Annotated in this window: 112 protein-coding genes and 1 riboswitch (1 of these 113 cut by a window edge); of the genes, 59 read left to right on the forward strand and 53 right to left on the reverse strand. The window is 45.1% G+C overall.

All coding sequences use genetic code 11. The annotated features are described in order from the left end of the window. Positions 1 to 765 carry the 3' portion of a patatin family protein gene (locus R7P72_RS05365; protein ID WP_005374891.1) on the forward strand. 108 nt of this gene lie to the left of the window's left edge, so only the last 765 of its 873 coding nucleotides appear in the window; the start codon falls outside the window, past its left edge; the stop codon is at positions 763 to 765. 53 nt (positions 766 to 818) lie between these two features. Here R7P72_RS05365 and gbpA read toward each other — a convergent pair whose 3' ends face one another. The 3 genes from gbpA to R7P72_RS05380 all read right to left on the reverse strand — a co-directional run bounded on the left by gbpA (position 819) and on the right by R7P72_RS05380 (position 4,811). Continuing rightward, complete coding sequence (gene gbpA, locus R7P72_RS05370) at positions 819 to 2,282, reverse strand: N-acetylglucosamine-binding protein GbpA (protein WP_005374894.1); 1,464 nt, start codon at positions 2,280 to 2,282, stop codon at positions 819 to 821. 98 nt (positions 2,283 to 2,380) lie between these two features. Next, a riboswitch (cyclic di-GMP riboswitch) is annotated at positions 2,381 to 2,481 on the reverse strand. Between the two features lie 267 nt (positions 2,482 to 2,748). Then, entirely contained in the window at positions 2,749 to 3,249 is a 501-nt protein-coding gene (locus R7P72_RS05375; protein ID WP_005374896.1) for a fasciclin domain-containing protein, read from the reverse strand. Positions 3,250 to 3,329: 80 nt separating this feature from the next. Beyond that, positions 3,330 to 4,811 (reverse strand): cryptochrome/deoxyribodipyrimidine photo-lyase family protein, encoded by a 1,482-nt coding sequence (locus tag R7P72_RS05380; RefSeq protein ID WP_005374897.1) that lies wholly within the window; start codon positions 4,809 to 4,811, stop codon positions 3,330 to 3,332. Between the two features lie 108 nt (positions 4,812 to 4,919). Between R7P72_RS05380 and R7P72_RS05385 the strand changes: the two genes are divergently transcribed. Continuing rightward, positions 4,920 to 5,225, forward strand: coding sequence for a DUF6482 family protein (locus R7P72_RS05385; protein ID WP_005374898.1), 306 nt, complete (start codon positions 4,920 to 4,922; stop codon positions 5,223 to 5,225). Positions 5,226 to 5,293: 68 nt separating this feature from the next. Here R7P72_RS05385 and R7P72_RS05390 read toward each other — a convergent pair whose 3' ends face one another. Then, a complete protein-coding gene (locus tag R7P72_RS05390) occupies positions 5,294 to 6,274 on the reverse strand; it encodes a rhodanese-related sulfurtransferase (RefSeq protein WP_005374899.1) in 981 nt (326 codons plus the stop codon). A gap of 454 nt (positions 6,275 to 6,728) precedes the next feature. After that, on the reverse strand, positions 6,729 to 8,024 hold the full coding sequence (locus R7P72_RS05395) for an alpha/beta fold hydrolase (RefSeq protein ID WP_213906947.1): 1,296 nt from the start codon (positions 8,022 to 8,024) through the stop codon (positions 6,729 to 6,731). A 210-nt stretch (positions 8,025 to 8,234) separates the two neighbouring features. Between R7P72_RS05395 and R7P72_RS05400 the strand changes: the two genes are divergently transcribed. Further along, positions 8,235 to 9,392: a D-alanyl-D-alanine carboxypeptidase family protein gene (locus tag R7P72_RS05400; protein ID WP_213906946.1), complete on the forward strand. Its 1,158-nt coding sequence runs from the start codon at positions 8,235 to 8,237 to the stop codon at positions 9,390 to 9,392. Between the two features lie 84 nt (positions 9,393 to 9,476). On the opposite strand, the gene R7P72_RS05405 is transcribed toward R7P72_RS05400, so the two are convergent. Further along, complete coding sequence (locus tag R7P72_RS05405; RefSeq protein WP_213906945.1) at positions 9,477 to 12,134, reverse strand: alpha-amylase family glycosyl hydrolase; 2,658 nt, start codon at positions 12,132 to 12,134, stop codon at positions 9,477 to 9,479. A 129-nt stretch (positions 12,135 to 12,263) separates the two neighbouring features. Continuing rightward, on the reverse strand, positions 12,264 to 13,727 hold the full coding sequence (locus R7P72_RS05410) for a helix-turn-helix domain-containing protein (protein WP_005374920.1): 1,464 nt from the start codon (positions 13,725 to 13,727) through the stop codon (positions 12,264 to 12,266). A gap of 167 nt (positions 13,728 to 13,894) precedes the next feature. Here R7P72_RS05410 and R7P72_RS05415 point away from each other — a divergent pair, with 167 nt between their 5' ends. Continuing rightward, positions 13,895 to 14,548, forward strand: a complete 654-nt coding sequence (locus R7P72_RS05415; RefSeq protein WP_005374924.1) for an oxygen-insensitive NAD(P)H-dependent nitroreductase NfsB — start codon at positions 13,895 to 13,897, stop codon at positions 14,546 to 14,548. A 69-nt stretch (positions 14,549 to 14,617) separates the two neighbouring features. Further along, positions 14,618 to 14,908: a putative quinol monooxygenase gene (locus tag R7P72_RS05420; RefSeq protein WP_005374925.1), complete on the forward strand. Its 291-nt coding sequence runs from the start codon at positions 14,618 to 14,620 to the stop codon at positions 14,906 to 14,908. Here R7P72_RS05420 and R7P72_RS05425 read toward each other — a convergent pair. Next, positions 14,905 to 15,828, reverse strand: a complete 924-nt coding sequence (locus R7P72_RS05425; protein WP_005374928.1) for a LysR family transcriptional regulator — start codon at positions 15,826 to 15,828, stop codon at positions 14,905 to 14,907. The genes R7P72_RS05420 and R7P72_RS05425 overlap by 4 nt on opposite strands. Before the next feature lie 132 nt (positions 15,829 to 15,960). Here R7P72_RS05425 and R7P72_RS05430 point away from each other — a divergent pair, with 132 nt between their 5' ends. Beyond that, entirely contained in the window at positions 15,961 to 16,179 is a 219-nt protein-coding gene (locus tag R7P72_RS05430) for a VF530 family DNA-binding protein (RefSeq protein WP_005374929.1), read from the forward strand. Between the two features lie 1,328 nt (positions 16,180 to 17,507). Here the strand turns inward: R7P72_RS05430 and R7P72_RS05435 are convergent. Continuing rightward, entirely contained in the window at positions 17,508 to 17,960 is a 453-nt protein-coding gene (locus R7P72_RS05435; RefSeq protein ID WP_213905486.1) for an acyl-CoA thioesterase, read from the reverse strand. Positions 17,961 to 18,170: 210 nt separating this feature from the next. Here R7P72_RS05435 and R7P72_RS05440 point away from each other — a divergent pair, with 210 nt between their 5' ends. Both R7P72_RS05440 and R7P72_RS05445 read left to right on the forward strand, forming a co-directional pair. Then, complete coding sequence (locus tag R7P72_RS05440; RefSeq protein ID WP_213906944.1) at positions 18,171 to 18,935, forward strand: ferredoxin--NADP reductase; 765 nt, start codon at positions 18,171 to 18,173, stop codon at positions 18,933 to 18,935. A 180-nt stretch (positions 18,936 to 19,115) separates the two neighbouring features. Then, entirely contained in the window at positions 19,116 to 19,562 is a 447-nt protein-coding gene (locus tag R7P72_RS05445) for an RDD family protein (protein ID WP_005374936.1), read from the forward strand. A gap of 59 nt (positions 19,563 to 19,621) precedes the next feature. Here the strand turns inward: R7P72_RS05445 and R7P72_RS05450 are convergent, their stop codons facing one another. From R7P72_RS05450 to R7P72_RS05495, 10 genes are all read right to left on the reverse strand, one after another. Continuing rightward, positions 19,622 to 20,293, reverse strand: coding sequence for a DUF2057 domain-containing protein (locus R7P72_RS05450; protein ID WP_017634411.1), 672 nt, complete (start codon positions 20,291 to 20,293; stop codon positions 19,622 to 19,624). A gap of 216 nt (positions 20,294 to 20,509) precedes the next feature. Next, positions 20,510 to 21,658, reverse strand: coding sequence for an AI-2E family transporter (locus R7P72_RS05455; RefSeq protein WP_213906943.1), 1,149 nt, complete (start codon positions 21,656 to 21,658; stop codon positions 20,510 to 20,512). After that, positions 21,651 to 22,337, reverse strand: coding sequence for a potassium channel family protein (locus tag R7P72_RS05460; protein WP_017634413.1), 687 nt, complete (start codon positions 22,335 to 22,337; stop codon positions 21,651 to 21,653). The genes R7P72_RS05455 and R7P72_RS05460 overlap by 8 nt, the downstream gene beginning before the upstream one ends. A gap of 16 nt (positions 22,338 to 22,353) precedes the next feature. Then, on the reverse strand, positions 22,354 to 23,244 hold the full coding sequence (locus R7P72_RS05465; RefSeq protein ID WP_033906681.1) for an HlyD family secretion protein: 891 nt from the start codon (positions 23,242 to 23,244) through the stop codon (positions 22,354 to 22,356). Positions 23,245 to 23,256: 12 nt separating this feature from the next. Continuing rightward, complete coding sequence (locus tag R7P72_RS05470; protein ID WP_005374946.1) at positions 23,257 to 23,460, reverse strand: DUF1656 domain-containing protein; 204 nt, start codon at positions 23,458 to 23,460, stop codon at positions 23,257 to 23,259. Next, complete coding sequence (locus R7P72_RS05475; protein ID WP_213906942.1) at positions 23,460 to 25,103, reverse strand: TolC family protein; 1,644 nt, start codon at positions 25,101 to 25,103, stop codon at positions 23,460 to 23,462. The genes R7P72_RS05470 and R7P72_RS05475 overlap by 1 nt, the downstream gene beginning before the upstream one ends. Before the next feature lie 10 nt (positions 25,104 to 25,113). After that, a complete protein-coding gene (locus R7P72_RS05480; RefSeq protein WP_213906941.1) occupies positions 25,114 to 27,288 on the reverse strand; it encodes an FUSC family protein in 2,175 nt (724 codons plus the stop codon). A 388-nt stretch (positions 27,289 to 27,676) separates the two neighbouring features. Further along, positions 27,677 to 28,546, reverse strand: a complete 870-nt coding sequence (locus tag R7P72_RS05485; protein ID WP_005374954.1) for a DMT family transporter — start codon at positions 28,544 to 28,546, stop codon at positions 27,677 to 27,679. A 141-nt stretch (positions 28,547 to 28,687) separates the two neighbouring features. Continuing rightward, positions 28,688 to 29,656, reverse strand: coding sequence for an HTH-type transcriptional regulator YidZ (yidZ, locus tag R7P72_RS05490; protein ID WP_005374957.1), 969 nt, complete (start codon positions 29,654 to 29,656; stop codon positions 28,688 to 28,690). After that, the gene (locus R7P72_RS05495; protein WP_213906940.1) at positions 29,631 to 30,821 is read right to left on the reverse strand and encodes an MFS transporter; all 1,191 of its coding nucleotides are present in this window, start codon (positions 30,819 to 30,821) and stop codon (positions 29,631 to 29,633) included. Before R7P72_RS05495 ends, yidZ begins: the two co-directional genes overlap by 26 nt. 132 nt (positions 30,822 to 30,953) lie before the next feature. On the opposite strand from R7P72_RS05495, the gene R7P72_RS05500 reads away from it, so the two are divergent. Next, positions 30,954 to 31,424: a GNAT family N-acetyltransferase gene (locus R7P72_RS05500; RefSeq protein ID WP_005374960.1), complete on the forward strand. Its 471-nt coding sequence runs from the start codon at positions 30,954 to 30,956 to the stop codon at positions 31,422 to 31,424. Positions 31,425 to 31,448: 24 nt separating this feature from the next. Beyond that, positions 31,449 to 31,907, forward strand: coding sequence for a GNAT family N-acetyltransferase (locus tag R7P72_RS05505; RefSeq protein ID WP_005374968.1), 459 nt, complete (start codon positions 31,449 to 31,451; stop codon positions 31,905 to 31,907). Positions 31,908 to 31,941: 34 nt separating this feature from the next. Here R7P72_RS05505 and R7P72_RS05510 read toward each other — a convergent pair whose 3' ends face one another. Next, the gene (locus tag R7P72_RS05510; protein ID WP_005374970.1) at positions 31,942 to 32,454 is read right to left on the reverse strand and encodes a DUF2799 domain-containing protein; all 513 of its coding nucleotides are present in this window, start codon (positions 32,452 to 32,454) and stop codon (positions 31,942 to 31,944) included. Between the two features lie 259 nt (positions 32,455 to 32,713). On the opposite strand from R7P72_RS05510, the gene R7P72_RS05515 reads away from it, so the two are divergent. The 5 genes from R7P72_RS05515 to R7P72_RS05535 all read left to right on the forward strand — a co-directional run bounded on the left by R7P72_RS05515 (position 32,714) and on the right by R7P72_RS05535 (position 36,828). Further along, on the forward strand, positions 32,714 to 33,424 hold the full coding sequence (locus R7P72_RS05515; RefSeq protein WP_005374975.1) for a response regulator: 711 nt from the start codon (positions 32,714 to 32,716) through the stop codon (positions 33,422 to 33,424). Beyond that, on the forward strand, positions 33,424 to 34,866 hold the full coding sequence (gene creC / locus R7P72_RS05520; RefSeq protein ID WP_005374977.1) for a two-component system sensor histidine kinase CreC: 1,443 nt from the start codon (positions 33,424 to 33,426) through the stop codon (positions 34,864 to 34,866). The genes R7P72_RS05515 and creC overlap by 1 nt, the downstream gene beginning before the upstream one ends. Before the next feature lie 75 nt (positions 34,867 to 34,941). Continuing rightward, positions 34,942 to 36,282, forward strand: coding sequence for a cell envelope integrity protein CreD (creD, locus tag R7P72_RS05525; protein WP_005374978.1), 1,341 nt, complete (start codon positions 34,942 to 34,944; stop codon positions 36,280 to 36,282). After that, positions 36,269 to 36,697, forward strand: a complete 429-nt coding sequence (locus tag R7P72_RS05530; protein ID WP_005374980.1) for a DUF2809 domain-containing protein — start codon at positions 36,269 to 36,271, stop codon at positions 36,695 to 36,697. Before creD ends, R7P72_RS05530 begins: the two co-directional genes overlap by 14 nt. Further along, entirely contained in the window at positions 36,694 to 36,828 is a 135-nt protein-coding gene (locus tag R7P72_RS05535; protein ID WP_282960976.1) for a hypothetical protein, read from the forward strand. Before R7P72_RS05530 ends, R7P72_RS05535 begins: the two co-directional genes overlap by 4 nt. 108 nt (positions 36,829 to 36,936) lie before the next feature. Here R7P72_RS05535 and R7P72_RS05540 read toward each other — a convergent pair whose 3' ends face one another. Next, positions 36,937 to 37,611, reverse strand: a complete 675-nt coding sequence (locus R7P72_RS05540) for a fructose-6-phosphate aldolase (protein ID WP_101959931.1) — start codon at positions 37,609 to 37,611, stop codon at positions 36,937 to 36,939. Positions 37,612 to 37,854: 243 nt separating this feature from the next. Here R7P72_RS05540 and R7P72_RS05545 point away from each other — a divergent pair, with 243 nt between their 5' ends. Further along, positions 37,855 to 38,796 carry a glycyl-radical enzyme activating protein gene (locus tag R7P72_RS05545; protein ID WP_213906939.1) on the forward strand — a complete coding sequence of 314 codons (942 nt, stop codon included), beginning with the start codon at positions 37,855 to 37,857 and terminating at the stop codon, positions 38,794 to 38,796. A gap of 2 nt (positions 38,797 to 38,798) precedes the next feature. Continuing rightward, the gene (locus R7P72_RS05550) at positions 38,799 to 41,237 is read left to right on the forward strand and encodes a formate C-acetyltransferase/glycerol dehydratase family glycyl radical enzyme (protein WP_005374994.1); all 2,439 of its coding nucleotides are present in this window, start codon (positions 38,799 to 38,801) and stop codon (positions 41,235 to 41,237) included. A gap of 84 nt (positions 41,238 to 41,321) precedes the next feature. On the opposite strand, the gene R7P72_RS05555 is transcribed toward R7P72_RS05550, so the two are convergent. Beyond that, on the reverse strand, positions 41,322 to 41,867 hold the full coding sequence (locus R7P72_RS05555) for a TetR/AcrR family transcriptional regulator (protein WP_005374997.1): 546 nt from the start codon (positions 41,865 to 41,867) through the stop codon (positions 41,322 to 41,324). 98 nt (positions 41,868 to 41,965) lie between these two features. Here R7P72_RS05555 and R7P72_RS05560 point away from each other — a divergent pair, with 98 nt between their 5' ends. The 4 genes from R7P72_RS05560 to R7P72_RS05575 all read left to right on the forward strand — a co-directional run bounded on the left by R7P72_RS05560 (position 41,966) and on the right by R7P72_RS05575 (position 43,512). Continuing rightward, a complete protein-coding gene (locus R7P72_RS05560; RefSeq protein ID WP_005374998.1) occupies positions 41,966 to 42,439 on the forward strand; it encodes an HPP family protein in 474 nt (157 codons plus the stop codon). A gap of 138 nt (positions 42,440 to 42,577) precedes the next feature. Further along, the gene (locus R7P72_RS05565) at positions 42,578 to 42,793 is read left to right on the forward strand and encodes a TIGR02450 family Trp-rich protein (protein ID WP_005374999.1); all 216 of its coding nucleotides are present in this window, start codon (positions 42,578 to 42,580) and stop codon (positions 42,791 to 42,793) included. Between the two features lie 112 nt (positions 42,794 to 42,905). Beyond that, on the forward strand, positions 42,906 to 43,283 hold the full coding sequence (locus R7P72_RS05570) for a PH domain-containing protein (RefSeq protein WP_005375000.1): 378 nt from the start codon (positions 42,906 to 42,908) through the stop codon (positions 43,281 to 43,283). A 10-nt stretch (positions 43,284 to 43,293) separates the two neighbouring features. After that, positions 43,294 to 43,512 carry a DUF6500 family protein gene (locus R7P72_RS05575; protein ID WP_005375001.1) on the forward strand — a complete coding sequence of 73 codons (219 nt, stop codon included), beginning with the start codon at positions 43,294 to 43,296 and terminating at the stop codon, positions 43,510 to 43,512. Here R7P72_RS05575 and R7P72_RS05580 read toward each other — a convergent pair. From R7P72_RS05580 to fliD, 9 genes are all read right to left on the reverse strand, one after another. Next, on the reverse strand, positions 43,509 to 43,796 hold the full coding sequence (locus R7P72_RS05580; RefSeq protein ID WP_005375002.1) for a hypothetical protein: 288 nt from the start codon (positions 43,794 to 43,796) through the stop codon (positions 43,509 to 43,511). The genes R7P72_RS05575 and R7P72_RS05580 overlap by 4 nt on opposite strands. A 77-nt stretch (positions 43,797 to 43,873) precedes the next feature. Then, positions 43,874 to 44,869, reverse strand: a complete 996-nt coding sequence (locus R7P72_RS05585; protein ID WP_005375003.1) for a flagellar motor protein MotB — start codon at positions 44,867 to 44,869, stop codon at positions 43,874 to 43,876. Further along, positions 44,869 to 45,726, reverse strand: a complete 858-nt coding sequence (gene motA, locus R7P72_RS05590) for a flagellar motor stator protein MotA (protein ID WP_005375006.1) — start codon at positions 45,724 to 45,726, stop codon at positions 44,869 to 44,871. The genes R7P72_RS05585 and motA overlap by 1 nt, the downstream gene beginning before the upstream one ends. Positions 45,727 to 45,736: 10 nt before the next feature. Then, positions 45,737 to 46,465, reverse strand: coding sequence for a FliA/WhiG family RNA polymerase sigma factor (locus R7P72_RS05595; protein ID WP_005375008.1), 729 nt, complete (start codon positions 46,463 to 46,465; stop codon positions 45,737 to 45,739). 12 nt (positions 46,466 to 46,477) lie between these two features. Continuing rightward, entirely contained in the window at positions 46,478 to 46,978 is a 501-nt protein-coding gene (gene fliL, locus R7P72_RS05600; RefSeq protein ID WP_005375011.1) for a flagellar basal body-associated protein FliL, read from the reverse strand. A gap of 22 nt (positions 46,979 to 47,000) precedes the next feature. Further along, on the reverse strand, positions 47,001 to 48,074 hold the full coding sequence (locus R7P72_RS05605) for a flagellar hook-length control protein FliK (RefSeq protein ID WP_005375012.1): 1,074 nt from the start codon (positions 48,072 to 48,074) through the stop codon (positions 47,001 to 47,003). Next, positions 48,071 to 48,391: a hypothetical protein gene (locus R7P72_RS05610; protein WP_005375013.1), complete on the reverse strand. Its 321-nt coding sequence runs from the start codon at positions 48,389 to 48,391 to the stop codon at positions 48,071 to 48,073. The genes R7P72_RS05605 and R7P72_RS05610 overlap by 4 nt, the downstream gene beginning before the upstream one ends. After that, entirely contained in the window at positions 48,375 to 48,761 is a 387-nt protein-coding gene (fliS, locus tag R7P72_RS05615; protein ID WP_005375014.1) for a flagellar export chaperone FliS, read from the reverse strand. Before fliS ends, R7P72_RS05610 begins: the two co-directional genes overlap by 17 nt. 32 nt (positions 48,762 to 48,793) lie before the next feature. Continuing rightward, positions 48,794 to 50,140, reverse strand: coding sequence for a flagellar filament capping protein FliD (gene fliD, locus R7P72_RS05620; protein WP_005375015.1), 1,347 nt, complete (start codon positions 50,138 to 50,140; stop codon positions 48,794 to 48,796). A gap of 416 nt (positions 50,141 to 50,556) precedes the next feature. Between fliD and R7P72_RS05625 the strand changes: the two genes are divergently transcribed. Then, complete coding sequence (locus tag R7P72_RS05625) at positions 50,557 to 50,844, forward strand: hypothetical protein (protein ID WP_005375016.1); 288 nt, start codon at positions 50,557 to 50,559, stop codon at positions 50,842 to 50,844. Between the two features lie 70 nt (positions 50,845 to 50,914). Here R7P72_RS05625 and lafA read toward each other — a convergent pair whose 3' ends face one another. The 9 genes from lafA to R7P72_RS05670 form a co-directional block, all read right to left on the reverse strand. After that, complete coding sequence (gene lafA / locus R7P72_RS05630; protein ID WP_005375019.1) at positions 50,915 to 51,766, reverse strand: lateral flagellin LafA; 852 nt, start codon at positions 51,764 to 51,766, stop codon at positions 50,915 to 50,917. A 301-nt stretch (positions 51,767 to 52,067) separates the two neighbouring features. Further along, on the reverse strand, positions 52,068 to 52,838 hold the full coding sequence (locus R7P72_RS05635) for an EAL domain-containing protein (protein WP_005375023.1): 771 nt from the start codon (positions 52,836 to 52,838) through the stop codon (positions 52,068 to 52,070). 19 nt (positions 52,839 to 52,857) lie between these two features. Then, entirely contained in the window at positions 52,858 to 54,948 is a 2,091-nt protein-coding gene (gene flhA, locus R7P72_RS05640; RefSeq protein ID WP_005375024.1) for a flagellar biosynthesis protein FlhA, read from the reverse strand. A gap of 31 nt (positions 54,949 to 54,979) precedes the next feature. After that, the gene (flhB, locus tag R7P72_RS05645) at positions 54,980 to 56,107 is read right to left on the reverse strand and encodes a flagellar biosynthesis protein FlhB (protein WP_005375025.1); all 1,128 of its coding nucleotides are present in this window, start codon (positions 56,105 to 56,107) and stop codon (positions 54,980 to 54,982) included. Further along, positions 56,104 to 56,880, reverse strand: a complete 777-nt coding sequence (gene fliR, locus R7P72_RS05650) for a flagellar biosynthetic protein FliR (RefSeq protein WP_005375027.1) — start codon at positions 56,878 to 56,880, stop codon at positions 56,104 to 56,106. The genes flhB and fliR overlap by 4 nt, the downstream gene beginning before the upstream one ends. Continuing rightward, a complete protein-coding gene (gene fliQ / locus R7P72_RS05655; RefSeq protein WP_005375036.1) occupies positions 56,880 to 57,149 on the reverse strand; it encodes a flagellar biosynthesis protein FliQ in 270 nt (89 codons plus the stop codon). The genes fliR and fliQ overlap by 1 nt, the downstream gene beginning before the upstream one ends. 12 nt (positions 57,150 to 57,161) lie before the next feature. Next, the gene (fliP, locus tag R7P72_RS05660) at positions 57,162 to 57,920 is read right to left on the reverse strand and encodes a flagellar type III secretion system pore protein FliP (protein WP_005375037.1); all 759 of its coding nucleotides are present in this window, start codon (positions 57,918 to 57,920) and stop codon (positions 57,162 to 57,164) included. A gap of 18 nt (positions 57,921 to 57,938) precedes the next feature. Then, positions 57,939 to 58,310 (reverse strand): flagellar motor switch protein FliN, encoded by a 372-nt coding sequence (gene fliN, locus R7P72_RS05665; RefSeq protein ID WP_005375038.1) that lies wholly within the window; start codon positions 58,308 to 58,310, stop codon positions 57,939 to 57,941. Then, on the reverse strand, positions 58,307 to 59,125 hold the full coding sequence (locus R7P72_RS05670; RefSeq protein WP_005375039.1) for a FliM/FliN family flagellar motor switch protein: 819 nt from the start codon (positions 59,123 to 59,125) through the stop codon (positions 58,307 to 58,309). The genes fliN and R7P72_RS05670 overlap by 4 nt, the downstream gene beginning before the upstream one ends. 379 nt (positions 59,126 to 59,504) lie before the next feature. On the opposite strand from R7P72_RS05670, the gene R7P72_RS05675 reads away from it, so the two are divergent. The 8 genes from R7P72_RS05675 to fliJ are packed head-to-tail and all read left to right on the forward strand — an operon-like array spanning position 59,505 to position 67,528. Beyond that, positions 59,505 to 60,524, forward strand: a complete 1,020-nt coding sequence (locus R7P72_RS05675) for an OmpA family protein (protein WP_021707593.1) — start codon at positions 59,505 to 59,507, stop codon at positions 60,522 to 60,524. Beyond that, entirely contained in the window at positions 60,524 to 61,855 is a 1,332-nt protein-coding gene (locus R7P72_RS05680) for a sigma-54 interaction domain-containing protein (protein WP_031778880.1), read from the forward strand. The genes R7P72_RS05675 and R7P72_RS05680 overlap by 1 nt, the downstream gene beginning before the upstream one ends. 15 nt (positions 61,856 to 61,870) lie before the next feature. Further along, positions 61,871 to 62,227, forward strand: coding sequence for a flagellar hook-basal body complex protein FliE (gene fliE, locus R7P72_RS05685; protein ID WP_005375045.1), 357 nt, complete (start codon positions 61,871 to 61,873; stop codon positions 62,225 to 62,227). 3 nt (positions 62,228 to 62,230) lie between these two features. Continuing rightward, a complete protein-coding gene (gene fliF / locus R7P72_RS05690) occupies positions 62,231 to 63,982 on the forward strand; it encodes a flagellar basal-body MS-ring/collar protein FliF (protein WP_031778881.1) in 1,752 nt (583 codons plus the stop codon). Next, on the forward strand, positions 63,951 to 64,964 hold the full coding sequence (locus R7P72_RS05695) for a flagellar motor switch protein FliG (RefSeq protein WP_005375048.1): 1,014 nt from the start codon (positions 63,951 to 63,953) through the stop codon (positions 64,962 to 64,964). The genes fliF and R7P72_RS05695 overlap by 32 nt, the downstream gene beginning before the upstream one ends. Positions 64,965 to 64,968: 4 nt before the next feature. Continuing rightward, positions 64,969 to 65,724, forward strand: a complete 756-nt coding sequence (gene fliH / locus R7P72_RS05700) for a flagellar assembly protein FliH (RefSeq protein WP_005375050.1) — start codon at positions 64,969 to 64,971, stop codon at positions 65,722 to 65,724. After that, the gene (fliI, locus tag R7P72_RS05705; protein ID WP_005375057.1) at positions 65,717 to 67,063 is read left to right on the forward strand and encodes a flagellar protein export ATPase FliI; all 1,347 of its coding nucleotides are present in this window, start codon (positions 65,717 to 65,719) and stop codon (positions 67,061 to 67,063) included. Before fliH ends, fliI begins: the two co-directional genes overlap by 8 nt. A 24-nt stretch (positions 67,064 to 67,087) precedes the next feature. Further along, a complete protein-coding gene (gene fliJ, locus R7P72_RS05710) occupies positions 67,088 to 67,528 on the forward strand; it encodes a flagellar export protein FliJ (protein ID WP_005375059.1) in 441 nt (146 codons plus the stop codon). A gap of 16 nt (positions 67,529 to 67,544) precedes the next feature. On the opposite strand, the gene R7P72_RS05715 is transcribed toward fliJ, so the two are convergent. Together R7P72_RS05715 and R7P72_RS05720 are read right to left on the reverse strand one after the other, a co-directional pair. Continuing rightward, on the reverse strand, positions 67,545 to 68,603 hold the full coding sequence (locus R7P72_RS05715; protein WP_005375061.1) for a S1 family peptidase: 1,059 nt from the start codon (positions 68,601 to 68,603) through the stop codon (positions 67,545 to 67,547). Between the two features lie 73 nt (positions 68,604 to 68,676). Further along, on the reverse strand, positions 68,677 to 69,570 hold the full coding sequence (locus tag R7P72_RS05720) for a LysR substrate-binding domain-containing protein (RefSeq protein WP_005375063.1): 894 nt from the start codon (positions 69,568 to 69,570) through the stop codon (positions 68,677 to 68,679). Between the two features lie 128 nt (positions 69,571 to 69,698). Between R7P72_RS05720 and R7P72_RS05725 the strand changes: the two genes are divergently transcribed. From R7P72_RS05725 to R7P72_RS05750, 6 genes are all read left to right on the forward strand, one after another. Beyond that, positions 69,699 to 70,622, forward strand: coding sequence for a DMT family transporter (locus R7P72_RS05725; RefSeq protein ID WP_005375064.1), 924 nt, complete (start codon positions 69,699 to 69,701; stop codon positions 70,620 to 70,622). A gap of 99 nt (positions 70,623 to 70,721) precedes the next feature. Next, positions 70,722 to 71,168, forward strand: coding sequence for an SRPBCC family protein (locus R7P72_RS05730; RefSeq protein ID WP_005375065.1), 447 nt, complete (start codon positions 70,722 to 70,724; stop codon positions 71,166 to 71,168). Between the two features lie 83 nt (positions 71,169 to 71,251). Continuing rightward, positions 71,252 to 72,004 (forward strand): phosphatase, encoded by a 753-nt coding sequence (locus tag R7P72_RS05735; RefSeq protein WP_005375066.1) that lies wholly within the window; start codon positions 71,252 to 71,254, stop codon positions 72,002 to 72,004. Between the two features lie 156 nt (positions 72,005 to 72,160). Beyond that, positions 72,161 to 72,550, forward strand: a complete 390-nt coding sequence (locus R7P72_RS05740) for a cytochrome b562 (RefSeq protein WP_005375067.1) — start codon at positions 72,161 to 72,163, stop codon at positions 72,548 to 72,550. A gap of 219 nt (positions 72,551 to 72,769) precedes the next feature. Beyond that, entirely contained in the window at positions 72,770 to 73,129 is a 360-nt protein-coding gene (locus tag R7P72_RS05745; RefSeq protein ID WP_080276971.1) for a hypothetical protein, read from the forward strand. Between the two features lie 415 nt (positions 73,130 to 73,544). Then, complete coding sequence (locus R7P72_RS05750) at positions 73,545 to 74,984, forward strand: PepSY-associated TM helix domain-containing protein (protein ID WP_005375079.1); 1,440 nt, start codon at positions 73,545 to 73,547, stop codon at positions 74,982 to 74,984. A 57-nt stretch (positions 74,985 to 75,041) separates the two neighbouring features. Here the strand turns inward: R7P72_RS05750 and R7P72_RS05755 are convergent, their stop codons facing one another. The 3 genes from R7P72_RS05755 to R7P72_RS05765 all read right to left on the reverse strand — a co-directional run bounded on the left by R7P72_RS05755 (position 75,042) and on the right by R7P72_RS05765 (position 76,917). Then, positions 75,042 to 75,425 (reverse strand): VOC family protein, encoded by a 384-nt coding sequence (locus R7P72_RS05755; protein WP_161445704.1) that lies wholly within the window; start codon positions 75,423 to 75,425, stop codon positions 75,042 to 75,044. A gap of 11 nt (positions 75,426 to 75,436) precedes the next feature. Continuing rightward, the gene (locus R7P72_RS05760; protein ID WP_172563927.1) at positions 75,437 to 76,366 is read right to left on the reverse strand and encodes a LysR family transcriptional regulator; all 930 of its coding nucleotides are present in this window, start codon (positions 76,364 to 76,366) and stop codon (positions 75,437 to 75,439) included. Positions 76,367 to 76,443: 77 nt separating this feature from the next. After that, positions 76,444 to 76,917, reverse strand: coding sequence for a hypothetical protein (locus R7P72_RS05765; protein WP_045413261.1), 474 nt, complete (start codon positions 76,915 to 76,917; stop codon positions 76,444 to 76,446). 288 nt (positions 76,918 to 77,205) lie between these two features. Here R7P72_RS05765 and R7P72_RS05770 point away from each other — a divergent pair, with 288 nt between their 5' ends. The 4 genes from R7P72_RS05770 to R7P72_RS05785 all read left to right on the forward strand — a co-directional run bounded on the left by R7P72_RS05770 (position 77,206) and on the right by R7P72_RS05785 (position 80,960). After that, positions 77,206 to 77,889, forward strand: coding sequence for a spondin domain-containing protein (locus R7P72_RS05770; RefSeq protein WP_005384002.1), 684 nt, complete (start codon positions 77,206 to 77,208; stop codon positions 77,887 to 77,889). Between the two features lie 9 nt (positions 77,890 to 77,898). Beyond that, positions 77,899 to 78,594, forward strand: a complete 696-nt coding sequence (locus R7P72_RS05775) for a spondin domain-containing protein (protein WP_318110389.1) — start codon at positions 77,899 to 77,901, stop codon at positions 78,592 to 78,594. A 146-nt stretch (positions 78,595 to 78,740) separates the two neighbouring features. After that, on the forward strand, positions 78,741 to 79,472 hold the full coding sequence (locus R7P72_RS05780) for a response regulator transcription factor (RefSeq protein WP_198593973.1): 732 nt from the start codon (positions 78,741 to 78,743) through the stop codon (positions 79,470 to 79,472). Between the two features lie 114 nt (positions 79,473 to 79,586). Next, the gene (locus tag R7P72_RS05785; protein ID WP_213906937.1) at positions 79,587 to 80,960 is read left to right on the forward strand and encodes a sensor histidine kinase; all 1,374 of its coding nucleotides are present in this window, start codon (positions 79,587 to 79,589) and stop codon (positions 80,958 to 80,960) included. Between the two features lie 28 nt (positions 80,961 to 80,988). On the opposite strand, the gene R7P72_RS05790 is transcribed toward R7P72_RS05785, so the two are convergent. Next, positions 80,989 to 81,504, reverse strand: coding sequence for a superoxide dismutase family protein (locus R7P72_RS05790; protein WP_047102368.1), 516 nt, complete (start codon positions 81,502 to 81,504; stop codon positions 80,989 to 80,991). Between the two features lie 541 nt (positions 81,505 to 82,045). Here R7P72_RS05790 and R7P72_RS05795 point away from each other — a divergent pair. The 11 genes from R7P72_RS05795 to R7P72_RS05845 all read left to right on the forward strand — a co-directional run bounded on the left by R7P72_RS05795 (position 82,046) and on the right by R7P72_RS05845 (position 95,759). Continuing rightward, complete coding sequence (locus R7P72_RS05795) at positions 82,046 to 83,455, forward strand: aminotransferase class V-fold PLP-dependent enzyme (protein WP_213906936.1); 1,410 nt, start codon at positions 82,046 to 82,048, stop codon at positions 83,453 to 83,455. A gap of 62 nt (positions 83,456 to 83,517) precedes the next feature. Continuing rightward, positions 83,518 to 84,450 (forward strand): transporter substrate-binding domain-containing protein, encoded by a 933-nt coding sequence (locus R7P72_RS05800; RefSeq protein WP_005375093.1) that lies wholly within the window; start codon positions 83,518 to 83,520, stop codon positions 84,448 to 84,450. Then, a complete protein-coding gene (locus R7P72_RS05805; RefSeq protein ID WP_213879422.1) occupies positions 84,447 to 86,777 on the forward strand; it encodes a putative bifunctional diguanylate cyclase/phosphodiesterase in 2,331 nt (776 codons plus the stop codon). Before R7P72_RS05800 ends, R7P72_RS05805 begins: the two co-directional genes overlap by 4 nt. A gap of 212 nt (positions 86,778 to 86,989) precedes the next feature. After that, positions 86,990 to 88,183, forward strand: a complete 1,194-nt coding sequence (locus R7P72_RS05810; protein WP_053307923.1) for a glycine C-acetyltransferase — start codon at positions 86,990 to 86,992, stop codon at positions 88,181 to 88,183. 44 nt (positions 88,184 to 88,227) lie between these two features. After that, on the forward strand, positions 88,228 to 89,259 hold the full coding sequence (gene tdh / locus R7P72_RS05815) for an L-threonine 3-dehydrogenase (protein WP_005383983.1): 1,032 nt from the start codon (positions 88,228 to 88,230) through the stop codon (positions 89,257 to 89,259). Between the two features lie 389 nt (positions 89,260 to 89,648). Further along, positions 89,649 to 90,194 (forward strand): spore coat U domain-containing protein, encoded by a 546-nt coding sequence (locus R7P72_RS05820; RefSeq protein WP_005375099.1) that lies wholly within the window; start codon positions 89,649 to 89,651, stop codon positions 90,192 to 90,194. A 39-nt stretch (positions 90,195 to 90,233) separates the two neighbouring features. Next, positions 90,234 to 90,731 carry a spore coat U domain-containing protein gene (locus tag R7P72_RS05825; protein ID WP_175413522.1) on the forward strand — a complete coding sequence of 166 codons (498 nt, stop codon included), beginning with the start codon at positions 90,234 to 90,236 and terminating at the stop codon, positions 90,729 to 90,731. Between the two features lie 20 nt (positions 90,732 to 90,751). Next, positions 90,752 to 91,507, forward strand: a complete 756-nt coding sequence (locus R7P72_RS05830; protein ID WP_025768578.1) for a molecular chaperone — start codon at positions 90,752 to 90,754, stop codon at positions 91,505 to 91,507. Further along, entirely contained in the window at positions 91,507 to 93,933 is a 2,427-nt protein-coding gene (locus tag R7P72_RS05835) for a fimbria/pilus outer membrane usher protein (RefSeq protein WP_374041080.1), read from the forward strand. The genes R7P72_RS05830 and R7P72_RS05835 overlap by 1 nt, the downstream gene beginning before the upstream one ends. Then, on the forward strand, positions 93,930 to 94,898 hold the full coding sequence (locus tag R7P72_RS05840) for a spore coat U domain-containing protein (RefSeq protein ID WP_047102359.1): 969 nt from the start codon (positions 93,930 to 93,932) through the stop codon (positions 94,896 to 94,898). Before R7P72_RS05835 ends, R7P72_RS05840 begins: the two co-directional genes overlap by 4 nt. Positions 94,899 to 95,039: 141 nt before the next feature. Next, the gene (locus R7P72_RS05845) at positions 95,040 to 95,759 is read left to right on the forward strand and encodes a carbonic anhydrase (RefSeq protein WP_005375106.1); all 720 of its coding nucleotides are present in this window, start codon (positions 95,040 to 95,042) and stop codon (positions 95,757 to 95,759) included. 72 nt (positions 95,760 to 95,831) lie between these two features. Here the strand turns inward: R7P72_RS05845 and R7P72_RS05850 are convergent, their stop codons facing one another. After that, positions 95,832 to 96,935, reverse strand: a complete 1,104-nt coding sequence (locus R7P72_RS05850) for a mechanosensitive ion channel family protein (protein ID WP_005375107.1) — start codon at positions 96,933 to 96,935, stop codon at positions 95,832 to 95,834. Between the two features lie 300 nt (positions 96,936 to 97,235). Between R7P72_RS05850 and R7P72_RS05855 the strand changes: the two genes are divergently transcribed. Next, positions 97,236 to 97,583, forward strand: a complete 348-nt coding sequence (locus tag R7P72_RS05855) for a helix-turn-helix domain-containing protein (RefSeq protein WP_005375109.1) — start codon at positions 97,236 to 97,238, stop codon at positions 97,581 to 97,583. A gap of 90 nt (positions 97,584 to 97,673) precedes the next feature. Here R7P72_RS05855 and lldD read toward each other — a convergent pair whose 3' ends face one another. Next, entirely contained in the window at positions 97,674 to 98,813 is a 1,140-nt protein-coding gene (lldD, locus tag R7P72_RS05860) for an FMN-dependent L-lactate dehydrogenase LldD (protein WP_005375110.1), read from the reverse strand. A 314-nt stretch (positions 98,814 to 99,127) separates the two neighbouring features. After that, positions 99,128 to 100,819, reverse strand: coding sequence for an L-lactate permease (locus tag R7P72_RS05865; protein ID WP_005375111.1), 1,692 nt, complete (start codon positions 100,817 to 100,819; stop codon positions 99,128 to 99,130). A gap of 162 nt (positions 100,820 to 100,981) precedes the next feature. Here R7P72_RS05865 and R7P72_RS05870 point away from each other — a divergent pair, with 162 nt between their 5' ends. Both R7P72_RS05870 and R7P72_RS05875 read left to right on the forward strand, forming a co-directional pair. Beyond that, positions 100,982 to 101,881, forward strand: coding sequence for a LysR family transcriptional regulator (locus R7P72_RS05870; RefSeq protein ID WP_005375112.1), 900 nt, complete (start codon positions 100,982 to 100,984; stop codon positions 101,879 to 101,881). Between the two features lie 120 nt (positions 101,882 to 102,001). After that, a complete protein-coding gene (locus R7P72_RS05875) occupies positions 102,002 to 104,035 on the forward strand; it encodes a prolyl oligopeptidase family serine peptidase (protein ID WP_005375113.1) in 2,034 nt (677 codons plus the stop codon). 242 nt (positions 104,036 to 104,277) lie between these two features. On the opposite strand, the gene R7P72_RS05880 is transcribed toward R7P72_RS05875, so the two are convergent. Together R7P72_RS05880 and R7P72_RS05885 are read right to left on the reverse strand one after the other, a co-directional pair. After that, positions 104,278 to 105,909, reverse strand: a complete 1,632-nt coding sequence (locus R7P72_RS05880) for an ABC transporter ATP-binding protein (protein WP_005375114.1) — start codon at positions 105,907 to 105,909, stop codon at positions 104,278 to 104,280. Between the two features lie 85 nt (positions 105,910 to 105,994). After that, the gene (locus R7P72_RS05885) at positions 105,995 to 106,492 is read right to left on the reverse strand and encodes a hypothetical protein (protein ID WP_005375116.1); all 498 of its coding nucleotides are present in this window, start codon (positions 106,490 to 106,492) and stop codon (positions 105,995 to 105,997) included. Between the two features lie 187 nt (positions 106,493 to 106,679). Between R7P72_RS05885 and R7P72_RS05890 the strand changes: the two genes are divergently transcribed. The 3 genes from R7P72_RS05890 to R7P72_RS05900 all read left to right on the forward strand — a co-directional run bounded on the left by R7P72_RS05890 (position 106,680) and on the right by R7P72_RS05900 (position 112,318). Further along, entirely contained in the window at positions 106,680 to 109,040 is a 2,361-nt protein-coding gene (locus tag R7P72_RS05890; RefSeq protein WP_005375118.1) for a Lon protease family protein, read from the forward strand. A gap of 293 nt (positions 109,041 to 109,333) precedes the next feature. Then, on the forward strand, positions 109,334 to 110,962 hold the full coding sequence (locus R7P72_RS05895) for a methyl-accepting chemotaxis protein (protein WP_005375120.1): 1,629 nt from the start codon (positions 109,334 to 109,336) through the stop codon (positions 110,960 to 110,962). Between the two features lie 396 nt (positions 110,963 to 111,358). Beyond that, positions 111,359 to 112,318, forward strand: a complete 960-nt coding sequence (locus R7P72_RS05900) for a porin (RefSeq protein WP_064354918.1) — start codon at positions 111,359 to 111,361, stop codon at positions 112,316 to 112,318. 124 nt (positions 112,319 to 112,442) lie between these two features. On the opposite strand, the gene R7P72_RS05905 is transcribed toward R7P72_RS05900, so the two are convergent. Beyond that, the gene (locus R7P72_RS05905) at positions 112,443 to 113,189 is read right to left on the reverse strand and encodes a flagellar brake protein (RefSeq protein ID WP_042521645.1); all 747 of its coding nucleotides are present in this window, start codon (positions 113,187 to 113,189) and stop codon (positions 112,443 to 112,445) included. Positions 113,190 to 113,316: 127 nt separating this feature from the next. Here R7P72_RS05905 and R7P72_RS05910 point away from each other — a divergent pair, with 127 nt between their 5' ends. After that, on the forward strand, positions 113,317 to 113,592 hold the full coding sequence (locus tag R7P72_RS05910; protein WP_005375124.1) for a GNAT family N-acetyltransferase: 276 nt from the start codon (positions 113,317 to 113,319) through the stop codon (positions 113,590 to 113,592). Further along, on the forward strand, positions 113,589 to 114,566 hold the full coding sequence (locus tag R7P72_RS05915) for a phosphotransferase (RefSeq protein ID WP_132936476.1): 978 nt from the start codon (positions 113,589 to 113,591) through the stop codon (positions 114,564 to 114,566). The genes R7P72_RS05910 and R7P72_RS05915 overlap by 4 nt, the downstream gene beginning before the upstream one ends. Before the next feature lie 46 nt (positions 114,567 to 114,612). On the opposite strand, the gene R7P72_RS05920 is transcribed toward R7P72_RS05915, so the two are convergent. Continuing rightward, positions 114,613 to 115,113, reverse strand: coding sequence for a GNAT family N-acetyltransferase (locus tag R7P72_RS05920; RefSeq protein WP_017820512.1), 501 nt, complete (start codon positions 115,111 to 115,113; stop codon positions 114,613 to 114,615). Positions 115,114 to 115,343 lie beyond the last annotated feature (230 nt).

Here is a 115,343-nt window from a genome sequence, read left to right on the forward strand (position 1 = left end):
ATCGGTGTATCTGCTGGTGCATCAAATTTGATTGGGTATTTGACCGACTACCCGCATCGCAGTATTAACGTCATTACTAAGCTGGCCACAAGCAAACGCTTTTTTGACCCAACTCGCTTCGTTAAAGGTGGGGACCTCATCGATGTGAAGTGGCTGTTTGAAGAATCTAATCGCTTGTATCCCGTCGATGAAAATAAACTGTTTAATGGCGTTCCTTTTCTCGCAGCGACAACAAATGTAGATACAGGGCAGGCAGATTATTACCGCGTGACACGTGATAATTTTCACCATGCGATTGAAGCGACAACAGCATTACCGATTGCCTACAAGCATACCCCTTGTTTTTCTGGCGGTTGTTATACCGATGGTGGGGTCGCTGACTCTATACCAGTGCGTGAGGCTTATCGTCGAGGGGCTCGCGACATAACCGTAGTACTCTCTCACCCGCTGAATTATGCCAAAAAGCCAGTTAAGACCACATGGCTGATGAAGAAACTTTTTGCGGAGCACCCCAAAATGGCGGATGCGATGTTAAGACGTGCAGATAACTATAATCAATCATTGGAGTTTATTCGTAACCCTCCACCAGGAACACATGTTAGGGTAATTGCCCCACCAGATAATTTTCATGTTCAGCGCTTATCAATGCGACAATCCGTTTTACTAGAAGGGTATGAAATGGGGCTGATTGAGGGGCGAGCGCATCTCACTAGTTTATCTGGTGTTCATGGTTTAGACCGGGAAAGCTGTCATTTTTGCGTTTGATTATAAAAGAGCCTCATCGTGAGGCTCTTTTTACTTAATATTCAAAGGGTTATTTAGTTGACTTTATCCCAAGCCATCTCCCAGTGTGAACCTATTCCAGGCTCGTAATGGTTTGCGCTTTCTTTCCACTGCATACAGTAACCAGAGTATGGGAAAGGTTTACATTGATAAATGCCCCCGTCGCTGGCAAGCACTTTTGTGCCCGCCGTGTAGCTAGATAGTCCTTCAGGGAAGACAACATCGTACTCACCAGATGGTGGTGGAGTAACTGACTCTTCTTTTAAGTGAAAGTCGAGCGTTTGCTGATCCACCAAGTTGCCATCTTTATCCTTAATACGTGTTACGAGCATATGGTGACCCGGCTCCGATTTACTTAAAGCGAGCGATATCGCCTCTACCGAGCCGTCTTTCATTTCGTTTGCCCAACTTGCAAGTGGTTCGCGATGGTGATTGTAAACGGTGAGTTCTGCATTTAAATCGCCTTCAGCAGTTAGTGTCAGATCCAACGTTGTCGGTGTTGACTCAATGATATATTCGTCTGCTAAGCCATCTACTGTGAGTGAGTATTCTGGAACAGGAGTTTCAATGTTATAGCCGATCTCTACTCGCTCAAGGCCGCTATTTGCTTGCAGATACACCGGATTAGTACCATAAACAGGAGTGAATTTATCCTCTGCATACTGCCCGGCTTGCAGTTTTGCTTGTTCTTGGTTTAGCTTAGTCGCGAGTGCGTAAGACCAGTTTTTCGCTTGGCCCATTGCTGCATCGGTAATTTCTAGTTCAGTTCTATACGCTATGTTTTCACCTGCTTGATCAAATACGCGCGTATAAACCGAATCCCCAATATTTAAATCCATTGTAGGAATAATTTGACCGCCTTGCTTCCAATCTGGAATAACGGGACTGTCACCATCAAATTTCACATCGATCACGTTATAAAATGAGGCTGCAGTGTCGCCAACATCCCATACTGCCAGGATGACATGGTATCCCTCGCGAGTAGGCACATTACATTGATGGCTTACCTGTTTCGGGGGTTGAACCATATTGCCGTCGACGACACAGAAAGGAGTTAGATCAAAAGAGTCTCGTGATAGTGAAGCGTTTGGGTTCCAATCAGGCTTGGTGATGTAATATTTCCAGTCGCGCGTCACGTGGTTAGCGGTAAATGTCCATTCAAAAGTTTGTGTACCTGCTTGAATAGTGCGTTTTACCCAACGGTCGGCAGTTTGCTCATCAAGGGCAGCTGCTAAAGCGGTTTCGGCACTCGCTATTTTACCATCGCGAGGCCCTGTTTCGGGAAAGCCATCAGGGCCTTCAACGCTTTGCGGTTCATATTGAATCGCACCGCAGTTATTATTTTTTTCGTTAGTATCTGGCGTTGGATACTTACATAGTGCCGAGCGACTTGCAGCGACACCACCATTGGTTTCTGATACATAACCGTGAGCCGCAGCACCTGAGCTAATGCTTGCAAGTGCTAACGCGAGTACGGATTTGGTTGGAAATGATTTCATCACATGTCCTCTGTTATGGCTGACAAACTAGTGTCACACCCCGGCGCATGCTGAGCATAAAGCAACGCTACAGAAATTGGACTTCTGTAACACTGCGTCATGGTAACCCCGCTATCATGAGCATTCTTTTAGATTTTTAAATGCTGACAGACCGGAAGCTTTGCGTCCCACCCTTTCGAATGGTTTGCCGAAATGTGATTGAGCAGCCAAAATTTAGCTTAAGAATTTACATGTGGAAAAGTAAACGTCACTGACATGGAATCCTGTTCTCAAATTGAAAGATAACGATATCTTAACCTCGTCAATATTGTGCAGTGTCGTATTGCAAGGTATTGATTTTAATTTTGTTTTTATCCTTTTTATAGTCATGGTGAATGAGTGGGGGTGGGGATAAGTGGAGAGGAATCGTGCTAAGGGTGGAAGAAGTTCTGTCTAAAGGGCGGAGTGTACCGCCCTCTGGATGGTGTTATTTCGGCATAATGACAGTATCAATCACGTGAATGACACCGTTTTTAGCTTTCACATCGGTTGCGATGACATTTGCATCGTTAACCATGACTTTATCGCCCATGGTTTTAATCATCACATCTTGCCCCTGAACCGTAGTCGCTTTGTCTAGCTTAACAACATCGGCAGCCATCACTTTCCCTGGGACGACGTGATAAGTCAAAACAGATACTAACTTGTCTTTGTTTTCCGGCATTAAGAGCATGTCGACTGTGCCGTCTGGCAGTTTTGCAAAAGCGTCATCCGTTGGTGCAAAAACAGTAAATGGGCCTTCCCCTTTGAGAGTGTCAACCAGGCCCGCTGCTTTCACCGCAGCAACAAGCGTATTGAAAGAGCCATTTTCAGCGGCAACGTCGACAATATCGGCTTTCATCATGCCATGCTCATGAGCCTGAACGGGAAGCATAAAAGATAATGTCGCCATCAGTGTCGCCGCGATAACTAAGATACGTTTGAACATAATGTGTTCCTTACTAGTTGAGGGTACAACGGGTTCCCTGGAGTGTGTTTGCATTTGTACGCATCGTGATTGAAAGATGATCATCGCGTCCTACTTTCTTTTGAGGGTCTAACATGTCGCGCAAGAATTCGTCTGCCTTCTTGTTTCACATCAGCTCGTTTCCGCCACGTCCATAAGCGCTCTCTTGCTGCCTTAGCTGCTTTGTCTGGTGCGATAATAGGTGCAAGGTAACGGCTATCTGGCTGCAATTGATACATGACAGCTTCCATCTGGGTCATTGTCCAGGGCTCGAATAAAAGAGGGGGAGGAACCATTTGTAACTCAGGTACCCACTTGTAGATGAACGTACCGTTAGGATCATGTTCTTGGGCCTGCTTGATCGGATTATAAATACGGATTGTGTTAGTCCCGGTTACTCCTGCTTGCATTTGGAATTGTGGGTAATGAATTCCAGGCTCAAAGTCGAGAAACAGTTGCGCTAAATGCGTTACACCTACTCGCCAATCCATGTTCATGTGGTGAGTAAGAAAGCTAACCAGCATGGCACGCATGCGAAAGTTAATGTAACCAGTGTGGTGCAAACAGCGCATGCAGGCATCAATCAAAGGTACGCCAGTATGCCCGGATTTCCATGCTGCTAACTTTTCTTCATCGAAAGTACTACTTTGTTTAATCAATGGTTCGTAAGCCCGATTAACGCAGTAAAACTCCATGTCGTATTCCGATTCGAATTTTTGGATGAAGTGACAGTGCCAATGAAGCCGTGAAGACAATGCAATTAAGCTGCGACGAAACCCAGCGACTTGCCAGTGTTTCAAAAGGTATTGATAAACTTCACGCAAGGATATGTTACCCCAAGCGAGATATGGAGAAAGTCGAGTACAGGCTGTGCGTGAGGCTGTGGGACTAGAAATGCTTCGATAGTAATCACGACCTCGACGATGGAAAAAGTCCTCTAGTGTTTTCCAAGCGAGCCGGCTTCCTCCCGTTTGCATTCCTTTGCATTTTGATAGCCAGGATGATGGTGGCGAAAACGAACAGCCGAGAGCTTCTGCATCCAATGAATGCAATAAGTCGGTTTGGAGCTCAATAGGGCTTATTGAGGCTCTCATGACAGAGTCCCAATGTTTGTCCCAACCTTGCCGGTTTATTGCACCTCTGATTACAGCACCGTGTTCGAATTCAAACCAGTCGATGTTCTGCTCATACAGCCAAGCGGCAACTTGTCGGTCTCGTTCAAAGGTGCAGTTGAGTCCTATTTCTCGGTGAGAAAAAACAGCGTTGATTTGATATTGCGCTTGAATTGATTGGAAACATGCTAAGGCATCGTCAAACAGCACCGTGATTCGATGCCCATACGCTTTGAGCGTTTCATCCATGTCTTGCAGTGATTGCCAAACAAATCGCCAGTGGCGCTCAGAATAGTGTGGGTTGTTCAATAGCAATGGTTCAACAATATACAAAAGCACAGTTGGGTGCTTTGTTGATAATGCTTGAGTTAGTGGTTGATGGTCAGTCAGCCTTAAATCTCGCTTTAACCACACGACATTGATTGTTTGCATCGGAATCCTCTTTGTTTCCGATGTTGTACGCAAGTAAACCGAAGAAATCTCATCCAATGATCGGTTTTATTCTACAAAACGTAGAGGTAACTTTCAGGGAGGTGACACATGGCAATACCATTGAGTAAGTTACAAAAATACTTCTATGTAGACAAATTGGTCATTCATTCGCTTGATCTCGCATTGTACCAGGCATCTGTCGTGATTGATGGAGAAGCGCAATTTATCACTGATGACAACGGTATCTTTTTGAGGGCTCATTCCCTGATCGAGATGCAAAAGAAGTGCAGGAATATCAAAGCAAATAAGCAGGTTCTAGTGCATCAAAGTGCTTATGATGAAATGGTGGGGCTACCCGAAGGCAAAAGAGACAATCAACTAGAGGTATTGGTGAGGGATACAAAATTGTATTGAAAGAGTATTGGTGCGTAGTAAAAGCGAGCCACCTTACGGCAGCTCGCTAAATATAAGGAGAGTTGGGCTTAGTCTTGTTTACGCTGCGCTTCTTTTTGCGCGTACTTAGCGGCACGTCGGGCTTCTCTTTGCTTGGCACTTTCACCACCAACATGCTGCTCGCCTCGCTGCTCTGCAAGAACAACTTGTTTTTCACGCTCGCGGAATCGAGCAATTTGTTCTTCTGAGTGTGTGCCGTGACATTTTGGACAGCTCACGCCTTGCTCGAACAATTCTGACTGTTTGTCTTCTTCAGTGATCGGTAGACGACAAGCGTTACATAAATCGTAATCTGCTTTTTCTAGCTGGTGGTTCACTGCAACACGACCGTCAAATACGTAACAATCGCCTTCCCACATGCTCTCTTCTTGAGGAACTTCTTCAAGATATTTAAGAATGCCGCCTTCTAGGTGGTAGACCTCATCAAAGCCCTGTTCTTTCATGTAAGCCGTTGATTTTTCGCAGCGGATACCACCGGTACAGAACATCGCAACTTTCTTGTGTTTTGCCGGGTCCATGTTTTCTTTTACATAGTCTGGGAATTCACGAAAGGTTTCAGTATTTGGGTTTACAGCGCCTTTGAATGTCCCGATCTCGATTTCGTAATCATTACGTGTATCGACAACAAACACTTCAGGATCAGCAATAAGATCGTTCCACTCTTGAGGTTTCACGTAAGTACCCACTACGTGGCGAGGGTCTATACCTTCAACACCTAATGTTACGATCTCTTTTTTCAGTTTCACTTTGGTGCGATTGAATGGCTGGGTCTCAGAATACGACTCTTTGTATACGGTGCCAGTCAAACGAGGTTCGTTGTTTAGCCACTCCAGTAGCGTATCAATACCTGCACGATCAGATGCAACAGTACCGTTGATACCTTCACTTGCCAGTAGTAATGTTCCGCGAATATGGTGTTTTTCCATCAACGCAAGTAATGGCTCGCGTAGCTCTTGATAGTTATTCAGCTCAACAAACTTGTACAGCGCACAAACTACATACTGACTCATGAGGTTTCCTTTAAAAATACAGGTGGTCAACGACCTTAAAATTTTAGCGGCACGAAGTATACCTGACTAAACTAGTCGGAAATACGGACAAATTATACGGATATTATGAGTAGGCGGGGCCTGGCGGTCTTTGATAGGGGGAGCATGTCCGCAGGTGAAGCCGCTATGTGTTCAAATTATAAGCATTAATTATAGTGGGTTAGGTAGGTTGGAGCCGATACTTTTGGTTTAAATTTATGCTGTTTTGGGCCCTTCAAAAAAGTTAGGCGCAAGAAGCACCAAGTAATCACCGGAGTCATTGACAAGGAAAGGACATGTCGCAGTTTTATACATGAGGTGGTGAGGGATAAAGGTTTAGGGACAAAGAGTGAAAGACTGATCGCCATAGTTCATAAACCGCTATAAACGCCTTTCACCAAATATTGAAAAGGCGTTTTTCTAACGTCTGTCCTGCTTATTTCAACGTAGCTGCGGTCTGTTTTCCCATGGCAATGAGCCTGTCGAGAATGCGTTCACCGTCGGCACGCAAACCGTTGTGCTCGTACTCGTTGGTGATCCACGCTTTTGAATTTGGGATTAACGCGAGCGTCTCTCGGCTGATATCCATTTCAACAAACATATCATCGGCGTAAACGGCGCAACTGACAGGCACTTTATTTTGAGCCAGTTGAGTTTGATCGTACAGCGCAGCCCAATCTTCTTTCGCGGCCAATATTTCTGCGGCGTCTTTTAGTGGTTTAAGGTTGACGTATTGGTCGAACATCCACGGGAAGACCATTTCCCCCGTAAAGTAAAATGGCTGGTCAGGTTCATAATTAAACTCTGGTCGGGTTTGGCGAACACGGTGCGCACTCCAATTCGACGCAAAGTCTTGGCAGTAAATCGATTCATGCAAAATGGCGTAGATCGGGTTGGTTTGGAAGTTTTGCTGCGCCAACATATCGTTCAAGAACTCATAGCGAAGTTGTGGTTTGCCGTTCACTTCAATCAACGCGCTTTCTAGCCAATAGTAAGTTGGCAAGAAAGTATCACTCACACCAAAATTGATGCCGATTTGTTGAAATTGTTCCACCGTGAAGCGTTGACCATTTGGTAGGTACTCTTCATTTTCCAGCAAATGATTCGCAATGTTTTGGCAAAGTTGTTGCGCACTTGGAAATTGTTGGAAGAACGCTTGGTTTTTCTCCATGGTGCGTTTGAAGGTGGCTTCATACACATCGTCGGCATGACGCGAGACTGATGGCACGCCACCTGTAATGTAGCTTTGTAGCAAGCTGTCTGGGAACAAAGACAAATAGGTGAGGGAACAAAAACCACCAAAGCTTTGACCTAAGATCGCCCATTTTTCGACGCCAAATTGCTTACGAATGTACTCCGCGTCGCGCACGATGTTATCCGCTCGGAAGTGGCTCAAGTAGTCTGCTTGTTGCTCTGGCGTGAGGTGAGCAAGAGTCTGGTGATTAATTACGCTGCTATTGCCCGTACCGCGCTGGTCGAGAAGCAAAACTCGGTACTCTTGCAGCGCGCGTTTTACCCAGCCGCTATTGCCGTTTTGACGCGGAGAGGGAAAGCCAGGCCCGCCCTGAAAGTAAACCAACCAAGGTTTGGTCGATTCTTCATCGCCGACTAGGCAAACCGCACGGGCGAAGACTTCAATGGTGCCTTTACTCGCGTCTTGGTAATCCAGAGGAACGGTAAAGCTGTGGGGAGTGTAATGCAATCCTGCGTCGATAAATGATTGAGCGTTCATTGTTATCTTTATTTCCTTATTGAGGGGTAGCGCTACTTTACTGCGAATGGCGTGAAGAACCAATGCTATTTCCCAATCGCCTCTTCAGTTCTATACCTTGGTCAAATCAATGTAAGTTCAAGAAAATGAAACGATTAGCGACTGGTGCAACTGGTTGAGTGAGCTATGCTCAATAGAGTTGCGACAAAGTAAGAGCATGGAGGAAGTCGGATGAAAGTGTCACTGGCTCGATGGACAATTGTGACTTGTTTAATAAGCGTACCTACTTTTGCCGTTGTTACGCCCAACCCACCTCAGTTACAGGCAAAAGGCTACGTATTAATGGACTTTCAATCCGGTGCCATTATTGCCGAGCATAACGGGCGAGCAGGCCTTGCTCCGGCGAGTTTAACCAAGTTGATGACCGCTTATGTAGTTGGACAAGAAATCAAAGCGGGGCGTTTGAAATGGGATGATGTTGTCACCGTGAGTGAAAATGCGTGGTCGGCCAAGTTTCCCGGTTCTTCTAAAATGTTCATCAAACCGAAAGATGAAATTAGTGTTGCGAACTTAATGCGCGGCGTGATCATCCAATCAGGAAATGACGCGTGCGTTGCACTGGCTGAGCACGTTGCAGGCAGTGAACGCGGCTTTGTCGCCTTGATGAATGGTTGGGCGGAGAAATTAGGACTGCAAGACACCTATTTTGTGAACTCCCATGGTCTTGATAGTAATGGCATCCAAACCTCACCAACCGATATGGCAAAACTCATGCAGTCGATCATCAGCGATGTTCCTGATGTGTATGCGCTATACAGCGAGAAAGTCTTCAAGTGGAACGACATTACGCAGTACAACCGCAATAAGTTGTTATGGGATAATTCCATTGATGTCGACGGGGGCAAAACCGGCTACACCAGCAATGCCGGATACAGCTTGGTGAGCTCGGCCAAAGAAGGAAGAATGCGCCTTATCTCGGTGGTGATGGGTACGCCAAGTAAACAGGCTAGGATCAGCCAATCGAAGAATCTACTCAGCTATGGTTTTCGCTTTTATGACACCAAGCAAGTTGCTAAACAGGGGGAAGTTGAGTCTAAAGTTCGCGTTTGGAAGGGAAATGCTAATCAAGTTGAAGCGATCTTCGCTAAAGATGCCTATCTCACTCTACCTCGTTCAATGACGGCTGGGCTTGATAAGAGTGTGGTGTTAAATGAACCGTTGATTGCGCCGATCGCGCAAGGAGATGAGATTGGTAAGGTCGTTTGGAAAAGCGATGACAGTACCGTGGCGAGTTATCCCTTGGTCAGCAGCCAAGCGGTAGAAGAGGGCTCGTGGTTCGGTCAGCTTTGGGACAGTCTGGTGCTGTGGGTGAAATCGTTCTTTAACTAGAATAAAAACGAGCAGAAGTGTCTTTCTGCATTCTTTTGTTGATGGCCGCCCAGCTAAACGCTGGGCGGTGTCTTTTTTAACGGTTTATTCCGACAAGGTGATGATTGGTAAATCGTCCCAAATCTTACTTTCATCCGATGCGCCACCGGAGAAGTTCCAAGGGCCTTTGTCTTGCTCTAGCGGACGGTAAGTTGCTGAAAGACCGTCTAAGTCCCAAGTCGTGACATAGAAACGGATACCATCGAGCGAATCTGGGCGGCCTAGTGCATCGCTAGCAAAGTCCATTGAAATGGTGTTGTTGGCTTTGTCTACTGTCACTGTTGGTGCTGGCGTTACGGCTTCTCCCCATGTCGTCGCATTTGCTCCTTTGGTGTTGTAAATAGAGCTTTGCCAGCCAAAAACAACCGCATTGCGACTCCAGGTTCCGCTTGGCATAGAAGCGTTGATCTTCGGTAGCTCAGACAAGTTGGTTGCGGCTTCTTCCGGTAAATCAATAAAGATGGTGAAACCCACGTGGTCGAAGCCGTTTGGTGGCAACCAAGTGTCGGTGATTTTGTCCATGGTGAAGGTCAAACGTACGTTACTGCCAACGGTAAACACTTCTGCTTTGTTGATCGCGAGTTGGCTGTTGTCTTTGTCGAACGTTGGATCGGTTGGTAATGAGTAGTTGCCGTTTGGGCCGCCCACGCCGTCTTGTGCATCGCCCGCATCATCAATGGTGTCGTCCGGCGTGTTTGACCAGCTTAGGTTGGAGACAAAATTCACGTCCTCGATGCCTGCTTTTTTCTCGGTGGAATAAATCGCGAAGCGGTGCTGTTGCTCGCCAATCGCAAAATGACGAGTCGACAGCGTGACACTAAACTGACCATCAGCACCTACAGTAATGGTTTGCGCTGTTTCCAAGTTACCATCGACGACAAGGTTCAACTCCTCGTTGGCGTTCGCACTACCCGCGATAACAATATCACCAGTGATGGTTTGTCCTTCCCAATCTTGAGCAAGTCGGATATTGAGGTCTGGGGTATCTACAGATTGATTGCTGCTTGTTTTTGAGTAAATCACTGCAGACTTGGCTGGCAACTCAAGGGTTACGTGACCATTTTCATCTGCGACTAACTGCTCTGGAGCTTCTGCCCTGTTCGACATGATTTGTTGTTGGAAGACGGTGCCGCCAACTTGTTCTACATCGAGTTGGTTCATCAACATTGGCGAGTTGGATGTATTCATCACAACCAAGACTTCGTCGTTATCCAAAGTACGGGTAAAGGCGAACACACCTGCGCCGGCTTTATCGCTGCCAATCACTTTCATTTCGCCACGTGTCATGACTTTGTTTTCGGTACGTAACTTAGCAAGCTCTTGGATGAACAAGTACATCTCGCTGTTTTGGTCGAATGAGTCTACGTAGTCGCCATCTTCACGGTACCCTCCGGCGAACATCGCATCACGCGCCGCTGACATCGCCTGTTCTGTACCTTGGTAAATCACAGGAATACCAGGTACGCTCATCATGGTGATCAGTGCTTGTTTCATGTCATTCACGCTACCTTGCGACAGAAAGCGCGGCATGTCGTGATTATCAATGAAGTTCGGCATGATGTATGGATTTGGGAACATCTCCATCATTTTCTCAAGACGGAAGCGTAGGTAATCGGTCGGTTGTCCTGCTGCAAACACGCGAGTCATGGTTGCTTGCAATGGGAAGTTCAACACCGAGGTTAACTGCTCCGGCGAGCCGCTTTCGCCGATGTAAGTCAGCATCTTCTCTTCGCCTTCTGTGTTGTAAGGCGTAGATGTTTCGAAGACTTCACCAAAGGTCAGGAAGTTATCGCGACCAGTATCAACCGCTTGAGTCATCACACCATCGTCGGCGTGCAGGAAGTCGTTCCAGAAATCGTGCTCAACAAACTTCACGGTATCGATACGGAAACCGTCAACGCCCACTTCGCGGATCCATTTTCGGTAGCTCTCTTTTAAATAAGCGCGAACTTCAGGATCGGACGTATTTAGATCATCCAGATCCGACAGTTGCCAGGTTTTTTCTTGGACGGGATCGTTGTGGTCGGTGATGCTTGGCGTCCAGTGGTAAATGCCAGTACCGTCTTCTTTACACTCATTCATGTTGAGCGGATAAGGCAGTTCTTGCCCTGCTGGCAGCGCATTTTCAATCAAACGGAAACCTTGGCAAGGTAGGCTAGGGTCGTAATAGTATGGGTCATCGTAAGTGAAGAAGTTACCTACGTGGTTGGTCACGATGTCTTGAATCAAGAACATATTACGAGCGTGCACTTCTCGCGCTAACGCTTGGTAGCTTTCCATGTCACCAAAGTGCTCATCCACTTTTTGGAAATCACGCGCCCAGTAGCCGTGGTAGCCGCCGTAGTTTTGCTCGGCATCCCACCATTGGTTTGCCACTGGCGGTGTAATCCAGATAGAGGTAGCGCCTAGGTCTTCGATGTAGCCCAGTTTGTCACTGACACCAACCAGGTCTCCACCACTGAATTTCTTGTCTGAGGTAGGATCGTATTCATTCTGACCTTGATCGTTAAGCGTGTTGTCGCCGTCGTTAAAACGGTCGATCATCAAGAAGTAAATGATCTGGTCTTGCCAATCAGGAGATGCCACGTGGCTTCCTGTATCGGTTGGCGTAGTTTCATCGCTACCACAGCCAGAAAGAGCTAGGGCGATCGCTATAGGGAGTATTTTTATTTTATTCATAGGGTTAGGTAAGGTTTCAAACACGGTTTTTGTCTCCGTTGTGCAGCAATGCGGAAACGATAAATCAAAGGTTTGAAATTGAGAGTGTCATTTCACGCCAAAAGAGACGTGAAATGATGTCACGAAGTGCTGAATTTGAACTGTGCTACATATTTAACTGAGTGGTTGCACAATTGGGTATTGAATCGGGTAATGGTCTTTGGCTAACTCATTACCAGAATGATCATAGAGTCGGAATCGACACTGTTTAGCCGTTTGGGTGAGGGGAAGTTGTAGCGCCCAGCATGTGTAATCTTCTGCATTCTGAGTTTGGCTCATTGCGTGCAGAGCTGGCGCGTCACCCACGTAGCAATCGATCTTCGCTACGTCTTTTAATCTACACGCGAGTTCCACAAACAAGGTGTACTGAGTGCCGAGTTGGATAAGTTGTCTTGTCGGGACAATGTATTCCGTTGCGCCAATTAAAAGCCCCTTGGAGACCACATAGTCACGCTGGTGGTTATTCTCAATGTAACGTTCCCCATCGACTTCATAACAAAGGCGAAAGGTAAGGGGGTGCGCTACCGGAAGTTCGGTCGTTGCCCATAGTTCGGTGCCATGACTTAAAAAACGCTCGAAGAAAGCGGGGTAGCGCCGCCATGCGCCATCACGGTCACGGCATTCTACCGAGACCACTTTCTCAAACGCAATATTATCCACTTCCATCCAGATTTTACCGACGGGTTGGTCAATGTCGTTATCGGCTAAAGTATTCGCTTTGGCGTAGTACAAGCGGATGGGTTGGTTGTTGAGATGAGTGCGGTTATCTAAGCACTGCTGGCGATATTGCATGGGTGAAAACGGATACCAACGACGAAAAGTGCGGTGAAAGTTCGAAGGTTCTTCATAACCAAGTTGATAGGCGATTTGCTGCGTTGTGAGTTGGGTGTCGGCAAGCAAAGTGAGTGCTTGATTTCTTTTAGAGAAATCAATGCATTGAGAGTAGCTCATTTGCTTTTCTTGCAGTCGACGTTGCAAGGTGCGTTTGGAGACGCCCAGTTGCCTTGCCGCTTGCTCTAACTTGAGCGCGTAATTGCTGTTTTTGATGAACAAGGCGTTCAAAACACTCAGCAATTCGGGTTGTTCAATTGGCTGGTGAGAAAGTAGCAAATAAACATGTTTCACCAGTTCAAACACGCTTGAACTCGTTTTAGAATCTCGCGTTTCCTTTAGAAAAATATCGGCCGTGAGTGGATTGTTGGCGTGAACTTGTACTTGTATTGATTCGCTTAGCTCAAGCGTCTCCAACTGCATTTTGAGCAAGCCAAACACCGACTCCGCCCAATTTGGCATATCGGCTGTTCTGCATTCTACTTGCAGATGGATTTGGGCATCACCATGTTGCAATGTGACGTACAAACGGCGGTCGAATAATGAGACACTTTTGCTCCACCAAAGCAGCCCTTCTTGGAGGTTAGGCGCTTCTTTCAACATCATGCATTGCAAGGCCACCAACTTCTCAATGTGCCAATATTCGCCGGCAATTCGAAGGTGATTGTGACCGAGCTTTTTGCACAGAAAGGATGTAATAACGTTATCTTGAGGCAGCATGAGTTGAGTTTGGTTGCGAGCAAACATGCATTATTGCTGAAAAGATGAAGAAGTTCAGTGAGAACGCTCAAAGCCTTTCTTATCGTTTTATTTTCAAATTTATTTTGAAAATGTTTTTAATCGAAATCGGTTTTTCCCTTTATCTCATGAGGTTATGCTGTTACACAGCTTAAATTCATTAATTGGAGAACCTCATGGATATCGTACAAGCTGCAAAATCTCGTTACTCAACGAAAGTGTTTGACCCAACGCGCAAGCTACCTCAAGAAAAAATCGACGCAGTTAAAGAGCTGATTCGTTTTAGTCCATCGAGTGTGAACTCCCAGCCTTGGCATTTCATTCTGGCAAGCACAGAAGAAGGCAAGCAGCGCATCGCTAAAGCGGCGCAAGAGAATTACGCGTTTAACGCGGCGAAGATTCTCAACGCTTCTCACGTATTGGTGTTTTGTGCAAAAACAGGCATTGATAACGACTACATTGAAGCGCTAATGGTGCAAGAAGAAAAAGATGGTCGATTCCCAACTGAAGAAGCGAAAGCGGCTGTGCGCGGTGGTCGTAGCTACTTTGTGAACATGCACCGTTTTGATTTGAAAGATGCAAACCATTGGATGGAGAAACAAGTTTACCTCAACGTGGGTACGTTGCTGTTGGGTGCTTCGACGTTAGAAATCGATGCAGTACCAATTGAAGGGTTTGATCCAAAAGTGCTGGATGAAGAATTTGGCTTGCGTGAAAAAGGTTATACCAGTGTTGTGATCGTGCCGCTTGGCTACCACGCGGAAGATGACTTCAACGCGAAAACGCCAAAGTCTCGCTGGGACGCAGAAACCGTATTCACCGAGATCTAATTCGAGCTTACTTGCAGGTGACGTAGAACCTTGTAATCAATATATAAATCGCAAAAGAGTGATAAAACGATGATCCACTTAGTTGCAGAAGTGAAAGCCTATCCAGATAGTAAGGATCAGGTGGTGAATTTGCTTGCTGGTTTACTAGAGCCAACTCGCAAAGAAGAAGGCTGTTGCCAATACGAGTTGTATCTCGACGAAAAAGTTGATGGCCTATTTATGTTCCAAGAAATCTGGGCATCGCAAGAGGCCTTGGATAAGCATTTGCAAAGCCCGCATATGGCGACGTTTCTTGAAACATTGGAAGAGAACGATTGGGTTGAATATACCCAGATTCGTCCTCTTCGATTTATCGCCTAATGACAGAAGGTTGCCAGCACGTTGGCGCGTTGCTGGCAGCATTTTTGCTGGATAAAGTCGCGGAAAGTCCGAATCGTTGGCGTCAATAATCGACGATCGGCACATACCATGTAGAGCGGCACTGGGCCGCAATCCCACTCTGGTAACACTCTCACCAATCTTCCCTCGATTAAGTCTCGGCTAATGTCCATCAATGATTTATTCGCAATGCCTTTGCCTTTGATCGCTAACCGATGTGGCAAGTCACTATCGTTGCTCAACAAGTTACCGCTGACCACGATTTGTTCTTTCTCGCTGCCACGCGTGAGCGTCCATTTGTTGTAGACCGAATCCGCGACCATGTAGCACAAGCAGTTGTGTTGCGTTAAATCGGCAGGAGAGGCGAGTTCTGGATGTGTAGCTACGTACTCTGGCGATGCACATAATATCCGTTCGTTTGACCCACACAATGCCAATACGACCAGATTGGAGTCGGCCGGTTCGCCGTAGCGAATCGCAATATCGACAGGCTTGGTGTACATATCCGTCAAGCTATCGGACAGCTCTAGTTTGATGGAAACATTTGGGTAGAGATCGATGAACTCATCCACCCAATCGAGCAACATATTGCGACCAAAATCGGAGGGTGCAGTAATGTGCAACTGACCAGACAACTCCCCGCGCGCACTTGAGATCTGATCCAACCCCTCTTGCAATGTTGCCAACGCTTGCGTGGTTTTGTCTAAAAACAGTTCGCCCTCTGAGGTTAAACGCAGGCTTCGGGTGGAACGCACAAACAGTGGGAAACCGATTTGCCCTTCAAGACGCTTAATCGATGCGCTAATGGCGGCAGGTGTCATGTCCATGCTGTTAGCGGCTTTTGAAAAGCTGCCTTGGCGCGCGGTTTCGACAAAAATATTGAGGTCGTTGAGGGCTTTCATAATGAAAAGGGCTTTTAAGAAGTTTGGGCTACTATAAGGGAGAGTCGTAGGCCAATTCAAGGTTAAAACATTAGGTTGCACGGCGAGTTTGAGTTAGATTAGCGCGCAACTTCACTTTACCGGATCAATAGCATGAGCCAACAGCAGCCGAATAACCCACTTCACGGGTTGAGTTTAGAGAAAATCGTCACCCGACTAGTTGAACACTTTGGTTGGAATGGCATGTATGAGCGCGTTCGTGTGAACTGTTTCAAGAAAGATCCTTCAATCAAATCGTCGCTGAAGTTCCTGCGCAAAACGCAATGGGCGCGGGACAAAGTCGAAGCGCTGTACATCGAGACGTTCTGCTAACCGCTCTATGGTCTGCAGCAAGCGGTAAGTAGATTCTTAGTCTCGCTTTGGCTCGCTAGAATGACGCAGCTTTTCTTATCGCGTAGGTTGGAAGAGTCGCTCCACTGATACGTCCAAAGTGATTTTCCGGATGGTCACTTAGGCTTATCTGGAATCGCTTTTTTAGATGGTTTTGTAGAGGTCAGAGCCAAACTCGAACTGTTATTCTGAACTGAGAGGAACGAGCGTGATTCAGAATTTACCCTCAGATTGTATTGAGTTTATTCATGGCTCTATGGTCTGTAGCAAGCGGCAAGTAGATTCTTAGTCTCACTTTGGCTCGCTAGAATGACGCAGCTTTTCTTATCGCGTAGGCTAGAAGAGTCGCCCTACTGATGCGTCTAAAGCGAGATTCCGGATGGTCACATAGGTTTATCTGGAATCGCTTTTTTAGATGGTTTTGTAGAGGTCAGAGCCAAACTCGAACCGTCATTCTGAACCGCGAGGAACGAGCGTGATTCAGAATCTACTCTCAGATTGTATTGAGTTTATTCATAGCTCTATGGCCTGCAGCAAGCGGTAAGTAGATTCTTAGTCTCGCTATGGCTCGCTAGAATGACGCAGCTTTTCTTATCGCGTAGGCTGGAAGAGTCGCGCTGCTGATGCGTCTCAAGCGAGATTTCGGATGGTCACTTAGGCTTGTCTGGAATCGCTTTTTTAGATGGTTTTGTAGAGGTCAGAGCCAAACTCGAACCGTCATTCTGAACCGCGAGGAACGAGCGTGATTCAGAATCTACCCTCAGATTGTATTGAGTTTATTCATAGCTCTATGGTCTGCAGCAAGCAGCAAGTAGATTCTTAGTCTCGCTTTGGCTCGCTAGAATGACGCAGCTTTTCTTATCGCGTAGGTTGGAAGAGTCGCTCCACTGATACGTCCAAAGTGATTTTCCGGATGGTCACTTAGGCTTATCTGGAATCGCTTTTTTAGATGGTTTTGTAGAGGTCAGAGCCAAACTCGAACTGTTATTCTGAACTGAGAGGAACGAGCGTGATTCAGAATTTACCCTCAGATTGTATTGAGTTTATTCATGGCTCTATGGTCTGTAGCAAGCGGCAAGTAGATTCTTAGTCTCACTTTGGCTCGCTAGAATGACGTAGCTTTTCTTATCGCGTAGGCTGAAAGAGTCGCTCTACTGTTACGTTTAGCGAGGTTTCGAATGATTCACTTTAGGCTCATTAGAATGACGCGAGTTTTCTTATTGCGTAAGTTGGAATGGTACCTCAGCATCATTCCCGATAGCGATGAAGAAGCGCTGTCGGGAACCTCGCCTTTAATCTCTCGTTTCTTGCTACTCCAAGTGATGCGTACTACCCACGGTTCCTTCCAAGTCTAAAATCGACTGGCGAACGTGGTCTGGAATCGCCGCTTTTACGTTGTTCTTAAAATCAAACATCACACCAGTGGCGGTCGCGATGGTCGCAATCTTACCCCACTTCTTACTCAGCACTTGGTACTCCATTGTGATGCGATCTTCTTGTATGTCGATTACGCGAGAACCGACTAATAGCGTGTCTGGGTAAGTAACAGGCAATTTGTAGCGGCATTGAGTCTCACTCAGTACTGGTCCAATTTGCGAGGTCTGCAGGTCGACCAGCAGGTTAATTTTGTTGAAGTAATCTAAACGTGCGGTCTCGAAGTAGCGAAAATAGACCACGTTATTAACGTGTTGCAGAGCATCCATTTCACCCCATGCGACTTTTATCTCTGTGATAACGGGAAAGTCCTTTAACAGTGTGTCCATTTTTATTGCTCCTTTTTCATCTGCTTTGCCACAAATTGCGACGCGACTTATCACTTTGAGCATTTATTCTAGATGTAATCATTTAATATGTAATAAAATTGTTTTTAAAATGTGAAATGAAATAGTGGTTTGATTATGTAAACTAGAAACTTTACATAATCGAGTTGAAGGCGTAAGTTTAACTAAGAGTAACCAGATAGGAGGTGTCTCATGATTGAACTCAAAGGTTTCAACCTCGCAAGAGTTGAGAAACGCATTGATTGGACAAGTGAGCTGTTCAGTTTGAGAATATCTGGCGCGCCTCTTTCATTTAAAGCTGGCCAATTCACCAAGCTTGCTTTGCTTGATGATGAAGGTAAGCCGATCAGCCGTGCTTACTCTGTGGTTAATGCGCCAAGCGAGCAATTCGATTGGTTGGAATTTCTAATAGTAGCCGACCCTCAAGGACAACTTTCTCCACGGCTCCAAAAGCTTAAATCTGGTGATAGCATTTATGTCGGTGCCACCGCACATGGCGATTTAATCCATGATTCTATTCCTAAACAGGCTCATGACCTGTGGCTGCTATCTACAGGTACGGGGATTGGACCGTTTTTATCGCTGCTGGATGATATAAACTTACCGCCTCACAATGAGCGCATTGTGCTGGTTCATGCCGTTCGTTTCGAAAAAGATCTGGTTTATAAATACCTAATTGAACAGCTTCAGCAACGATATGAAGGCAGATTAAAGTATATACCGATAGTCAGCAGGGAAGTGGTTGATGGTAAATTACAAGGCCGAATTCCTGAACTCATCGAATCGGGTTTACTGTCCAACGCCGCTGATGCGCCATTCTCAGCTCAGCGTAGCTTTGTCATGATGTGTGGGAATCCACAAATGATCAAAGATACCGTGCCCGTCTTACAAGAGCTAGGCTTGGAAAAGTATCGCCATCAAACCGGGGGAAATATCATTTACGAACGTTACTGGTAGCGTTTTGTTAAATTGATACGGTTATGCTCAAGATGTAATGATTACTTTTGAGATACGACCGCGATTTAGTATGTTCTTAGTTGAATATTATGTTGGCAATACCTAAACTGCGCTCACCATTGCGCGTCTGTACACTCAGTCATTCTCGCTTAACCAATTACATTGAGGTGACTGAAGTCCATGTATGCTTTTATCGCGAGCAAGCAACAGAGAATCATTGCTGGTTTTATCGACCTGCTCTTTGCGATGGTGGTCGTGTTAATCATCGCATTGAGTATTAACTCTTTTCTTAACGACTTTCAGCTCTCTTTAGCAGATAACCTCACGCTTGTTCGTGAAACTCAGGCGTTTTACTTGCTTTCTTTACCAACGGTTTTAATGATCAACTGGAATGCATTGAGTCATGGGCAAACCATTGGTATGCGCATGATTGGTATTAAAGTTGTAATGAAAAATGATAGTAAGGCAACGAAAGTTACAGCAGGGTTAAGGCTTGTTATTAGCTACTTGCTGGAGATGCTCATTCCGGGGATCCCGTTGGTAAATTTGGCATTGTTGTTCTTTCATCCGGAGCGACGATTGTTGCATGACTTGATCGCCAATACTAAAGTTGTCCAAGCTTCCTAATTTTTGATCAAAAAAGCCACGTGAAGTGGCTTTTTTAATATCGATAAAGTTAACCAGATTTACTGTTGATTAACATATTTCTTAAAGCGAGCTTTGGTTTCTGCGTCTGCTTTTTGGTACCAGAAGTGCAGCATCTCTTCAGCTGTCGAATCCGCTTTAACCGCAGTTGCTCTCACTTGCTTCATATCCGCAGGAACCTTTGCAGGAAGCGTGACTGGCTGCATGGTTGCTGCGCCAGCAAAAGCCACGGCTGCTGCACCGCCAGCTTGGTTATAATCTTCGATTTCACGCACGTAATCACGACCGATTTGCATACCCGGTTTGAGCAACTTGTCCTGGTCAACCGCGATTGCGTTGCCAGAATCATCAACCAGTTTCCAATCTAAGTCTTTGATCTTCTCTTCCGCATCACGTAGGTTGCGGTATTCTGGCATTTGTAGAGTGAGTTCGGCATTGGTCGCGTCAAATCGTGTAACGATAACATCGCTTTCAACACTTAAACGGTCATTACCTTGGTTGAAGTAAGGGGCGAAACGAAATACGACTTGGTTAAGGCCATCAGGTAACGTCAGTGTTCTTTCAGAGGCGAAAAAACCACCCGAAAGATCTGCTTTTTCACCGTTAGCCGCTAATACTGAAACGTTGTCAGGAACACTCACGGTTACATCTGCGAATGCCATGCCACTCATTGCGAGAGCAAGCGCACAAGTTAAAGGCTTGATCAATTTCATTGTTTTTATCCTAAGCAAATTAGTGGTCATCGAGAGTGCATCGTTCATTGCCCGATTGCAACTCCCAAGTGTAATAAGTATGAAAATTTAACAAGAACGTCATTTTTATCGCATTTATTACGACGAAACTGTGATCCAAATAGAATCAAACCGCTGAAATGCAGCGGTTTGATATCATAAGTTATAGATTAAATTTATTTCTAACTTATTGATTTATTATATGCCTGCACCGTGTCCAGGTTCTGATTGGTCATTAGAAGCGTCTTGTTGTTCTGCCATTTCTTCTTGCTGTTGTGCTTTCTCAATGCTTAACCACCAAACAAATAACTCATACCAAATTGCTAGGATAACGGCACCTAAGAACAGACCAACGATGCCGTAGAAAAGCATACCACCGATGGCACCGAGCAGAATCACAGGCATTGGCACGTCGACGCCACGTCCCATTAACATTGGTTTGAACAGGTTTTCAGAAAGAGCCGCAACTACGACCCAAACAGTAAACATGGTTGCTGTTGAGGTGTCTTGGGTCATGTACATGAAGCCAATCACAGGTAGCACTGCGAGCAACGCCGGGAGCTGAGCGATACATAAAATCATTAGAAGCAGTGTGAGTAAACCTGCTGCCGGAACGCCAAATACGAAGAAACCAGCACCGATCAACAGTGCTTGAATCGCCGCTACACCGACTACGCCAAGCAGTACGCTTTTAATTGTCGCAGCGATAAGCGTGGTCCAGCTTTTTGCGTTTTCACCAGCGGTTCGAATCGCGATGGTTCTTAAGCCTGATGCTGCAGATTCAGAGTACGTCATGAAACCTGCTGCAATCGCAAGTGACAAGATTGAAAGCAGTAAACTTCCCAATACGCCCCCAAGTGTACCCAGTAAAGATGTGAGTCCTGCCTTTATTTGTGGCATAAAGGTTTGAATCGCTTGCTCAAGATTAGTAGCGAATAGGGTCCACACTTCGTAGAGCTTATCACCCACGATAGGCCAATCCGCTACGGAAGGTTTTGGCCCTGGTATTTTCACTTGTCCATTTTGTAGTACTTCAAGCGCGTGCGTTGCACCATCCACAATGGAGCCTGATACCATAACAAGTGGCGTGACAAGGAGGGCAATACCAAGTAAAGCAATGGTTGTGGCTGCCAGACCTCTGTGACCACCATATACACGCTGCAATTTTTGGGTAAGCGGCATTAAAGCGACGGCTATAATAGCGCCCCAAATAACCGGAAGGATGAAGGGTTTGATGATGTCGTACGTAAACATCAGCAAGACAAAGATCAAGCCAATGCGTATTGCCGATTCCACCATATTACTGATGAAAAGCTTACTGTCGATTTTTACCGATTGTTTATCCATTTTTGTTTACCTGATGATCAATGTTAGAACTGACGAGACTTGAAACAACAATCGCCATATAAAAAACACCTGTGATGGCCTCTAAATACACCACGACTTGAGCCAATGGTGTTAGAGGACTAATGTCGCCATAACCGAGCGTGGTTAAGGTAACGAAACTGAAATACGCTGCATTGGAGAAGTTCTGCCCCCAAGAAATCGCTTCCATACCGGTAAAGGCTTCAGGCGAAAACTCAAGCAGAATGAGGTAGGCAATCGCCCACATCAGACCAAGCAGCAAGAAAAGCGCTACCGAGCCAATGACTTTGTTGCTGTTGACATGGCCGGTGAAAAGAATCTGTCTTGCGATGGATTTAAAAGTGCCGAAAAAGAACGCAAAGGTGAGGGCAAGCATCACCACATTCATCTCTCTGATGTCGAAAACGGTCTTGATCACAATCACAAGAACCCAAACACCAAACAGGCTGTAGAGGAAACGAGACCAGGTTTTGTCAAAGCGAAGGCTCGCAAAACAGACGATAAACGTCAGAACCGTGAAAGCCTGAAGTATGTGTTCAATCGTCCCTTCACCTACGACTTGTGCCATCGCACTCCCTAGCAACAAAATCACTAGTGCTAAGGTTAGATAGAAGAAGTTGTTTTCTTCATTAATATTTTTGAGGTTTTTACCAATGACCATGGCTCTTCTCACTTAGTTATTGTTCACTTTCTGCGGATGACTCTTTCATCACCATGATGGACGCAGAAAGCCCGAATCGAAGATCAACATCTTCAGGAAGTTCTTGTAGGGAGATTCGCACCGGAATACGTTGTGCTAAGCGAATCCACTGAAAAACAGGGTTTACGTTTGGCAGAAGGTTGTAGCCGACCGTGCCGTCTTTGGGCGCAATACCCCAACCAATCGAGTCAACCGTCGCGTCAATTGGCGTGTCTGGGTGAGACATCAAAGTGACACGCGCTTGGCTGCCAGGTTCGATTTGCGCAAGTTGGTTTTCACGGAAGAAACCAAATACCCAAAAGCTGTTTTTGTCGATCAGTGCGAGCAGTGGTTGGTTTGCGACCGCTTGCGTACCGTTTCTAATATCGAGGTTAGATACAAAACCATCGACGGTCGCATAAACTTTGGTAAAGCTGAGATTAAGGCGTGCTGATTTTAGTTGCTCTTCTGCAGATTTGATTTGCAGTAGCGACTCTTCGTAAGCGATTTCACGACGAATCAGATCCTTATGAGAAACTGCGCCACGGTCTTTGGCACGAATGTCTTTTAAGCGGTCATATTCGATTTTTTTACCGCGAGAGCTAACAATGGAGCGCTCCAGTGCTACTTCGGCTTGAGATAACGCAACCTGGTAAGTCGCAGGGTCGATTTCAAACAGTAAATCCCCCGTTTTTACTTCTTGGTTGTCTTGCACCGCGACATTTACAATTGGGCCTGATACGCGAGGAGCCACTTTGATGACGTTAGCACGCACTTGCCCATCTCGTGTCCATGGGTTATTAAAGTATTCCTCAAACTTTTGATAGCCGAGCCAAGCTGCGCCACCAAGAATGACAAGATTGAGTGCGATTACGAATAGTTTTTTCATCTTGTTTGGCACCTAAAATTGAATATAAAAGCTGTCGATGGCCACCACATAACCGACCATGATGGCAATAAACGTCAGAGACGGAAAAGCGATGAAGCGAGACAAACGTGTCTTGTTCAATATCATCACCGTTATCCACGTGGCCGTGACGGCGAGAAAGAGCACGAGTAGCGTAGGAGAAAAGTAAACGTCTCCCCAAGAGAGTTCATGAGGCATTACCGATCCTCCGTTTTGTTTTCATCACTGGTCTCAGCCGGAGTTTCGAGGCGCAAAGGCGGCAATACGCGGTTTTCTTCATTTAAATAACCATCCCAGTCAGTTCGTTCTGTCATTTGCTTGGCAATAGATTCACTGAGGAAGGGTTTGCCTGTTTGGGTTTGCCAGCCTCCACCGAGGGCTTTATAGAGTGCAACAACTTGGTTCGCCACGTTCCCTTTGATCGTTGCGTAGCTGTCTTCCGCACGGGTCATTTTTTCTACCGAGTTAAGCAGACGTTCGAATGAAATTTGTCCGTTTTCGTACTGTGTCATGGATATGTTGAACGCACGAATGGAAGAGTTGACCGATTGCAAGCGTAAATCTTTTTGTTGCAAATACAGGTCATACGCTTCGATTGCATTGGTGACTTCATTAACGGCTTGCAGTACCTTTTTGTTGTAGTTCGTCAGCGTTTCTTGGAAGCGAGCATCTTCGAAACGAATGTTATTTTTCACGCGTCCGTATTGGAAAATGTTCCAACTGAACGTTGGGCCAACCACCATGGTGAGCGAATCGCTAAAACTGAAACTGCTGCCATCGGGAACCGTACTGTCGATACCGATGGAACCGAACAACGAAAAGCTTGGGTACAGAGCGGTTTCTGCCACGCCAATCTGCGCACTTTGCGCGCGAGCTTGCATCTCAGAGACTTGCAAATCCGGACGTCGCATCACTAAGTTAGCATCCACTTGCGTATCCAAAAGCGGTGGACGTGGCACAATGGAAAGCTCGTCGGTGCCCGATAGTGCCGATTTTCTGCCCGTCGATTTGAACTGGGCTTCGTACTCAGCGATTTGCTTGTGCATCCCATCCGACTGTAGCAGTCGATCTACTTCTTCTGGTAACAGACCCAGTAGCAAAGCCAACACAGTACGTGATTGCTTCATTGCCACTTCGAGGCTCGGTAACGCTGCTTTGGTGGTGTAGAGTTGGTTTTTAGCTTGTTGAACGTCCAATTCTGTAACGTTGCCAGAGTCGAACTGCACCTGAGTAATACGTACGACACGCTCTTGAATCTCTATGTTGCGGCGAGACAGCAAAATACGTTCTTGGAATGTGCGATAGTTGATGTAATTGCGCGCCACTTCGGCGGTTATGGTGACCATGATGTCGTGATACGATGCGATGGATGCGTAGTAACCCGCTTCTGCCGACTCAATACCGCGAGCATACTTGCCCCAAACATCCATTTCCCAAGCAGCATCAAACGACAAAGTGGCGTTATTCACGCCCTGATCATTTACGTAGGCACGCGCTAGGTTTCCTGACACGGTTTGAACTTGTGGGTATTGCAAGCCAGTCGAAATACCAAGCAATGAACGTGCTTGGACAATTCGTAGCCCTGCGGCTTCTAAATCGAGGTTTTGTTTGCTCGCCAACTCAACCAGCTGATTAAGAGTCGAGTCATTAAATTGCTGCCACCATTGTTGTAGCTGTTGCTCTGATCGCTGCGTATCTTTGGCTGCTTTTTGCACCGACCAGTCACTTGGCAGTGGCGCCTGCTTTGGATGAACATAATCTGGTCCTACCGTGGTACACGCACTGAGTCCGAGCAAAGAAAGTATGGCGAGGCTTGGTTTGGTTAGTTTTGGAAGCATCATATCCCCACCTTTAAAAACGCTTCTGTTGTAAGTTCACCCAATCGATATCCTCGTAGGTTTGCTTGCAATGCTTGATTGCTTCGAACACGTTCCGTTTTAAATTCAGCAAGATATAAAAACCGGCTATCTCTGAATAAGCGTAGTCAGATAAATCCAACTCACTAAAAAAATCTTCCAGTTTATCTTCGAATGTTTGGTAATCCTGACTGTATTGGTCGAATACGGAGTCGAGTTCTTGTGTTGCTTGATGGCTGGCTAAAGCGCCCGCCATCAAAGGAATGATGGAATCGCGGTGCTGTTGGCGAAGCTGAGTAATTAGTGGATTGGTCATCAACTTTTTCTCGGCGGCCATTAAGATGTTGATGTGATTACTGAGTACATCACACGCTTTGCTAAACGCGCCAATCGCTTCTGGCGTGGTTTTATCAAAGTGTTTGTGGTTGATTTTCGAACCCCAGACTTTGAGCTTTTTCGATGAGACATTGAGCGTCACCAAGTGTAAGGCCCGTTTGAGCGGCGTAATAACCGAGCTGGACTGCTGTTGATAGGTAGTGAACAGCTCTCGGGTATGTCGGAAGTAGCGTTCTTTTATGGTCAAAAAGAGGTGTTCTGGTCGTGAGCTAAACGGGAAGTAGTGCGCGAAAATAATCATGAACACCACCATGTAGAACAACAGCATGATCGTCATGAGGATCCCGAAGTGATAAAACATGTTGTTGTCTAAACCAAGAACAAACAAGCCAATCATATAGAAAATCGTCACTGGCCCGTTAAACAGATAAAAGCCGATAAAGGTGTAGATAAAGATGAACAGGCCAAGTTCTAACCCGAGATCCAATTGCGGAAGAATGAAGACGTAGGAAGGCACCGCGAACAAGAAGCCGAAAGTGAACAGCACAAGCAACAAAATTGGGTGCACAGGCACGAACGACAGCAAAGACATAAACATGGTCGAGAAGACCACGAATGAATAGCCGCCTGGTGGATTGAAATAAATCCAAATCAGTCCAGCAACCCAATAAGTGACAAAGGTTTTGACCGCGGTTTTAAAGTTTTCTGCGTCCCACCATAGAAACTTGCCTTTCGGTTTCGGCAGTGGCACGTCAAAGGAGACATTGTTCGTCACAGAGTCAATACAGCTAATGCTCTCCGCTAAACGCGACAAATTTTGATGCATCAGTTCCAACATTTGACCAAGCGTAAGCGCAGAGCCTTTCTCTAGGTGCGCTGCGTCTTCTAGCAACGCTTGGTTGTATTTGACTTTGAATTCCTGAGCACGATAAGCGGGTTCTTTTTCGTCCCAGACTTGTTGGCAGGTATCAAATAGCGCGTCAATTTCCGCCACGGCTTGATCAAAGTTGCTGATGCTTTCACGGTCTTGCTGGTGGCTAAAGTGGCTGTGCGCCGCAACGGTCAATTGTTGCGTTACTTGCTTGTTCAAATGAACCGCCAAGCGCCACTCTTTCATGTAGGCCGACACGTCGCTGCATTCCACACTGACTGTGGCAAAACGCTGTTCGAGCGCATTTTGGGCGGCAAACATCTGTTCGATAAGAGAATCCACGCTAGGTTGTGGCTCTCCTGCTTCTGGATTTTCTTCGCCCTCTTCTTGAAGAGAGACTTGCCCTGCCGATTTTTGCTCGAAATTTTGCAAGATAGCGGTGAACAACGCGCGTTGTGCTTGGTTGAGTTGTTCGATGAGCTGTCTTAGGTTTTGTTCTGTTTTGGTCGGGAATAAGAAAGTCCCCACGAGTGTGTAAACCACCACCCCAAACACCGTCATATAGGCGCGGTCAACGCCATAAAGAAACGCACCTTCTGCGTCACCGCCATTGGACATCATCAACGTCATCACGCCGGTCAGCATGAGTAGCGTTGGATCTTTTTGATAGGCATTACGGAAGTAAAAAATGAATGAGACCACAACCGACACGCTCAACATGTACAGCAAGCGGTCTTGAGCAAACAATCCCACCAGTAACAAGCCAACGACGGCGCCAACCAACGTACCGAACACGCGTAAGGTACCTTTGGCGAGGGATTCACGACGACTGCCTGTGGATGCAATCAGCATCACTGTGGTTGCGGCCGTCGATGCTTGCGGCCAACCCATGGCAAACGGGATCAGATAAGCCAGAGTCAGGCTAAGCGATACTTTAATAGCGAATTTTATTTTGTCGTTCATAGTGTCAAAGTTTGCTCAGGCTTATCGTTATAAGTTGATGAATTTCTTATATGAATAATCAGAATCTTGTTCTGAATAAATTCGGGGGGCGGAATATAGCGGGTGAAAAAGTGTGCTTTGTAAACCCTTTGTCAAAACAAAAAGTGCGTATTTGGCTTGATCTCGTGTTAGCCCTTGGCGTTATTGGTGAAACGCCTAAAACGAGCAAATTCGCGATCTGTGATGATTCTCACTTTTGAAACAAAATCGCTGCATTGTGTGAGCCAATTCTCACCTTATATTCTTCGCCTGGTACCAAAGCAGACCACTTGTACCATCTGCAATGAGCTTTACTGCTTTAAAAAGCATAGATGATGAATGGGTACTTGAGAGGGAAAGTTATTACTTTTTATCGGCTTGCCGATTGTTCGTTTGTTTTTTTGGATCGAGATAAAAAAACCAAAGCGATGCCACCAAGAATGATGCCGCTGGTTAAAAGAATATGCAGTGAAAGAGGCTCGTGGAGTACGACGGTGCCGAGTAGCAAAGCAATGGCTGGCACGGAAAGTTGGCTGACGGCGGCTTGAAGCAAAGAGAGCTTACGCATTACTTGATACCAAAGCGTATAACCAAGGCCAGAGGCAATGGCACCAGATGCGATAGCGAGCAACACTCCGCTCCAAGAAAGGTGGATTGAGGACAAGATTAATGGCGAAAGGAGCACGCCAATTATTGATGCAGCGATGAATCCCCACGTGATGCCACTACTTGGAGAAGGCGCTTGTTTACCGAGCGCAGTAAACGCAGCCCAACAAACGCCAGAAATCAACATAAGAAGTGCAGAGCTAATATCAGGGCGAGTGGCAGATGGCAACATCAACCAAACAAATCCAACAATTGAAACACCGATACCGATGATTTCGAGAAACTGAAAGCGCTCACCTTGCAACCAATAGATCGCCAGTAATGTAAGTTGCACGGCACCAAACAAAAGCAAAGCACCGGTTCCTGTCGCCAGTTGTAAGTACGCGAAAGAGAAAAGGGCAGCGTAACCAAATAACGCCACGCCAGCAAAAAAGCGAAAGCGAGAAGTTGGCCGATCGGTTTTCCACTGACCTCTCACGACAAGCATTGCGATTAAGATAACAGCGCCGGATATCAATCGAACGAGCGTGAAGCTTCCTGCATCAATTAACCCTTCTGCCAAGGCAATTCGACACACTAATGAATTGGCAGCGAACGCCAGCATTGCAATAGCAGTGAGTAAAAAGGTCGACATCCTTGATCCTTAGCGTGTAAATGAACAGCTAGTGTAGATCCAAAAGAACATTTTTATTAGTTGATAAAGTGATTAGTTATAGCTATCAGAGCAAGAAAGTCATTAAAAATAACCAGATAAAACCTGACCTTAGCCTGAGTCTTACTGTGGTTGGGAAGGTTGTTTGTACAATGACTTAATGGTGTTTTTCAACCATAGCAATTTGGGATTGTACGCATTGCGTTTATGCCAAATCATGGTAAATGGAATCAGTAACTTGTCTTGTTGAGCTTGGTCTAATGGAATTGGCAAGCACACCAAATCGAGATGCAGCTTTTCTGTATAACTTTTGCAATAGTGCGGCGCGGTGGTGATCATGTCATGCGTCGGCTGCGCTGCCATAAAAAGGGATTGCTCAAAGTTGGACATCGTCAGCCCGATAGAGCGCTGTAGCCCTAGTTCCGTTAATACTTCATCCAACGCCCAAGTTTCACTTTTTTCCCAAACAATATTGATGTGTTGGTAGCTCAGAAAGGTCTCGAGATTCCACTCTTGCTGTAATGCCGGATGATCTTTATGCAAATACACCATCGGCAGGTCATAAAATAGAATCTCAAAATCCAAGAAATACGGCAGAAGATCCAACGACTCTTTCGATCTCGGGTGACTTTCTCGGCCGGTAAAACCGATATCCGCCTCGCCTCGAATGATGGCGTCGAGTGAATCGTAATCCCAGTTACTGGTTTTTACTTTCGCTTCAGGGTATCGCTGGTGGATAGCGACGATGAGTCTGTCCAACACCGTGAGCACTAATGGCGACTCAATCGTGATATCAAAACGCACTCCTTTAGGCGTAATATCGCTGCGTTTTTCTGCAATCTGGCTGCCAATTTGCAGCCATTCTGCAAGATCTTGCTCCATGCTTTGCGCCAAAGGCGTTGGCGCAAGACCTTTAGGTGTTTTGACAAACAAAGGATCATCGAACCAATGACGAAGTTTGTTGAGCGACTTACTTACGGTAGAGGGCGTAACGTTCAGCTTTTTTGAGGCTTTCGAGACGCTTTGTTCTTGCAGCAATAATTGCAGAGTGAACAGTAAGTTTAAGTCAAGTCGCGCTAGGGATTTCTTCATAATGGGTATCGTGAACAGGCTTTGGAATCAATAGTATTAGAGCAAGGCTGATTACGCTACCTAACACTAAGATAAACACCAACATACTCAGAGCACTAACGCCGATGAAACCCATAAACCAAATATAGAACGCTGAACTACAAACTTGAGCAATGCCCAGTAACGAGCTCGCCACGCCAGCTTGTTGAGAGAATGGGCTGAGCGCTTGGCTCATGGCCACGCCAAAGCCACAAGCGAAGCCAGCGCAAATCAGCCCAAGTCCGAATACATAGTAAAGAGATTGTCCATCATGGACATGGGCAGCACTGAGCACGATGGCTGCGCAAGCGAGCAATACTTGAGAGGTGATCATTAAGGTTCGCTGCTTAAAAATCCCCAATGCCAATGGCGCCGAGAACGAAATCAACATACTGATCGTCGCAGTCCCTGCCATGATGGAAGAATAGCCGCCGCGATCAAAACCAAGCATGCTCATCACGACAATTGGTGAAGCGTTAACAAAGGTCAGAATGGTGGTCACTCCAAGCGCAGTAATGATCAGCCTACTGATAAAAAATCGCTCGAAGAAAGTCTCTTGATGGCTCTCTGGCGCTGTCTGTTCTTCACGTTGTTGGCTGGGTAGTGATTCCTTGAGAACAAAAATGGCCAATACACTGACGAGAATGCCCATTCCTGCCATCGTGGTAAACAAACTCGGCCAAGGAAATTTCAGCATAATCAAGTGACCAATCACGGGGGCGATCACTGGAATGATACAGGTGATGCCATTGAGCATCGACAATACTTTCGCGCGGCGTTCATCGTCTAACGTGTCGCGTAAAATCGCGAATGCGACGACATAGCAAGATCCAGCCCCGATGCCTTGGCAAAAGCGAGCAATCAAAAAAGTGTTTGGGTGCTCAGCCATCCCGCCGAGAAAGGATGCGAGCACGAAGATCATCGCGCCGACGACGGCAACAGGTTTTCGTCCCACAGAGTCTGCAATTTTCCCCGCGAATAACATGGTGGTAGCCATGCCAGCTAAATAGATCGAAAACGCAATATGCAACTGAGATTCACTGGCATTGAGATCTGACGCAATTTGAGGCAAACCAACAAGATACAAATCAATGGCAGTAGGGTAGAGTAAAACGAGTGCAAAACTACAAAGTAAAAAACGGGACATGGAAACCTCTCTATCGAATGGTGAGGATAATAGAGTGCTAAACGTTTGCCTGCGAGTGGGAAATACGACACTAGGTATTTCTATTTACGACATACCCTGTATGAATTGAGCATAAAAACAACAAGGAAGATTATGATTACTATTGAAAAGTATTCGCCTGAGCGACATAAACAAACTTGCGAACTTAGCGTGCTAGAAGAGCAATCGCAGTTTACGGTCGCGGATGTGGGTGAAATGCTTACATGTCTTGAACCTACAGAACTTCCGCATCTGATTTTGGCAGACGATGACGTGGTTGGCTTTTTTCTATTTGATGCAGCTTACAGCGAGAAATACGATTTTTGCCCGAAAAACAGTTTAGGCGTGCGTGCTTTGCTGGTGGATCACCGTCATCAAGGCAAAGGCATCGCCAAGCAAGCCATTCAACAGTTTGCCGATTTCGCCAAACGCCATTATCCCGAGTTTGATGCGCTTTATCTCACCGTGAATTGCCGCAACATACCCGCTTATCAGTGCTATTTAAAATCAGGGTTTGAAGATACCAATGAGCTTTACCACGGCGGCCCCGTTGGACCGCAGCACATTATGAGACAGCCGCTTTAGCTAGGAAAAACCAAGGATGGAAAGATGAGGATTGAAATCGACAATTTAGAACGGCCGCAAGTGATAGCGCTGTTGGAAGGACATTTACAAGACATGTACGCCACGTCGCCACCAGAGAGCGTGCATGCGTTAGATTTAGATAAGCTCAAAGCACCGGAAGTGACATTTTGGACCGGATGGAAGGGTGAACAACTGCTTGGGTGTGCTGCGATTAAAGAGTTGGATGGCCAACACGCGGAGCTGAAATCCATGCGCACCACGCCAGCGGCAAGAAACCAAGGTGTGGCATCTCAATTATTGATTCATGTGATTGAGCAAGCGAAGCAAAAAGGTTTGCAGCGCTTGAGTTTAGAAACGGGCTCGATGGAGTTTTTTAAACCAGCGCGCCTGTTGTATGAAAAGCATGGCTTTGTGTACTGCGAGCCGTTCGGGGATTACGAACTCGATCCGAACAGTCAATTCATGACCCTAGAACTGAGCTAGGGCCATGAATTTTTAGAAGCTAAATCCAATCGATTTAGAAATTCAGATTCAAGTTGATGGTTGGCGACAAGAGGCTTGAACGCTCGTCAGCCAATCGCTTTCTCTTCTCTTTCAGTCTCTTGGCATTATCTTTGTCTGGATTGCCATCAAGCTGATTATCGATGACCGAGATTTCAGTATCGATTTGTTGGATGCGTTGCTGGCGTTGATATTCTTGATGACCTAACTGGTAGTTCTCAATAAACTCTTTGCTGCTGCATACACCGTAATATTCTTTGCCTTCGATACCGACAGTGTACCCATTGTCTGGTGAGCAATATTGGATAGTGCCTTTATCAAAGCCTTCTTTCCATTTCGCTCGGTCGGGTGTCACACCCGCTTCACCACAGTCTTCGGTATAGCTATTGATAATGTTTGGATCGTTGCCATCTCGGCCATCTTGATAACCTACGTTGTACCAGTTTGCCGTTTTGCACTCATCCGGAGACATGCTGGCGCAACCTGAGAGCAAAGTCAGTAAAGCCAGGGGGATTAGCGCTCTTTTCATCAGTGACTGTCCTTTAAATAAAATCGAATTGATAACTTGAGTTTAAAATGAACACTGTTCATATCAATGGTTGAAATCATTGTATTCACAATTGTGGTGACTCATTAATCTAAGTGATAAATTTATTATGCTGAATAGAAGTGTGTTTGATTAGTATTATCCACGAACTGCGCCTTTGCTGCATCAATCCACTAGCCTTGGCCCCAAATTAAGTGATAATACCAACATAAAGATAAACACCGTCAATGAGGCTAAGACATTGAGCGAACAACCCACCGTCCTTATTATCGAGGATGAATCTGCTATCGCAGAGAACCTGATTCATGTATTAGAGATGGATGGCTACCACGCAGAGTGGTTTGCAACAGCAGGAGAGGGCTTAGCTTTTTTGCAGCACAACTCCGCAGCGTTACTTGTCTTAGACGTAGGCTTACCGGATGGCAATGGTTTTGAATTATGCAAAACCATCCGTGAGTTTTCTGATATTCCCATAATCTTTCTCACCGCAAGAAGCGATGAAATTGACCGCGTAGTCGGTTTGGAAATTGGCGCGGATGATTACGTGACTAAGCCATTTAGCCCGCGCGAAATGTTGGCTCGCATTAAACTTCGAATCAAAGCTAAAGCGCCAATGATGGAGCACAAACCAGAGCCTGTAGCTGTTCCAGAACAACCTCAATTTAGTCAAGATTTGGTTGCGCAGAACTTCGACTACGGTGTCGGTGGACAAATGCTTGGGTTAACTGCGGTGGAATTTAAGATCCTCGATAGGCTGATTTCCGTCTCTTCCAATGTATTGAGCCGAGAGCAGCTCATGGTCGCGGCAGACATGGCGCCAGAGGCTGCATACGAGCGCAATATCGATACCCACATCAAAGCCATTCGCCATAAGTTGAAGCCGTTTGAGATGTCTGAACGCATCTGTACCAAACGTGGCTTTGGTTACTTTTACTGCACTAAAGGTGAATGATGAATCGCTGGCCGAAGATCCCGCTTGGACTCAGACTGTTTTTTCTCTACTTCATCTTAGTCGGAATGACGGCTTACATGGTGAGCAAAACCGTTGTCCAAGAACTGAAGCCAACCGTGCGTCAAACCACCGAAGAGACGCTGGTGGATATGGCGAACTTGCTTGCGGTATTGGCGGAAGAAGACGTTGCAAACGGAAAGTTGTCTGAGAGTCGCTTCTCCAAACTACTAGCGGCTTATGGGCAGCGAGAACCCCAAGCGCGCATTTGGGAAATTGGCAAAAAAGCGATTAACCATCGAATTTACATCACCGATAAACAAGGCATTGTGATTGCGGATTCTTGGCAGCAAGACGTAGGCAAAGACTACTCGCAATGGAACGATGTGTATCTCACGTTGCGTGGTCAATACGGCGCGCGCAGTACCATCGAAGACCCGAAAGATCCACTCTCAACCGTTATGCACGTTGCTGCGCCCGTTTACCACAAAGGCGAAATCATTGGTAGCGTGACGGTGGCAAAATCCAATCGCTCAGTACAACCCTTCATCGATCTTTCTAAACGCAATGTGCTGTTTTGGATGGTGTGGATGAGTGGTTTAGTGCTATTGGCAGGGGCATTGTTTGCTTGGCGAATTCACTCGGCACTGAACAAGCTGGAAGATTACGCAACCAAAATGGGTGAAGGTGAAAAGGTCTCTAAGCCGACATTTCGTATCTTTTATGAGTACGGCACGCTAAGTGATGCATTAGAGAAAATGCGCAATCAGCTCGATGGTAAACAGTATGTGGAAGAGTACGTACAGACGCTGACTCATGAGCTGAAAAGTCCGTTATCAGCAATTAAAGGTGCGAGTGAAATATTGCAAATGCCATTGCCTGAAGAAAAGGTCACGCGCTTTGCTGGCAACATTGAGCGAGAAAGCGATCGCATGCAGTCATTGATTGATAAGTTGCTAGAACTTGCTCGTCTTGAAAAGCGCCCTGAACTAGAACAAGTCGAAGCTATCTCGCTAAAACAAATGGTCAATGAAGTGGTTGAATCGGCGGATGCGCGTTTGAGTGCAAAGTCGGTGATTGCCAACATCCAAATTGATGACCACCAAGCCGTGCTTGGTGATGCCTTCTTACTGAAACAAGCCGTTTTTAACCTGATGGACAATGCGCTGGATTTTGTTCATTCAGAGGGACGCATTGAGTGGAAAACTGAGGTCACGAAAGAAAAGGTGTGCCTGTCGATTTTCAATTCAGGTCCTCATATTCCCGACTATGCAATGCCTCGTTTAACCGAGCGCTTCTACTCCCTCGCTCGGAAAAATGGTGTTAAGAGCACTGGGCTCGGGCTGAATTTTGTTGAGCAAGTGATCAAACTGCACAAGGGTAAGTTGCAAGTCGAAAACGTCGATTCTGGCGTGAAAGTGACGCTGGTTTTACCAACTCCATAGAAACTCCACATTAGCTCCATTCGTTCTCCAAATTGCTGATTTAGATTACTCCCATCAGCAAATGGAGAATGAAACATGAAAAAGATCCTCAATAACCAACTCGGCACGAAGTTCGCCTTCGTGCTGTTTTTGTTTGTCTTACTGCAAATCCCGCTTTCAATGGTCACTGGGCTGATCTCAGAACGCTCATATCGCCAAGATGAAGTCAGAAACGACATCGCACGCAGTAGCAGCGGCGAACAGCGCATCATTGGTCCATTCATCATGGTTAACTACACCGAAACCAGTTACCGAGATGACAAAGTACAGATTAAAGAGCGTCGTAAATTTCTTTTACCTAGCACTTTTGATATGAGCGCGAATCTGGACAGTTTTGAAAAGTACCGAGGTATTTACCGTGCGCGTTTATACAAGGCACAAGTGGCACTGAAAGGCACTTTTGATGCAGACGATCTTGCGGCGTTGCAGGGGCTTGATATTGAAAACATGAGCCTAGTGGTTGGCATTGAAGACAGCCGTGGATTGATTCGTTTGGATGACATGACCATGGCGAGCTCTAATATTGAAGTCGAGCCGGGAACAGGGTTAGACCAGTTACCACAAGGCTTCCACAGTGTTCTGACACTCGCAGACCTAAACGCAGAGCAACCTTTGGCTTTCGATCTTAACTTCTTGCTACAAGGGATGGGGCAGCTTCAAGTCACACCAATTGGCAGTCAAACAAAGGTTGAACTCTCTTCAACTTGGGCACATCCAAGCTTTATCGGTGATTACTTACCGGTGTCATCAGAAGTCTCTGAAGATGGATTTAACGCACAATGGGCGAGCAACAACTTCTCTACCAATATCGCGCAGTTGTTCCAAAGCTGTTTGTCGTCGAATCACGCTTGTCACGAGCTTGAACAGCGACAAATGGGCGTAGATTTGATTGATCCCGTGGACCACTATTTGAAATCTCACCGAGCTGTGAACTATTCACTGTTGGTTATCACATTAGTATTTGCGAGTTTCTTCTTACTGGAGCTGTTCCAAGCGCGTCCGGTTCACCCAGTACAATACGGCTTTATTGGTCTGGCTTTAGCGCTTTTCTATCTATTGCTGATTTCGATGAGTGAACACCTCGGCTTTAACTGGGCATATGTGGTGTCAGCAGTCGCATCGACGGGGCTTTTAAGTGTTTACGTGAGCGGTATGTTGAGCAACACCAAACACGGCGCGATCTTCGGAGCGTGTTTGCTCACTCTCTACGGATTACTGTTTGGCTTGCTACAAGCAGAGAGCTACGCATTGGTTATGGGGACATTACTGTGTTTCGCGATTTTGAGTTTCACTATGGTTATTACACGCAACATCGACTGGTACGCACGAAATAAGAAAGCAGAAGAAAGTGCAAAGGCGAATCATGAAGACGTTTAAGCGAGCAGTTTTCACTGGGCAGCCAAGCGATATGGTGGAAGAGACGTCCGCTATCCGCCTGCAATTTTCTGCAAAAAATGGACTGAAAAGCTTGGTGTGTTTTATCACATTGGTCGTTATCGCGCTCTTTGTTCGAGACAGTTTTATTCGTCCGACATTTGGTGATGTTCTGGTTGTGGTTTGGCTCTACTACTTTCTTGCAAGTATGTTCTCTATGCCCGTTAACTGGCTGGTTTCATTGGTGGTGTTGATTGCGTTTGCCGTCGAGTTGGGGCAATTGCTTCAGGTCGCAGCTTGGCTTGGTATCGAATCTTCATCGCCTCTGGCTGTAATTTTGGGCGCCACATTTGATTGGAAAGATCTGCAGGCTTACTGCATCGGAGGTCTACTGTGTTGGTGGATGGAAAAGAAATGAAAACCGAGATGAAAGCCATTGTGCTACCAAACCGACTCCGCCATTCCAAACGAGGTATTCGTAAGAGGCTCAAAATCAGTTTACTCAAGCGCGTGTACCTTTGGTCACTGACCAATAGAGAACTGCTGTAAACCTCGCCTCTTTATATGAAATACAAAAAGGGAATCTTAACTCACCGGCGCATAGGGTGAGTTAAGATTCCCTTATTATTGACTAAGATATTGAGTTCTTACTTTTAATTAACTTTCAAATGAAAGTTTCTCGCCGAACGTCTCTTTCCAGTCTTTATCGAACTGTTCAACCGCCGGTTTTACTGCTGGGTGAGCGAACATTTGTGCCGCCACATCGGTTGGCAATGTAATGGCTTCGATGCCCAGTTTCATCACTTCCATCGCTTGTTGAGTGTTCTTGAAGCTGGCTGCCAAAATCTTCGCTGGTAGTTGGTTCTGATCGAGCAACAATTGAAGATCCGCGACCACTTCAACACCGTTGCCGTTCATCGCATCAATGCGGTTTACGTAAGGCGCTAGGTAGTCTGCACCGCACAGTGCTGCAAGGAACCCTTGTTGAGCTGAATAGATAGCGGTAGCAAGAACCTGAATTCCCTCTTTTTTCATTAGCTTAATTGCTGCTAAGCCGGTTTCTGTTGCAGGTACTTTTACCACCATATCGTAGGGCAATTCATTCAGTTGGCGCGCTTCTGCCAGCATACCTTCGACGGTTGAACTCACGACTTGAGCATGAAAGCGAGGTGCACCGCCAAGTGCTTCTTGCATGCCTGCTAGGGTTTCATTCAGTCCCTGTTTTGACTTCGCCAAAATGCTTGGGTTTGTCGTCACGCCTTTTAGCGGTAGGCACTGGTTAAAGCGTTTTACTTCTGCCACATCAGCAGTATCTAAATAAAGTTCAATCATGGTTTCTACCTTAAACAAAATCTTCGTTTTGATGATGGGGTCACTATAGATCTGACAATCGAACGAGATCTTGATTTTGATCAATTGAAATTTCATTTGAAACTATAATAATTTCATTAAATGAAACTTGTGAGCGCTCAAATGAAGCTTTCAGTTCGAACAAAGAAAAGCCGCTCATAAGACTTAACCAGCAAGAAACGGATTAAGTACACAGCGGTAGCACAGACCAAGAGGCAAGCAGAGATGTATTTCAATATTCAACGATTCTCTACCCATGATGGCGATGGCATTCGTTCCATTCTTTTTCTTAAAGGATGCAGCTTGTCTTGCCCTTGGTGTCAAAACCCAGAAAGTCGCAGCGAAAAGCATTCACTGCTGTTTGATCAGCGAAGCTGTATGGAAGGTTGCCAACTGTGCGTTTCTGCTTATCAAGCCACAACTCTAAACACTGCGGGTAGTGAAACGGTGGGTGATGGTATTCAACGCATCGACAACCAGATCATCATCAATCGCAAAACCATCAAAGAAGACCAACTGATCGCGCTGCGAAACGTATGCCCTACACAAGCACTGACTGTCTGCGGTGAAGAGGCGAAATCAGACATGTTGTTCGACACCTTAATGAAAGACAAACCTTTCTATGACCAAAGCCAAGGTGGCGTGACCTTCTCCGGTGGTGAGCCTCTCATGCAAGCGGATTTAGTGGCAGAACTCGCGCAGCGTCTGCATGACAACCAAGTCTCTACCGCTATTGAATCATGCATGCATGTGCCGTGGAAGAACGTCGAAAAAGCCGCGCCGCATATTGATTGCTGGTTGGCGGATTTAAAACATACCGACGAAGAAAAGTTTCTTAGCTGGGCGAAAGGTTCACTAAAACGCATCAAAGACAATTTCCGAAAACTGGCACCTATCGCGAAGCGCATTGTGATTCGCGTTCCAGTGGTGCCGGGGTTCAATGACACCATCGAAGAGTTGAAAGACATCATCGATTTTGCGGCTTCACTAGAAAGCTGCCAAGAACTTCACTTGCTGCCGTACCACACGCTCGGCATCAATAAATACCGTTTGCTCGATATGCCTTACGAGTGTTCTGACAAGCCACTAAACAAACCAAAACTGCTAGAAAGCGCCATGCAATACGCAAGCGAAAATACCCAACTTAACGTGATTGTAAGAGGTTAACTATGGACCTGAATTACCTTCCTGAGCGTATTAAAGCGCACAAATCGGCACTGGTAAATATCGTAACGCCACCTGTCTGTACCGAGCGTGCAGAGGCATACACTCGTGCTTATCAAGCGAACGAAGACAAACCTGTCATTGTCCAACGTGCGCTAGCACTGCAAGAGCACTTACGCACTCGTACGATTTGGATTAAGCATGATGAGTTGATCGTCGGTAACCAAGCGAGCAAAGTACGCGCTGCGCCAATTTTCCCAGAATACACAGTGCGTTGGATTGAAGCGGAAATTGATGAGCTAGCCGACCGTCCTGGTGCAGGCTTTGCGGTCACTGAAGAAGATAAGCAAAGCATTCACAGCATCACACCGTACTGGCGCGGTAAAACTGTTCAAGACCGTTGTTATGGCTTGTTTACTGATGAGCAGCAAGAAATCTTAGCCAGCACCATCATTAAAGCCGAAGGCAACATGACTTCGGGTGACGCACACCTAGCGGTGGATAACGAGAAAATCCTTAAGCTAGGCATGAACGGTTTGCTAGAGGATGTTCGTCAGCACCGTGCTAACAATGATGTTTCGACCTTTGAAGGCTTGAAGAAAGAGCAGTTCTACAAATCGGTCGAAATTGTACTGCTTGCCATTCAAGACCACATGGTGAGCTATGCTGAATTGGCGGCAAAAATGGCGCTAGAAGAGACGCGTCCGCTGCGCAAAGCTGAGTTAGAAAGCATTGCGGCAAACTGTCGTCATGTAGCAAACCACGCACCAGAAAACTTCTGGCAAGCACTGCAATTGAGCTACTTCGTTCAGTTGATGTTACAAATCGAATCGAACGGTCACTCGGTTTCTTTTGGTCGTATGGACCAGTTCCTAAACGAATTTTATGTTCGCGATATCGAAAACGGCGCGATCGAAAAAGACTTTGCACTAGAGCTTTTACAAAGCTGCTGGTTGAAGCTGCTTGAAGTAAACAAGATTCGCTCTGGCGCGCACTCGAAAGCATCCGCAGGTTCTCCGCTGTACCAAAACGTGTGTATTGGCGGTCAGAAGTTGAATGAAAAGGGTGAGCCAGAAGACGCAGTGAATCCACTTTCTTGGGCGATTCTGGAATCTTGTGGCCAGTTACGTTCGACGCAACCTAACTTAAGTGTGCGTTACCACGAAGGTTTGAACCAAGAGTTCTTAATGGGTTGTATCGAAGTGATTAAGTGCGGCTTCGGTATGCCTGCGTTCAACAACGATGAGATTGTCATTCCTGAATTCATCAAGCTTGGCGTAGAGAAAGAAGACGCTTACAACTACGCATCTATCGGCTGTATCGAGACGGCGGTTCCGGGCAAATGGGGGTACCGTTGTACGGGCATGAGCTTCATTAACTTCGCTCGTATCTTGCTTGCTTCATTGAACGAAGGTGTGGATGCAACAACGGGTAAAGCTTTCTTGCCGCACGATAAGTCATTAGCAAAAGGCAACTTTGAGAACTTTGAGCAAGTGACAGCTTCTTGGGCAGAGCAAATCCGCTACTACACCCGTAAATCGATTGAGATTGATACAGTCGTCGACAGCGTGCTTGAACAGCAAGCGCAAGACATATTCTGTTCAACGCTGGTGGATGACTGTTTAGCTCGCGGTAAAACCGTGAAAGAAGGTGGCGCGAAATACGATTGGGTATCTGGCTTGCAAGTCGGTATCGCAAACTTGGGTAACAGCCTAGCAGCCATCAAGCACCTTGTTTTCGATGATGCGCAAATCACCCAGCCCCTTATCTCACAACAACAGCTAGCAAAAGCATTGGCTGAAGATTTCGACGGCATGGAGAACGAACAGCTTCGCCAACGTCTTATCAACTTTGCACCAAAATACGGTAACGATGATGACGCAGTAGACCAACTACTGGCAGACGCTTACCAAGTGTACATTGATGAGCTAGAACAGTTCGTTAATACGCGTCATGGGCGTGGTCCAATTGGCGGCGGTTACTACGCAGGTACATCAAGTATCTCGGCAAACGTCCCATTCGGTGCTTCAACCATGGCAACGCCGGACGGTCGTAAAGCGAAAATGCCATTGGCAGAAGGTGCAAGCCCGTCATCTGGCTCAGACCGTTTAGGTCCAACGGCGGTGTACAACTCGGTTGGTAAGATTCAAGCGAATAAGATCCTTGGTGGCGTGCTGCTTAACCAGAAGTTAAGCCCTGCAGCGGTTGAGTCTGAAGGGGATAAGCTCAAGCTTTCTATGTTGATTCGTACCTTCTTCAACCACCACAAAGGTTGGCACGTGCAGTACAACATCGTCTCTCGTGAGACCTTGCTAGCTGCGAAGAAGAACCCTGAACAATATCGTGATCTTGTTGTGCGAGTTGCAGGCTACTCAGCGTTTTTCACCGCGCTATCACCAGACGCGCAAGACGACATCATCGCACGCACCGAGCACGAGCTGTAAGTAGACTCACTAAGTAAAACAAAAGGCACCGATTGGTGCCTTTGGTTTGAATACTTAATCCGCAAATGACTATACCTGAATGCATTACAGCTTGTGCAAAATGGTCACGCATTTTTTCGTGACGTTGTCGTACTCTTTCGTCATGTAAGCGGTAGTGATCGCGCCCTCTTTCATGATGCAAATGGCATCGAGTAATGCAGCGTTGTCTGATTTGAGATAGCGTTGAATTAGCTCTCTGACTTGCTGCTTATGGTAGCGGCAATACGTTGCGATCTCGCCACTGTCGTCACTGAATTCCGCGGACGTATTGATGAAAAAGCAACCGCGAAACTCGCCCAACTTTTCTTCAGAGCCATGAAACCAGCCGTTGAGTGCTGTAAATAACTGATCGATCACCTCCGCGCTCGTTTGTGCTGAAGAAAGCTTTTCCTCCAACCATTCCATAAATATTTGGTGGCGTTGTTCTAATGCGGCGATGATAAGCGCTTCTTTGCTCTCAAAATGGTTATATAGCGTGCGTTTAGCCACGCCGGAAACATTGAGAACTTCATTGATGCCAATAGAGTTTATGCCTTGTTTGTAAAACAGTGACAAAGCTGTGTCGATCAATAACTGTTTCTTTTTGTTCATAACTATGTCCTCAAAAAGTTCCATAAACACATATTGACAAAGGTAGACAGATTTGTCTATTTTATTTTGTAGACAATTCGGTCTATTTTGAGGTGTTTATGAATAATTTAATTTTATCGTTGGTTGCCGGGCTTGGCGCTACGTTGGCTATTGGCGTATTGTCCTACGCTGAGGTATCACTGACGGAGGTTGTACTCCTGATGGCACCATTTGGTGCTACCGCAGTACTGGTGTTTGGGGTGCCTAGCAGCCCTCTCGCTCAACCAAAAAACGTGATCATTGGTCACTTCATCACGGCATCTATCGGTATTGCGTTTAGCCAGTATGTTGACGTCACGCCGGTCACGCTCGCGATTGCGACGGGGCTAGGTGTTTCTGCGATGCTGATTACGAAGACCACTCATCCACCTGCGGGTGCAAATCCAATTTTGATCATGGCGTCTGGGCAGGGATGGAGTTTTCTCTTCACGCCTGTCCTGATTGGCGCGGTAGTGATTGTTCTGGTCGGTAAAGGGCTACAGTTGCTCCAAAGTCAGTACTTAAACCCTCGATTGAATGGTCAGAAGACCTAGTCGGGTTGTAGTTAGGGCCGCGAAAGGGAGTGATCTCTTTTGCGGTTTTATCTTTTGTAGGTTTGCAAAAACAAAATCTGATTCTCTCTTGGTATTCAGTCGTATACATCAACATGGTAGTTAAATTGGTACAATGCGATGAACAGAATCCACCCTAAGAAACTATTGCACAGTAAATGGACGGCAATTTCACCTAAAAACAAAGAGAAGCATTTTGTTGTGACGGAAATGGAACTAGATGAAGATGGTAACGTTGTGAGATGTGTCATCGAGGCAGTCATGAGTAAACGCGACCGAGAGATGAACTGGCAAGACCTAAAAGACTCTGAGCAATGGATGCAAGGGTGGAAGTGAGTGACGCTTCGTTGTTGGGCGAATCAAGCAGAAACGTGCGTTGCGAGTAGGCAAAAGTGGTGCTATCTGATACGTTGATAATTCGTTCTAACGCCCACTCAAAGGATTAATTATGATTGATTTCGACAATTCCTCTGTATTTAAGCTTAAGCCGATTGACGTTTCTAATGCCAGAGAAGACTTCCTTAAGTTCTTGATTGATGGTGAGACTATTTTCGCTGTTTTTAAAACAGTTCGTGACCAAGTGGTGTTTACGAACAAGCGAGTGATAGCGGCAAATGTGCAAGGGATTACCGGCTCAAAAGTGGATTACACTTCTTTGCCTTACAGTAAGATCAATGCATTTTCTATCGAGACCTCTGGTACTTTTGATTTGGATTGTGAAATCGAGTTCTTCATGAGTGAGGTGGGAAGAGTGCGTTTTGAAATTAAAGGCTCGTTTGATTTGATTTCTTTCAACCGTATGGTTAGTGAGTATGTACTAGGTTAAGGGATTAGAAATGAGAGCTTCGCTGAGAGACAAAATTATAGAGGTCTGTGACAAAAAGATCGCGAGTAAAGGTGAATTGGTTGGTCTCTCATTTTATGCGTTTTTCGCTAATAAAAATGACGACCCAGAGCTGTTGATGGAAGCGGCTACGTGGTGGATTCAGACTCATCAGCTCGACCACTTCGAAAAAGCAGTAAAAGTAAAATCAATGGTCGAGTCGGGGAGCTAAATTAAAAAAAAGAAGTAAAGAAAGCAGACAAATGCTAATAACGTTGCGGACAAAACAGGGTAGATAATGTAAGAGTCCTGCTTGTTGGTTCGTTGAAAACATAGCGAAACAAGTAAGACGTTATAAACTACAAGTAACAAGCTGATCATGGTTCCGCTGTTTAATGTCATACTTGATAGCTGAGTTAAGAAAAACGCCAATAAAAGGTAATCGAAGACAATGAGCCATAAAAAGGCTTTCTTCAGTAAGTCGCTTTTTCTTTTTTCGGATGATGTTATGTGCATATAGAACTCAACTAAAAAGTCACAGTAACAGAGGCTTTGGTTAGAGAGGTCACCATCAGAGTGGTGACCTTTTAAGATTATAATTCTTGAATTTTTACTTCGCTGGTGGCGGTATCGCCGGAGTAATTGATGACTTCTTGACGAATGACTGGTTGGTTGAATTCAGCCTTATCTTTCGCTTTTTGCAGTTCGCTTTCTTGGTGGTTGCCAAAAAGGGTCTCAAGCACTTTAGCGGCAGGAGTCGTTAAAACAAACAGCTCAATACGACGGTTTTCGCTAGAATCTGGCTCATCAGGATTAAGCAGCGCTCTATCTGACATACCCGTTACCTGCATTACTCTATCATCCGGCATACCGCCTTCAACTAACGTATTTCTTGCTACGTCTGCTCGAGAGGCTGATAACGCCCAGTTAGATTGACGACCAAAACGCTTTTTAAATGGAATTGCATCTGTGTGTCCGCTGATGATCAGAGGGTTGTTAACACGATGAAATACAGGTGCTAGTGCGAGCAGTAAATCTTCAAAAAAAGGAGTAAGTTCTGCACCACCACGGCTGAACATATGCTGTTTGTAATCATCTTGAAGGACGATACGCAAACCTTGTGGTGTCACCGTGACGTTTACATTTCCCTGCGCATTAATTTGGGCAGTCATTTGCTCAATTACTTTCGCTAGTGCGGCAAGTTGCTCTTGAGTATCGAAGTTACCAGGAATCAAAGAATCAATTTCTGGTCCATCCCCATCACCTTTAAAGTAAGAGCTTACTACATGGTTGGAGTTGTGTTTACTTGGCACAGAAGAGTCCTGTGCCAAGTCGATAGGAGAAATACTTTGTGACGTATCAAATGGGTTGCCGTAACTCTTGTCGAATACGCTTGAACTATGCAAGTGGGCAACAATCGCTTTACGCTCTTCTTTGTCTACCACCTGCATAACCCAAAGTACAAGAAACAGCGCCATTAGGGCGATCATGAAGTCAGCAAACGCGACTTTCCACGCGCCGCCATGAGACGACTCATCATGGCTGTATACTTTGGCACGTTTGAACACTACATGCTCTTGTTTTTGCATTATCCCTCCTGTTCAGCTAACCACTTCTCCATTTGGTTGAATGTTGGTTTGATGTCTAGCTGAATATGTTTACGACCAGCGTCAATGGCGAGCAATGTCGGCTTTTTCGCTACGTAGGCAACCAAGGTTGCACGAACGCACTCAAAAGCAGTCATATTACGTTTTACTCGCTGAGCCATGGCGTTACTTAGTGGATCTAAGCCACAGTAACAACCGAAAATACCAATGAATGTACCAACGAGAGCTGCCGCAACGTGATACCCAATCATAGCGATTGAGCCATCAATAGCTTGCATGGTGATAATGATGCCACCAACTGCTGCAAGAATACCGAAGCCAGGTAGTGCTTCTGCTGTACGCTGTAGTGAGCGTGAAGGTAAAAGCATTTCGTTCTGTATTGCTTCGATTTCTTGCTCTAGCAGTCCCTCTAATTCATGAGGCGACATCTGTCCCATTGCCATTAAACGTAAATTGTCAGTAATGAAAGAAATTAGGCGATGATCTTCTGCGATCGTCGGGTAAGCGAGGAACATAGAGCTTTGCTCCGGAGCCTCAATATGAGAATCCAGAAACTTGTATCCGCGGTTTCTCGCTGTCTCTAGCAAGTTGTTGAGTAGTGCCATTAATTCCATGTAGTACTCATGCTCTTCTGTTGGACCTTTAATGGTCGCTGGCACTTGGCGACGCATTTCTTTCAGTACATGAGGCGGATTACCGATGATCAAAGAACCAGCAGCGGCGCCAATAATGATAAGGAATTCGGCTGGCTGCCAGATAGCACCTAAGCTACCACCGGCCCACATATATCCACCGAAGACGCACACCAGGATAGTGAGCACTCCAAAAAACTTTTGCATCTTGTGACTCCTAAGAGGACATTAATTGGTTGAGTTGTTTCAGCGCTTGTTTGTGAAGCTGACATATACGAGGTGGTGTCAGATCCAATACCAGAGCTATTTCGTGTAAGTTGAGTTCATGTTGATAGAACAGAGTCAGGAGCAGTTGATCGCGCTTAGGTAATTTACCCAAAGCACTGTCTAAACTACGACGAATATGTTCATGTTCCATGCCATCGTATTGCCCGCCAATGTAGCTATCACCGCTGCTCTCCATCAGTTGGTCAAGGCTTTGCATCTCGCCTGCGAGAGCGGCATTTTGGCGGTTGTAATAATCTTGCTCATTCGTCCCTAAAGCCTGGATGATTTCGGCATCCGTTGGCATTCGACCTAACGTTCGAGTGAGATCTCGAGTCACGTCGTTGAGCTCGTGGGCTTGTTGACGAGTCTTACGTGAACGCCAATCTAGTCGGCGTAATTCGTCTAAAATAGCTCCCCGAACTCGACAAACGGCGAAAGCAGGAAAGTGAGGATCGTCAACATCGCCATATCGGCGTCCAGCCTCGACTAGAGCGATAAGGCCTATCTGCTGCATATCTTCAATACTACAGTGAGAAGTGGCATGAACGCGCAGCTGGTTAACTACGCGTTTTACCATGACCTGATGACGTTGTAGCAATGCGTTTTCATCAATTGGTCGTGACGGTGTTGTCACTTCCTCTTCTGTGGTGTAAGTGTCTTGTACATTCATGTCTAACATGGTTGTGCTCCGTTATTGCACAACATATTTAGTCAACAAAACATCGTCGATTTCTCGGACGATGTCTGTTTTAGCAAAAGCGAGTAGAAGCGTTTGCTTCACTTCGTCTTGCAGAATATCGATGGCACCCGCTTGCTGTAACTGATCAAACGTTTTGTCGCTAAACAGTTTTAATAGAGAGTTTTGTACCATAGGCATGTATTCATCGATCTCTTTGATACGCTCTGGACGGCGTGTCTCAATTGCCAGTTCTAGCATCACAAAGTGAGTCTGTTTCTTGCCTTTAACGGTCAAAACGACTTTGTCCAAAGGATGGAAGCTAGGACCTTTACTTGTCGGTTGTTCTGTGACCAAAAAAGACAGTGGAGAGTCTTCGATCAGTGAACCAGAGTCAGGTGACTCTTGAGCGTGTTTGTTTAAGTACCAGATTCCGCCCATAATTGTGACGGCCGAAACGAGGGCACTGGTGATGATCATGGCGATAAACAGGGCGATCATTTGTTGTTTGGTCATAACCTTTTTCCTCGAAGATTCACTAAGCTTGAGTGCTTAGCCAGTGTTCTGAATAGTTAGTTGTTGTCGTGGTTTGGAATGCACCAGATTCTCGTGCGGCGAAAATATTGGCGTCTTCTTCGTTTGCATGTGGGTCATTTCGACCTTGGTTTTGATCAGAGCCAACATTGACATCGACATGAACGAAGTTTTGCTCTTGTAACTCAGTACGCAATCGTTCCGAAACTTGCATTAAAGCTTCTCGTGTTGCTGCGGCATTGGCGTTGATGTGGACACTCAATCGGTCACCTTCAACACGTACAAGTAAATCCAATTTCCCTAAGTCTGGTGGGTCTAGGCGGATTTTTGCTTCTTGTACATTTTGTTGAGCTTGGAGCGTCACGCGATCATGTAATACTTGCATCATTTGCTCCCCCCACTTTCCGGCAGTGGTATCAACACGCACCGCTGCCCACTCAGAGCCTTGAGCTTGAACATGACTCGTCGCAACCGGTGAATGTGCAGGTTGTGTTGTAGGAGCTTGTGCTTGAAGTAGAGAGGCGGTTGGTTGCCCTTGAACAGGTTGATTCAAAAGAGTTTGAAACTCAGCACCGGAGATAGGCAAACGCGAACTCGATGAAGTCGGCAGACTTTGCTTCACATCTTGTTTTGATGATGTGTTTAACATAGCGTTAGACGAATCTTGAGTAACAGACTTAACTTCGCTCGCAGTCATTAAAGATGACGCTTTTCCTAGTTTCTCAGCCTGCTTCTCTGCCATGGTAATCATACCCTGGGTTAAAGCTTGAGCTTGCGCTGCAAGATCAGTCGATTCTGTTAACCCTAGTGTACTGGTCAAGTTGGCATCCGGATCTGAGGCTGAGCGGTCATCAGTATCAAAACCATGACTTTGTACTTTGTTTGCGCTGTTCAAAGTAGAGGCCGTAAGGTGAAAACTCGGTACCGCTGACGCAGAGTTAAAGTCTTGCTCACCATTCTGCTTGTTCCCTGATTTAAAACCATGAGAAAAGCCGTGTACCGAGTTCGCTTGCTTGATGTGACCCTCATTGTTAGCTGGCGAATTACCCGAGTGCTGAGTTGAAGAAGGTATGATCATTGAGTTAGCTCCATGGTCATTGCTAATTGATAGGCCATAGCGCGTTCTTGATGGTCATTGACCATGTTCATCTCTTTTTTCAACTCGTTGGTCGACTTCTCTAATACTGCGAAGGCATTAGCGTGCACTGTTTTCGCTCGCTGGATTTCAGGTGCAAGCTTAGGATCTTTCAAAAAAGGCTTGTGACTGATCAAAAGCTCTCGCAACTGCAAGTCGTACCGCTTGAGCGCATGCCAATCGGCCGTTTTTGCGGCGAACTGGATGAGCTGAGATAAATGACGGAATCGCTCTGGCGATACTTTATGCTTGTTGTCCAAAATTCATCCAACCTTCACGAATGTTACCCATTACACGCTCAACGTTAACCAAGCGATTTGCATCGTTTTGCACGCTAGCGTAATAAAGTTCGACTTGGCAGAAGTCATACAGCTGGCGTAGGTTTTCCGCAATTTCACCGCCGTTTTCATCATCTAAAGCACTTGTTAGTCCAATCAAGATGTTCATGCATTTGTTGATTCCATTCCCTTTCTCGGCCAAACGATTTGCGGCTAGGTGGCCGCGAATACGTTCAACTTCATCGAGTAGGCCATCGATTAACATGATGACCAATTGGTGTGGATTTGCTGCTGCCGCTTGAGCGTCGAGATCGACTTGTTGGTACGAATCGTAACCAGAATCCATAAGCATGAATATTTCTCCTAAATTTGGAACCAAATGTCTTATTTTTGAGCATTAAACATGGACATGGTTTGGTTCATTTGGGTCATAATTGAATTCATTTGAGTGAATTGTTTGAGATAGCGGTTGTACGACATTTCGTACTTACGCTCTAAATTGGTTTGTTTATCTTTGATTCGGTCTAAGCTTGACTGTATTGCGTCTTTACGCGTGCTGAAGGTACCTGATGAGAACTTCAAGAAAGGCTCTACCATCGCGTCAAGAGAATCTAGCAAAGCGTCATCCCCATTAAACAACGCCTCTAAGCCTGCGCTGTTTGTTTGTTGAGCTTCTTTGAACTTTTCTTGATCAACTTTCATTTTACCGTTGCGGTCTAGGCTCACGCCGATTTCGCTTAGGCGCATACCATTGTGTTCACCTCGGATTAACCCCGTTAACTGACTCTCAATAGAACGCAATGTCGAGTCGCTAGCGAGCACGCCGCGTTTCTGATCTTCACCGCCAATTTGGGTGTACTGATCGATAGTCGAAACAAGGGCATTGTAGGTTTCCACAAACTTATCTAGTTGTTCTTTAGTGCCTTCGCTATCAGCTCCAATTTTTAAACCGATTGGCGAATCTCCCGCGGCTTGCGGTTTAGATACGGTAATGTCAACACCGTCGATGACACCTTCAAAAGTATTACTTGCGTTGGTTAGTTTCAGGCCTGAGTCTTTTGCACCTAGCCACATAACCGCATCTTGCGGAGCGTTGATTTGCTTGAGGTTGGTGAAGGCGTCTTCAAACCACGCTTGGCCAGTACCCGATGCAGATACGTTGATCTTATTTTCGACACCAGTCTCAGTGCTCGATAGCATAAAGTGTGTTTGACCATTCGAGCGAACTAGAGTGGCGTTAACGCCAGGGTTATCCGTGTGATTGTTAATCGCACTGGCTAAATCGCTGATCGTTGCAGTGCCGTCACCATTAACATCAACGGAGGACAAGTCTAGAGTCATTGTTTCACCGTTGATGGTGAATTCTAAAGATCCAGTTGTTGGTACTTCTGTCGTTGCCTCAAGGTCTGCAGGCATACCTGTAGATACTTGATGCGCCGTTGCCACTTTTTCTACAAAAATCTGATAGTTACCCGTTAGCGCTTTAGCATCCGCGTTTGCAGTAAAGTTACCTTCTTGAGAGAGTGTCGCACTGTTTTTGATGATGCTGTTTGTGCTGTTATTCATCTCTTTCATTGCAGTACGAAAATCACGTAGTGCGCTTTCAACTTTATTAAAAGCTGACAGTTGTGACTGGTACACATTAGCTTGCGCTTGGTAACGGTTTTTGAATGGGTTTGTGTCCAATTGTGCGAATTGGGTTGCCATTTTTACTGGGTCTAAAGAACTCATGAGGTGTGCTCCTCTCATCTCTTATTGGCTTGAATACTTTGAATGCTACGCCTTAGTTTAATTATCAGTGGCAAGATGCGTGCCGTATATTAAGTTCAATTAAAACAAAGGTTTAAAGCTATTTTGTTTTCTTGGGAGGAAGTGGTGTTTCCACCTTGTTTGTTCCGCCTTCCTCCATGGAAAAAGTAATTTCCTTATAAGAAAAGGCGACCTAAACAAAGAAAATATTTAATTGTATTGACGGTTCTAATTAGGAGAGATGTTTTAATTAGACGTTATATTCAGCCCTTACTTCAGCTTGATTCAGATAATTCTTACAGAGTACATTAATTACGTTCTGATATTATTTTTGATAGTGTGACGTGCAAGTGTTCTCACTAAAAATTAAATTTTTTACGTTTCAAAGAATGTCAGTTATGAATGAATTTGCGTTACGATTGATGAAGTGTGCTCGTGCATATGAAGAGTTCATTAACAAAAAACTATTAAGTAAACAGAGCATCAATTCTGATGAGATAGCTAGTATCTTAAAGGAAGCTAAGTTCAATTTTCCTGAACTTAGAGATAGTAAAATAGGAAGCAAATTAGAGACGATAGAATTAGAACTGTTTAATAAGGTTTTATTTAATATTATGTTGAAATTCGGATTCAGAGTGCCTGAATCTCACAAAGATAATACGAGCTCTATTTATATTCGTAGATAAAAATAAAGCCTTCCATAGGAAGGCTTTATAATTAAGACGATTTAAATTAAGCGCACTATTAACTAAGTAATTAGCGTAGTAGTGACATTGCCATGCTTGGAAGCTGGTTAGTTTGAGACAGAACAGTTGTACCTGCTTGCATCAACATTTGGTTCTTAGTCATGTTTGAAGACTCTACTGCAAAGTCTGTATCCATGATACGACCTTTAGATGCTGTAACGTTTTCTACCATGTTACCAAGGTTAGCCATAGTGTGCTCAAGACGGTTGATGTTCGCACCGAAGTCTGCACGAGAGCTACCAATTTTTTCTACTAGACCGTCAGCGCCGCTGATTTTGTCTAGTGCTGCTTTTGCTTTAGTCGCGTCATCGATACCATCTGTAATTGCTGCATCAGCAAGAATAGTAGTGATTTCACCGATACCTGCGCTTGCGCTTACAGTCAATGTTTCAGCAGAAGATGCACCGATTTGGAATGTTACGTCACCTGCACCGAAGCCGCCGCCTTTAAGAAGGTTTTGACCACCGAACTTAGTGTTGTCTACGATGTTGTTTAGTTCTGCAGTAAGCTGTGTGAACTCTTTGTTAAGAGACGCACGGTCTGTTGCACTGTTTGAACCGTTCAACGATTGTGTAGCAAGGTCGTTCATACGGTAAACGATGTTTGTCATTTCATCCATCGCACCTTCAGCAGTTTGCATCATAGAGATGCCGTCTTGTGCGTTACGCATTGCTACTGACATGCCGCGTGTTTGCGCTTCTAGACGGTTAGCAATTTGAAGACCAGCAGCGTCATCAGCAGCTGAGTTCACACGGTAGCCTGTGCTTAGACGTTCCATTGCTGTGTTTAGAAGTCCGCTTGTTGTGTTCATTGTGTTTTGAGTTACAAGCGAAGCGTAGTTAGTGTGCATTGATAAAGCCATCTTAGTCTCCTTAGTTAGTCACTATATCTTTCAGGCCTCGGGATATTCCCTTGTCACTAACTAGAGGCGGTCGGTCGGCTTTAATGATTAATTTGAAAATTAAAAAATTTCTAAAAAAGATAAAAATTGATGATTTTTAGTGATTTGTATTCCATGAAAACCGGGAAAATCATCATATAAGCCTAAATTTTTTAGTTAAGTTAAAGAAACTATTGCCCAATGATCTTGTGGTTATCCGTTATAAATAAAAAAACAGCACGAATAAATCGTGCTGTTTTAAATATAAATGGTTGAGTTTCAACTATTCCTCATCAAAAGACTGAAAGGAGAGAGAGGTTGGGATATCGCTGAAATAACCAAAATAATAACTGGCACCCAATAAACGATAGCGGTTAAGTTCCGTTTGACTCGCTACACGTCCGGCAACCCAAGTATATTTATGCTTTCTTAAGAACTTAGCAATAGGTAGGAAAGCGTGTCTTTCTTCTTTATCTTCTAGTGTGACTGACAATTTGATCATATCGGGACTAAAGTCTGCGACGCGCTCGAAGTTCACTTGCGATGTCGCGACTTCAAACCAAAGTGAATATGCATTCTCTTTTAACTTTTTGGTGAGTGTGGCGACTTTATCACGATCACATAACGTTTCATCAGCTTGAAGAGAAGGAATCACATGTTGAAAAGCAGAAGAGTGGAATTGAATCGTCTGTTCGAGAAAATAAACCCCAGGCTCCCACAGTAATGCATCCACGCGAATCGGCACGACAACATTACTAATCAAGTCGTGATGAAAGGCTTCTAACTGAAATTGTGTTTGTCTTAGTGCAAGGTAAAGACTGAACAAATCCAGGCAGTACTGCATTTGTTCAGAGAGTTTGAATTGATAGACACTTTGTTCTCCACGCATACCAAATCTCAACGTCAGGTGTTGGAATTCTACTTCTCCTGATTGAGCTTCCCTAATTGCTTGGCATGCGTGTTGGACATCATTGTGTTTTAAAGCATCAAAGACTAATTGATCGTCATCCGTGACGATATGTTGTACTGCGAGACCAACCAAATGTTCGTACATCGCATGTGTTGAAATAAGATTAACCAAGGTTTCCTACCACATTGATTTGTTTGTTTTCTGGGATTTCGTTGTAAGACAATACTGCCAGCCCTTGTGTAAATGTACGAGCGTAACGCGCTAGAAGAGGGCGCAGCTGTGGCATAACGAGAAGGATCGGAGGTAGCCCCTGTTGCTTAAGCTGTTGTCTGATCAATGGCAAGTTTTGTTGGAACTGACCAAGAATGTTTGGCTCAATTGGGAAGCTATCTAGTGTTACCGTACCAGAAGATTGTGCTTGTTGCAGTGAAGTTAGTAGCATTTGTTCTAACTCATCAGACAGTGCGTAGACATTTAACTCGTTCTTTTGTCCCGCAATTAAGTTAACAAGCGTACGCTTTAGTGCACAGCGCACATCAGATGCAAGTAGGATCGGGTCCTTTGTATTTTCCGCGGATTCCAACATTGTGTTGGCAATCGTGCGAATATCTTTTAGTGGCACTTGGTCTAATAAAAGCTGACGATATACTTTCAGCTGCTGCGCTGGATTAAGTGCTGCTGCTAATGCTTCTGCTAGTTTCGGGGCTTGTTGTGTCAAACGCTGGGTTATTGCTTCCACATCGTCGTGCGTAAACAATTCTGCAAGGTTTGTCTTCATGATTTTACTAATATGAGTGGCAATAACAGTGCCATCATCGACAACTTGGTAACCCATATTAAGTGCTTTTGCTTTATCTTGATGCTCAATCCACACAGCTGGCAACTGATAAGCAGGATCGCTACCCAAAATGCCATCTACCTCACCGTAAGTTTCGCCAACCGCTATCGCCATTAAACGCTCTGGTTCAATAAAGCCTTGCTCAATGACTTCGCCATTTAGAGAAATTGTGTATTGGTTTGGCTTAAGGCTCAGGTTGTCACGAATACGAACTTCAGGTAATAAAAAGCCAACTTGTTCAGAAAGGTTTCGACGCACACCGCGAATTCGTTGTGATAAGGGTGCCCCTTGTTCTTTGTTGACTAGATGGACGAGTCGGTAACCAAGCGCAAGTGATAATGTTTGGACGTGAGGAATATCATCCCATGTCAGCGGTGTATCATCGTCTTGCATCGCTTGTGAAAGTGCTTCGACCTCTTCAATCTGGGAGTCTTGCACTGGCTTCTTGGTTTGACGCCACCCTGCGAACGCTAATGCGCCAGCAAACGCAAAAAAGGCTAGGTGTGGCATACCCGGTACCATACCGATTACCGCCATAATACCTGCGACAGTAAATAGCGTTGCAGGAGTTGCCAGTAATTGCTTTTGCATGGTTTCCGACATGCCATTATCGCTATCATTAATTCGCGTAACGATAATCGCGGCAGCCGTTGCCAATAGTAGTGAAGGAATTTGAGCAACTAGACCATCACCGATTGTGAGTAGGGCATAAGTTTTAAAGGCGTCAGACGCAGCGAGTCCATGCTCGAAGACACCAATACTGATACCACCAATGATATTGATAAACAGAATCAACAAACCTGCGATGGCATCGCCACGCACAAACTTTGATGCACCATCCATCGAACCATGAAAATCGGCTTCGTTGGCGACTTCTTTACGGCGTAAGCGAGCCGTTTCCTGATCGATAAGGCCAGCGTTTAAGTCGGCATCAATTGCCATTTGTTTGCCTGGTAAAGCATCCAACGTAAAGCGGGCTGAAACCTCAGAAATACGTTCACCACCTTTGGTGATTACGACGAAGTTGATGATCATCAAGATGACGAACACCACCATACCAACGACGTAGTTACCGCCAATGACGACTTCACCGAATGCTTGAATGACCTTACCCGCTGCGTCACCACCATTATGTCCTTCTAGGAGTACAATTCGCGTAGAAGCCACGTTCAATGTGAGACGTAATAATGTTGCGACCAGCAAAATAGTTGGAAAAACAGAGAAATCTAATGGTCGCTTTGCGGTTGTGCTGACCAGCAATACTAGGATTGCTAAGACGATATTAAAGGTAAACAGCGCATCCAGTAGCAGAGGAGGCAAAGGAAGAATCACCATTGCTAATATCATTAGCAAGACGATTGGAATGCCAACGTAGCCTTTGGTTGATGTTTGAAGTTGTTTTAACCGGTTAAGCATACTTTCGTGTCCTTGGATAAACGCGGGTTAATCAGTGCTGCAAATGTTTTGGAATCGAAAAATGAGGTAAAGGAATTGGCTCTTTTCCCTCACCTTTACGAAAGGCTTTCAATTGCAAAACGTAAGTAAGAATATGTGCCACTGCGATGTACAGTTGGCTTGGGATTGCTTGTTCAATCGCCGTCGTGTGATAAATCGAACGGGTAAGTGGCGGGGAGTTAATGATTTCCACTTTGTTTTCTCGGGCGATACGTTGAATGTGCATAGCAGTTTCGTCTACGCCTTTTGCGACGACAAAGGGCGCGTCAGAAAGCGAAGGCTCGTATTTCAGTGCGACTGCGTAGTGCGTTGGGTTTGTGATGATCACGTCAGCCGTCGGCACCATTTTATCGATCTTACGGCGCGCAAACTGTTGCTGTATTTGACGAATACGTTGTTTTACTTCCGGACGACCTTCATTATTTTTAAATTCCTCTTTCAATTCTTGTTTCGTCATGCGGAGTTCTTTTAGGTGTTCCCAACGCTGATAAGGAATGTCGATAACCCCAAATAACAACAAGGCGAAGCCCATTAAGAGTAAGCCTTCAAACAGAATTGACATTACTAGAGAAAAACCTTGGCTGAGTGGGAGGTTTTGCATGCCAAGTAATGGCTGTAAGTGGTTGTCTAAATAGCCATATAAGATGCCGAAGATCACGGCTACTTTGAACGTCGACTTTAAGAGCTCAACCACTGAGCGGGTCGAAAAAATGCGCTTTATCCCGCTCAAAGGATTAATTTTGCTCAGCTTTGGCATCACGTTCGCGGGACGGAACATCCAGCCGCCTAGCACAAGGCTACTACCACAGGTCACGATAATAATGACGGTAAACAATGGTAATAGCATGTCGATGATGACTGCTAAACTTTGTCCCAATTGCTCGACAAGTTGTTTAGGATTTTCTAGGTCGGCTCGCGTCAGCATCATGTTGTAGCGAAAGATCCCCGACATGCTTTCCCAAATACTATTAAGCTGAGAGTAAAAGTAGAGCGCCACCGCTAGAAATATTACCGCAGTAGTAAACTCTTTCGCGCGAGGAATTTGTCCTTCCTGGCGGGCTTTCTTTACCTTCTGCGGTGAGGCTTTTTCAGTTTTGTCTTGAGAAGATTGATCGCTCATGCTCCCCCCAACATAAAGTTACTCAAGTGTCTAATGGTGTCGTGAACGAGCGCCGTGTAGCGACCAGGAACACCAGAAACTGAGATTAATACGCTGAATAGACCCAGCAGCATCGTCATAGGAAAACCTAACGCATAGACATTAAGTGATGGTGCGGCTCGGTTCATTACACCAAAACTGATGTTGGCTAGAAGCATGGAAACAATAGCGGGCAAAGCCAAAGCGAGTGAAGAGGCAAACATCCAACCGAAAATATTGACAACACCTTGCAGAGAAAGCGATGTGATACCAGATCCGACTGGCCAAACAACAAAGCTTTGAATCACGATATCTATGACGAGTAAGTGTCCTTCTAGCGCAAGAAACAGCAAGGTTGAGAAAATCAGAAATATGCGTCCCAAAATGGCGACAGAAAGCCCGTTAATAGGATCATTCATCATCGCCATACCTAAGCCCATTTGCAGAGAAATCACCTGACCAAGCATGGTGAAAACGTTAAAGAGCATGTGCAAAATTAACCCAAACATTACCCCCCAAATAGCTTGCTCAAAAGCAAGGAACAGGGAAGTCATAGAGAATAATTCGACTTGTGGCATGGGTGGCATTAACGGTCCAGTAATGACAACGATCGAGAGGGCCAGTAAAGTACGAACCCAAACAGGAATAATTGCATCACCGAAGAAAGGCATTGAAATAAATACGGCTCCCACACGAAAAAACGGCCACCAGAGTTGACCGAGTATCGCCGAGAGCTCTGCAAATGTGATGGCCATTAGCCAATCATCCCTGGTATGTTGTGGAACAAGAAATCAAACAGTTCCATGATCTTACGGAGCATCCAGTGACCTGCAAAAATCACCATTAACAAGGTAACGAGCAAACGTGGCAAAAAGCTGAGTGTTTGCTCGTTGATTTGTGTGGCAGCCTGAAATACGGCGATACACAAACCGACAATTAAGCCTGGAACAACCAATACGGCAACCATCAAAATGATCAGCCATACTGCATCGGAAAATAACGTTACGGTTAGTTCTGGGGTCATAACTGCTCCTAGTTAACCGAAGCTGGCAGATAAGGTGCCAACTGTCATTGCCCAACCATCCACGAGTACAAATACCACCAACTTAAAGGGAAGTGAGACAATCAAAGGTGATAGCATCATCATACCCATTGCCATCAGGACACTGGCGACAACCAAGTCGATGACCAAAAACGGGATGAAAAGCATAAAACCAATTTGGAAGGCGGTTTTCAGTTCACTAATGACAAATGCAGGCAAGACAACGGCAAATGAAATATCCTCAACGTTTTGGTCGAGAGGCTCATTGGCAATACGTAACATTTGTTCAAGAGAGCTTTGGTGCGTCTGTGCCAACATGAACTCTCTCACTGGTTTCTCTGCAACAGAAAAAGCCTGTATTAGCGTGATTTCGCCGTTGTCGTATGGCTGAAACGCATTTTCATAAATATCGCTCCAGACAGGGCGCATAATCAGTAACGTCAATGCGAGAGCGATCCCGACCAACACTCTGTTAGGTGGGCTTTGTTGAAGACCAAGAGCTTGGCGCAAAATCGCAAGGACAACGACAATTCGAGTAAAGCTCGTCGCCATCAAAATAAATGCTGGAAGAAAACTGAGCGCCGTCATCAACAACAGAATTTGCAGTTTAACGCTGTATTCTTGTTGTGTGTCGCCATCAGAAACGGACAAGATAGTTAAGCCGTTGTCAGCCGCCATTGTTGGGAAAGCAAACAAAAGTGACACCAATACCAAAAGAGGTAACCAACGGTGCCAAGCGCTCAGATTTTTCATTGTGATGCCTACCTAAGATTATTGACCAACGCCACTCAATGCAGAGTCATGTACATCGATCAGACGAAGTCCATACTTATCATTGACAACGACAACTTCAGCGTGGCCCATAAGAGAACCGTTTACTTTCACGTCTAAAGGCTCGCCATTGAGCTTTTCCAACTCGATAACCGTGCCTTCACCCGCTTTCATTAAGTCCCCAAGTGGGATCTCCTTACTCGCAACTTCCAGCGTGACTGTGACAGGAATGCTTTTGAAAAAGCTAAGGTCACGTTCCGCAGTGGCTGGTTCTTGTTGGAGCGTATCTTCGGCTTCAAAGTCTTCTAATTGAAAATCATCAAAGTTCAGTTCTTCTGCGTCGAATGCATTAGTTTCTAGCGCTTCGCTCATCGCTGCGGTTCCTTATCAGGGTTAAAGATCAAAACAAGTTGGCCGTCTTGCTCGGCAATACGACCTGTAAATAGAGATTGGTTGCCAATGCTTACTGGAACCGTGTTAAGAAGCTCAATAGGTAAAATATCGTTGGGTTGTAAGCCAACCACATCACTTAAAGGCATCTTCTTTTTACTTAGAACAACGTTCAGTCGAACGGGGGTCGTCTCTAAAGAACGACAGAAAGGTTGAAACAAATCGGTATCAGGCTGCAGTTCAAGCTGCTCGATTAGCGTTTGAATAAGATGACCATCTAGCTTGAGATGAATTGAGCCTTGATGATCGTCAAACGCAATGTTTAATTGAACGTTAATGCCAATACCTCTAGGGGTCTCATACTCACCCGTGTCCCACATTTCACCAGGAGCAAGCCAACCGATGATGATTCGACTGATGCGCTCTTGTAAACGTAAGTCACTGGCCGTCAGAGTAGCGGCTGAGCGCTCTGCACTTGCACCATAAAATCTATCAGCCAACTTTATTAGCGTGTGGGGGTTACCATGGATGAATACCATGCCGCCTTCCTGATGTTGATAGGTCGACGTTTGCTCTTTGTCCATCTCAACCGATGTAAAGCGGTGCAAGTCTACTGAGGTTAAGCTAGCTTCCACTTTTCCTGTGCTGAGCCAATTTTGTAATTCAGTCGTAAGGTTTGAGCAAGATTCTGAAATTAAATTATCGAGCTTCTCACGAATGATATGAATAGGTTTGCCTAATAATTCTACATCAAGTAGTTGACTATCAGAAATAGGCTCGCTAACTCTATTTTCCATTTATATTTTACCGTGCGTTAACAATCGAAAGTGTTTTAACTTAATGGCGTGTAGTCTACACAGAAATTTTAATGATCTTTTAGCTCCAAACTCTAAGATTGTGACTTTAGTTCACATGTTGCTTTGTTCATATAGTCATAATCTTTTAATGAAATTTAAAAAGAGTTAGTTTTCTTTATAAATCGCTTAATGAATAAAATAACAATGTTGAGCGTTTTAGTTGTTATAGATTTTTTAAATTGCCTTTATGGCGTAACAACAACTTCAAATAAATAAATTATAAGATACTGTTTTTTATGCTTAAAGCTTCCGTTGGAGGCTAAGCGTGCTCTCTTGAGCGTTTTGTAACCAATTTTAATATTCAGAATAGGTAATTAAAATGATTAGCTATGCCAGTTCTCTCGGCTTGGTGGCATATTTAATTAAACGGTTTAAGTCATGGGAATGTAAGATATACATGAATCATGTCCGTTTGATAATTTGTAACACAATTATTGTTATCAGTTTTATTTTTTCAAAAGTGTCATATTCAGAAGAAGTCTTAACAATCCCTATGGACCTCTCTAAATGGACATATGAGGGAAATAAATTCAAATGCAACTTGTTGCAATCAAATAAAGACTATGGGAAGTTTTATTTCCTAGCGGAACCTAATAATAAATTCTATTTTATTTCCGATATAGAATATGAAAACAATAAATGGAAAACGATTGCTTTAACAACTCAAAATGCTCCTTGGGGTGATGAGCTTTATAGAAAAGAATTTGGTTCCCTTGAATTTACTAAGCCGTCTCAGCGTTTCATCTTTAATAAAGGCGCTGAAGAATTCATGGATTCAATTGCTTCGGGTAGTTGGGTGACGCTGTCACTTAAAGGAAGTAATGCTTCCTCTGTTTCAGAGATTGTGATTCCTACTCTTCAAATTCAAAACGCATTGAAATCATTTAATGCGTGTCGCGCGCGATTGCCTAAATTGTCTTTTTCAGAGGCAAGGGATATGGCGCTCTCATTTGAGTTTGGTCAGAAGACGTTAAGTCGTGGACAGAAAGCAACACTAGAAGCGCTGTATAGCTATGTATCTGTGGATGATCGAGTGACCAAAATCCTCATCGACGGTCACACCGATAACGTTGGTTCAAGTTTAACGAACCTTTCTGTGTCACGTACTCGAGCAGAGCAAGTCACCAATGCTTTGATTGAGCTTGGGGTCGACGAGTCGATGATCGAAACACGAGCTCATGGTTCACGTTACCCAATTGCCAGCAATAACTCGGTTAATGGCCAAGCAAAAAACCGACGTGTCACCCTGCGTTTAGTGAGGGACAACGAGTATACGGCTACGAAACACCACCCAGATCTACAATCACAAAATCAACAAACGAAAGTTAAGGTTCAATGATGACGAAAACGAAAATTTTGTTGGTTGAGCCAAATGAAGCTCTTGCTCAACCAGTATTGGATGTGTTGCAAAATGCAGGTTACACCGCGAAACACACTCGTACTGGTCGAGGCGCTTTGCTTGAAGAGCGAGCAGAAATCACTTTAGTGAGCTCTACGCTGCCGGATATGTGTGTTCGTGAGTTTGTCGCGTGTCACCAAAAGCAGCGAAATTCGGGTGTTGTTATTGCGATTGTCGACCAAGAACAAGGCATCTTGGCTGCTGAGACGATGAAAGCGGGCGCTACTGATTATCTATTACGCCCGTTTGAATCTAATCAGTTGGTTAATCTGCTTAAACGTGTTGAAGCGTTAGGTAAGCCAATGGCCAACATTGTTGCGGAGTCTTGGAGAAGCAAACAAGTTCTGCAATTGGCGCATCGTGCAGCATGTACTAACGCGAGTGTGCTTATTACAGGTGAATCGGGAACGGGTAAAGAAGTGCTGGCGCGATATGTGCATGAGCACTCTCCGCGTATCAATGGTCCATTTGTGGCGGTTAACTGTGCCGCCATTCCAGAGTCAATGTTAGAGGCTGTGCTATTCGGTCATGTAAAAGGCGCGTTCACCGGAGCGACAAATTCTCAAAGCGGTAAGTTTGAAGAAGCAAATGGCGGGACGATTCTGCTTGACGAGATTGGTGAAATGTCACCTGCGGTTCAAGCGAAATTGTTACGCGTCCTTCAAGAGCGTGAAGTAGAACGTGTTGGTAGCCATAAAGCCGTTCAGCTCGATATTCGTGTTATTGCGGCAACCAACAAAGACTTACGTGAGGAAGTTCAAAAAGGCACGTTCCGTGAAGATCTTTATTATCGATTAGATGTGCTGCCTCTGCACTGGCCGCCTTTGCGTGAAAGAAAAGAGGACATTCTACCGATTAGCCAATTCTTTATTGAAAAGTATCAAGATAGCAGCCGCTGTCACCTATCCCAAGATGCGATTAGTGCGCTGAGTCAGTATCACTGGCCGGGCAATATTCGTGAGTTGGAAAATGTCATTCAACGCGCTTTGGTCATGCGTCATGGTGATTACATTACAGCCCATGACCTGATGCTGCCTATTGAGCTTGTCGCGTCAGTTCCTACAGCAGAGCCAACTTCAAGTTTTGGTCATGTAGAAGCGAAGAAGCAAGCTGAATATCAGTTTATTTTGGAAAAGTTACGTCAGTTTGGTGGAAACCGAACGAAAACCGCAAACGCGCTTGGAGTCTCTACTCGAGCGCTACGCTACAAGCTCGCAGCAATGCGAGAACATGGTATTGATTTACAGTCGGCACTAGGCTCGGCTGCCTAATAGGAGAAAAAATAGATGGCAAGTCAACCTACTCATGCGGTCTCGGCAGAGCAACTTATGTTGTCAAAAATGCAGGCGATGCAGGCACAAGTGCAGCCGCCAGAGTTTATCGTGAGTGCAAATCCTTTAGATCAACAATCACTAAACGCACCTTTATCGTTCTCACAAGCGATGACAAATGTGTTGGATACAGTGAATCAACATCAATCAGTGGCTAGTCAAAAAATGACGGCCGTAGAAACAGGAAAAAGTGATGACCTAGTTGGTGCAATGGTCGCGAGCCAAAAAGCCAGCTTGTCCTTTAATGCTTTGATGCAAGTGCGCAACAAAGTCGTGACCTCATTTGAAGATATTATGAAGATGCCGGTGTAATTCATGTCAGAACTAACCCCCCAAGTCGCCGGAAACACAGCTATGGCTACCGGCACAGCACAGACATTTTCTACTGCCAACGGCATGGACGATGTGACAACGAAGCTGAAGCAAATCTGGTCTAGCAGTCAGAGAAACTTAGTGCTATCTGCGGTGTTAGCTGCGATTGTTGCAGCGATTATTGTGGTTGCACTATGGAGTTCCTCGCAGAGCTTTCGTCCGCTCTATAGCCAGCAAGAGCGTTTTGATATCGGCGAAATTGTGTCGGTATTAGAAAGCGAAGGCGTAAGCTACCGCATGCAAGAGCAAAATGGACAAGTTCTTGTACCAGAAGGTGAGGTTGCTAAGGTACGCATGTTGCTTGCATCAAAAGGTGTTAAAGCTAAGCTGCCGACAGGTTTGGATTCGCTCAAGGAAGATAGCTCTCTTGGTACGAGCCAATTTATGGAAACGGCGCGTTATCGTCATGGTTTAGAAGGTGAGTTAGTACGTACTATCATGTCTTTGAACTCAGTAGCGAACGCGCGTGTTCATTTAGCAATACCTCGTCAAACTCTATTCGTCCGCCAAAACAGTGAGAATCCATCAGCATCTGTCATGCTTGAGCTCAAACCTGGTGAAGACTTAAAGCCTGAACAAGTTGAAGCGATCATTAACCTAGTGGTCGGTAGTGTCACGGCAATGAAGCCAGAATTTGTTTCTGTCATTGACCAGTATGGCCGTCTTCTTAGTGCGGATGTCGCTTCTGCGGAAGCCGGCAAAGTAAACGCGAAATATCTTGAATACCAGAAGAGTGTTGAAAAACAGATCATCCAACGCGCAGCAGATATGCTTACGCCGATTGTGGGGCCGAGTAACTTCCGCGTACAAGTCGCTGCCGATCTGGACTTTAGCCAAGTTGAAGAAACACAAGAAATTTTGGATAACGCGCCGGTTGTGCGTAATGAGCACACCATTCATAACAACTCGGTTGATCAAATTGCGTTGGGTGTTCCAGGTTCTCTAAGTAACCAACCGCCAGTGACAGGATCTGGTGAAGTGGAAACGAGCGATAGCCAAAACACGAATGCGCGATCTGAAGTGAATCGTCAATATGCTGTAGGTAGTAGTGTTCGTCGTACTCAATACCAACAAGGCCAAATAGAAAAGCTTAGTGTCTCGGTTTTGTTGAACTCGAAAGCTTCGCCAGATGGTGTGGCGTGGAGTGAAGCCGATAAAGAGCAAATCTCAAACATGATCATGGATGCTGTTGGTATCTCTGCCACACGAGGTGACAGCTTAAGTTTAATGAGTTTCAACTTCACCCCAATTGAAATTGATGCTCCTCCTGCACTGCCGTGGTGGCAAGACCCTACAGTACAGCAGCCAATACGCTACGTTATTGGTGGCTTGTTAGGCTTGGCGATGATCTTCTTCGTACTGCGTCCATTAATCATGCACCTAACTGGCGTTGATAAACCTGTGCCTGAGCTAAATTTTGCTGAGCCTCAGGAAGAACCTGACTACGAAAACTTGCAAACGCGTGAAGAACGCGAGCATGAAGAAGTACTTGATCGCCGCCTATCTGAAAAAGGCATCTCAGCCTCTTCAGGTTTAGATGTAAACAGCGACATGCTACCACCAGCAGGTTCGCCATTAGAAATTCAATTGAAACACCTACAGCTTATTGCTAATGAAGAGCCAGAGCGCGTAGCCGAAATACTGAAACAATGGGTAAACATCAATGAACACAGTTCTATCAAAGCAGACGCTTAGTTATGTTGAACAAACCGCGCTCGTGCTATTAGGCATGGGCGAGGATGCCGCAGCGAAGGTTTTGCAACACTTTAGCCGTGATGAAACCCAGCGTGTGACTCGTGCAATGGCGAAGTTAAATGGCATTAAGAGCGATTCTGCTCGTGGTGTTATTCAAACTTTCTTTGAAGATTTTCGTGAGCACAGCGGTATTCGAGGAGCCTCGAAGGAATACCTATCTAATACATTGCGTAAAGCATTGGGTAACGATTTGGCAAAAGGGTTATTAAATACCTTATATGGCGATGAAATTCGCAACAATATGCAGCGCTTACAGTGGGTGGAAGCAGAAACTCTCGCTCGTTTCATTGTGAACGAGCACCCACAAATGCAAGCAATTTTTCTAGCGTATTTGCCAGCAGACAGCTCTTCAGCGGTATTGAAGCACTTGCCACAAGATTACCATGACGAAATCTTGTTCCGTATTGCTCAATTGCAAGATATCGATCATCAAGTTGCTGTTGATTTGCATGAACTCGTAGAGCGTTGCATCGAAAAAGTATCCGCAAGTCAAAGCACGCCGTTATCAGGTGTTAAGCAAGCTGCAGATATCATTAACCGCTTTGAAGGTGACCGTGGTTCATTGATGGAAATGCTGAAGTTGCATGATGAAGATGTTGTTAATGCAATCGAAGAAAACATGTTCGACTTTATGGTTCTTGGCCGACAACGCGAAGAAACCATGGACATGTTGGTGCAGCAAATCCCGCTAGAGTTGTGGGCAGTCGCGCTAAAAGGTTCCGATATTACCTTACAGCAAGCTATTAAGCGTTCAATGCCGCAACGTATGGTGAAAGCGCTAGAAGATGACATGGACGCACGCGGCGCTGTTGCGTTAAGTCGAGTTCAAAAAGCACGTCAAGACATCATGCAAATGGTACGTGAGCTGGATGAATCTGGTGAAGTTCAGCTGCTTCTCTATGAAGAGCCAACGGTGGAGTAAGGTCATGCTAGAGACAAAATCAAGTACTATGCGATTGCCTCCGAGCGGGTATCGTTTACACCGTTTTCCTCCTTTAGCGCAACCTAAGACTATCGAAGACGAATTCGGGCTAGATAACCAAGGCTGGCAAGAACCTCAAATAGATATCCAACAGCAACTTGAAGAAGGTTTTCAACAAGGTTTGCAACAAGGACATGAGGAAGGCTTACGCCAAGGTATCGAACAGGGCAAGCAACAAGGTCTGTTGGAAGGCCAAAAAGAAGGTTTCCAAAAAGGCTTTGTTTCCGGTGAGCAGTCTGGAAAGCAAGGCTTTTTGGAGGCGGCGAAGCCTGTCAATGAACTTTTTCACGCCCTTTCTCGTTGGCAAGATGAAAAAGAACAGCAACAACGCCATATGATTTGTGAACTGGTACAAAAGGTAGCTCAGCAAGTGATTCGTGCCGAGCTCACTTTAATGCCTCAGCAGATCCTAGCTTTGGTGGACGAGACATTGTCTGCCATGCCTGGTAAAGCGGAAACAGTAACTGTGCATTTAAATCCGCAAGATTTAGAGCGCATTACTCACATCAATGCTGATTTGCCGCAATCTTGGAAACTGGTCCCTAATACGGAGCTTCCTATTGGTGGCTGTCAGTTAGTGACTGATGACGCAGAAGCGGATGCGAGCTGCGACTCTCGTTTGGAAGCCTGTATGGACAATGTAAAGCAACACCTTTTGGATGAAGTCAGTATTCCACAGGTAGAGTCTGAGCATGAGTAATACCCTAAGCCATGAACTATTAAGTGAGCGTTTGAGCGAAGCCTTGGCTTCGCTCGATTCAATCCCTGTTGCTCGCGTAACAGGGCGATTGATAAAAGTAAACGGCTTAATGTTACAAGCCGTAGGGTGTCGGTTTAAGCTTGAGCAGCGTTGTCTCGTAGAAACCGCGGAAGGCGATATGATCGAAGCGCAAGTTGTGGGCTTTGAACACACTATTGCTTACCTCATGCCTATCCGCCGTTTAGGCGGTCTGTTTGCAGGTGCAAAAGTCATCCCTCTTGATGGTGACAGTACCGTGCAGCTAAGCTCTCAGTGGTTAGGGCGCGTACTGAATGGTTTAGGTGAGCCGTTAGATGATGGGGCTCCGCTTAAGGGGGGAGATCGAGTTTCACTTGAACCAAAACCGATTAACCCACTGAAGCGACGCCCAGTTGATACACCACTCAACGTAGGCGTGCGAGCGATTAATGGACTATTGACGGTAGGCAAAGGCCAACGTATTGGTTTGATGGCTGGCAGTGGCGTCGGTAAAAGTGTGTTAATGGGGATGATCACCAAAAACACGGAGGCCGATGTAATTGTGGTCGGGCTTATTGGTGAGCGAGGCAGAGAAGTACGTGAGTTCATCGAGAGAAACTTAACCCCAGAAGCGCGCAAGAAAGCGATCATTATCGCGGCTCCTGCTGATGAATCCCCGCTAATGAGGTTAAGAGCGACACTACTTTGTCATCGCGTTTCAGAGTATTTCCGAGACCAAGGCAAAGACGTTCTACTTCTGATGGACTCTCTAACCCGATACGCCATGGCACAGCGCGAAATCGCTCTTTCGCTCGGTGAGCCTCCAGCTTCTCGTGGTTATCCGCCTTCTGTCTTCAGCGTGTTACCTCAACTCCTAGAGCGAGCGGGTAACAGTGAAAATCAACATGGTAGCTTAACGGCAATTTACACCGTATTGGCAGAAGGAGACGACCAACAAGATCCTGTCGTGGATTCCGCGCGCGCCATCTTAGATGGGCATGTCGTTTTATCGCGTCAACTGGCTGAGCAAGGGCATTATCCCGCGATAGATATCAACGCGTCTATTAGCCGTTGTATGAATACTTGTACGCAGGACGCACACAGCACGATTGCGAATAACTTCCGTCAAATGTACTCCAACTACCTTCAGGTTAAAGAGTTACTGCCATTAGGGGGTTATCAACCAGGACAAGATCCTGAGTTAGATCAATCTGTTGCTATGTATCCAAATTTGCGTGCATATCTACAACAAGCTGCCAACGAGTCTGTAGATTACCCAACCAGTTTGACCGAGCTCGCGCAGCTTTTTCAAAGTGCTTAATCAAATGGGAGTGACAAGGCTGAAATGAAATCCAAGTTAAAAGCCGTAGGCAAGTTACAGCAAATGGAAGAAAAACAGCGTGACCGTGTGGGTCAACAACTTGATGCCATGCGTCAGCGTCACTCCCATCTTTCAATGCAATTGGAACAGTTGTCGGCGTTGAAAGGCCACGCTGGACAATCAACCCGAACCGGCCCGACGCTGACTAGCGCGGCTTTGATGAACTTTAATCGTGTTGACCAAATGCTACAAAGAATGCTTCGTCACCACGAGCAAGAGCAAGCCGTTATGCAAGCGGAATGTGCATCTGTACAGAAAACGCTAGAACACAAGCACGCACGCGTTCAAGGGTTAGAAAAAGTGCTTGGTCGTTGGCGTACTAAGCAGAACTATGAAAAAGCGAAAAAAGAGCAAAAGATGATTGAAGACATCATTAACTCTCGCGTTAAGCGCAAGATATTATGATGTCTTGTTGACGCTACTAGGAGCGCGAATAATTTCTGCGGTGTCTTAGCCAACCAAACCAGCCTCCAAGCATGATCAACCCTGATCCGAGAGCACCGCCGCCACTGCTGCCGTTGTTACCAAAGCCAGATGTGTTGGTATCGACAGGCTCAAAGCCAGAGTCCCCTTCGCTATGATAATCTTCCGAACTTGCTAAGAGGGCGTTATAACTGGTTTTTACACCTGAGCTGGTTTGGGTCTCAATCCATGTTGCATAGTTCAAAATCTCGGTAAACACACTTGGAATCGCAGCGGATTCGCAAACTGAAGAACCGTAGCTCACAATGCCAATTTGCTGATACATGCCATTATTGTCTTGATAGGTGAGAGGACCGCCTGAGTCACCACGACAGATACCAGTGTAGCTTCGTTCAGGAAATCCATTCGCACATAAACTTTCCTGAGCGTTAAACCCTGTTACCAACGAAGCGCATTGGGTGTCGGTAAGGGGTTTTACTTCTGCCCAGCGTAAATAGTTAGGGGGGCTTTCATCATTGGTTGAGGTCTGACCTAAACCGAATATCTGATAAACTGACTTGCTGCTGTAGTCTCCAAAGTCTTGCGGTAAAGTGATGGATTGGACGTTATCGGTGATAGGTCTAGTCAATTCAAGGACAGCGATGTCATTAATCCATAAATCGCTAGGCACATAATCAGGATGAATCGTGATAGAGCGAACATCTTTGAATTCTTCAACAAACACGTCATTCATCGTAGGGTTTTTGACTAACACTCGTAGGTCGTTGATTGTCCAGCCATCAGTAAAAACGCTTGGTTCTACGCAGTGGGCCGCAGTTAAAATGAAGCGGTCGTTTACAATGGTTCCCCCACAAATATTGGCAAACTGATTAGCGCCAGTTTTATGTAGAATAAGACGTGCAAAAAAAGGAAGTTGGTTTTGGGTAGCCTGCTGACCCCCAATAATTGCCGTGGAGATCCCTTGTTCTGAAAGGCGGTTATCATTTTCTGCTTCAGCGGTCGTACTCAAAGATACTGCAAAACAGAGTGCGCTTAGCCATATTTGATACTGCTTCATAAACCATCCTTGGATGAAAAGTGCTCTTCTAACTTTATACTAGTTTTTCAGTGAATGTGCTTAACAAAAGTTTCTAATAGTTGAATGATTGTTGTAGCCAAGATCGCAACAGATGAAACGATTCAAGCTTTAGCTTGTGTGGCGGGCATACAAAGTAAAGCTGTTGATGAGGATTAATGACGGGTTCACCCAGCTCGATTAGCTGACCATATTTGATGTCATCCTTCACAAACAAGCGATGAGTGACCAATAACCCCAAACGACGAGTTGTGGCCTGGACGGCTTGTATCGACATGTTAAAAGTGATTGGTTTTTTATTTTTAGGTCGCTGGATACCCGTCGCGTCCTGCCACACGTTCCAGTCGTTTTTTCTTCGCTCGTTAGTAACTTCAATGATGGGATACTGCTTTAAGAGTTGAGTGATGTTTGAGTCCTTTGTCGTCGCTAACAATTCAGGGCTGCACACCAAAACCAGTTCATCTTCACTGAGCTTTTCGCAGTAGTAATCCTGCCATTCTTCGGGATTTCCATGCACCAAGGCCGCGTCGATACCTTCTTGTTCTAAATTGAATCTGCCAGACAGGTTTGATAAACGAACGTCTAATTGAGGAGCAAACCCTTGTAAATCTGACATTCGAGGAATCCACCAGTGAAGAGCCAATGAATTCACCATATTGAGCGTAACACGTTGCAAGTTCTGATCTTGGATGAGTGCTTCCGTTGCATCGACAATTTGCTCTAAAGCGGGTGCCACCTTTCGGTAATACTTTTTACCGTCCGCATTGAGTTGAACTTGTCTGCCTATGCGATCAAACAAAGGCTTGTTGACTTGACTCTCCAGCGATTTAATCGCCTGACTTACGGCTGAGTGGCTCACACTTAATATCTGTGCTGCTTCTGTCATGCTGCCAGACTCAGCTACTGCAACAAATGCGTAGATGGACTTTAAGGGGACTAGTTTCCGCATAATTTAAAAACCGTAGCTGGTGATAGATAAGTTAAACTGTAAGTTTTTCTTACATCAATGGTTAATATTACTCGCTATTTACGATAAGTGATGTCTTTTAAAATGCTCCATATATTAAGGAGTATTGAATGAATGCTGTAAATAAATCTATCCTTTTCATGTTGATGTCTACGTTAAGCTTATCTGTTACTGGACTGTTAGCAAAGCAGTTGTCAGGCGAACTTTCCGTCACACTATTTAGCTTCTTACGTTTTTTGGTGCCTGCGCTTATCTTGCTTATCTTACTTCGTGTGAAAAACCTTACCTTTCCTAAAGCGGGCACGCTAAAGCCTATTTTATTGCGTGCTCTTTGTATCGGTTTGTCACAACTTTGCTTTATCGCGTCATTACAAACGTTAACGCTGGTAGAAGGGGTTGTGTTGTTTGCTACTGGCCCATTATTTATTCCCTTGGTTGAAAAGCTGTTCATGAGGGGGCGCATTCGTGTTTCAACATTGGTGGCTTTAGCAATGGCGTTCACTGGTGTGGTTATGTTGGCGGGCGGCGGAAGTGAGATCACATGGCGAGCGGATTTATTGCTCGGCTTGGCTGGTGGACTCTTCAATTCTGGTTCTCAGCTTACGTTATATAAAGTGAGTAAAACAAATATGTCGCCGCTAGAAATCAACTTTTGGGCGTTTGGTTTTGCTGCCGTATTTCTGTTGCCGCTAACTTTGTTTAACGACTTCGACGTGTTACTTAATATGAGTGTTATGGCGCCTGAGATTTCTTCAAATACGCTGTGGATCGGTATGATGTCTCTGATGATCATTAACACCCAAGTTTTTCGCTCCAAAGCATATAAACTGGCAAGCAGTGGCTCTCAACTTGCACCACTCATTTTTACTAACTTATTGTTCACTGCGGTTTGGCAGAGCCTGTTTTTTGAAGACCGAATGAGTCAAAGTCAAATTGTTGGGATGAGTTTAATAGTGCTCGCAATCATACTGAACACATGTTGGGTTCGCTTTAAGGCGCATCGCAGTGGCGGTTTACAAGCGAGAACTTCTTAGTCTGTCGGAAAATGAAGGGGGCAGGTAGATAAATTGGTCGTGTGGTTTGATTTTTCCTGAGTATGGGCTAGCGTCAAGAAAGGTTCAGGGAGAGAAATCATGCTTACGCTAAATTATTACGTCGAAATTTCGGCGACACCGCAACGAGTGTGGGAAGTGCTAACCGATGTTGAGTTGTATAAACGTTGGGCGCAAGCCTTTTCACCGCAGTCTCAATTTGAAGGAGCTTGGGAAGAAGGAGGTGGCATCACTTTTTTTGATCCAGATATGGGCGGGACAAGGGCGATCATAGATACGGTGCTACCCCTTCAAAAACTTGAATTTCATCATGTTGCCATTTTTAATCCGGATAATCGTCAACAACTCGATGCTGACCTAGCATCTAGGTGGATCGGATCGCGAGAGATCTACCAGATCGATACCAACAACGATCGTTTACTACTCAATGTTACCATTCATACTCACAATGACTTTGTTTCCATGTTTAATCACGGATGGGAAAAAGCCTTACCCTTGATAAAAGCCATTAGTGAAGAGCAAGCTTAGGGTTCTTGCTTATCTTGGGCTGACGATGCGTTGCCTGAAGGTATACAATAGCACGCAAGATAGCGCACCTAAGAGAGTGGATGATGGAATTTAAAGTTGATACCCATACACATACGTACGCCAGTGGTCACGCGTACAGTACCTTGATTGAAAATGCAAAGTTGGCAAAAGAGAACGGGCTGGATATGTTCTGCACGACCGATCACGCAGAATCAATGCCGGGTGCGCCTCATTACTGGTTCTTCTCGAACCAGAAAATTCTGCCTCGCTTTCTTGAAGGCGTTGCGATTATTCGTGGCGTTGAATCTAACATTATGAATACCGAAGGCGACATTGATATTCCACTGAGTGTGGACCGCAACTTAGATTGGGTGATCGCGAGTTTTCATGAACCCGTTTTTCGTCCTGCAAACAAGCAAACTCACACGGAAGCACTTGTTAATGTCATTCAGAGTGGTCGTATTGATGCGCTCGGTCATCTTGGTAATCCAAATTTCGACTTTGATTTTCAGACCGTTTTAGCGTGCGCGAAAGAGCACAATGTCGCGATTGAAATTAATAACACCACGCTGAAAGGCAACAGCCGAGTAGGCAGCGTAGACCGTTGCCACGAGATTGCACAAATCGGGAAAGATCTCGGTGTTTTCTTCACCACGGGCAGTGACGCGCATTTCTGTCACGATGTTGGTAATCTGGATTTGGTTGGAGAGTTAATGGACAAAGTGGGTATTGATAGCAAGAAAGTGATTACTCACACCGCTCAGCAGTTTTTGTCTTTCTTAGCTTTGAGAGGCCGTAAACCAATTGCAGAATATGACAGCATTCTCAACGCATAAACTTGATTACATTTAAGGTATGCACCCGACGCCAGATTGCTTTACACTGCGACCCGGAAATACTCAACTAAGCTAGTTTTTCGCCTCTTATGGCGTAGGTTATTTGGGTGAATAAAGCCGACACAGAATTCGGCACTATAAATGGAGAAGTGAAAAATGTTACGTCCTTTAGTCCTAGGGTGTGCGATTGCGTTTGGCTCAACATACGCAATGGCAGAAGCGGTTGATTTAAAACAAAACATGAAACAGATGAAGATGGAATTCAAACAGGCGGCAGAAGCATCTGATGTCGAAACCATGAAATCTGCGATTGATAGCTTGCAAGCGATTGTTGAACAATCTAAGCGTGGTAATTACCCACCAGAGAAGTTTGATACTTACTTAGAAGGCTTTAACAAGCTGACGGTAACGCTAGATAAGATTGAAGCGGATCTTGATGCGGGCAAGCTACAAGAAGCGAAAGACCAACTGCGTGAAATCGATAGTCTTCGTGAAGAGTACCACGACAAGCGCAATCCAAGCATTTGGAGCAAGTTGTTCGGCTAATTATCTACCGAGCGGAGCATTTGCTCGTGGCAGTGGATTACGCGTTATCTCTAAGTAATGAATGAACACATTATCAGCCTGCCATTTCGGCGGGCTTTTTTGCGCCTGTCAATCGATGCATTCAAGAAAACCTGTGAGGTAGCAACCACTTATTGATACTGTTTTTTGAGCTATCACTCAAAATTGGTTACGCTGTGTGAAATTTGTTAAGTCACCGTTATGCGTAGATTAATTCCTTTTTACCGCTCGATGTTATTTGCTAGTGCTCTCAGTTGGGTGCTAGTGACGCTGATGCCTGTTATCAATGCTCATGGTAACAGCATGGGCGTGTGGGCGACGCTATGTACGCTTAACGGATTTGAGTTGGTCCAAATAGAAGAGGGCGACAATTCGGTCAGCCACAAAGGCAAGCCTTGTCCGTTTAGCCACTTCTCGACTTTTCATCACGATACACTTCCAACGACACCGATACTTTCAAGACAGAGCTTGGTGACTTCTGACAGCTACGCTTATTTGGCTCTAAGTGTGCGATTTGAAACACCAGTTCCTCGAGCGCCGCCAGTTTCCCTTTTCTCATAACAAAAACAATTACACGATACCCAAGTAACCTCGAGATGCTTGGTTCAGCGAGAATGACTTGGTTTGTAGACGCGGCGGCGATTTAAAGGTCTAGTGGGTCTAAATCAAGATATCGACAACAAAGTATACAAGCCAAGACAACTCGCCCTTCGGGAGCGTGTCATTGCTCCGATTGCTGCTTCAAACAACTTGGAAAGAGTTGTCTATTACACAGCGTTGTTTTCTTTGCACTCGAATCAATGACAACGCTCTGAATCCAGCATCTTGAAGTCACTTGGGTATATAGTCAGCAACACTGCCACTTCGAGCAGTGGTACTCCCAAATCTAAGTCAAATAACGCCGCATACGAATGCGTATGTGTAGGATGCGTTTGACTGAATTTGGGTGTTCAACAATGAAAAAAGGAAAATACACATGTTGAGAAACTCGGCAAAGCCTCAACTCAAGGAAGCCTCACGCGCAAAATCCATCTACTTTATGACGTGGCGATGGCACTTCTACGCAGGTTTGTTCGTCATTCCATTTATGCTGATGCTTTCCCTCACGGGATTGGTGATGTTGTTTGATGACGAAATCGAACTGGCTCGATACGAAGCGACATTACAAGTTTCACCACAAGAGCACATGATTCCTGTCTCTGCACAATTAGAAACCGTAAAGCAGGCGTATCCCGATTTTAATGTCACTCAATTTGTACCTGCTAAAACGGCCGATATTGCCAACCGATTCTCGATTCAAAACCAAGAAGGCAGCTCACTGATTGTTGCAGTAAATCCTTACACAGGAGACGTACAAGGCACCATTAATCGTGGTGATAGCATCTATGAACTGATGAACAGCATTCACGGCACGTTGCTCATCGGCGACCTAGGCGACCGTTTGATTGAAATCGCCGCAAGTTTGGGGATTTTGCTATTGGTGTCTGGTTTGTACCTTTGGGTACCGAGAGACAACGCCAGCCGCGCTGGCTTTTTGAAAATTCGCTTTAACAATGGCCCTCGGATTTTGATGCGTGACCTGCATGCGAATTTAGGTGGTGTGCTGTCGATTGTTCTGTTGTTCTTTTTGATTTCAGGTTTATCTTGGGCAGGGATCTGGGGTGCGAAAATGGTGCAAGCTTGGAATACCTTCCCAACCTATTATACATGGGGTGAGAAACCGGAATCCACACTGACACATAAAGATCTTAACCACGGTGCTTCAGAAGAGATGCCATGGAACTTAGAGCTCGCTGCTGTGCCAGAGTCGAAAGACAAACCCGCTCATGATCATGCCAACATGAAGGAAGAGATGGCATACGCAGGCAGCCATGATGCGCTCTCTATTGATGATATCATCCTCAAGGCTGAAATGTTGGGCTTCACTGGTTATAAGTTGTTTTTGCCGCGCTCTGAGACGGGCGTTTACACCGTTGCAGCTAACTCTATGGGTGGCGATATTTCCGACCCAAGACAAGATCGCACCAGCCACTTTGACCAATATTCCGGTCGCTTGTTGGTGGACGTCACGTGGCAAGATTACAGTTTGTTTGCCAAGTTCATGGCGGCAGGTGTGTCATTGCATCAAGGTGATGTCAGTGTGCTTAACAAAGTGCTCAACGTGGTGTTCTGTTTGGCGTTCATCTTAATCTCAATTACAGGTGTGGTGATGTGGTGGATTCGTAGACCAAGTCGCAGTGCCACATTGGGCGCGCCACCTAAGTTTCAGCAGGGCGGTATTTGGAAGCTTGGCTTAGTAACGCTGGTGATATTGTGTCTGGCGTTCCCGATGGGCGGTTTGGCAATTGTTACGGTTCTCGCACTGGATTGGCTGTTGTTCAACCGCGTTGAGAAACTGAAAACGGCGTTGAATTAGTAACAGACAAAGAATGGAATAATAAAAGAGCCTGCGAAGTCGAAGTGCTGGCTCTTTTTATTTCTGGTAAATCTCCAGTGGCAAGCCATCTGGGTCTTGGAAGAAGGTAAAGGCTTTGCCTGTAAATTCGTCAATACGAATTGGCTCAACTTCAACGTCATTCGATTCTAGGTAGACTTTCACTTGCTCAACATCATCAACCAAAAAAGCGAGATGTCGCAGGCCTTGCGCTTCGGGAAAGCTCGGTCTCTCTGGTGCGCCCGGAAAGCTAAACAGCTCAACTTGACTGCCGTCAGGTAAAGCGAGGTCAAGCTTGTAGGAGTCTCTGGCTTCACGATAGTTTTCGGCAATGACTTTCAGTCCTAACACTTCAGTGTAAAAGCGTTTTGACTTTGGGTAATCGCTGCAAATGATCGCGACGTGATGAATGGCATTAAACATGGTTAGCCTCTTCAAGCATGGTTAGTGTCCTCGGAGACTAAATGCTCCTTAACGAAGTCGATAAATACGCGCAGGCGAGCAGGCATGTATTTGGTTTGCGCATACTGCATCGCGATAGCGCCGTGGTAGTTACTCTTGATCATCCAATCCGGCAATACTTCCACCACTTCCCCTTGCTCTAACGCGTCTTTGATCACGAAGTCATGGAAGATCCCAACTCCCAAGCCAGACTTAACCCCGTTCAAGCGCATTTGAGAGTGGTTGACGGCGTAGCGTCCACTTACTGCAATCGAGTGGAAAGCTTCCTCTTTAAAGAACGACCAGATATTGTCTTTGTCGTTCTCGGCAAGGTAAATACAGTCGTGCTGCTCAAGCTCGGTTGGGTGCTCAGGCATACCGTGTTTGGCTAGGTAATCTGGAGAGGCGCACAAAACGAGATTGGTCTTGCTGATCTCTTTGAGGACCAGATTCTCATCGGGTTTGTCGGTGAGCTTAAATGCGACATCAATTCCTTGGCGGAAAAGATCGATCTCACCATCTGCTGCACGCAGCTTAAGCTGAATATTTGGATAACGTTCTAGGAATGGCAACACAAACGGTTGAAGCACCGAATTAAGAAATGCTTCAGGGGCTGCTACTGTGAGTGCGCCTGTTGGCTCAGCATGATCTTCTGCAGATAACTCAACGGCTTGCTGCGCGGCATTCACCATTGCAATGCTTTGGTCGTAAACCTTTTGCCCAGCTTGAGTAATGATCAACTTACGAGTCGTGCGCTCAAACAGTTTCACCGAGAGGGCTTGCTCTAATCGTGTGATCAACTTACTTAAAGCCGATGGCGTCACGCCGAGTTGTTTGGCTGCAGCGGTAAAACTGCCTTCGTTTACCACCAAGATAAACGAAGCAAGATCAGGAAGTAGGGCAATGAGTTTTGGATTAACCATAATTGTTCAGTTCTGCGCAGCGGAATAACGATATTGTCTGGTACGGTTTCACGAGGTTCAAGTGTCACCGTCTCGCTTTAACGATATTTTGCCAAAAATGCATTGAGTGCAGGCAAGCCAGATTCACCAGTATGGTATTGTTGCCAACAGTGATAAATGGCCGTTTCGTGGTCTGCAATCAACTCGATAGCTTCTCGTTCAGCGATTGAATACTGCTGTGAAGCTTTCACTTCTTCATGCCACTCTCGATACTTGACCTCATAAGGTTCTACCCATTTCAGAAGAGTCGCCACCAACTCTTGCCATGGTAAACCAATCCACTTGGTTGCATCTGCCAAGCCTTTATCCAACATCTCTTGGTGTCGACTTTCGATATCCATGCCATTTGTCAGCAGTACAGGTTTGAGCTTTTCTGCGGTGAGTTCTTCCACTTCAATCAAGGTTTGCCACAGCGTTTGTTGTTCACTTTGGGCGTAATGGCTCAAGTAGTGGTTGAAAAAAGCGATGCCGTAGATTTCGCCATAGTAGGCAGACAAAACGTTATGAATCATGGTGAGAATCGTGATTTAAACAGGGAATACCGCATTGTAGGAGGGGAGAGCGCGACGTGTAAATAGCTGATTAAGAGTAAAAAAGTGCTGTTGACAGAATTCGAACAGAACTTGTGAGAATTTTATGAGAATTCGATGAAGTTGCTGATAGATTTGCTCGTCATTCTTAGAGGCAAGAACGCAAAACGTTCGAAACGTAATGCTTAACCTACTCAAGTCACGAAGAAAGAAGTAAAGCCGTACACATGGGCTTGGGTAGTTCAACCCTCATTAAAGGATGGAATCACAATGAAAAAACGTACCCAACTCGGACTCGTCATGACTTCAGTCGCTATGGCACTAGGCTCTGCATCAGTGAATGCGGCGGAATTGGAAATCACCGTGACAAACGCAACCAAAGGCATCTACTTTACGCCACTTATTGTTGCTGCACATGGCTCTGACCTTCAAATGTTCAGAACGGGTCAAGCAGCGACTCCAGAGCTAGAAGCAATGGCAGAAGGCGGTGATATCTCTGGTCTTGCTAGTGTGATTGGTAACGCTGGTGGTGCGGTGGTTGAGAACCCTGCTGGTGGTATTTTGAATCCGGGTGTTGCAACCACCTTCACCTTGGACAGTGGCGACCACGGATATCTTTCTCTGAGCGCGATGTTGCTGCCAACTAATGACGGTTTTGTTGGTCTAGATAGCTGGAAGATTCCAACGGAAGCGGGTACATACCGAGCAACGCTAAGAAGTTACGATGCCGGTACAGAAGCGAACGATGAACTTGCGTCTAGCATGCCAAACCCCCCTTTCATTACCTTTGGTACTGGCGGCACAGGCGTTGAAGCAACAGTAACTAACGATAAAGTTCACGTGCATCCGGGTAACCTTGGTGATAGCGATCCAACTGGCGGCATCAGTGACCTAGACAGCAGCAGCCATCGTTGGTTAAACCCAGTTGCAACCATCACAATCGTTGTGAAGTAAGGGGGATGTATGAAATACAGAATCTTACTAGTAGCAGCTTCAGTCGGCTTGCTCGCCGGTTGTCCAAGCGATGATGATAGCGACGTAGTGAAATCGTACCGCTACACCGTCAACGTGGCGAACTTGACTGCGAATCAACCTATGTCTCCGCTAGCGGTACTCACTCACAATGGTGACTACCAACTGTTTGAAATTGGCCAAGTGGCATCTGTTGAACTTGAGCATCTTGCCGAAGGCGGTAGTAACGCAGAGTTAATTGAATTGATGAACAGCAATGACAGTGTTTACCAAGGCATTTCGGGTAATGGATTGGTGTTGCCGGGCGCATCGGACGAAGTCACCATCACGGTTGACCCTAGTCGTTACGGTTACTTGTCTGTGGCGTCTATGTTCGTGAATACCAACGATGCCTTTGTTGGCGAAACGGGGCTATCGCTCAAATCGCTCGCAGTGGGTGAAAGCTATGAAATGAGCATGAACGTTTGGGATTCTGGCACGGAACTGAATGATGAACTTGCCGCAACCATCCCGGGCCCAGCAGGTGGTGGTGAGGGCTTCAATGCCGCTCGTAATGACAGCAGTGATGTTGTTGCATTCCATGCGGGGGTCGTTAGCCAAGATGGCGGATTAGCAAACTCAGCGCTTTCTGCGAACCATCGTTTCTTGAACCCAGGTGCGAAAGTCACCATCACTCGAGTCGAGTAACACAGGCTCCGATGACGTCTCCTTTCCAAAGCGCTTGTAGCCGAGCGCTTTATCCCTCATGGCGTCATCGGAACCTTTTTTGAAAGAATTTCTAATTTGTTCCGGTCATGTGCAAAGTGAGGATACTCGAAGGCAAGGAAAAGACCATGGAACAACAGGCAATCAATTTAGTCGCGAACATCTTGTTGGTGGAAGATGACGATGATTTGGCAGAACTGGTTCAGATGCATCTCAAGTTTCAAGGACACCAAGTGTCGCGAGCCACAAATGTCGCCGATGCTAAAGCGCAATATCAGCAACAACCCTTTGATTTATTGATCCTTGACCGAGGTTTACCAGATGGTGATGGCCTAGACATCTGCCATTATTTGCGTCAGCAACAAGATTGGAGCCCAGTGCTCATGCTGACAGCCAGAGACGGTGAAATGGACAAGGTAGACGGCTTAGAAGCAGGCGTTGATGACTATATCACCAAGCCATTTAGCGTATTAGAATTCCAAGCACGAGTGCGAAACGTGCTACGCAGAGTCAGCCAAACCGCAGAAGTCAAAGTAGCAAATGAAGTCCTCGATGATGCGATGGATTTTGGTCCGCTGAGAATCATTCCGGAGTTGCACCAAGTATCCCTAAACGACAAGGATGTCACGCTCACCGCGACAGAGTTTACTTTGCTGCAGTTTCTCGCGACTCGTCCGGGCAGAGTCTACAGTAAAGATGAATTGCTCGATCACGTTTGGAACACCAGTCATTCTGGTTATCACCACACGGTGTGTAGCACCATAAATCGTTTACGCAGCAAGTTGTCGTTGTCTGACTCTGATCATCACTTCATTCAAACCGTGTGGGGTGTTGGATATAAGTTTCAGCCAAGACACTAATGCAAGAAAGTAAGTCAAAACATCAAGCCAGACAGTAAGTCGGTAGTTGTTTTCACCGTCATTTTTCAATCACACGGGTGTTTCAAAAACACCGCTGTTTAAGGAGGCGATAGGATGAGCTTCAAATCTCGCTTAGTGGTATTTACTAGCTTGTGGTTCTGCCTCGCGGCGGTGGTGATTGCACTGACTTACAATTGGCAAAAAGAAACCATCGAGTTACGCACTAAGCAAAGCCTACATAAAGAGCTAGCCAGCCACATGCGTGATGATAATCCGCTGATGATCGGGACGGATTACAACCCTAAAGCGCTCAAGTCGATTTTTCACACGCTCATGCTGATCGGTCCTGACTTTGAAATCTACTTTCTCGATAGCCAAGGCAACATCACCACCCATGCTGCACCAGAAGGGGCGGAGATCATGGGTAAGGTGGATCTCAATCCCATTAAGCAATTCTTAAATGACCAACCTTTTCCTATTTTGGGTGAAGACCCACGTAATCGTGGTGAGCACAAAGTCTTTTCTGTCGCGGCGATAGAGGAATTAGGCTCAACGGTCGGTTATCTCTACGTGGTGATTGGCAGTACCCGACATGACGCCATTGCCAATGCTCAAGTCGACACCCCTTACATCGCGCTGGCAGGATTGGTCTTAGTGTCCATTTTAGGCTTTGCTCTTGGAGCTTATGTGCTGGTCAAACGTAGTCTGTTGAGCCCGATTGAGCGTGTGACCAAACAACTACAACAGCAAGCTGAACATGATTTCCGCCTGCAACCTGATTTTACTCACCAAGTGCCGGAGCTCGTGCCGATTGCGAACTCTTATCAGATGATGGCGAAGCATATTCAGCAGCAGTTTTTACAGTTGGAGTATCAATCGTCTCATCGTCGTCAAAGTCTGTTGCAGCTCAGTCACGATTTAAAAACGCCGTTATCGAGCGTGCTGGGCTATTTGGAAACGTGGCGTTTGCAACATCCGGAATCCGATCCTTTGATTGACGTTGCTTTCCGAAATTGTGAGAAGCTCTCGACTCAATTGCATTCTTTGTTAGACGCCGCGCGCAAAGAAGCTCCAATGCCAAACTACGAGTACCGCCCCGTAGATCTTGGCGTGTTGATGGCAGAATGTGCCGAAACGATGCAGAGCCAGTTTTCTCGTAAAGAAGTGGTGTTGAAAGTGGATATCGATAGCGAAATCCAAACCGTGGGTGATAAAGGTCTTTTAGAGCGGTTGGTGCTTAACTTGCTTGAAAATGCATTGCGCCACAGCCCAATCGGCTCGGAAGTGCATTGCCAAGCGCATTTGAGTGAGGATAAGTCACGTATCCACTTTACCTTCGTCAATCACATCGAGGAAGAAGCGGAGGGCGGTTCTTTGGGGATCGGGACGAAGATTGTTCAATCGATCTTAATGCTTCACCACAGCTATCTTGAGACCAATGCAACCTCCTCTCAGTATCAACAGAAGTTCACACTTCTCGCAATCTAAAGAGAAGTGTGAGACATAAAGTTAATGTTTATTCAATAACACCACATACGACGCGAGCGCCACCACCACCTAGCTTATTTGGGTGATCGGAGTGATTGTCACCACCTGCATGGATCATTAACGCTCGACCTTTTAAATCCGATAATTTTAGGCGAGGAGCGACAACGGGCTGATTGGCATTGCCGTCCATGTCCACATAGAGTGGAGGCAAGTCGCCTAAATGATTGTCATCGGTCCAAGGATAGCCATGCTTCCCTGTGTTGTTAGGATCATAATGGCCACCTGCTGCGCCGCCTAATACGGTTTTGTCATCCTTTTCTATGCTATCGCAAGATGGATTAGTGTGAATATGGAAACCGTGCACACCTGCTGACAAACCTGATAATTGAGGCGTAAAAACAACGCCATAATCACTTTGTGAAATCTCAATGGTACCCGCACTCTCATTGGTGTTGAGAGCAGTCATTTCTACCGTTTTTGCTAGCACGTTAGGGGCGGCGACAAGAGCGGATGCAACTGAAATGCATAGCAATCCTTTTAACATGGGACCTCCTTCTTTTAGGGTGTACGCTCAAGCACATATTAGTGAAAACCTGTTTTACTTATGTCTGTTGAGCGGTGAGTTTATGTCATAGAGTGATGTGTATCACTTTATGGTCTTAAACTGATATCTCGATCCGAAATCAGCTTTCTTTTATTTAGTCTTAACATGTTGAGATCGTTAAGATATAAAAAGAATAGACGCCAATCTTAAAATAGCCTGAATATTTTTAAATTAACGCAAAGTTAAATTTTTAATGACTTTATAACAAAGCTCATAATTGTTTTATAAAGAATTTGGTGGAATTGTCCGCAATAAAGAATAATCAAATTAACGAATATATTAATGTGAACATTGTTGTTTATAGATTTGTGGTCAAACTGTTGCTTATATCATCAAATAAGATAAAAAATTGGAACTAAAGTCACTTAATGGCAGAGGAAAAAATTAAACTCTGATTGTAATGGGTAATAATGTTTTAGTAACAGATAGTTACGCACTTAAAATTAATAATATGGCTAATTTCCGACAAGGATTGAAAAAGATGAAAGACAAGGAATCTATTCAGACTAATAGCAGCCGCCGTAATTTTCTGAAAGGCGCAACAGGAGCTGTTGTTGCTGGTGTGAGTGCTTCCGCTTTCTCAGGCGTAGCTCAAGCACGAGAACAGAAAATTGATTGGAGCAGCCGCGGGCTAGGTAGAAAACATGATAAGCGCTTCTGGCGTAAAGTGCGAAGACAGTTCGTTTTGGACAAACGAACCACTTACATGAACATTGGTACAACAGGTTCAATGCCAAAACATGTTCTTGAAGATTACGAGCATAACAACAAGCTAGTGGCTAAATATCCTTGGGATATGAAAGGCAAATTTGGCTCTTGGCCGTATGTTTCTGAGATGGTTAAAGACGTCGCACCAGGTTTTGGTGCTAACCCAGAAGAGATCATTCTCAGCCGCAACACTACTGATGGCTTATGCTCGATCATTAATGGCTTACACTTTGAACCAGGTGATGTGATTCTAACGACACACCATGAACATATTGCTGCAACATCACCTATGAACGTAGCGAAACATCGTTTTGGTGTGGATGTGGTAGAAATTCAACTACCAGTATTTACTGGTACTGAAAACGTTTCTGAGCAAGATTACATTCAAGCGTTCCGAGACGCGCTTGATACGAATCAAAACGTTCGCCTAATTGTTTTCTCTCATATCACATACAAAACAGGAACCGCGCTACCAGCAAAAGCCATTTGTGCTTTAGCAAAAGAGTATGGTGTGCCTACTCTTGTTGATGGCGCTCATACGGTCGGTATGTTTGACCTTGATTTCCACGATATGGATTGTGATTTCTATGCAGGATCTGGTCATAAGTGGCAGTGTGGTCCGGGCGCGACAGGTATTCTGTATGTTCGTGATAACGGTAACCGTTTGAATGAGTATTGGAGCGACCGAGAGAACCCGTTATGGTTGATCAACTCCTCACTTTCTCATGCTGATTACCTGGGTAAACAGCTGCAAATGCAATACATTGGTAACGATAACTATCCTGCGAAACAAGCACTAGTTGATAGTTGCAAAATGTGGGATGAGATTGGTCGAGACCGTATCGAAGAGCGAGTTGTAAGCCTTGGTAGTTTATGTAAAACCTTGCTTCAAGAGTACTTACCACAAGCCAAAATGTATTCACCAAACGTGGAAGGCTTAACCAGTGGCTTAACGACGGTTAACCCGCTCTCCGATGTAACTAATGAAGAGATACTGACGGAATTCCGAGATCGTTTACGTGAAGAGTATGGTTACATCATCCGTACGACTAGCTTTAAGCTGCATAAGGATGATGACTTTGATACTTACGCGCTGCGTATCTCTACGCATTTGTTCCATGACGAACAAGATGTGGAAGGGCTCGTAGTGGCGATGACGAATTTGTATTACTCGTCGTTCTAACATCGTTGTTTATCACTCAAGCGCCCATTATTGGGCGCTTTGTGAAAGGTAAGGATATTATTATGTCAGTCATAACATTCAAAAGAACTTTAGCGACGGTGGCGCTCATGGTTACCTCTGTTGCGTCGTCTGCCGCTTGGTCAGACGATTTACAACAAATCCGTGAACGTGGTGTACTGCGTCACATTGGTGTCCCGTACGCTAACTTTGTCTCCTATATTGAACAAGGTGAAGTGGAAACTTTGACTGGCTTGGATGTAGAGATAATAAAAGGTTTTGCCAAGTCGTTAGGTGTTCAGTACCAGTATGTTCCAGCACAGTGGAGCGACGTGGTTGGTAAGTTGACAGGGCAAAATGTGCAATATCACAACAAGCAGGCTGTTGTCGGAGAAAGTGTTCCAATTGAAGGCGATTTGATCGCAAATGGCGTTACTATTCTTGATTGGCGTTCTGAGGTTGTCGATTTTTCACAAGATTATTTTCCTTCAGGTGTATGGTTGGTTTCCAGATCCGACTCTAGTCTGAGCCCGATTAAACCAAGTGGGTCGGTCGATGAAGATGTTAAAAACGTCAAGCAGCTGATCGATGGTCGCGAAGTGTTAGCTTTAGAACATTCTTGCTTGGATCCTAACCTTTATGACTTATATGACACAGGTGCAAAAGTTATATTACCTGATGGGGCGCGTCTCCTTAATGAGATGGTTCCAGCGATAATGAAAAATGACGCGGAAAGCACATTATTAGATGTTGCGGATACGCTAATTGCCCTCGAAAAATGGCCGGGTGAAATAAAAGTCATTGGCCCTATATCTGAAAATCAAAAAATGGCTGTTGCATTCCGTAAAAATTCCCCTGAATTACGCAAAGCATTTGATCGTTATTTAGACTCGATAAAAAAAGACGGATCATACGAAAAACTAGTAAAAAAATACTATCCATCTATTTACTACTTTTATAACGATTACTTTATAGAAGATAAAAAGAAAGTCCGATGAATAAGGCCGTTAAAAAATTTTCCAGTAAAAGATTTATTACAATAAGCGCAATATTAGTTTCAATTTACTTAGCTATGCTTATTACTGTGACTAGCGTAGGTCAAAATAAATTAAAAGAATCTCAATACAGAGAACTAGATTTAAAAGTAAAAAGTTATGCAAGCACACTCGATAATTTATTTACCATAGCGAGTGAAGATGTTGATAATCTAGCTACAGATAAAACAATACAAACATTCTTTGGTAATTTAGCTTCTGGCATGTCAATGGAGTATGGATTAGGTGCCAGTCTAATTAATTTAAAGCGTCGCTTCGATGAGAAGATAGACAGTAAGCTAATTAATAGCAGCCAAATCTATAAGAAGCTCACGCTAGTAGGCAGTGATGGAGTCACCATTGTCACCACTGGATCTGAAAACCTTGCCGAGCACAAAATGGACATACAAACCTTAATGACTCAACACGGGCATCCCGAAGAGGTTTGTGCGACGCGATACAATGATGACGTTCGCATTCAAGTCATTAAGCAAGTTAAGTTCTCCGGAAAGCCTGTTGCCTTTTTAATTGCCGATCTTAATAAGAATATTGTTATTGACCAACTTACTAACCAAGAACACGAAGATAGTTATAGCCGAATGGTGCTAAAAATAAAAGACGTGGAAATGGTTGTATGGGATACCATAAATAAAACACCTTCTCACAATAAGGATGAGAACTATTTCGTTTCTGAGGCTGTAGACGGAAAAATTTACTTTGAAGTTCCTGTGGATAAACATCACTTCAAATTGATGGCGTGGTTCGAGCCTTTGAGTGAACGAGATATATTTACATCACGGCTCTTTATTATTGGTTTGAGTATTCTGGCCGTTATGATCGTCATTGCTTTATGTTATGCATTCATCACGAACAATAATAGGATTGAATTGAAAATTAAGCTTGAGGAAGAAAAAAAGCGTAAAGATATTCTTTCTCAACAGAATAAAAAATTAACGAACGAAATTGAACGTCGAAAAGCGTCTGAAAAAGAACTCGCCTTCCAAGCTAAATATGACACATTAACCAATTTACCTAATCGTAGTTATGGTTCCGAGCGATTGGCTTTGGAGTTAATTAGGGCATCGCGTAGTGGGTCTAAAGTTTTGGTGATGTTCATCGACTTAGACCACTTTAAGCAGATTAACGATTCAATGGGACACTTTGTTGGGGATGAAATCCTTAAACTCAGTGCTCAGCGACTGTATCAAGTCGCAAGAAAAACAGACTTATTGGCGAGAATTGGTGGGGATGAGTTTTTACTCGTCATCCCAGACTTGCCTGATAATGATACTGCAAAGCGAGTTGCTTCAAGTGTGCTTTCGGCGTTTAACGATCCGTTTGTTTGGAACAACCATGAATTCTTCTTGAGTAGCAGCGTCGGAATGTCTGTGTTCCCGGATGACGGAGACAACGCTGAGCAGCTCCTTGCATGTGCTGATATGGCAATGTATCGGGCGAAACAAGATGGGCGTGATGGCTTTTGTTTTTATAACCATAATATGAACCAAGATTTGCAACGCTATTTGGATCTGGAAAATCGTCTGAGAAGTGCGATCTCCAATCAGTTATTAGAGCTGTATTATCAGCCAATTATTGAGCTGAGTAGTGGTAAAATCGTAGGGGCAGAAGCGCTAATGCGTTGGAATGATGACAAGTACGGATTTGTAAACCCTGAAGAGTTTATCTCTATTGCAGAGAAAAATGGTTTAATTCATCAAATTGGTGAGTTTGCTATTCAACAAGCGTGTCGACAAGCGGCACAATGGCAAAGTCTGACTCCGTTGTTTGTTTCTGTAAACTTTTCTAGTGTTCAATTTAGGTACTGCGAGCGCTTACTTACGTTTATTAAACACAGCCTTGAGGAGTCTGGTCTTCCGTCAAATAAGTTCGATATTGAAGTGACAGAAAGTCTCCTCTTCAATCACGATTCTGAGCTATTAGACATGCTTAATAACTTACGAGCGTTAGGCACCAAACTTACTATTGATGATTTTGGTACTGGTTATTCTGCGCTGAGTTACTTGCAGAAGTTTCCGTTCGACCGCTTAAAGATTGATCGTAGCTTTATGCAAAATATGTTCGAGAACGACTCAGACCGCGAGCTTGTCAACGTAATCATAGCAATGGCGAAAGCGCTGGATCTTAAGATCGTCGCAGAAGGCATCGAAGAACAGCGTCATGTGGATTACCTGAAAAACCTAAACTGTGAGTTCGGACAAGGTTTCCACTATAGCCGACCATTACCTGCTAAGGACTTTGAAACACTTTTGGCTAAGCCTACCTGGCTATAATTCCTTTTATAACAACCTTATAGAAAAGCATTAATCGAACTTGTGCCTAGGATTCATTAATGCTTTTCCACCTTAAGGTATAATCCTTCCTCCTTCCTTGAATTACACTACAATTAATTGATGAGTGATAGCCCGTGACGCCCGTCACATAAAGGCTAAGCCTAATTCTAAACGAGTAAATACTCGCCAAAATAACTAGGAAGGAATTTCAAATGTCTTCTGCATTCTACCAACAGATTCAGCAGCAAATCGAAGAAGTAAAGGCGGAAGGCCTTTACAAATCAGAGCGTGTCATTACGTCTCAACAGCAAGCGGCTGTTAAAATCTCTACTGGTGAAGAAGTACTAAACTTCTGTGCGAACAACTACCTTGGTCTTGCTAACCACCCGGCACTTATCGAAGCGGGTAAAGCAGGCATGGACGAGCACGGCTTTGGTATGGCTTCAGTACGTTTTATCTGTGGTACGCAAGACATCCACAAAGAGCTTGAGCAGAAGCTTTCTAAGTTCCTAGGTAAAGAAGATACGATTCTTTACACATCATGTTTCGACGCAAACGCGGGCCTATTTGAAACTATTCTAGGCAAAGAAGACGCAATCATCTCTGACGCTTTAAACCACGCGTCAATCATCGACGGTGTTCGTCTATGTAAAGCAATGCGTTTCCGCTACTCAAACAACAACATGGAAGAGCTAGAGCAACAACTGATCGCTGCGAAAGAAGCAGGTGCTCGCCACATTCTTATCGTAACGGACGGTGTGTTCTCAATGGATGGCGTAGTAGCAAACCTTCCGGCTATCTGTGACCTAGCAGATAAGTACGGCGCGTTGACTATGGTTGATGACTCTCACGCTGTTGGCTTCATGGGCAAAACAGGTGCAGGTACGCACGAGCACCACAACGTAGTTGACCGTATCGACATCATCACTGGTACGCTAGGCAAAGCAATGGGCGGCGCTTCAGGCGGTTACACATCTGGTAAAGCGGAAGTGATTGACTGGCTACGTCAGCGTTCTCGTCCATACCTATTCTCTAACTCTGTTGCACCAGCAATCGTAAGCGCTTCTATCCGCGTTCTAGACCTACTAGAAGAGAGCGGTGACCTACGTGACCGTCTATGGGAAAACGCAGCACACTTCCGTACTCGTATGGAAGACGCAGGCTTCACAATGGGTGGTGCTGACCACGCAATCATTCCGATCATGCTTGGTGACGCAAAAGTAGCAGCAGAATTCGCAGAGCGTGCGCTGGAGAAAGGCATCTACGTAATCGGCTTCTCATTCCCTGTAGTACCAAAAGGTCAAGCACGTATCCGTACTCAAATGTCTGCGGCGCACTCTCGCGAGCAACTAGACCGTGCAATCGACGCGTTCATCCAAGTTGGTAAGGACATGGGTCTTATTTAAGATTCTAGGCCTTAGACAATAGGGCCTTTAATTAAGGTTACATTATGAAAATTAAAGCATTATCAAAGCTAAAGCCTGAAGAAGGCATCTGGATGACTGAGGTTGATAAACCAGAAGTTGGCCATAACGATATTCTGATCAAAATTAAGAAAACCGCTATCTGTGGTACAGACGTACACATCTACAACTGGGACGAATGGTCACAAAAGACAATTCCAGTGCCTATGGTTGTTGGTCACGAATACGTGGGTGAAGTGGTTGCGATTGGTCAGGAAGTTCGTGGCTTTGAAATCGGTGACCGCGTATCTGGCGAAGGTCACATCACGTGTGGTCATTGTCGTAACTGTCGTGGCGGCCGTACTCACCTATGTCGTAACACGATTGGTGTGGGCGTTAACCGCGAAGGTGCATTCGCAGAATACCTAGTGATCCCAGCGTTCAACGCGTTCAAGATCCCTGAAGGCATCTCTGACGATCTAGCGTCTATCTTTGACCCGTTTGGTAACGCAGTACACACCGCGCTTTCTTTCGACCTAGTAGGCGAAGACGTGCTTATCACAGGTGCTGGCCCAATCGGTATCATGGCAGCTGCAGTAGCAAAACACGTTGGTGCTCGCCACGTAGTGATCACAGACGTGAACGAATACCGTCTAGAACTTGCTCGTAAGATGGGTGTAACACGCGCAGTAAACGTTGCAGAAGAGAAGCTAGAAGACGTAATGGCTGAGCTAGGCATGACAGAAGGCTTCGATGTAGGTCTAGAAATGTCTGGTAACCCAGCAGCATTCAACTCAATGCTAACCACAATGAACCACGGTGGTCGTATTGCACTACTAGGTATTCCACCATCAGACATGGGTATCGACTGGAACCAAGTTATCTTCAAAGGCTTGGTGATCAAAGGTATCTACGGCCGTGAAATGTTCGAAACTTGGTACAAGATGGCTTCACTGATCCAATCTGGTCTGGATCTATCGCCAATCATCACGCACCACTACAAGATTGACGATTTCCAAGAAGGCTTCGACGTAATGCGCAGCGGCATGTCAGGCAAGGTTATTCTTGATTGGGAATAACTTATTCAAGTAAGAAATGCGCTCCTTTTTGGGGCGCATTTTTGTTTCATGAAGATTCTTGTTTTGGGAAGAAATGGTCGCCAATCTTTTCTAAACTTCTCGTGTCGTTCTGCTACTTTTTTTAGATTTTTTCCACTCAACTTCACCCTACCTTCTAACTCATTGTCGATTCTGTATTTGGAACAAGATAATAACCATTTGTTTTTAGTGGTTATTTTTTAGCATTACATGCTTAAAAATCGTCACTTTTAAGTTTAATATTTTTATTTGCTGTTCGTCTTTATCCTTATCCTGCTTCTTTTTATTGTTTTACATTTTATATGCATTTGGTTTGTCATAATTGAGCTATAACTAATAAAAAGGTTACCGATATACAGTGGAATGTAAAAATGGAGCTTTATATGAAAAGATTTTATCTGATGATGCCTCTGCTCTTAACCTCATTTAGTTGGCAAGCGAGTGGAGCGTCAGTGAGCGGTACGATTGATGTTTCAATTAACCTTGTACAAGGTTGTGTGATTAATGGAAATAATGCGGTAGATGCAGCTTCTGGCGTTGGCTTTGGCTCACTCGCCTTTGGAGACGTGCCTGCAATCTTCAGTGAACAAGATGGTGTGGTAAATGGTGGTAGTGCGACGGGTATTGAAGTGCTTTGTAGTAACGGTGTGACACCGACGTTTACATTGGGCACCGGATTGTATGATGCAAGTGCGACCGTTGGTACCTACGCGATGTCAAATGGCGCGCAATTTATTGATTATACGTTGTTTACCGACTCAGACCGAAGCACACAAATTATACAAGGCGGGACGGTAGCTCTGTCTGAATTTACTAGTGCAACATCGCAAACTATTGAGCTTTTTGCGAAAGCTTACGGTACGAGCAGCATTGCCGGTACATACTCCGATACCATCAGTGTGACGCTAAGCTGGTAAATCGTGACGCTGGTTGTTAGGAGCTTTTCACTTGTCGCGATGAGTTTGTGTTCTTTAACTGTGCTGGCTGATGCGACACAAACTTTTCAGGTGTCTGCCATCGTAGATACAGGTTGTTTGATTAACGGCTCAGTACAAGAAGAAAGCCCAACCCAAGCCGGGCAAATAGGTACGTTAGATTTTGGTGAGCATTCTTCAGTTTACGCGACGGAAGTACAAGGCAGCATCACTTACAGTTCATCACTCACATTAAGTTGTACTCCGGGTATTACGATGAATGTTTCCGTAAATGGCGGGATGAATGCATCGGATGGTGTACGTAAGCTAAAGCACAGTGAAGAAGCGACAACGGTAGATTACTTTTTGTTCCAGGATCTAAATTACACGCAGGTGCTTGATATTGACACGCAATATTCCGTCGATACTGAGCAAGACCCAGATAATATTCAGTTTCCTATCTGGGCAAAGGCGACAATAAATGGGAATGAAATGGCTGGAATTTATATGGATACGCTTACGCTGACATTAGAGTGGTAAGTGAACTTTGGAGGGGTGAAATGGAATTCATACTCAAAAAACTATTATTAATAACCTTCCTTTTTGTTTTTTTCTCAAATGCCAACGCTAACTCATTATTAATTTGGCCGATTTACCCCAAAATATCAGAGGAGAGTAATGCAACATCACTTTGGATGGTAAATAAAGGCAGTGTTGATTCTTATTTACAGGTGAGAATTTTTAAGTGGGAACAAAACGAAGGAGAAGATAGTTATTCAAGTCAAAGCCAGTTAATTGCAACTCCTCCGTTTGTCAAAATTGAACCAGGTGAAAAGCAGTTAATCCGCATCATCAACCAAGATGAGGCCTCTGCGGGTAAGGAGTATGCATACCGAGTGATCATAGATGAATTACCGCCAACTCAAAACCCTCAAACAGAATTGACGGAAAATGAACTCGCTGTCAAAGTCCGAATGCGTTACTCGATACCTTTGTTTATTTACGGGAAAGGGCTGACTGATACTCAAAAACCAAACCGTGACAGTGAATTATGGGGTGATTTACAGGCACAGTTTATTAAGAAAAATAATCAGCGTTTTGTTCACATTAAAAATTCAGGAAAACACCATGTTCGCTTAGTGAATTTACAGTTGAATCTACCAAATAAAGATCCTGTCGTTATTTCCGATGGACTAGCTGGCTATATTCTTCCTGAACAGTATAAGGTTTGGTCTATTCCCCATAGTAATGTCAGACCCTTGAGTTTGAGCGCGAATATTGGAGGTAAACGTTACCAAATACCATTGAAGCAATAATGAATAGATTTAATACAATGAATGCTTTCTTTTGGTTGGTATTACTTAGCGTAACGTGGAGCAGTATTGGTCTTTGTGCAAATTCAGCAAACCACTTCTCTGAGCTACCGAGTCCTGAAAATTTCTCTTTAGAAAAGTTTGAGAATATCAGCCTCAATCTGGAGTTGGTGATCAATCAAAGAGCAACAGGGCTTGTTGCGAAAGTTGAGCGAGTTGGCGATCAGTTCTTTTTGCTCCGGGAGGACCTCATTTCAGTTGGGGTTACCGCCAAGTCGTTGCCTGGAACCGAAGAGAGACTTGAGGTTACGTCTATCCCAGGTGTTAACGTGCGTTACTTGCAATCGTCATTGCAACTTGCAATTGACGTACCGCCTAATTGGTTACCGATGCAGAACTTATCAGCGCAGGATATGGGGCGATTTTCCCCGGCTCAGTTTGGGCGTGGTGGCCTGCTTAACTACAACGTATTTGGTGTGTACGAGAACGAAAGCCGACAAAAGGAGGTTTCTATCAATCATGAAGTCAGAGCCTTTTCTGAGTTTGGCGTTTTTTCTACTACCGGGATATTTAAATCTAACTTTCATCGCGATGTTCAGTCCCAGCAAAGCAGCCAGTACACTCGTTTTGATACGAGTTACGAGTACGTCAATCAAGAGAAGCGAATTCGTATGGAGGTAGGGGACTATATTGTTCGCCCTTTATCTTGGAGCCAACCAGTAAGACTGGCGGGTATTCAGTTGTCGCATGATTTCTCTATGCGTCCGGATGTCGTGACGACGCCGTTACCTGCATTTTACGGTGAGGTCACAGCGCCCACTACGTTAGATTTGTTTATCAATGGCTTTAAAACTGACTCAATGAATGTTGGGCCCGGTCCTTTCATTATTAACGATATTCCAATGCTCTCTGGTGCTGGGGAAGCAACGGTAATTGCAACGGATGCTCAAGGTAAGCAAACGGTCATGACCAGCCCATTTTTTCTCTCTTCCGATCTACTCAAGACCGGATTTACATCTTACAGTGCGAGTATTGGTGCGATCAGAGAAAATTTCGGTAATGCATCTAACGACTATGGAGACGGTGGCGTGGTTACCGCTCTGCGTCATGGCATGACTGATTGGTTAACACTAGAAGCTCAAGCTGAAGCAAAAGACGACCTGATCGTTGCGGGGCTGGGCTTTGTCACCAATGCTTTCAACTTGGGTACGGTGGATGCCTCGTTTCGTGTGAGTAATTTTCAGGATCAATCTACCTCATATGCGCTAGGTTATAGTTATCAGTCTCGGCTGTTTAGCTTCGCTGCTCGAACTCAAGTAGAACAAGTCGACTTTTATACCTTATCTCATTTACCAAATTACGAAATGCTCGATGAAGGCAAGGACGCTTCACTCGCGTCGCGTCATCTATCACAAATCAATATGGGAGTCCGTTTGGGAGATTGGGGCTCACTTTCTGGTGGATACTTTGATATTCAACAATCCGACTCAGATTCACGTACCCTAAACCTTACTTATAGCTACGCTCTGCCTTTTAATATCAATATGTCCCTTTCTTACAACCATAGTATTGGTGGTCAGAGTGTTACGTTGGCGCAATTCTCTCTACCTTTCAGTTCTTTGGGGGGAAGTTCGGGGCTAACGCTGAAAAGAGAGGACGATGGCGATGTTAGAGGGCGAGTGGGTTACAGCCGCCTTGCGCCAATACGAGGTGGGTGGGGCGTCAATTTAGCGCATGATATTAACGAAGACCCAGAAAACCGTAAACAGGCCGATTTGACCTACCGTGCGTCATGGGCGCAGTTCAGAGCGGGGTTAAATGGCACCAGTGGCGACTATGATTATTTTGCGGAAATGGCAGGTTCGGTCTCTACGTTGGATGGAGAAATATTCCCGGCGAATGAAGTGTATGACAGCTTCGCTGTGGTGAGCACCAGTGGTTTTGAAGGTATTCCGGTTAAATATGAAAATCAAATTGTCGGAGTGACAGACGATGAAGGTTACTTACTTGTTCCTTGGGCTACGGCGTATTACACCGCCAAATATGAAATCGATCCACTTAATTTACCTGCCAATGCTGCGTTTTCTGCAACAGAGCAGTTTGCTTCGATACATTCGGGCTACGGCTACCTGTTAGAGTTCCCAATAGAGCTACAAATTGCACTGAGCATGACGGTGGTAGACGAAAATCATTTGTTCCTTCCGATTGGTACATATGGCCGCTCAGAAACGGGCTTAACAAGCCAAATTGGTTGGGATGGTTTTACGTACTTTGAAGGCGTTGACCCAGGCCGCTATATTCAGTTTTATCCTCAAGGACAGTCGCCATGTAAAGTGTTTATTGAGGGGTTGTATCAGCGTGAGAGTCAAAAAATACAAACATTGCCTGAGCAGGTTTGTATCAAAGCCGAAGAAGAGACCGCACTATGATTTTGCGCCGCTGGCTTGCTAGCCTACTTCTCTTTTTCTCGTTCTCGACAATGGCTTGTCAGCTCACGGCGGCAACACCTTTAATCTTGTTTGGCAATGTTTCTTCGTTTACTGTTTCAAGCTCTCAGCAGCAAAGCTCAGCTCAGCCTCATGCGGGGATTACGTGTGACTTTTCTACACTTGTGTCTTTGTTAAGTGGCGACTACGTATCAGCAACGTTTAACAGTATAAATAATGGTTTGCTATTAAATGAGGATGATCCGAGTTCGGAGCTCAGCTATCAGATTTTTGGCGATCCAGGTCTTTCACAAGAGTATGTATTCGGCCAAACTTACAATTTTTTTGAAATTGGGTTACTCGATTTACTCGGGTTGTTTGGCACTCAAGCTGAGTTTCCGCTTTATGCTCGGACGGGAGTGGGCAGTAATCTTTCCGCTGGGACTTATAAAGACCAAATCACCGTATCCTGGATTTGGGATTACTGTAAGGGTATCGGGGTTCTAGGAGTATGCATTGGCCGCGCCAATGGCAGCGCTCAAAGCGTGATTACGGTTGAGTTGGAAGTGACCCCTGATTGTATGATCACGGCGCCAGATATTGATTTTGGTTCGTCCCCATTAGTGGCCGGTTTTGAGCCAGTCAGTCAGGTTATATCGTTAACTTGTACCAAGAATAGTTCCTTCTCCATTGGCTTGAATGACGGCCTAAATGCGTCCGGCGGTCAGCGGCGAATGATTTCTAGTGGTCACTATTTGGAGTATGAAATCTATAAGTCATCATCGATGGATCGCTGGGGAGGAACCAGTTCTGAACGTCGTGAACACAGTGACGTCGATACTGGCGGCTCTATTCCTGATGGTATCACTCCACAGAATTATAATTATCGCGCGCAGATACTAACCAGCCAAACGACCCCTCCTGCAGGTACTTACACCGACTCAATAATCGTTGACGTTCAATTTTGAGCATCATGTCAATTACATCATTAGAGGCTTCTATTCCAAAAATCTTTTGTAATCATAGTTTTCACTCTGTCACTGCTTAATTTTGTGAGATTAGTATGGCTTTATTCTCACGGAATTTAACTTTCAGAAATAAGGAAAATGATGAAGAAGTCACTAACAACATTAGGTTTGGCACTGGTATTTACAGGAACAGCTTATGCAGCAAGCTGGGGCTACGAGGGAAACCATGGACCTGCTCATTGGGGTGAGTTTGCATCTGAGTGCGCAAAAGGTCAAAACCAGAGCCCAATCAACATTGAATCGGCGACCGAAGCGAAGCTAGAAAAATTGAATTTCGACTACGAAGGTAAGGCAATTTCACTGCTGAACAACGGTCACACTTTACAGACTGGTTTAGAAGGTAAAAACACACTCACCATTGATGGTAAAGAGTTTACGTTGAAACAGTTCCACTTCCATACGCCATCTGAAAACCATGTGGACGGTAAAGAATACCCTCTAGAAGCACACTTTGTGCATGCCGACAAAGTAGGTCATCTAGCTGTTGTCGCGGTGTTCTTTAAACTGGGTGACGCGAACCCAGATCTAGCTAAGATGCTAGCTAACATTCCAACTAAAGATCAAGATGTTACCATCAAGGTTCCATTTGATGCTGATGCCCTTATCCCAAGTGATAAAGACTACTACCGCTTTAACGGCTCACTAACGACACCGCCATGCTCTGAAGGTGTACGTTGGTTGGTGATGAAAGAAGCACAAACTATTTCTCCTGAGCAGATAAAATCTTTTTCGGAAGTAATGGGGAAAAACAATCGCCCAATCCAACCGCTGAATGCACGTATGGTGTTAACGCAACAATAACCACTTCATGCGAAGAAAAATAAAAAGCCCGCTTAAACACAGCGGGCTTGATTATTTGGGTATTGGTGAGAACTAGAAGCCGTGATCTTCTTGCTCTTCCGCTTTTACCATTTGTATAGGATCAAGCTTAAGCGTCTGAGTAGGGAACGCGATATCTGCATCGTGTTCTTTAATGATGTTGATTACCTTAAGCAGTATGTCCTGCTTAACCTCATGGTATCTCACCCAATTCACGGTTTTAGTAAAGGTATAGATAAAGAAGTGCAATGATGATGGACCGAATGTATCGAAGTTGACGATAAGTGTTTGGCGTGCATCAATGTCTTTGTGATTTTTCAGCATTTCTTTTACCGCGGTGATAATTTGCGGCATTTTTTCAGCATCGTCGTAACGAAGTCCAATTTTTTCGTAGATACGTCGGTTCAGCATGCGAGATGGGTTTTCTACGACAATGCTGCTAAACACTGAGTTTGGCACATACAGTGGACGCTTATCGAAAGTTCGGATAATGGTCATACGCCAGCCAATGCGTTCTACCGTCCCCTCTATTTGTCGGTCTGGAGAACGGATCCAATCGCCAACTTTAAATGGACGATCGAAGTAGATCATAAGACCTCCAAAAAAGTTAGACAGCAAATCCTTCGCCGCTAAACCGACGATCAAACCACCAACACCACCGAAGGTAAGTAGGCCCGATAGTGACAGACCAAATGCCTGCATTACGGTTAGAATTCCGACGGTAATAAAGAACAGGCGCGCGACCTTAGCTATCGCTTGTACTGTTGTTTCATCTCGGTTCTTTTGTTCGAGAACATGCTCTTCAACATTGGTAATGAGCCGCATAACGGTCCATACGAAGATGCTGATGATTAAAATCAGTTTCAGCGTACTTAACCAGTTTATTTTATCGTTGAGCTCGCTCTCTAATATGATGCCGATAGAGACGGTTGCTGGCCAACACCAAATGAGTGTACTGACTGGCGCTTTTAGCGCATCAAGCAACATATCATCCCAGTGGAAGGGCGTTTTCTCTACGAGCGCAGCGAGGCGAGAGCGGATCAGCCGCCAAGCTATCCAAGCTATAAAGCTAGCGAGCGTAATGAAAAGGACGCTCCCACTCCAATTTTGATGAGACGTTTCAATGTAGCTTTGTAATTCGGTAAACCACTGTGGCATATGTAACTTATTTCTAGTGAACCATGGAAGGAAAGGTAGCAGATATTACTCCTTCACCCCAGTGATTTCCTTTAAATCATTTACTTATGTCTAAACCGCCGAGATGGACTTTTCCTTCCAATGACAAGAGAGTTACCTTTACGTTTTGCTGAGCGACCGCCTCATGCATGTTCAGAGGTACGCTACCAATGATTGAGGGTTGATATTTGGACGATCAATTATAACTTCTCTGACTTATCGCTAACATTTATCTTAAGTAAGTGTGAGAGTGTATTGACTCTTGAATTAGCGGAGGCAGATATGGAATTTACAGAGCTGGATCGAAACGCGCTCTACGACATCTGGATGTCACAAAAAGCCAAAATGCACATCACTCAAATGGAAATGGCGAAGCGCCTTGGTTTGAGTCTACACGAGTTTTCTGGCTTGTTACGTGGTAATTCTCCACTGACGCTAGGTTTTGTAAAACAGCTATGCGAGCAGCTACATGTACGTCCTGGTCAGGTGATTCCGTCTTTGACGGAGCGTGATCTATCTGCATCTGGTACCGTTTATTTACAAAATCGTGTGACGGTGGATGGCGATATCAGTAACGTGTTTATCGACGGAAACCAAGTCGTGATCGAGTACGTTCACCAAGTTAGCTAGCTTGCTCGTCAAATTATCGGGTTGAAGAGCAATAAAAAACGAGCCACTGTTGGCTCGTTTTTTCGTTTCTGTTTTGCTCGCTTGCAAAGATTATGGGATTTTCACTAGCGAATCGCGTGAAAGATCCGCGATAGACTTAGCGCCAGTCAGCGTCATTGCTACACGCATTTCTTTATCGTACAGATCCAGTAGATTTTCAACGCCTGCTCCGCCTTGTGCTGCCAATGCGTACACAAATGAACGGCCAAGAAGCGTACAGTCTGCACCAAGTGCGAGCATACGAACGACATCAAGACCAGTACGAATACCAGAGTCTACGAAGATCTTAAGATCACCTTTTACCGCATCCGCAATGCTTGGTAGTGCTTTAGCACTTGAAAGTACGCCATCTAACTGACGGCCACCATGGTTAGATACCACAATGCCATCTGCGCCGAAACGTACCGCATCTTTCGCGTCTTCTTCATCTAGAATGCCTTTGATAACCATTGGGCCATCCCAAAAATCACGAATCCACTCAAGATCTTTCCAGGAGATAGAAGGGTCGAAGTTTGCGCCTAACCAGCCGATGTAATCTTCTAGCTTTGTTGGTTCGCCACGATAAGTTGAGATGTTACCTAAGTCGTGCGGTTTACCAAGTAGACCCACATCCAGCGCCCAGCTTGGGTGGCGCATCGCCTGGAGTACACGACGCATGGCCGCGTTAGGGCCACTCATACCTGAGTGCATGTCACGGTAACGTGCGCCAGGAACTGGCATATCAACGGTAAACACCAGCGTTGTTACGCCTGCTGCTTTTGCACGCTCAAGTACGTTTTTCATAAAGCCACGGTCTTTAAGCACGTAAAGCTGGAACCACATTGGTCGTTCAATTGCAGGTGCGACTTCTTCAATCGGACAAACCGAAACAGTCGACATAGTAAATGGGATGCCTTTTTTCTCGGCTGCTTTTGCTGCTTGCACCTCGCCTCGGCGCGCGTACATACCAGTTAGACCAACAGGAGCTAGCGCGATTGGCATTGCCAGTTTCTCACCGAAGATCTCGGTTTCGAGGCTCAAATCTGTCATATCGCGTAGGACGCGTTGGCGAAGAGCGACATCACCTAAATCGTCAGTATTACGCTTCAGCGTGCGTTCGTCGTAAGAGCCGCCATCAATATAATGGAATAGAAACGGGGGAAGCTTGGCTTTCGCGGCAGCGCGGTAGTCAGTAGAAGCTGAGATAATCATAATGGTGTCCTAGCGGTTATTCTAAGCAAAGTTGTGGAGCAATTTGCTCTTTCGTTGAGCCTTCATCGCAAAGCAGTGAAGACATCAAAATGAGTATAGTTACCTATGGTTCACTTACGTTTGAACCGGTGATGTTGGTAACCCATTTACATAATTGGTTGAAAAATTTTTTAAATCACTCAATCAGTTATGCAAACTGGAAAGAGTGACACAGCTGTCGGGGGAATTGATGTAGCAAGCTAAATCAACATGTCGGGGTAGTAGTGCAGACAGCTGTGTCAAATTAGGCAGGGCTGCAAACCCTGCGTTTCGCGTTACTTCATTAAGACATCTGTCATTTGGAAGCCATAAATCAGCACCAATCCAATAATGCCTGTCATTACAATGTAGTAGAACGTAGGGATAATCGTCTTACGCAATGTTGCGCCTTCTCGACCAAGCAAACCTACCGTGGCTGATGCGGCAACAACGTTGTGAATCGCAATCATGTTACCTGCGGCAGCACCGACGGCCTGGAGTGATACAACAATCACACTCGAAATAGACAACGTTTGTGCCACTTCGAATTGGAACTGGCTGAACATCATATTTGATACCGTGTTTGAGCCAGCGATGAACGCACCCAGTGCACCAACGGTGGCACTCAGCGCTGGGAACGCAGAACCAACAAGGTCAGAGGCGAAGTTTGCGGTTGTGACGGGCATACTTGCTAGGTCAGCACCGTTGATGCCTGAGTTGATAAAGATACGAACCATCGGAATGGTAAATACCAAGACAAAACCCGCCCCAATCAGTGTTTTGCTTGACTCGCCAAACGCTTCACGCAATGGCTTTACACTACCGCTTTGTAACATTGCAGCAAGTAGTGCGACAAACACCAGAATGCCTCCAGGAAGGTATAACGGCTGAATCGCAGCGCTAACGCCAGTCTCACCAAGAATGTTGCTGAACGACAAACTTACGCTTTGTACAAAGCCTTTCAGCTCAGGGCTTACGCGGCTTGCGACGAGAATAACTGCCAGCATTACATATGGAACCCAAGCTTTTACGATGCTCATTGGCTTGCCCGGATTGTCGTTTAGATCGACTTTTAGCGAGCCTAACCACTCTGCAGGCCACTTGTCTTCGCTTTCGAAATCCCACTTAGTCTTTGGTACTAAGAAGCCTTTTTTCGCTGCGGTAACAACGATAGACAGACCAACCAAACCACCGATAAGTGAAGGGAACTCTGCACCTAAGAAAACACCGGTTAACGCGTATGGAACGGTGAAAGAGACACCAGCGAATAGTGCAAATGGTAGAATATCCAGACCTTCACTCCAGCTTCTGTTCTTGCCGAAGAAACGTGTTAACATCATCGCCATTAATACTGGGATCATCGTACCTACGACTGCGTGAATGACAGCAACGTGCGCTGTGATATCTTGCAGGTACATTTCCCACGTTGCACCTTGTGCGGCCAACGACTCACTGATGTTATGGGTGTCTAAACCTTTGTTTACACCTACGATGATAGGCGTGCCTACCGCGCCGAATGAAACAGGCGTTGACTGAATCATCATGCCCATAAGGACAGCGGCTAGCGCAGGAAAGCCGATTGCAACCAGTAGTGGTGCAGCGATTGCTGCCGGGGTACCGAACCCAGATGCGCCTTCAATGAACGAGCCAAAGCACCAAGCAATGATGATGGCTTGTACACGGCGGTCAGCCGAAATATCGGTAAATCCATTACGGATTGTGGTGATCGCTCCAGTGTGTTTTAAAGTGTTGAGCAAGAAGATGGCACCAAACACGATCCATAGAACAGAGACAGTAATGCCGAGTCCTTGGAATACGGAGGCCAGTACGCGATTGGCTGACATATCCCAAAACATAAGTGCGATAGCGACGGTTAGACCGAACGCAACAGGCATGGCTTTTTTAGCAGGCCAGTTGAGACCAACCAATAAGATGGCGGCAACAACAATTGGCGAAAATGCCACTAGGGCAAGTAGGGTTTCACTCATTTGTACATCCTTCGTACGCTGACTTCTCGAACGGTGTCAATCCGCTGTAGAGGTGACTTTTTGTTGTAATGGTTTTGTTAATTTGGCGTGAATTTACTCCTTTATTTTTTGTTGATATAGGGAAATAATGAAAATAATTAATTCCAAAAGTGACATAATGGTATGAGAGCAGACGACTTAATTCTATTTTCTCAAGTAATCGAACTTGGCAGCTTTAGCAAGGTTGCAGAGGCAAATAACCTTACAAATTCGGTAGTTAGCAAAAGAATGGCGAGGTTGGAGGAAGAAATAGGGGCTCAGCTATTATATCGAACAACGCGCAAATTAACCTTGACTGAGGCAGGTAAGGTGTTACTCCACAGTGCTAAAAATGTGAAGCAGGCCACTCAGGAGGCTATGGATGCTGTTGCAGGCTTTGGAGAGAATGTGAGCGGTCATATAAAAATGTCCGTGCCGTGTATCTCTGGAGATTTGATACTTGCTGATGCTGTTGCCGAGTTTTGTAACCTTCATCCGGGTCTGACTGTGGACATGTCATTGGATAACCGCTTTGTCGATTTAGTGGCTGATGGTTACGATTTAGTCATTCGAACTGGCTACCTAGCCGACTCCAGTTTGATCGCACGACATATTCTCGATTCCCAATGGGTGGTATGCGCGTCCCCTTCATATATCGCTAAAAATGGGAAACCGATCGAGCCGATTGATCTCACCACGCACAATTGTCTGCAATACGCTTACCAAACCACAGGTGCAACGGATTGGGAGTTTAAAGGAGAAGATGGCAATTACATCGTCAAAGTATCGGGCTGCTTTTCTACTGATAACGCGACCGCATTACGTAAAGCCGCTCTGGGCGGCCATGGTATAGCTTACGTCCCGCGATGCTTGGTGTATCATGATATTCGCAATGGCCAACTGGTGGATATTTTTCCTGAACTAGTAGGTAAAAAGTTGGGTATCTACGCGGTGTATCCGTTTACTCGTCAACCACCGAACAAAGTGAAGCTGCTTATTGAGCACATTCGTGACCGGTACTTAACGATATCTCATTATTTCTAGGTTCTTCATAGATTTAAAACAATGTCGTTGAAATCAAAATTGGGTGCTCTAAGGTAATCACCGCAATAAAACGATTGAAGATAAACAACTTAATAAAAACAACGGAGTAACACGGACGTTATGCATTACCCAAAAACACGTAAAGATTCTGTCGTGGACACTTATTTTGGTCACGACATTGCCGACCCTTATCGCTGGTTAGAAGATGATCGCAGTGAAGAAACCGCACAATGGGTTTCGGGTCAAAATTCGGTCACCTTCGATTTCCTTGGTCAGATACCGTACCGCCAACAAATCCGTGACTTAGTGGCGAACAGTCAAAACTACGAAAAATATTCCCAGCCATTTGTACGTGGTGACTACACCTACTTCTACAAAAACGACGGTTTGCAAAACCAAAGTGTATTGTATCGACGTAAAGGCGAGGGAGAAGCCGAGGTTTTCCTTGATCCAAATACTTTCTCCGAAGAGGGCACGACCTCTCTTGGCGAAGTCAGCTTCTCTAAAGACTACCGTTTGGTCGCGTATTCCATCTCAGAAGGGGGCAGTGATTGGCGTAAGATCTTTGTCATTGATACGGAAACCAAAGAACAGCTAGAGCCTGAGATTGTTGATGCGAAGTTTACGTCGATTTCTTGGCTGGGCAGCAAAGGCTTCTATTACTCAAGCTACGATAAGCCGCAAGGCAGCGAGTTGTCTGCTCGAACTGAGCATCACAAGCTTTATTATCATGAACTTGGTACACCTCAATCTGAAGATAAAGTGATTTTCGGTGAGTTGGATACGCAAGTTCATCGTTATGTGTCTGGTACGACGACGACAGATGATCGCTTCCTCATTATCTCTGGCGCAGAATCTACATCGGGTAATCGTCTGTTTTATATTGATTTACAGTCTGAGTTACAGGCAATTGTGACGCTGCGCGAGACAACGCAAGGAGACACCTACTTAATTGATAGCCAAGACGCAACCTTGCTGCTTTACACCAACCTAGACGCGCCGAATGGCAAAGTTGTCAGCTACAACACTCAGACAGAACAATGGGCTGACGTGATTGCTGAACAAGAACAGCCGTTAGAAATCAGCAAAGGTGGCGGTTATCTGTTTGCGACTTATATGGTAGATGTGCTTTCTAAAGTGCAGCAGTTTAACTACCAAGGTGAGTGGATTCGAGATGTACAATTGCCGGGAGAAGGCACGGCTTATGGTCTGGCGGGTAAAAAAGAAGAAACCACACTTTATTACACATTCACTAACTACGTGACGCCTCCGACGATCTTCTCATTTGATGTCGAATCTGGTGAATCGACACTGTTTCAGGAATCAAAGGCACCGTTCGATCGTAATGAGTATGAATCAAAACAGGTGTTTTATACCTCAAAAGACGGCACGCAAGTTCCGATGATCATTTCATACAAGAAGGGAATTGCACTTGATGGTAGAGCACCAACCATGTTGTATGGTTACGGCGGTTTTAACATCAGCCTCACTCCAATGTTTTCTGGCAATGTGTCCAACTGGCTAGAACTGGGTGGTATTTACGCTGTCGCCAACATGCGAGGCGGCGGTGAATACGGTAAAGCTTGGCACAACGCAGGCACTCAGCAGCAAAAGCAAAACGTGTTTGATGACTTTATTGCGGCGGCGGAATACCTGATTGAAAACGACTACACGAGCTCGGATCGCCTAGCGATTCGCGGTGGTTCTAATGGTGGTTTGTTAGTTGGAGCGTGTATGACGCAACGCCCTGAACTATTCAAAGTCGCGCTGCCTGCGGTTGGCGTGCTTGATATGCTGCGTTACCACACGTTTACGTCTGGAGAAGGCTGGAAGTATGACTATGGCACGTCTTCGCAAAGCGAAGCGATGTTCCAATACTTGCTTGGCTACTCTCCTGTTCACAATGTAAAAGAAAACGTGCAATATCCTGCGACATTGGTGACAACCGCCGATCACGACGATCGTGTGGTTCCAGCACATTCGTACAAGTTTATTGCGGAGCTGCAAGACAAGCAGCAAGGCGCTAATCCAGTATTGATACGCATTGATGTTAATGCCGGTCATGGTGCAGGAATGCCGCTGAGTAAGCAAATTGACCTCACCACAGACGTGTATGCATTTACGTTACATAATATGGGTATTGAGTCGATTTAATGCCCTAGTTGTTCGAAGCTTCTGAGAATAAAAAAATGCCGCGACAGTGTCGCGGCATTTTTCATGGTTGGGGGAACTCAATTCATACTGTTTGCCAGTATTTGAGCCAGGTTGACTAAGTCTGACTCTTGAACCAACCAGTCTCGGCGGCCAAACCGAAAGGCAGCTACGCCATTCTTAAGACAAGATGAATTTATCACCTTTTCTTAATCCTAGTTTATGAATATGAAACTGTGATGAACCTAAGCCGCATTGTGCTGATTTTCACTGTTTTCAAGATCAAATGAGGCATCTATCAGTTTTTTCGTGTAGTCATTTTTAGGGTTTTGGAAAATCTTTTCGGCCGTACCTTGTTCCATGACCTCGCCCTTTTGCATGACTAGAACACGATCAGAGAGTGCTTTAACTACTGATAGATCGTGGCTAATAAACAAGTAGCCAATATTGTGTTTTTTCTGCAAATCTTTCAGGAGATCAATCACAGTCAGTTGAACCGAGCGGTCCAATGCAGAGGTTGGCTCATCAAGCAAAATAAACGAAGGCTCAAGAATTAGTGCTCGCGCGATAGCAATACGCTGACGCTGGCCTCCCGAAAACTCGTGTGGATAACGGTTGATGGACGCGGGATCTAAGCGAACCTCTCGAAGCACGTCGCGTGCTTTCTGCATACGTTCTTTTTTACTCAACATTGGCTGGTGGACAGTTAATCCTTCAGTGATGATCTCGCCGATAGTCATACGAGGAGAAAGCGAACCATAAGGGTCTTGGAATACCATCTGAACGTCTTTTTTCAGCTCAAAACGTTCTTTGTTTGTCAGCAAGGCCATATCTTGGCCTTTATATTCTATTTTGCCAGTTGAGGGCAGTAGACCTATCAAAGCTCGGCCGAGTGTAGACTTACCTGAACCGGACTCCCCAACGATCCCGAGGGTCTCTCCTTGTTTAAGCTCAAGAGAAATGCCTTTTACCGCTTCGAAGTACTCATTCTTGCTCGCAATAAAATGCGACTTTACCAAGAATTTGACTCGTATATCGTCAGCCTTTAACAGCTGCGTAGCACTTTCGCTAATAGGCTCCTTACTGCCTTTAGGAATCGAATTGATTAGCATACGTGTGTATTCGTGCTTTGGGTCCTTGAAGAGTGTTTGTGTTTCGCCTTCTTCGACGACTTCTCCTTTACACATCACAATGACACGGTCTGCAAAGTGTTTTACGACGCCTAAGTCATGAGTAATAAATAGGATTGCCATGCCCATCTGAGCCTGAATTTCTTTAATCAGGTGCAACACTTCTGCTTGAACCGTGACATCCAACGCCGTTGTTGGTTCGTCGGCGATCAAAATATCGGGCTCGTTAATCAGTGCCATCGCAATCATGATACGTTGCAATTGACCACCAGAAAATTCGTGTGGGTACTTGTTGTACGCTTTTTCTGGGTTTGGCATATGAACCAATTCAAACAGCTCTAACACCTTTGCTTTTGCTGTTCGTTTGTCGACCGGGCGGTGACACATGATGGCCTCAGCGACTTGGATACCCACCCGCATGTACGGGTTTAGTGAGGTCATCGGCTCTTGAAAAATCATGCCAATGCGATCACCGCGAATACTTTGCATTTCACGCTCTGTTTTATCCAAGATGGAGCTACCCTCAAACATGATGGATGAGCTTTCATGCAAAATAGCGTTGTCTGGCAGTAGTTTCATCAGTGCATTGGTTGATACTGACTTGCCAGAGCCAGATTCGCCAACGATGGACAGCGTCTCGCCTGCTTTTAAATCGAAGCTAACATTCTTTACTGCATCGACGATACCATCGTTTGTCGTAAAGCTGACTGATAGGTTGTTCACCGAAAGAATGGTTTTAGAAGACATCACAGATCCTTGTGGTTGATAAAGCAAATGATACTCAAGTAATGGACAGCACAAACCTAGTTGTCCTCAATGCTTGAGCTTTAGATTAATTATACAGGTGAGAAGGCGAAGATTTTGCCGAACTCATTGCTTGCAAATGTAAGAACTGCTCATGTGCGCGCGTTACGTGCTCGAGTTCTATCATCCATTGAGCATTACGTTGGGCAGAGCAAAATGCCGCCATGTGAGCTAACAAGTCTTCGCTCTGTTGACCAAGTAGGTGACCTACGCGCTCAATCAGTTCATGGCTCTCTAGCTGCAAAAATTGAAATAGCGCGTAAGTTTGATTGAGTATTGAGAACGCATCATGCTGTAAGCCGAGTTTGTTGAGAATCTCTGATTGCGTCACGCTGGCATCTCTAAGCCCCGTAATGAGACATACAAACTGGCAAGGTTTAGTTTGTGCATTTTCTAGCGCTAGATGAATGTGGTTGGGTAGATTGTTGAGCACGTCGTCATATAAACGATGAGCTTCTGGCCAATGGCCTTGTTCCATCAGTTGCTCCGCTTTTAAGTAGCGCATCCAGCATTGCTCAATATTCATATCCATCTCCACAACATTTGATTTGTTTAGATATTAAATGAAATTGATTATCAATTGCAAGTGCGTGTTAATATCACTTATGTGTTCATAAAATGTCCAATCAATCTAGGGTGGAAGGTAAATCACTTAAAATTAAGCAAATAATCTCTACACTCAAATAACGAAAATAAGAAAAAAGGAAGTGGATATGGCAATACTAAGATTGGAAGCTAAGCAGCTATATTCTGTAGCAGATCTAGAGAATATGCCATGTAAGTCGACCAAGGAGTTACCTCCAATTGATGAAATCGTGGGCCAAGAGCGCGCGCAAAAAGCGGTCGAGTTTGCGATGTCCATCAAAGAGAAAGGGTATAACATCTACGCCATTGGTCAGAATGGGCTAGGTAAACGCACCATGATCTTGCGCTATCTGAATCGTCACCAGCACGATGCAGCAGCCCTGTTTGATTGGTGTTACGTTGCGAACTTTGAGGATACCCGTACACCAAAGGTATTAAAGCTGCCTTGTGGTATCGGAAATAAGCTACGTGTTGATATTGAAGCTTTAATGGGCAAATTATTAAATGCTTTACCCCTAGCATTCGACAATGAAATGTACTTTAGCCGCGCTGAGCGATTAAAAAATCAATTGGCAGCTAAGCAACAAAACGAGCTGGATCGTATTAGTCGAGAGGCAAAAGAAAAGGGCATCAGCCTAACACTGACTACGCAGGGGGATTATCAGTTTGTCGCCATGAACGGTGATGAGCTTCATACGGAAGAGTCCTTTGATGTACTAAGCAAAAAAGAACAAGAGCAATTCAGCGATGCTATTGATGAACTCGAAGTGCGATTGCGCTCGATGGTTCGTGAGCTTACGGAGTGGGAAGAGACATACAGCGATAAAATCAAAAAGCTCAATGATGAAGTGACGCTTGATGTGATTACTCACTTCATCAAAAAACTCAAAGTGGATTACGCGCAATATTCCGAAATCAAAACCTACTTAACTGAGCTGCAAAAAGATATTGTTGAAAACGCAGATATCTTCCTTGACCAAAGTGGCGAGCAAGGCGAAATTGCGACGGCATCCTTGGATAAAAAATTGCCACGTCGTTATAAAGTGAATGTCTTGGTAAGCCGTAAAAGCAGCGAATTTCCTATCGTTGTTGAAGAAAATCCCAACTATCATTCACTCTTCGGGTCGATTGAGACTGCCACTTTCAAGGGAACGGTGTTTACCGACTTCTCGCTGATTCGTGCAGGGAGCTTGCATAAGGCGAATGGCGGCGTTCTATTAATGGATGCTCAGAAAGTACTTGAACAGCCTTACGTTTGGGATGGTTTGAAGCGCGCATTGCGTGCTCGTCAATTGAGTTTTACGTCTCTAGAAAAAGAAGTCACATTGACGGGAGCGGTATCACTCGATCCTGAACCGATTCCGCTTGATATCAAAATTATCTTATTTGGTGATTACCGAACTTACCAATTACTCCAACATTACGATCCAGAGTTCAGCGAGTTGTTCCGTGTGACGGCAGATTTCGAAGACGAAATGAAACGTACGCCGGAGTCTGAGCTGCATTACGCGCGCTTTATCTCTAGCGTGGTGCATGACAACAATATGCTGCATTGCGATCGCAAAGCCATTGCTCGGATCATCGAATACAGCTCACGTTTGTCTGGCGACCAATCCAAGCTATCTCTACATTCGGCTAATATCGCCAACTTGCTTCGAGAGTCGAACTACGTTGCTCGTCAAGCCAACTCCAACATGATCCGTATTGGGCATGTTGAAGAGGCGCTCAATAACCAAGAAATGCGAGTAAGCCGATTACGCGATAACGTAATGGAAACCTTTATTAACGGCACAACGCTGATTCGCACCGAAGGAGAAGCCGTAGGCCAAGTGAACGCACTTTCGGTATTGAGCACTAGTGACTACATGTTTGGTGCACCGAATCGCATCACAGCGACGACGTGTTACGGTGATGGGGATGTTATCGATATCGAGCGCAGCGTGGATTTGGGGGGCAGTATTCACTCTAAGGGCGTAATGATTTTGTCTGCCTACTTATCTTCCGTATTTGGTAAAACGGCACGAGTGCCATTAACGACAACCATTACCTTTGAGCAATCTTATGGTGGTGTTGATGGTGATAGTGCCAGCATGGCTGAGTTATGTGCGGTTGTGTCTGCTTTTTCAAAGCAACCAAACCGACAAGACATTGCGATAACAGGGTCGATGAATCAATTTGGTCAAGCTCAGCCTATTGGTGGCGTAAACGAAAAGATCGAAGGCTTTTATGATGTGTGTGTAATTAAAGGTCGTCATGACGGGCAGGGAGTCATTATTCCGCGCTCTAATGTTCACAATCTAATGCTTCGTTCCGACATCGTGAAAGCAGTCGAAAAAGGCGAGTTTAATATTTGGGCGATTGACCATGTTACTGAAGCTATCGAATTGTTTACGGGGAAAGTTGCTGGTGAGCCAACCGATGAAGGTTCTTATCCAATCGATACCATTTTTGGCCTTGCTCAAGCTAAGCTCAATTCGTTGAGAAAATAGGCTGAAACCGTCCTAAATGTGAATGTATCTCATCATAAGTGATCATAAGTTATCATAACGACAATATCCCGACGCTACTGTCGGGATATTGTCAATAACAGATTGAAAATGGAGAGTTTTTGTACTAGACAAAAGTGTGATCGACCTCTAATATTCGCCACTTGTTTATTCGTCTGGGATTTATCCCGTCGCAAGGAAGCATAGATATTCAAACTGCCGAAAAGTAACGTTGTTATAAGCACTGCTCGAGTTTGTTTGGATATAGACATCACGCATACAACTGAGGCCCTGTCATGCAGTTATCACTGAAAAATTTGTCAGTACGAACGCAAATTTTGGTTCCGGTATTATTTACCGCGATTGTTTTGTTTATTGCTCTTTGGATTACTAAAAACAATCTTCAAGCAGAGCAAGATGTTATTGCTTCCAACCAAGAATCTTTGGTTTTTCACAAAGACACATTGGCGAGTATTGACGACCAAATTTACCCTCTGCGCATAAGCGCGGTTTACGCTATTTACGATGCTTCTCGTCGTGAGAATTTTCTAACCGAATTGAAAGAAGGCTTAAAGCAAGTTGATGCCGATTTAAGCGCAATTGAAGCCCGAAACCTATTCCGTGACGATGCCGTTAAAGTTCGCCAAGCAATTGAATCCTATGTGCGATATTCAGAGCGCTCAGTTGCTTTCTTCAACCAATACGATCAAGGTTTGAAATCGGATAGCGAGTACCGTGCATTTGTCAAAGAGTATCGCAATGTTGGCCGAGAAATGGTCCAACAAATTAACACACTATCAAAGCATGTAAACGAGCAAGCTGAACAATCTACTATCAGAAGTCATCAGCAAAATGAACGTGTGCAAAATAACGCTATGTTGACGGTTTTAGCGGTATTTGCTTTCTCATTGATAGGCGCTTGGTTCCTATCTGGCATGATTGTTACACCAATCCAAAAGCTGCAAGAAGTGATGCGTCAGTTAGCAATGGGTAATCTATCAGTACGTGCAGATGTCGATGGGGACAATGAGATCTCTAAGCTGAGCAAAGATGTAAACCAAACCGCAGAGCAGTTATACAACACTGTGGACCAGTTAACCCGTATTAGTGAGGAAGTTGCATCTGCATCGACCGAATTAGCTGCGGTAATGACGCAAGCGGAAGCGAACGCTCAACAAGAGTTGGCGGAGATCGAGCAAGTTGCATCTGCGGTTAATGAGCTTGCAAGCACTGCGAATAATGTGAGTGATAACGCGACCTCTGCTGACGCAACTGCGCGTGAAGCTGATGGACTTGCTCAATCAGGTTTGGCCATCTTCCAAGAAAGTGCGGAAGCAAGTGCGCAAATGTCTCAAGCATTGAACGATGCAGCGCAAGTTGTTTTGCGTCTAAAAGAGCAATCTGTACAGATCAACGATGTTATTGAAGTGATTCGCGGCGTATCTGAGCAGACCAACTTGCTAGCATTGAATGCTGCGATTGAAGCGGCGCGAGCTGGAGAATCTGGTCGTGGTTTTGCGGTAGTAGCTGATGAAGTACGCATGCTAGCAGCTCGTACTCAAGACTCGACACAAGAGATCCAAACGATCATTGAAGAGCTTCAAGCGCAGTCTGGGCTGGCGAATGACAGTATGCAAGTCAGCCTTGATATGCTTAGCCGCAACAACGAGCTGACGCAACAAGCGAATGAAGCGTTGGTTGGAATTACCGAGTCGGTCGCCAACATCAACGATTCAAACACGCAAGTAGCAACCGCAGCCGAAGAGCAGTCTCAAGTTACTCAAGATATCAATCGCAACGTGGTTAACATGTCGGAGCTTGTAAACCAAAACGTAGCGGGCATCAGCCAAAGTGCAAGTGCGAGTACTGAGCTTTCATTACTTGCAGAGAAGCAGAAAGAGCAATTAAGTTTCTTTAAGCTTTAATTCATCATCTACTTATCAAATCTCTAAATCCCTGAGTGAATGCTCAGGGATTTTTTTGTTTGTAATAATCGGATTTATTATCAATAAGTCTATCTAAAACAGTCAGTTAACAAGATTTTTTGCGGGCAATATCACGTTTTGTGATATTGTTTTTACATTTTTTTCGTCAATTTTTTTTTGACGCGAACATTTTTTTTAACTCAACCGATAACTTGATGGTTGAGAGGTATTCATATCGTCATTTTAAGTGGTGTTTTCTTCTATAAGTGCTGTTTATTCAACACGTTGCGTGAAAAATAACAGCTGCTACTATGCCGCCAGTTTTCTCGTTGGTACAGAAAAGTCCTGTTTTTCTGGTGAGAAAACACATATAAAACAATGATATGGAAAATAACAATGAAATTAAAAACTTTAGCTGTAGCAGTGGCGCTAATGGCATCAGGATCTCAAGTTGTCGCTTCAGAACTATACAACCAAGATGGCACTTCTCTTGAGATGGGCGGCCGCGCTGAAGCGCGTCTTTCTATGATGGATGGTAAGGCAGAAGACCGTACTCGCATCCGTCTTAACTTCCTAGGCAAACAGGAAATCAATGAAAACCTATACGGCGTTGGTTTTTGGGAAGGTGAGTTCAAAACAAAAGAAGAAGGTGCCGTAGATAACAATAGTGATCTTGAAACTCGTTACGCTTATGCAGGTCTGGGTGGCAAATACGGTGAAGTAACTTACGGTAAAAACGACGGCGCACTAGTGGTTCTTACTGACTTTACTGACATTATGGCTTACCACGGTAACACAGCAGCACTTAAACTGCCTGTTTCTGACCGTACAGATAACATGCTGTCTTACAAAGGCCAATTCGAGCAACTAGCTGTACGCGCTAGCTACCGTTTTGCTGATCGCACAACAGATGCACAAGGCTTTACAGACAACGAGGAAGATGGCTTCTCTCTATCTGGTGTTTACGCGTTTGCTAACACTGGTTTTGAACTAGGTGCTGGTTACGCAGATCAAAACGACAGCGATGAGTTCATGCTGGTAGCTGCATACTCTGTAGGTGACTTCTACTTCGCTGGTAACTACACTGGCGCGGATATGGATGTTGCAGGTAAGACTTTTGATTACAAAGGCTACGAACTAGCCGCTGCTTACACTATGGGTCAAACTGTATTCACTTCTACGTTCAACAAAGGTGAACTAGAAGACGCAGATACTGTAGAAAACCTAGCTGTTGATGTAACTTACTACTTCAAGCCTAACTTCCGTGGCTACGCATCATACAACTTCGATCTAATGGATAACGAAGGCGCGGCTGAAAAAGATGAGCTAGCGCTAGGTCTACGTTACGACTTCTAAGTCATGACTCTTATCTAAGATACTGCCTTATTCTTAGTAAATAAAAACCCCTTACTGAAAAGTAAGGGGTTTCTTGTTTTCTAGCACTTCAAAGCTTCTTGATAAGCGATAGGGGTGATCAAATCTATCTTTTTAGTGTGAGCTTAGTACCATCAAATTTGAGGTGACTGAGGAGGTTTTTAGCGTTGTTTTTACCAACCTCATCAAACTCCATTCCGTAGCGAGCATAGTGCGTTGATTTTTGTAAATTACAAATACGACCTCGCAACGGCGCTAGCATACGACTTTCTCCGGGCATCGTTAGATCCAATGAAACGTGGTCACCAACCTGAAGTGGTCGGCTCATCGGTGATGTTACAAAACGACAGCCACTACGAGATAAATCTCTTATTTCGCATTCAGTTCGATAGGCTTCTAAACAAACACGCGCTCTCAAATTTACTTCGTAACGCACTTCTTTGCGAAGCTGAAAGACCTGCATAGTGTTGGGTAGGTCTAGCACCAAAATTGGGTACGGATCGCCTAGTCGATGCTGCAATTGGGCCCGAAATGGGATAACGGCCCCTTCACCTCGATGAGAGTAGGCTTTTACATTGATCCAAAAGCCTTCCTGAAAATAGAACTTCAAGTCTTCATCGGAGATGTTCGGAACCTCTATCAATGCAGTATTATTTGAGTGACAGCCAACAAATGTGCTGGTTGTAATAAACTTTGTACCAACGGGGGTGGTGACGTTTAAGCTCACTTCACTGCCGTGTTCGACCATTGCCATTGCATCGGTGCTATTTAATGTACTTGCCTGACGTTCTGGTGCCTTCTTGCTTTGCAGAGGTAGCTTGCCGTCTCTGGCAATTGGGCTCATATTTCTCATTATAATTGTCGTACCTGATGTAAGAAGGTAATCGCGTGAGGCGAAGCAGCACTCTCGCATGGTATCGATTTTATTCAGTGATATAGTTTGATTCAATCAATCTGTAACAAAAATTAGAGAGCAAGATATGCATAAAGTAACTCATGAGACCACGAATAGTACATTCTGGGTTGATTTAGAGCAGGGTTATAAAGCCAAGGTGATTTATCAGCTTAAGGGTAATGTCATGCACATTACATCAACGGTTGTTCCTGAAGCACTGCGAGGTAAGGGGTACGGAAAAGTGATGATGGAAGCGGTGTTGCCAGAAATTGAGTCACTCGGTTATCAAATCAAACCAGTTTGCCCATATGTTATTCACTACATGGAGAAGAACCAAACGTGGTCACATCTGCTCACATGATGAGTAACAACCACCAACGCTACCAAAATATTGGCCAGGAACTCAATCTCGGTAATTACCGCTCTGTAGAAGTCATACAATCGCTATGGGGAGGCTATGGGGAGTTAGTCCGAGTTACTTATTCTACTGGTTCAGTGATCATTAAGCATGTAAAACTCCCTAAGCCTTCAGAGCATCCTAGAGGCTGGAATACGGACCGTTCTCATCAAAGAAAGTTGCACTCTTATCAGGTGGAAGTGAATTGGTATGAGTATTTTTCCGGAGGGGTGGATACTCGCTGCCGAGTACCACAAGGTCTAAAAACGTTCCAATCGGAGAATGAATGGCTCATTGTGATGGAAGATCTCGCCGAGGTGGGCTTTCCAAAAGTCATCACAGATGCACAGCTAGAGCATCTACAAGCCTGCCTCACTTGGTTGGCGAACTTTCATGCGCGATACATCGATGTTCGTTCGGATAAGTTGTGGCATACCGGAACATACTGGCACTTAGCAACCAGACCCGACGAGCTTGAAGCATTGCAAGACACTGAGCTACAAAATGCGGCTCAATTGATTGATCAAACGCTTTCGCAAGCTAAGTTTAAAACACTAGTACACGGTGATGCCAAATTGGCGAACTTCTGTTTTGATGAAGAAGAATCAAGCGTTGTTGCGGTTGACTTTCAATACGTTGGATGTGGGTGTGCAATGAAAGATGTGGCACTGTTTATGAGTAGCGCCGTTAAGCCAGAACGTTGTGCAGAGATGGAAGTTTGGGTTTTGGATACGTATTTTGCTCAGTTGCAACACGCGCTAATTGTCTATCAACCGAATCTTGACCCTAATGAAGTCGAGCGTGAGTGGCGTCCTTTGTTTGCTGTGGCTTGGGCAGACTTTCAGCGATTTGTGAAAGGTTGGAGTCCCGACCACTGGAAGATCAATCCCTACACAGAAGCATTGACTCGCAGAGCGTTGGCTTACTTACGAAAGTGAGTCGAAGTTTAAAAAGAAAAGCCTCCAATTAGTAGGAGGCTTTGTTTTATCTTTGGCCTGGTCTGATGCGCGCCATGTAATAGGTATTGATGAATTCACCATCACGGAAGGAACCGTCAATCGCTTCACCCTCAATTTGAAATCCATGCTTTTTATAAAGCCCAATGGCGGCGTCGTTATCGGCATTGACCTCTATCTGAATTCTTCTCACATTTAACCAGTTATCTGCTAGTTCAGTGACTGTTTCTATCAATTTGCTACCAATACCGAGTCCGTGGAAACTATCATGTACTCCGATGCCAAACGATGCCGTGTGCATCGTTCTTGGACGTAGAGAGTGGTGAAAGCCAATATTTCCGACGACTTTACCATCAATTTCAGCGACATAGCTATAAACACCATCAGGTATGTTTGACAATCTTTCCACCCACATCGCGAGCGAAGGCTTTGGGAGTTGCAGGGTTTCACGTTGTGCTTTTGGTTGTGAATAGATTTCTACGAGTGCCGCTGCGTCTTCGACGGTCGTTGGACGTACGATAATTTCCATGCCTCTCTCCTTCGCTTTTTAGTTTTAATTTTTAATCTAACCACAGTTTTCTTATTTGGATAGTGTTTTTTTATGTTTAATGGATAAATGCCTTTTAAATTAGCTTGTTATGATGTCATTTTTTGAATTTTTAGTAGTGATTTATCATCGAATTGAGCGAGTAGATTGCAAAGGTGTTGAATTATTGTACTGAGAATGGCGCGTACTGCAGAGTATCGTGGTGAATTTCA

This window comes from Vibrio sp. Vb0888, from assembly GCF_033338835.1.
GTDB lineage: Bacteria > Pseudomonadota > Gammaproteobacteria > Enterobacterales > Vibrionaceae > Vibrio > Vibrio alginolyticus.

Bases quoted from the DNA above. Each gene is read 5' to 3' on its own strand.
- R7P72_RS05625 (WP_005375016.1), top strand. From the start codon at position 50,557: ATGAATGAATTTGCGTTACGATTGATGAAGTGTGCTCGTGCATATGAA.
- tdh (WP_005383983.1), top strand. From the start codon at position 88,228: ATGAAAATTAAAGCATTATCAAAGCTAAAGCCTGAAGAAGGCATCTGG.
- R7P72_RS05840 (WP_047102359.1), top strand. From the start codon at position 93,930: ATGATTTTGCGCCGCTGGCTTGCTAGCCTACTTCTCTTTTTCTCGTTC.
- R7P72_RS05425 (WP_005374928.1), bottom strand. From the start codon at position 15,828: ATGAAAGCCCTCAACGACCTCAATATTTTTGTCGAAACCGCGCGCCAA.
- R7P72_RS05555 (WP_005374997.1), bottom strand. From the start codon at position 41,867: ATGAACAAAAAGAAACAGTTATTGATCGACACAGCTTTGTCACTGTTT.
- motA (WP_005375006.1), bottom strand. From the start codon at position 45,726: ATGCAAAAGTTTTTTGGAGTGCTCACTATCCTGGTGTGCGTCTTCGGT.
- R7P72_RS05385 (WP_005374898.1), top strand. From the start codon at position 4,920: ATGGCAATACCATTGAGTAAGTTACAAAAATACTTCTATGTAGACAAA.
- R7P72_RS05540 (WP_101959931.1), bottom strand. From the start codon at position 37,611: ATGATTGAACTTTATTTAGATACTGCTGATGTGGCAGAAGTAAAACGC.
- R7P72_RS05570 (WP_005375000.1), top strand. From the start codon at position 42,906: ATGATTGATTTCGACAATTCCTCTGTATTTAAGCTTAAGCCGATTGAC.
- R7P72_RS05755 (WP_161445704.1), bottom strand. From the start codon at position 75,425: ATGTTTAATGCCATTCATCACGTCGCGATCATTTGCAGCGATTACCCA.
- R7P72_RS05605 (WP_005375012.1), bottom strand. From the start codon at position 48,074: ATGATCATACCTTCTTCAACTCAGCACTCGGGTAATTCGCCAGCTAAC.
- R7P72_RS05845 (WP_005375106.1), top strand. From the start codon at position 95,040: ATGAAGAAGTCACTAACAACATTAGGTTTGGCACTGGTATTTACAGGA.
- R7P72_RS05760 (WP_172563927.1), bottom strand. From the start codon at position 76,366: ATGGTTAATCCAAAACTCATTGCCCTACTTCCTGATCTTGCTTCGTTT.
- R7P72_RS05870 (WP_005375112.1), top strand. From the start codon at position 100,982: ATGAGAGCAGACGACTTAATTCTATTTTCTCAAGTAATCGAACTTGGC.
- R7P72_RS05635 (WP_005375023.1), bottom strand. From the start codon at position 52,838: ATGTACGAACATTTGGTTGGTCTCGCAGTACAACATATCGTCACGGAT.
- R7P72_RS05510 (WP_005374970.1), bottom strand. From the start codon at position 32,454: ATGAAAAGAGCGCTAATCCCCCTGGCTTTACTGACTTTGCTCTCAGGT.
- fliP (WP_005375037.1), bottom strand. From the start codon at position 57,920: ATGAAAAATCTGAGCGCTTGGCACCGTTGGTTACCTCTTTTGGTATTG.
- R7P72_RS05435 (WP_213905486.1), bottom strand. From the start codon at position 17,960: ATGGACACACTGTTAAAGGACTTTCCCGTTATCACAGAGATAAAAGTC.
- R7P72_RS05825 (WP_175413522.1), top strand. From the start codon at position 90,234: ATGAGTTTGTGTTCTTTAACTGTGCTGGCTGATGCGACACAAACTTTT.
- yidZ (WP_005374957.1), bottom strand. From the start codon at position 29,656: ATGAAGAAATCCCTAGCGCGACTTGACTTAAACTTACTGTTCACTCTG.
- R7P72_RS05505 (WP_005374968.1), top strand. From the start codon at position 31,449: ATGAGGATTGAAATCGACAATTTAGAACGGCCGCAAGTGATAGCGCTG.
- R7P72_RS05880 (WP_005375114.1), bottom strand. From the start codon at position 105,909: ATGTCTTCTAAAACCATTCTTTCGGTGAACAACCTATCAGTCAGCTTT.
- R7P72_RS05730 (WP_005375065.1), top strand. From the start codon at position 70,722: ATGCTTACGCTAAATTATTACGTCGAAATTTCGGCGACACCGCAACGA.
- flhA (WP_005375024.1), bottom strand. From the start codon at position 54,948: ATGCTTAACCGGTTAAAACAACTTCAAACATCAACCAAAGGCTACGTT.
- R7P72_RS05895 (WP_005375120.1), top strand. From the start codon at position 109,334: ATGCAGTTATCACTGAAAAATTTGTCAGTACGAACGCAAATTTTGGTT.
- R7P72_RS05445 (WP_005374936.1), top strand. From the start codon at position 19,116: ATGTATGCTTTTATCGCGAGCAAGCAACAGAGAATCATTGCTGGTTTT.
- R7P72_RS05810 (WP_053307923.1), top strand. From the start codon at position 86,990: ATGTCTTCTGCATTCTACCAACAGATTCAGCAGCAAATCGAAGAAGTA.
- R7P72_RS05910 (WP_005375124.1), top strand. From the start codon at position 113,317: ATGCATAAAGTAACTCATGAGACCACGAATAGTACATTCTGGGTTGAT.
- R7P72_RS05565 (WP_005374999.1), top strand. From the start codon at position 42,578: ATGAACAGAATCCACCCTAAGAAACTATTGCACAGTAAATGGACGGCA.
- R7P72_RS05430 (WP_005374929.1), top strand. From the start codon at position 15,961: ATGAGCCAACAGCAGCCGAATAACCCACTTCACGGGTTGAGTTTAGAG.
- R7P72_RS05450 (WP_017634411.1), bottom strand. From the start codon at position 20,293: ATGAAATTGATCAAGCCTTTAACTTGTGCGCTTGCTCTCGCAATGAGT.
- R7P72_RS05795 (WP_213906936.1), top strand. From the start codon at position 82,046: ATGAAAGACAAGGAATCTATTCAGACTAATAGCAGCCGCCGTAATTTT.
- R7P72_RS05835 (WP_374041080.1), top strand. From the start codon at position 91,507: ATGAATAGATTTAATACAATGAATGCTTTCTTTTGGTTGGTATTACTT.
- R7P72_RS05775 (WP_318110389.1), top strand. From the start codon at position 77,899: ATGAAATACAGAATCTTACTAGTAGCAGCTTCAGTCGGCTTGCTCGCC.
- R7P72_RS05585 (WP_005375003.1), bottom strand. From the start codon at position 44,869: ATGCAAAAACAAGAGCATGTAGTGTTCAAACGTGCCAAAGTATACAGC.
- fliL (WP_005375011.1), bottom strand. From the start codon at position 46,978: ATGACCAAACAACAAATGATCGCCCTGTTTATCGCCATGATCATCACC.
- R7P72_RS05745 (WP_080276971.1), top strand. From the start codon at position 72,770: ATGCGTAGATTAATTCCTTTTTACCGCTCGATGTTATTTGCTAGTGCT.
- R7P72_RS05495 (WP_213906940.1), bottom strand. From the start codon at position 30,821: ATGTCCCGTTTTTTACTTTGTAGTTTTGCACTCGTTTTACTCTACCCT.
- R7P72_RS05545 (WP_213906939.1), top strand. From the start codon at position 37,855: ATGTATTTCAATATTCAACGATTCTCTACCCATGATGGCGATGGCATT.
- fliI (WP_005375057.1), top strand. From the start codon at position 65,717: ATGAGTAATACCCTAAGCCATGAACTATTAAGTGAGCGTTTGAGCGAA.
- R7P72_RS05675 (WP_021707593.1), top strand. From the start codon at position 59,505: ATGATTAGCTATGCCAGTTCTCTCGGCTTGGTGGCATATTTAATTAAA.
- R7P72_RS05410 (WP_005374920.1), bottom strand. From the start codon at position 13,727: ATGTTTGCTCGCAACCAAACTCAACTCATGCTGCCTCAAGATAACGTT.
- R7P72_RS05480 (WP_213906941.1), bottom strand. From the start codon at position 27,288: ATGAACGACAAAATAAAATTCGCTATTAAAGTATCGCTTAGCCTGACT.
- R7P72_RS05900 (WP_064354918.1), top strand. From the start codon at position 111,359: ATGAAATTAAAAACTTTAGCTGTAGCAGTGGCGCTAATGGCATCAGGA.
- R7P72_RS05780 (WP_198593973.1), top strand. From the start codon at position 78,741: ATGGAACAACAGGCAATCAATTTAGTCGCGAACATCTTGTTGGTGGAA.
- fliS (WP_005375014.1), bottom strand. From the start codon at position 48,761: ATGCTTATGGATTCTGGTTACGATTCGTACCAACAAGTCGATCTCGAC.
- R7P72_RS05830 (WP_025768578.1), top strand. From the start codon at position 90,752: ATGGAATTCATACTCAAAAAACTATTATTAATAACCTTCCTTTTTGTT.
- R7P72_RS05885 (WP_005375116.1), bottom strand. From the start codon at position 106,492: ATGAATATTGAGCAATGCTGGATGCGCTACTTAAAAGCGGAGCAACTG.
- R7P72_RS05580 (WP_005375002.1), bottom strand. From the start codon at position 43,796: ATGCACATAACATCATCCGAAAAAAGAAAAAGCGACTTACTGAAGAAA.
- creD (WP_005374978.1), top strand. From the start codon at position 34,942: ATGAAAAAGATCCTCAATAACCAACTCGGCACGAAGTTCGCCTTCGTG.
- R7P72_RS05560 (WP_005374998.1), top strand. From the start codon at position 41,966: ATGAATAATTTAATTTTATCGTTGGTTGCCGGGCTTGGCGCTACGTTG.
- R7P72_RS05460 (WP_017634413.1), bottom strand. From the start codon at position 22,337: ATGGTCATTGGTAAAAACCTCAAAAATATTAATGAAGAAAACAACTTC.
- R7P72_RS05865 (WP_005375111.1), bottom strand. From the start codon at position 100,819: ATGAGTGAAACCCTACTTGCCCTAGTGGCATTTTCGCCAATTGTTGTT.
- R7P72_RS05805 (WP_213879422.1), top strand. From the start codon at position 84,447: ATGAATAAGGCCGTTAAAAAATTTTCCAGTAAAAGATTTATTACAATA.
- R7P72_RS05390 (WP_005374899.1), bottom strand. From the start codon at position 6,274: ATGAGTCAGTATGTAGTTTGTGCGCTGTACAAGTTTGTTGAGCTGAAT.
- R7P72_RS05550 (WP_005374994.1), top strand. From the start codon at position 38,799: ATGGACCTGAATTACCTTCCTGAGCGTATTAAAGCGCACAAATCGGCA.
- R7P72_RS05765 (WP_045413261.1), bottom strand. From the start codon at position 76,917: ATGATTCATAACGTTTTGTCTGCCTACTATGGCGAAATCTACGGCATC.
- R7P72_RS05455 (WP_213906943.1), bottom strand. From the start codon at position 21,658: ATGGATAAACAATCGGTAAAAATCGACAGTAAGCTTTTCATCAGTAAT.
- R7P72_RS05475 (WP_213906942.1), bottom strand. From the start codon at position 25,103: ATGATGCTTCCAAAACTAACCAAACCAAGCCTCGCCATACTTTCTTTG.
- fliD (WP_005375015.1), bottom strand. From the start codon at position 50,140: ATGAGTTCTTTAGACCCAGTAAAAATGGCAACCCAATTCGCACAATTG.
- R7P72_RS05680 (WP_031778880.1), top strand. From the start codon at position 60,524: ATGACGAAAACGAAAATTTTGTTGGTTGAGCCAAATGAAGCTCTTGCT.
- fliR (WP_005375027.1), bottom strand. From the start codon at position 56,880: ATGGCCATCACATTTGCAGAGCTCTCGGCGATACTCGGTCAACTCTGG.
- fliH (WP_005375050.1), top strand. From the start codon at position 64,969: ATGCTAGAGACAAAATCAAGTACTATGCGATTGCCTCCGAGCGGGTAT.
- R7P72_RS05770 (WP_005384002.1), top strand. From the start codon at position 77,206: ATGAAAAAACGTACCCAACTCGGACTCGTCATGACTTCAGTCGCTATG.
- R7P72_RS05500 (WP_005374960.1), top strand. From the start codon at position 30,954: ATGATTACTATTGAAAAGTATTCGCCTGAGCGACATAAACAAACTTGC.
- R7P72_RS05535 (WP_282960976.1), top strand. From the start codon at position 36,694: ATGAAAACCGAGATGAAAGCCATTGTGCTACCAAACCGACTCCGCCAT.
- R7P72_RS05875 (WP_005375113.1), top strand. From the start codon at position 102,002: ATGCATTACCCAAAAACACGTAAAGATTCTGTCGTGGACACTTATTTT.
- R7P72_RS05595 (WP_005375008.1), bottom strand. From the start codon at position 46,465: ATGTTAGACATGAATGTACAAGACACTTACACCACAGAAGAGGAAGTG.
- R7P72_RS05750 (WP_005375079.1), top strand. From the start codon at position 73,545: ATGTTGAGAAACTCGGCAAAGCCTCAACTCAAGGAAGCCTCACGCGCA.
- R7P72_RS05715 (WP_005375061.1), bottom strand. From the start codon at position 68,603: ATGAAGCAGTATCAAATATGGCTAAGCGCACTCTGTTTTGCAGTATCT.
- R7P72_RS05725 (WP_005375064.1), top strand. From the start codon at position 69,699: ATGAATGCTGTAAATAAATCTATCCTTTTCATGTTGATGTCTACGTTA.
- R7P72_RS05820 (WP_005375099.1), top strand. From the start codon at position 89,649: ATGGAGCTTTATATGAAAAGATTTTATCTGATGATGCCTCTGCTCTTA.
- R7P72_RS05740 (WP_005375067.1), top strand. From the start codon at position 72,161: ATGTTACGTCCTTTAGTCCTAGGGTGTGCGATTGCGTTTGGCTCAACA.
- flhB (WP_005375025.1), bottom strand. From the start codon at position 56,107: ATGAGCGATCAATCTTCTCAAGACAAAACTGAAAAAGCCTCACCGCAG.
- R7P72_RS05470 (WP_005374946.1), bottom strand. From the start codon at position 23,460: ATGCCTCATGAACTCTCTTGGGGAGACGTTTACTTTTCTCCTACGCTA.
- R7P72_RS05790 (WP_047102368.1), bottom strand. From the start codon at position 81,504: ATGTTAAAAGGATTGCTATGCATTTCAGTTGCATCCGCTCTTGTCGCC.
- R7P72_RS05735 (WP_005375066.1), top strand. From the start codon at position 71,252: ATGGAATTTAAAGTTGATACCCATACACATACGTACGCCAGTGGTCAC.
- R7P72_RS05440 (WP_213906944.1), top strand. From the start codon at position 18,171: ATGATTGAACTCAAAGGTTTCAACCTCGCAAGAGTTGAGAAACGCATT.
- fliQ (WP_005375036.1), bottom strand. From the start codon at position 57,149: ATGACCCCAGAACTAACCGTAACGTTATTTTCCGATGCAGTATGGCTG.
- R7P72_RS05800 (WP_005375093.1), top strand. From the start codon at position 83,518: ATGTCAGTCATAACATTCAAAAGAACTTTAGCGACGGTGGCGCTCATG.
- R7P72_RS05695 (WP_005375048.1), top strand. From the start codon at position 63,951: ATGAACACAGTTCTATCAAAGCAGACGCTTAGTTATGTTGAACAAACC.
- R7P72_RS05380 (WP_005374897.1), bottom strand. From the start codon at position 4,811: ATGCAAACAATCAATGTCGTGTGGTTAAAGCGAGATTTAAGGCTGACT.
- R7P72_RS05720 (WP_005375063.1), bottom strand. From the start codon at position 69,570: ATGCGGAAACTAGTCCCCTTAAAGTCCATCTACGCATTTGTTGCAGTA.
- R7P72_RS05850 (WP_005375107.1), bottom strand. From the start codon at position 96,935: ATGCCACAGTGGTTTACCGAATTACAAAGCTACATTGAAACGTCTCAT.
- R7P72_RS05395 (WP_213906947.1), bottom strand. From the start codon at position 8,024: ATGAACGCTCAATCATTTATCGACGCAGGATTGCATTACACTCCCCAC.
- R7P72_RS05465 (WP_033906681.1), bottom strand. From the start codon at position 23,244: ATGAAAAAACTATTCGTAATCGCACTCAATCTTGTCATTCTTGGTGGC.
- fliF (WP_031778881.1), top strand. From the start codon at position 62,231: ATGTCAGAACTAACCCCCCAAGTCGCCGGAAACACAGCTATGGCTACC.
- R7P72_RS05920 (WP_017820512.1), bottom strand. From the start codon at position 115,113: ATGGAAATTATCGTACGTCCAACGACCGTCGAAGACGCAGCGGCACTC.
- fliN (WP_005375038.1), bottom strand. From the start codon at position 58,310: ATGAGCGAAGCGCTAGAAACTAATGCATTCGACGCAGAAGAACTGAAC.
- R7P72_RS05400 (WP_213906946.1), top strand. From the start codon at position 8,235: ATGAAAGTGTCACTGGCTCGATGGACAATTGTGACTTGTTTAATAAGC.
- R7P72_RS05415 (WP_005374924.1), top strand. From the start codon at position 13,895: ATGGATATCGTACAAGCTGCAAAATCTCGTTACTCAACGAAAGTGTTT.
- R7P72_RS05890 (WP_005375118.1), top strand. From the start codon at position 106,680: ATGGCAATACTAAGATTGGAAGCTAAGCAGCTATATTCTGTAGCAGAT.
- R7P72_RS05855 (WP_005375109.1), top strand. From the start codon at position 97,236: ATGGAATTTACAGAGCTGGATCGAAACGCGCTCTACGACATCTGGATG.
- R7P72_RS05575 (WP_005375001.1), top strand. From the start codon at position 43,294: ATGAGAGCTTCGCTGAGAGACAAAATTATAGAGGTCTGTGACAAAAAG.
- lldD (WP_005375110.1), bottom strand. From the start codon at position 98,813: ATGATTATCTCAGCTTCTACTGACTACCGCGCTGCCGCGAAAGCCAAG.
- fliE (WP_005375045.1), top strand. From the start codon at position 61,871: ATGGCAAGTCAACCTACTCATGCGGTCTCGGCAGAGCAACTTATGTTG.
- R7P72_RS05905 (WP_042521645.1), bottom strand. From the start codon at position 113,189: ATGAGAAATATGAGCCCAATTGCCAGAGACGGCAAGCTACCTCTGCAA.
- R7P72_RS05670 (WP_005375039.1), bottom strand. From the start codon at position 59,125: ATGGAAAATAGAGTTAGCGAGCCTATTTCTGATAGTCAACTACTTGAT.
- R7P72_RS05785 (WP_213906937.1), top strand. From the start codon at position 79,587: ATGAGCTTCAAATCTCGCTTAGTGGTATTTACTAGCTTGTGGTTCTGC.
- fliJ (WP_005375059.1), top strand. From the start codon at position 67,088: ATGAAATCCAAGTTAAAAGCCGTAGGCAAGTTACAGCAAATGGAAGAA.
- R7P72_RS05375 (WP_005374896.1), bottom strand. From the start codon at position 3,249: ATGTTCAAACGTATCTTAGTTATCGCGGCGACACTGATGGCGACATTA.
- R7P72_RS05530 (WP_005374980.1), top strand. From the start codon at position 36,269: ATGAAGACGTTTAAGCGAGCAGTTTTCACTGGGCAGCCAAGCGATATG.
- lafA (WP_005375019.1), bottom strand. From the start codon at position 51,766: ATGGCTTTATCAATGCACACTAACTACGCTTCGCTTGTAACTCAAAAC.
- creC (WP_005374977.1), top strand. From the start codon at position 33,424: ATGAATCGCTGGCCGAAGATCCCGCTTGGACTCAGACTGTTTTTTCTC.
- gbpA (WP_005374894.1), bottom strand. From the start codon at position 2,282: ATGAAATCATTTCCAACCAAATCCGTACTCGCGTTAGCACTTGCAAGC.
- R7P72_RS05915 (WP_132936476.1), top strand. From the start codon at position 113,589: ATGATGAGTAACAACCACCAACGCTACCAAAATATTGGCCAGGAACTC.
- R7P72_RS05485 (WP_005374954.1), bottom strand. From the start codon at position 28,546: ATGTCGACCTTTTTACTCACTGCTATTGCAATGCTGGCGTTCGCTGCC.
- R7P72_RS05420 (WP_005374925.1), top strand. From the start codon at position 14,618: ATGATCCACTTAGTTGCAGAAGTGAAAGCCTATCCAGATAGTAAGGAT.